The following is a 112,901-nucleotide window of genomic DNA, read 5'->3' as shown; positions in this document are numbered from 1 at the left end:
GTCGTCACCCCGCCCGGGCTGAGCCCGATGGCGCCCGGCGGTGCCGAGCCGGGGCCGCGGGGGATGCTCGACGGGCGCGCCGACGGGGCCGTCGCCGTGCCGCCGGGCCCGCCGTGCGAGCAGCCCGTCAGCGCCACGACGAGCGCCGCGACGACAAGGGCGCTCGACTGCCCGGGGCGATGACGGCAACGGCGCACCGTCTCAATCTATGCAACACTGGCGACCGTGATGGAGCGCTTCGGATTTTGCGAGTGTTGTCGGCCCTAACACGCCGCCGCTTGCCCATCCGTTGACCCTGGAGCTCCTCGAATGTCCGTTTCTTTCGCGACGCCTGCCGTCGTCTCCTCGCCCCTCAAGCCCGCGTCGGGGCCCACGCGGCTGCGGGTGCCCGACCTGCTGCACGCCACCGACCAGGCCGCCGATCACGTCCTCAGCGGGCGCTTCGACCACCTGTTACCCCGGGGCGGGGTGCCGGCATCCAAGCGCTGGTTCACCCGCATTCACGGCGACGGGGAACTGGACGTCTGGCTGATCAGCTGGGTGCCCGGTCACGCCACCGAGTTGCACGACCACGGCGGGTCGCTGGGCGCGCTGACCGTGGTGTCCGGCTCACTCAGCGAATTCCGCTGGGACGGAAAGGGATTGCGCCGGCGCCGGTTGGACGCCGGCGATCAGGCCGGGTTCCCGCTGGGCTGGGTGCACGACGTGGTGTGGGCGCCGCGGCCCGTTCCGCAACCGACGACGAAGGCGGCGCCCGCGGCCGTGCAGCCGACCCTGAGCGTGCACGCCTACTCGCCGCCGCTGACGGCGATGTCGTATTACGAGGTCACCGACCGCAACACGTTGCGCCGCGAGCGCACCGAACTGACCGATCAACCGGAGGGATCCTGATGAGCCGCATCGACGTAGTCCTGAGGTCGGCCCGGCGCCGCTTTCGCCGCCTGCGCGCCATCGAGGTGCCCGAGGCGCTGCGGCGCGGGGCCGTGCTCGTCGACATCCGGCCGCAGACCCAGCGGTTGCGCGAGGGCGAGCTGCCGGGCGCGCTGGTCATCGAGCGCAATGTCCTCGAGTGGCGCTGCGACCCGACCAGCGACGCCAAGCTGCCCGAGGCCGTCAACGACGACGTCGAGTGGGTGATCGTCTGCTCGGAGGGCTACACGTCCAGCCTGGCGGCGGCCGCGCTGCTCGACATCGGGCTGCACCGCGCCACCGACGTCATCGGCGGCTATCAGGCGCTGGCCGGATCGGGTGTCCTCGAGGAATTGATCAGCACGCCCGCCGGCCCGGGCACGCTGGCACGCACGGGCAGCACCGTTCGCCGCTGGCTCTAGCTACCCGGTGGAGGTGGCGTCGGAATGCAGCAGCGGCCGCAGTTTGGCGGTCTTGTCGTCGGTCCAACCGGGCGGTGACAGCACGGCGGCCCAGCCGTCGGCCACATCGGCGACGTAGTGGTGACCATGTCCGGCCGGCACGTCCACGGCCACCGCCATGTCCGCGGTGACCTGAAGGAACGTCACCACCGGGATCCAGTAGGTCTCGGGCAGCACGTCATAGCCGCGCTTTTCCCGCAGCCAGTCCGGCTTGGCGAACAACAGGTCGGGGGTCCACCAGGCGATCGGGTCCGAGGCGTGCTGTAGATAGACCACCCGCGGGTGGTCCCACGGCGCGTTGGGGCGCTGCAAATCGCTTGGGCGGGCGACGAATCGGACGTTCCTGCCGTCGTTGTAGATCGGCAACCACTCCGGCGAACCGCTGTCGCGGGTGGAGGTCAGATCGGTCCAGATGGTGTTCTGGAACGTCGGTCCGCTGAACAGCGCGCCGTCGGTCCGCGCCAGGACGTTGTTCAGGCTCATGAACGGCGCCTCGCCGCCGAACGAGCCCAGGCTCTCGCCGAACACGACGAGCTTCGGGCGTTGCCCCTCGGGCATCTGCCGGATCAGCCTGTCCACCGCCTCGAACAGCGCCTGGCCCGCGTGGCGGGCGTTCTCCTTGTCCACCAGGAACGACAGCCAGCTGGGCAGGAAGGAATACTGCATGCTCACGATCGCGGTGTTGCCGTTGTACATGTACTCGAGCGCGTCCGCTTCGGCCTCGTTGATCCAGCCGGTGCCGGTGGTGGTGCCGACCGCGACCACCGCGCGTTGCAGGCCGCCGGTGCGCTGCAACTCACGCGCCGCCAGGTCCGCGGTCGCGATGATGTCGTCGGCGGAATTCAGCCCGGCGTAGGCCCGGATCGGTTCGGCGGCCGGAGCCCCGTTGAAGGCGGTGAGTTGGGCGACGGTCGGGCCGGCCTGCACGAAGATGCGGCCCTGATGGCCCAGCGACTCCCACGACACCAGCGACTGCGGACCGCCGGACCGCAGCGGCGTTTTCGGGGCCGCGGTGTCGGGACTCATCTCGTTGTTGGCCGAGGCGAAGGTGTTGTTCATGGTGCGCATGGCGAACTTGAGCACGACGCCGTTGAGCAGCGTGATGGTCAGCACCATGAGCACCACGATGACGATGGTCACCGAAAGGCGAAACGGCGCAACGCGATCCAGCTGTTCGACCAGAAAACGGACCAGCCACCGGATGAACTGGCCGATTTCGACCAGCGTGAACAGCACGACCAGCGACAGGCCGGCGGCCACCGGGTAGTCGTACCACTTCAGGTGCTGCACGCCCATCAGGTCGCGCACCCGGTCCTGCCAGACGTGGAACCGGATCGCCATCACCACCATGCCGGCCGCGCCGACCGGGATCAGCACCATCCACGCCCAGCGCGGCGCGGGCGGGCTGTAGTTCTTGGTGCGCATGAAGCGGACCAGCCACACGCCGAAGACCCCGAACCCGTAGCCGATCGCGCCGGAAATGCCGCTGACCAGTCCCTGGAACAGCGCGCCGCGCGGCAGCAGCGACGGCGTCATCGAGAACCAGATGAAGATCAGGCCGACCGTGGTGCCCATGAACGTGTAATGGCGTATCCACCAAGGCCTCTTGGGCGAGCGGGGTTCGCGAGCCTCGCGGACTTCCGGCTCGGCTTCGCGGTCGGCTTCGTCTGGAGGGGCGGTCGTCGCCTGACTCGGCTCGCTCATCGAAGGGTCCTATCGGTGGGTGAAGTTTGCAGCCCGCTTCTCGATGAATGCCGCCATTCCCTCGGACTGGTCCTCGGTCGCGAACGTCGAATGGAACAGCCTGCGTTCGTAGAGAAGCCCTTCGGACAGCGTGGATTCGAAGGCGCGGTTGACGGCCTCTTTGGCCATCCGCGCCGCGGACCGCGACATCTGCGAGATCGTGGTGGCGACGGCCTTGGCCTCGGCCAGCAGGTCGTCGGCCGGCACCACCCGCGAAACCAGGCCGCTCCGTTCGGCTTCCGCGGCGTCGATGGTGCGACCGGTGAGGATGAGGTCCATGGCCTTGGCCTTGCCGATGGCGCGGGTGAGCCGCTGCGAGCCGCCCATGCCCGGCAGCACACCGAGTTTGATCTCCGGCTGGCCGAACTTCGCGGTGTCGGCCGCGATCAGCAGGTCGCACATCATCGCCAGTTCGCAGCCGCCGCCCAGCGCGTGACCGGCCACCGCGGCGATCGTGGGGGTGCGGACGGCGGCCAGTTTGCCCCAGGCGCCGAAGAAGTCGGCGTCGAACGCGTCGGCGAACGTCAAGGCCGCCATTTCCTTGATGTCGGCCCCGGCCGCGAACGCCTTCGCCGAACCGGTGATGACGATCGCCCCGATGCCGGGGTCGTTGTCCAGTTCGGTTGCCGCGCTGGTCACTTCGCGCATCACCTGGCTGTTGAGCGCGTTGAGCGCCTGCGGCCGGTTCAGCGTGATGATCGCGACCCGCTGGTCGCGCTCGACAAGGATGGTTTCGAAGTTGTCGGTCACCCGAACCGCCTTTCTAGAACGTCAGGTCGTCGTCGACGGGCGCGAAATACGCCTCGACGTCAGCCGCGGTGATGTCGGCCAGCGTCGCCGGCGACCATTTCGGATTGCGATCTTTGTCGATGATCTGCGCGCGGATGCCCTCCACCAGGTCGTGCGAGCGCGCCGACGCGCTCGACACCCGATAGTCCTGCACCAGAACGTCTTCCAGCGTGTCCATCTTGGCGGCCCTGCGCACCGCCTCCAGCGCCACCGACACGGCGATGGGGGAGCGGGTGGCGATCAGGTCGGCCGCCTCGTTGGCCGGTCCGGCGCCGTGCCCGCGCAGCGCGGCCACGATGTCCGCCACGGTGTCGCCGGTAAAACACTCGTCGATCCAATAGCGTTGCGCCACAAGCTCACTCGGTGGCGGCTCGATTGCGTGGGCGGCCAGCGCGGCGTCGATGCCGTCGGCCACGACCGCCGCGGCGAACGCGTCGAGGTCACCGTGCGGCACGTAGTAATCGGCGAATCCCATGGCGATGGCGTCGGATCCGGAGAACGGCGCCCCGGTCAGGGCGGCGTAGAGCCCCAGCTCGCCCGGGGCCCGGGAAAGCAGAAACGCCCCGCCGACGTCGGGGACGAACCCGATGCCCACCTCAGGCATTGCCACCTTTGAGGTTTCGGTCACCACGCGCACGCTGCCGTGCGCGCTGACGCCGACGCCGCCACCCATCACGATGCCGTCCATCAGCGACACATACGGCTTGGCGAACCTGCCGATCTGGCCGTTGAGCAGATACTCGTCGCGCCAGAACTTCCGTACCTCGACGCCGTCCTTGCGGGCGCTGTGGTAGACCGCGACGACGTCGCCGCCGGCGCACAGGCCGCGCTCGCCCGTCCCCGCCAGCACCACCGCGCCCACCGCGTCGTCGCTTTCCCAGCGGGTGAGCACGGCGCTTAACGCGTCCACCATGTTCTGATTCAGCGAGTTGATGGCCTTGGGGCGGTTGAGCGTGATCAGTCCGACTCCGCCGTCGACCCGGGTCAGGACCTCATCGGGCTCCGCAGCTTCCTCAGTCAACGCCCCAGCCTCCCATCGCCGCCCGGTCTCGACCAGCAATCTAGATCGTCACGACTGAAGCGATGCCCGCGGGTAAGGTTTATGTTTGACCGGACGACAACAACAAAAGTCCCGAAACCTAGAGAAACAGCAGGTCCGCTGGGAACCCGGGCGGCCCTCTGGTCGTTGAGCAGTTGTTCGCACAGCTCGAACCCACAGTCCCATAGAGAGGATCCGACGGTGCGGGAGACAAGTAACCCGGTATTTCGGTCGCTGCCCAAGCAGCAGGGCGGATACGCGCAATTCGGCACTGGAGCGGCCCCAGGCTACTACCAGGCCGACCCCTACATGGCTGCTCCCTACCAGGAGACCAAAGCTTCCCGTCCGCTGACCATCGACGACGTCGTCACCAAGACCGGCATGACGCTGGCCGTGCTGACCGCCGCCGCCGTCGTGTCCTACTTCCTGGTGGCGTCCAACCTCGCGCTGGCGATGCCGCTGACCCTCATCGGCGCGCTCGGCGGCCTGGGTCTGGTCCTCATCGCGACCTTCGGCCGCAAGCAGGACAGCCCCGCGATCGTGCTCAGCTACGCCGTTCTCGAGGGACTTTTCCTCGGCGCGATTTCCTTCATCTTCGCCAACTTCCAGGTCTCCAACGCCAACGCCGGTGCGCTCATCGGCGAGGCCGTGCTGGGCACCTTCGGCGTGTTCTTCGGGATGCTCGTGGTCTACAAGACCGGCGCCATCCGGGTCACGCCGAAATTCACCCGCATGGTGGTCGCCGCGTTGTTCGGGGTGCTGGCCCTGATGCTCGGCAACTTCGTGCTGGCGCTGTTCCACGTGAACGGCGGCACGGGCCTGGGCCTGCGCAGCGGCGGAACCGTCGCGATCATCTTCTCGCTGGTGTGCATCGCCATCGCCGCCTTCAGCTTCCTGATCGACTTCGACGCCGCCGACCAGATGGTCCGCGCGGGTGCGCCGGAGAAGGCGGCCTGGGGCATCGCGCTGGGCCTCACGGTGACGCTGGTCTGGCTGTACATCGAGATCTTGCGTCTGCTGAGTTACCTGCAGAACGACTAGCTCGCTGCAACGAAGAAGGCCGGCACCGCGGTGCCGGCCTTTTTCGTGCGCGCTCGCTTTCGCGTCGACTATGCGCTGACGGCGGGCCCCACTCGCACTTCTGCTGCGTGGACGCAGGATCAGCGGCGATGTCGGTGGAGGCCGCCACGATGCCGAGATGGAGCCTGTCCGCCAACCGTTCATCGGTACCGAGGCGCTTGCCGCCGGCGAAGTCAGCCGGCATGAGCTGCGCAAGTACTACCGCGCGATCATGCCGAATGTCTACGTGGAAAAGCGTCTTGAACCGTCACTGCGACAGCGCGCCAAGGCTGCCTGGCTCTGGTCGCGCCGGGAGGGAGTGGTAGCCGGCGCCGCGGCATCGGCGATGCACGGCGCCAAGTGGGTCGACGACGACACGCCGATCGAATTGATCTGGCGCAACGCGAGAGCGCCGCGAGGCGTCGTGACGCGCGACGAGCTTCTGTTGGGTGACGAATCCGCGCGGCTCGATGGTCTGTACGTGACGACGCCCCAGCGCACAGCGTTCGACCTCGGCCGGCGGGGGGCCATCGGCCTGGCTGTTGCTCGCCTCGATGCGCTCGCCGCAGCGACCGACTTCAAGGCCAGAGATGTTGAGGAACTGGCCGGCAACCACCGTCATGCGCGTGGCCTGCGTCAACTCCAGCGGGCGCTGGACCTGGTCGACGCGGGAGCTCAGTCGCCGAAGGAAACGTGGCTACGGCTCCAGCTGATCAACGCGGGCTTCCCGAAGCCGCGGACGCAGATCCCCGTCCCGGGGGCGGACGGCTTTCCCCGGTACTTCCTCGATATGGGTTGGGACGCCATGATGTTGGCCGTGGAGTACGACGGCGAACAGCATTGGACAGATCCGGCCCAGTACGCATGGGACGTCGACCGGCAGGAGTACGTCCATCGCGTCGGCTGGACCGTCATCAGGGTCGTGGCGCGTAACGGCCGGGCGATGTCATTCGCAGGGTGCGCCATGCCTGGGACGCTCGGACGAAGCGCTGACTCTGCGCTGATGGCGCGATCTACTCGGACTTTTGCGCCACGAACGCAGAGTCAACGCGGCAATCAGCTCAGCTGAGCCGCTCGATCACCATCGCCATGCCCTGGCCGCCGCCGACGCACATGCTCTCCAGGCCCAGCGTCTTGTCGTGCGTCTGCAGGTTGTTGAGCAGCGTGGTGGCGATGCGGGCGCCGGTCATGCCGAACGGGTGACCCAGCGCGATCGCCCCGCCGGACACGTTCAGCTTGTCCTCGTCCATGCCCAGCTCGCGCGCGGAGCCCAGCACCTGCACCGCGAACGCCTCGTTGATCTCGTACAGGTCGATGTCGCCGATCGACATGCCGGCCCGCGCCAGCGCCTTCTTGCACGCCTCGATGGGGCCCAGCCCCATGATCTCCGGCGACAGCCCGCTGACGGCGGTGGACACGATGCGCGCCAGCGGCGTCAGGCCCAGCTCCTTGGCCTTGGTGTCGCTGGTGATCACCAGGGCGGCCGCGCCGTCGTTGAGCGGGCAGGCGTTGCCCGCGGTGACGGTGCCGTTGGGCCGGAACACCGGCTTGAGCTCGGAGACCTTCTCGTAGGTGGTCCCGGCACGCGGGCCGTCGTCGGTGCTGACGGTGGTCCCGTCGGGCAGGGTCACCGGGGTGATCTCGCGCTCGAAGAAGCCGCTCTTGATCGCCTCCTCGGCCCGGTTCTGGCTGCGCACGCCCCAGCGGTCCTGGTCCTCGCGGCTGATGCCCGTCATGATGGCGACGTTCTCCGCGGTCTGACCCATCGCGATGTACACGTCGGGCAGGTTCCCGTCGGCGCGGGGGTCGTGCCATTCGTCGGCGCCGGCCGCGGCCGCGGCCGAACGCTCCTGGGCCTCGTCGAACAGCGGGTTCTTGGTGTCGGGCCACGAGTCGGAGTTGCCCTTGCCGAAGCGTGAGACGGTCTCCACGCCGGCCGAGATGAACGCGTCGCCCTCGCCGGCCTTGATCGCGTGGAACGCCATGCGCGTGGTCTGCAGCGACGACGAGCAGTACCGGTTGACGGTGGTGCCGGGCAAAAAGTCGTAGCCGAGCTCGACGGCCACGACGCGGGCCATGTTGAAGCCGGATTCGCCGCCCGGCAGGCCACAGCCCAGGATCAGGTCGTCGATCTGGTGCGGGTTGAGCGCGGGCACCTTGTCGAGCGCAGCGCGCACCATCTGAGCGGCAAGGTCGTCGGGCCGCATGCTGACCAGCGACCCCTTCATGGCGCGGCCGATCGGTGAGCGAGCGGCTGAGACGATGACGGCTTCGGGCATGGCTGTTCCTTCCAGCGGATGCGGGCTCGCTAAGTGGGCGGGTGTGCGTTCACACCGCGACGGGCCACACCAAATCTAGTCGGTGGCGGCGGGTGCCCACGCAGACGGGGCGGCGGATTCCGACGCCGGCCGCCGCCACAGCCGCGACATCACGCTCAGCCGCGTGTGGGCCGCACCCAGCACCGGCGCGCTGGTGGGGGCCAGGACGTCGGGTAGCAGGCTTTCGGTTTCGACGCCCAGCGCGTCGCACACCGCGGCCAGCAGCGCCTCGGCGGCCAGCGCGTACGCGGTGGGCGAGGGGTGGTAGCCGTCGGCGGAGAACATCAGCTCGCGCTTGGCCCGGAATTGGGGTGCCAGCAGCTGGGCCATCGGGACCGGCACACCGCCGGCCCCGCGCACGGCCGCGGTCTGCGCGCGGGCCAGCTGCGACGTGCGGGCGTGCGCCAGCGAGCGAAGCGGTTGCGGGATGGCGGTGATGACCCCCAGATCCGGGCAGGTGCCGACCACCACGACGGCCCCGCGGGAGCGCAGCTTGCGCACGGTCATGGCCAGCCGCTGCGCGGATTGGCTGATGCCGTTGAGGGCGGTGACGTCGTTGGCGCCCAGCATCATCACGGCCACGTCCGGCGGCGGCCCGGCCACGAACATCGCGTCGACCTGGCCGGCGACGCCCTTCGACGTGGCGCCGACGATGGCCTTGGTGCTCAGGCGAACGGGCTTGCCGCTCCGTTCGGCCAGCCCGCGCGCGATCAGCACACCGGGCACCTCCTCGGCGCTCATGCACCCGTACCCGGTGGCGGTGGAGTCGCCGAAGATCATCAGGTGCACGTCGACGGACATGCCGCGCTGCCACCGCTGCACGGGGCCCCCGCCGGGGCTGTACACGCCGTCGGCGCGGGGCGGGATGTCCCAGGCCTTCGGGATGACGGTGCGCGTGTGCGCCGCCTGGCCGACGAGCAGGTTGCGTGCGCCCAGATAGGCCGTGCCCGTCGAGGCGAGCGCACCCGCAGTGGCCAGGGCGATCGTCGAACGACGCGGCACCCGGATGGTCACAAAATCAGTTTAGATCCGCTCCGGGGTTTGCGCGGGCGGGTTATCAACAATGCGGTCACGTTGTGAATCAAATGTGGTATCAAATCAGATTCTTCAAACGTTCTACTCAGTAACGCCTGTCAAGCTAAGTTTTAGGGGTTGGCTGAACGCCCTGGGAAGTCGGGCTGAACCAGACGATTGGCTGCCTCGTCACATGCTGTATCGCACTACAACGGCGTAGGAAGTGTTGAGCATGACCGCACCCAGCAAGGTATCCGGGTCACCCCGGAATACCGTTCGGCCACACGAGGTCCTCAAGCGACGTAGAGTTGAGGCACGCAGATTTGCAATCAGCGACGGCGCACCGGTCGAGGTACTCGAGTCCGGGCCCAGCGTTGCTGCACGGGTAGCTAACCTCGCGTCAAGGCTGACGATCCGGCCGGTTCTGGCCGCAGGCAGCCACGCCCCCAACTTTCCCTGGCCGTGGGGCCTCATCGACGCCGCCGCCCGCGTCCTGCTCCCCGTCTCCGCGACGGTCCGCGAGACCGTGAACTTGCCCAATGCTTCCGCGCAGCTGGTGCGCGCGCCCGGGGTGCTCCCCGCCGACGGCACCCGGCGGATCGTGGTGTATCTGCACGGCGGCGCGTTCTTGACCTGTGGAGCAAACTCCCACGGCCGGCTCGTCGAGGCCCTGTCGGAGTTTGCTGACACCCCCGTGCTGGTGGTCAACTACCGGCTGTTGCCCAAGCATTCGGTCGGGATGGCGCTCGACGACTGCCACGACGCCTACCAATGGTTGCGCGAGCGCGGCTTCCAGCCGGACCAGATCGTGCTGGCCGGTGACTCCGCGGGCGGGTACCTCGCGCTGACGCTGGCGCAACGCCTCCAGGAGGAGGGCGAGGAGCCGGCGGCGCTGGTGGCGATCTCGCCACTGCTGCAGCTAGCAAAGGAATGCAAGCAGGCCCACCCCAACATCAAGAGCGACGCGATGTTCCCCGCCAACGCGTTCGACGCGCTCGTCGAGTTGGTTGCTAGCGCGGCCGAAAAGAATGTCGTCGACGGCAAACCCGAAGAGATTTACGAGCCCCTGGAGCACATCAAGCCCGGCCTGCCCCGCACGCTCATCCACGTGTCCGGATCCGAGGTGCTGCTGCACGACGCGCAGTTGGCGGCGTCCCGGCTGGCCGCGGTCGGCGTGCCGGCCGAGGTGCGGGTCTGGCCCGGGCAGGTGCACGACTTCCAGCTCGCCGCGCCGCTGGTGCCCGAGGCCATCCGCTCGCTGCGCCAGATCGGCGACTACATTCGCGAGGCCACCGGCTAGCGAGTGTGCGCCGCCCGAACCCGCCTGACACGATGAACGCATGCGGATCGCGCAGCACATCAGTGACCTCATCGGTGGGACGCCGCTGGTTCGGCTGAACTCGGTCGTCCCGGACGGCGCCGGCACGGTGGCGGCCAAGGTCGAATACCTCAACCCCGGCGGCAGCTCGAAGGACCGGATCGCGGTCAAGATGATCGACGCCGCCGAGGCCAGCGGGCAGCTCAAGCCCGGGGGCACCATCGTCGAGCCCACGTCGGGCAACACCGGCGTCGGCCTCGCGCTGGTCGCCCAGCACCGCGGATACAAGTGCGTGTTCGTCTGCCCCGACAAGGTCAGCGAGGACAAGCGCAACGTGCTGCTCGCCTACGGCGCCGAGGTGGTGGTGTGCCCGACGGCGGTGCCGCCCGACCACCCGGACAGCTACTACAGCGTCTCCGACCGGCTCGTCACGGAAATCGACGGCGCCTGGAAGCCCGACCAGTACGCCAACCCGGAAGGGCCGGCCAGCCACTACGCGACCACCGGCCCGGAGATCTGGGCCGATACCGACGGCAAGGTCACCCATTTCGTCGCCGGCATCGGCACCGGCGGCACGATCACCGGCGCGGGCCGCTACCTCAAGGAGGTGTCCGGCGGCCGGGTGCGCATCATCGGCGCGGACCCCGAGGGCTCGGTGTATTCGGGCGGCAGCGGCCGGCCCTACCTGGTCGAGGGCGTCGGCGAGGACTTCTGGCCGCAGGCCTACGACCGCACGGTGCCCGACCAGATCATCGCGGTGTCGGACTCCGACTCGTTCAACATGACGCGGCGCCTGGCCCGCGAGGAGGCGATGCTCGTCGGCGGGTCGTGCGGGATGGCGGTCGTCGCCGCGATCCGCGTCGCCGAGGAAGCCGGGCCCGACGCGCTGGTCGTGGTCCTGCTGCCCGACGGCGGGCGCGGCTACATGTCCAAGATCTTCAACGACGCCTGGATGTCGTCGTACGGGTTCCTGCGGGCCCGCCTCGACGGCTCGACGGAGGAGTTCAGCGTCGGCGACGTGCTGCGCCGCAAATCGGGCGCGCTGCCCGACCTGGTGCACACCCACCCGTCGGAGACCGTGCGCGACGCCATCGGCATCCTGCGCGAGTACGGGGTGTCGCAGATGCCCGTGGTGGGCGCCGAGCCGCCGGTGATGGCCGGCGAGGTGGCCGGCAGCGTGTCCGAGCGCGAGCTGTTGTCGGCCGTCTTCGAGGGCCGGGCGAAGCTGGCCGACGCCGTCGCCCAGCACATGAGCCCGCCGCTGCCGATGATCGGCGCCGGCGAGCTGGTCAGCGCGGCCGGCAAGGCGCTGCGCGACTGGGACGCGCTGATGGTGGTGGAGGAGGGCAAACCGGTCGGGGTCATCACCCGCTACGACCTGTTGGGCTTCCTCTCGGAGGGGCCCCGCACGACGACCGTGCGGCGTTAGCGGAGCCCCGACCGGCGGCGGCGCGAATCTCGCCTAAACCCGTTCGCGGGCGCGGCCCTCAGGTACTGTAATGCGGCCTGGTTCAGCTAACTCAGTGGAGGGTTGTCCATGACCGATCAACCGACGTCCGGCGAGTCTTACCAACCACCCCCTGGGCCCGGCGGCCCGGCAGCTCCGCCACCGCCGCCCGGCGGCGGCTCCTACCCGCCGCCGCCCCCGCCATCGGGCGGCTACGCACCCCCACCGCCCGGGCCGGCCATCCGCGCCCTGCCGACGGAGTCGTACACCCCGTGGCTCACCCGGGTGCTGGCGTTCCTCATCGACAACATCCCCGCGGCCGTCCTGGTCGGTATCGGCGTGCTCATCCAGGCGCTCACCACGCAGCAGTCGTGCGTCAGCGACATCAATCAGTACAGCGTCAACCAGTACTGCGTCAGCCAGCCCAGCGGCATCGGCATGCTGCTGTATTGGTTGACCGTCCTGCTGGCGCTGGCCTACCTGGTCTGGAACTACGGCTACCGCCAGGGCACCACCGGCTCGAGCATCGGCAAGTCGGTGATGAAGTTCAAGGTCGTCAGCGAGGTCACCGGCCAGCCGATCGGCTTCGGGATGTCGGTCGTGCGCCAGCTCGCGCACTTCGTCGACCAGATCATCTGCTACATCGGCTACCTGTTTCCGCTCTGGGACGCCAAGCGGCAGACGCTGGCGGACAAGATCATGACGACGGTGTGCCTGCCGATCGAAGGGGCCTGATCGAGGGCGTATCAGGCTGAGCCGATCCGCCGCTCCGCGCCGACCGCGCCGGTCAGCGAGCCGCGGCGGCGCTCGTCCATCAGGTCGCCCATCGCCTCGGCGATGGCGTTGAGCTTTTGCTGCACCGCGCGGTCGCTGCGCGACTGGGTGTTCTGCAGCAAGGCGACGAGCAGGAACGTGATGATGTTGGTCACGGTGTTGATGACCAGTTGCCAGGTGTCGACGGTGGGCAGCGCCCAGATCGTCGGTATCCACGCGACGACCACCAGCACGCAGATCGCGAAAAACGAAGGCTTGGAGGCCCATTCGGCGGTGTAGGTCGCGCAGCGATCGAAAAGGGACAGTTCCGTCGCGGTGGCGCTGTCGTCGGGCATGGCGGTCTTCCTCGCGTTCTTCTCAGCGGGGCGGGACGGGTGGACAACCTGGACTACCCCGGCCACCGATTTTCATGCCCGATCGAGGTGGTCACTAGGCTGATCGTCGATGAGCGAGGACCGCAGCCCACACCACCGGTTCCACGGGCTGGCCACCAAGGCCATTCACGCCGGCTATCGGCCCGATCCCGCGACCGGGGCGGTGAACGCCCCGATCTACGCCAGCAGCACGTTCGCCCAGGACGGCGTCGGCGGTCTGCGCGGCGGCTTCGAATACGCGCGCACGGGCAACCCGACGCGGGCCGCGCTGGAGGCGTCGCTGGCCGCCGTCGAGGAGGGCGCCTTCGGGCGCGCGTTCGGTTCCGGGATGGCCGCCACCGACTGCGCGCTGCGCGCGATGCTGCGGCCGGGTGACCACGTCGTCATCCCCAACGACGCCTACGGCGGCACGTTCCGGCTGATCGACAAAGTGTTCACCGGGTGGAACGTCACGTACACGCCGGTGGCGCTGTCCGACCTGGACGCCGTCCGCGCGGCGATCACGCCGCAGACCCGGCTGGTCTGGGTGGAAACGCCGACCAATCCGCTGCTGACCATCGTCGACATCGCGGCGATCTCCGAGATCGGCAGGCAGAGTTCGGCGAAGCTGCTGGTGGACAACACCTTCGCGTCGCCCGCGCTGCAGCAGCCGTTGACGCTGGGCGCCGATGTGGTGCTGCACTCGACCACCAAATACATCGGCGGCCACTCCGACGTGGTGGGCGGCGCGCTGATCACCAACGACCGCGACCTGGACGAGGCCTTCGCCTTCCTGCAGAACGGCGCCGGCGCGGTGCCCGGTCCGTTCGACGCCTACCTGACGATGCGCGGCCTGAAGACGCTGGTGCTGCGGATGCAGCGGCACAGCGAAAACGCCTCGGCCGTAGCGGAATTCCTCGCCGGGCACCCCTCGGTGAGCGCGGTGCTCTACCCGGGCCTGCCCGGCCATCCCGGGCACGAGATCGCCGCGAAGCAGATGCGCGGCTTCGGTGGCATGGTCTCGGTGCGCATGCGGGGCGGCCGGCGAGCCGCCGAACAGCTGTGCGCCCGCACCGAGGTGTTCATCCTGGCCGAATCCCTGGGCGGGGTGGAGTCGCTGATCGAGCTGCCCAGCGCCATGACGCACGCGTCGACGGCCGGTTCGCAGCTGGAAGTGCCCGACGACCTGGTGCGGCTTTCGGTGGGCATCGAGGACGTCGCCGACCTGCTGGCCGACCTGGAACAGGCGCTGAGCTGACGCGCGCTAGGAGTGGTAGGGCTCCGCGCTGACCAGCGTGACCTCGACGGTGTTGCCGTTGGGCACGGTATAGCTGCGGGTCTCGCCCACCTTGGCGTCGATCAGGGCGCCGCCCAGCGGTGAGTTCGGCGAGTACACCTCGAGCTTGCCCTCGTTGACGCCCTCCTGGCGGGTGGCGATCAAGAACGTCTCGCTGTCGGACTTGTCGCCGTTGTAGTAGACCTTGACGACCGAGCCGGGCAGCGCGACGCCGGACTGCTTGGGCGCCTCGCCGACCTTGGCGTTGTTGAGCAGGTCCTGCAGCTGGCGGATGCGGGCCTCCTGTTGGCCCTGCTCCTCGCGGGCGGCGTGGTAGCCGCCGTTCTCGCGGAGGTCACCCTCCTCGCGGCGGTCGTTGATTTCCGCGGCGATGACCGGACGATTCGCGATCAACTGGTCGAGCTCGGCCTTCAGTCGGTCATGTGACTCCTGAGTCAGCCAGGTCACCTGAGTATCCGTCATCTTGTCGTGCTCCTCGTATCTGTATGTTCCGCGTATCCGCGTAAGCCTGTGAACCCCGCTGCCTGGGGTTACCGCCGCTCCGTTCTGACGGCCATTAATGCAGCAATACACGGTCCCAGTAGGAACCGTGCATTCACCCATGTTACCACCGCGCAAACACTTGATGACCCGATATTCACCGTTCTCGTTTGGCGCGCGGTCAGGAGGCGCGCAGGTAGCCGGGCACGTCGGTGCCGCAACCGTAGATGTCGGCCATCACCGGCGGTTGGGAGGATTTCACCGTGGTGGTCACCTGCACGGTGGCCGCCGCGGAGGGCGGCACCAGCACCTCCCGCCGGCCCGTCTCGCTGCCGTCCTTGGCCTTGACCCGCACGATGCAGTCCACCGGGCGCGACGGGTCCGATCGCGTCACGCTGATCGTTACCGACGCGGTCTCGTTGTCGACCACCTGGTAGCCCGCCAGCGTGCCCGTCACGTCGCTGGTGCCGAGCCGCTGATAACCGACGACCGCCACGGCGAGGCCGGCCGCGACCACCAGCACGGCCAGCCCGATGACCACGCGACGCCGGGAGACGCGCGACAGCCGCGACCGGCCGTAGCGGGCCTCGGGGCGCGGAAGGGGAGTTTCGGTCATGCCTGGGTATGCCTGGTGAGTGGGCTGCCGGACACCGGCCGACAGGATGCAACGATCGGAACTGGAATTATAAGGTCGCTTCTAGCTCTTATAGCCCTGCAGGGGCAACCAGCGAACCGACTGAAACAAGGGGGCACGTGAGCGAACTGCGGTTGATGGCGGTGCACGCCCACCCCGACGACGAGTCCAGCAAGGGTGCGGCGACGCTCGCGCGCTACGCCGACGAGGGGCATCGCGTGCTGGTGGTGACGCTGACCGGCGGCGAGCGCGGCGAGATTCTCAACCCGGCGATGGACCTGCCCGACGTGCTGGAGCACATGGCCGAGATTCGCCGCGACGAGATGGCGAAGGCGGCCGAGATCCTGGGCGTGGAGCACAGGTGGCTGGGCTTCGTCGACTCCGGCCTGCCCCAGGGCGACCCGCCGCCGCCGCTGCCCGACGGCTGCTTCGCGCTGGTGCCGCTCGAGGAACCCGTCGAGGCGCTGGTGCGCGTGATCCGCGAATTCCGGCCGCACGTGATGACCACGTACGACGAGAACGGCGGCTACCCGCACCCCGACCACATTCGCTGCCACCAGGTTTCGGTCGGCGCGTTCGAGGCGGCGGGCGACTACGCCCGCTTCCCGGACGCCGGCGAGCCGTGGACGGTGTCCAAGCTGTACTACAACCACGGCTTCCTGCGCGCGCGGATGCAGCTGCTGCACGACGAGTTCGTCAAGCGCGGCCAAGAGGGACCGTTCCAAAAGTGGCTCAAGCATTGGGATCCCGAGCACGACCCGTTCGAGTCCCGGGTGACGACGCGCGTCGAGTGCTCGGCGTACTTCAGCCAGCGCGACGACGCGTTGCGCGCGCACGCCACCCAGATCGACCCCAACGCCGAATTCTTCGCCGCACCCATCGAATGGCAGCAAAGGCTATGGCCGACTGAGGAATTCGAGCTGGCCCGCTCGCGTGTCCCGGTCAAATTGCCCGAGGACGACCTGTTCGCCGGAATCGAGGACGGGTGAACCGCTACCTGGTCGCGGTGCTCGCGGACGGACCCCACAACCACGGCCCCGATTTCGGCAAGGCCAGCCCGGTGGGCCTGCTGGTCGTGGTGTTGCTGCTGATCGCGACCCTGTTCCTGCTGCGGTCGATGAACCGGCAACTGAAGAAGGTGCCCAAGACGTTCGACCCCGAACATCCCGAACCGGACCAGGCCGCCGACGAGGGCACCGACACGGTCGACGAGGACCGGCCGCGGCCGAACGGATCCGCGCGGGCGCCAGGACCCGGCGATGAGCCCGGCTGAGTCCGCCGGAACGAACACCCTTGGGCTGGCCACCAGCCCGTACCTGCGCCAGCACGCCGACAACCCCGTGCACTGGCGGCAGTGGACGCCGCAGGCGCTGGCCGACGCCGCCGCCCGCGACGTGCCGATCCTGCTCTCCATCGGCTACGCCGCCTGCCACTGGTGCCACGTCATGGCCCACGAATCGTTCGAGGACGACGAGGTGGCCGCGGTGATGAACGCGGGATTCGTCTGCATCAAGGTCGACCGTGAGGAGCGGCCGGACCTCGACGCGGTCTACATGAACGCCACCGTCGCGCTCACCGGGCAGGGCGGCTGGCCGATGACCTGTTTCCTGACGCCCGACGGCCGGCCCTTCTTCTGCGGCACGTACTACCCGAAAGAGGGCTTCCTGCAGCTTCTTTCGGCAGTCTCCGCCACCTGGCGGGACCGCCGAGGGGAGGTCGAGGAGGCGTCGGATCGCATCGCCGACGAGCTGCGCAAGATGGTTTCGGCGCTGCCCGGCGGCGGGCCGGACGTGGCGCCGGCCCTGTGCGACCACGCGGTCGCCTCCGTACTGGGCGACCAGGACACCATGCGCGGCGGGTTCGGCGGCACCCCCAAGTTCCCGCCGTCGGCGCTCCTCGAGGCCCTGCTGCGCAGCTACGAGCGCACCGGATCGGACGCGGCGCTGGAGGCGGTGGTGCGCACCGGCAACGCGATGGCCCGCGGCGGCATCTACGACCAACTCGCGGGCGGCTTCGCCCGCTACAGCGTCGACAACGCTTGGGTGGTACCGCATTTCGAGAAGATGCTGTACGACAACGCGCTGCTGCTGCGGGTGTACGCGCACTGGGCCCGGCGGACCGCGGACCCGCTGGCCCGCCGGGTGGCCGCCCAGACCGCGGCATTTCTGGTCGGCGAGCTGACCGACGGTGACATGTTCGTCTCGTCGCTGGACGCGGACACCGAGGGCCGCGAGGGCGCGACCTACGTGTGGACGCCGGAGCAGCTGACGGAGGTTCTCGGCGCCGACGACGGTCGTTGGGCCGCAGAGCTTTTCGCCGTCACCCGCACCGGCACGTTCGAACACGGCAGCTCGGTGCTGCAGCTGCCCGCCGATCCGGACGACCCGCAACGGGCCGAACGCGTCCGGGCCGCGCTGCTGGCGGCGCGGCGCACCCGGGCCCAGCCGGGACGCGACGACAAGGTCGTCACGTCGTGGAACGGGCTGGCGATCACCGCGCTGGCCGAGGCGAGTGTGGCGCTGGACGATCCGGAGCTGGCCCAGGCCGCGCGGCGTTGCGCGTCGGCGCTGCTGGACACGCACGTCGTCGACGGCCGGCTGCGGCGCGCCAGCCTGGGCGGGGTCGTCGGCGACAGCCCCGGCATCCTCGAGGATTACGCGACGCCGGCCACCGGCCTGCTCGCCCTGTACCAGCTGACCGCCGAGGAGCGGTGGCTGAGCGCGGCGACGGAGCTGCTGGACACCGCCCTGCGCCACTTCGCCGACCCGCAGCGGCCCGGGCGCTGGTTCGACACCGCCGACGACGCCGAGCAGCTAGTGCTGCGACCCGGCGACCCGCTGGACGGGGCGACGCCGTCGGGCGCGTCGTCGGTCACTGAGGCGCTGCTGACCGCGGCGCACCTGGTCGAGGGCGAGCGCGCCGAGCGGTACCTGCGGGCCGCGGCCGACTCGCTCGCCGAGCACTCCGTGCTGCTGGAGCGCGCGCCGCGCTCGGGCGGGCACTGGCTGGCCGTCGCCGAATCCGCGGTGCGCGGGCCGCTGCAGATCGCGGTCGCCTGCGACCCCGCGCGGTCGGCGCTGCTGGCCGACGCGCGCCGTCTGGCGCCCGGCGGGGCGATCGTCGTCGGCGGCGAACGGGACTCCTCGGCGCTGCTGGCCGGCCGCGACCGGGTGGGAGGGGCCGACGCCGCCTACGTGTGCCGCGGTCGGCTGTGCGATCTCCCGGTCACAAGCGCGGCCGAACTGGCGGGCGCCCTGGGTGTTTCGGAGCGGTAGTCCGGCGGCTACCCTGCGACCCATGCCGAACGCCACCGACAGGGTCCAAGCGATCACCGAGACCGTCAACCGCTACATCGAGCTGATCGCCACGGGCAGCGCCGACGACATCGTCGAGCTGTACGCCGACGACGCGACCGTCGAGGACCCGGTCGGAGGCGAGGTGCACATCGGGCGCCAGGCGATCCGCGGTTTCTACGCCGCGGTCGGCGACGTGCAGCGCGAGTGCGAGCTGGTGACGCTGCGCGTGGCCGGCCACGAGGCGGCCTTCCAGTTCCGGCTGACCGTGACCGCGGGCGAGCACAAGATGGTGATCGAGCCGATCGACGTGATGGTCTTCGATGCGCAGGGCAAGGTCGCCGCGATGAAGGCCTACTGGTCGGCGGACGACGTGCGGCAGCTCTAGCGTCAGGCGGGGTGGCCGACGTAGAAGACCGCGAGCCACATCGCGATGTAGTGCAGGATCGCCGCGATCGCGGTGAAGGCGTGGAAGAACTCGTGATAGCCGAACGTCTTGGGCCACGGGTCCGGCCAGCGCAGCCCGTAGAGCAGGCCGCCGACGCTGTAGAACGCGCCGCCGACGGCGAGCAGCACCATCGCGGCCACCCCGGCGACGTGGATGATCGTCGGGGCATACCACACGGCCACCCAGCCCAGCGCCAGATACAGCGGGACGCCCACCCAGCGCGGCGCCGTGGGCCAGCACAGCTTCAGCGCGACGCCGGCCAGCGCCCCGCCCCACACGATCCACAGCACCACCCGCCCGTCGGCGGGCGGCATGGCCAGCATCGCGAACGGGGTGTAGCTGCCGGCGATGAACAGGAAGATCATCGAATGGTCGAGCCGCTTCATCAGGGTGCGGCTCTTGTCGGATTTCCAGTTGACGCGGTGGTAGGTGGCGCTGACGGCGAACATCGCGACCGTGGCGATGGCGTAGGCGAACGTGGTCAGCCCGGCGCGGGTGGAGGCCACCGCCCAGGACACCGACACCAGGGTCGCGCCGCAGATGATCGCCAACCACGCGGAGTAGAAGTGGATCCAGCCGCGCATGCGGGGCTTGGTCAGGACCTGCGCGGCACCCTCGGCGAGCTGTTCGACGGGGTTACCGGGCGCGATGGCCTCCGCCTCATGGGGCGTGTCGGTCTGGCTGCTCATGACTCCCATTGCCTCGTGTCGCCGGTCGCTCCTTTGCACCAACACTAGCGGCGAATCGGCACGGGACGCTGTCGGACGTGGGGTGACATCGCGGAAATCGCACGCCGGAATTGGTGCCGGTCACAGTAGTGTGGAGCCTCGTGGAGATCATCCCGCCGCGGCTCAAGGAGCCGTTGTACCGCGTCTACGAGCTGCGGCTGAGGCAGGGTCTGGCGGCCTCCAAATCCGAGCTTCCCCGCCACATCGCGGTGCTCTGCGACGGGAACCGCCGGTGGGCGCGCAACGCGGGCTACGACGACGTCAGCTACGGCTACCGGATGGGTGCCGTCAAGATCGCCGAGATGCTGCGGTGGTGCCAGGAGGCGGGCATCGAGATGACCACCGTCTACCTGCTGTCCACCGAGAACCTGCAGCGCGATCCCGACGAGCTGGCCGGGCTCATCGAGATCATCACCGATGTGGTGGAGGAGATCTGCGCGCCGGCCAACCGCTGGAGCGTGCGCACCGTCGGAGACCTGGCGCTGATCGGAGAGGAGCCGGCCCGCCGGCTGCGTGACGCGGTGGAATCCACCCCGGCCGAGGCGCCCTTCCACGTCAACGTCGCCGTCGGCTACGGCGGCCGGCGGGAGATCGTCGACGCGGTGCGTGCGCTGCTGAGCAAGGAGCTCGCCAACGGCGGCACGGCCGAGGACCTCATCGACGCGGTGACCGTCGACGGCATCTCCGAAAACCTTTACACCTCAGGGCAACCCGACCCCGACCTGGTCATCCGGACGTCGGGGGAGCAGCGGCTGTCGGGATTTCTGCTGTGGCAGAGCGCGTATTCGGAGATGTGGTTCACCGAGGCGCACTGGCCCGCGTTCCGCCGCGTCGACTTCCTGCGCGCGCTGCGCGACTACAGCCAACGACACCGTAGGTACGGCAAGTAGCGCAGCCGGGCGCAAGCGCTTCCTTTTTGCGCCGAACGTGCTCTGAGGGCGGGATTTTCTCGTTTTTCTCGCCATCAGATCACGCTCGGCGCACCAAACGGCGCGTGCCAAACTGGATGCATGGCTGCGCTGTCGGCTGTGGTGTTCACGCTGAGCGGGTGGCTGGGGTTGTACCTCCTCGCCCGCGATCCGCGTAAGCCCGTGCTGGCGCTGGCCGCGGCGGGACTGTGCGGCTTCGCGTTGGTGGTGGCGCTGGACGCGGTGCGCTCCGTCGACGCCCCGCATCTGGCGCTGCTCGGGCGGCTCGAGATCTATTTGGTGGCCGTCCCCAGCGTGGCGTGGTTCGCGGTGCTCATCGAGCTGTCACGGCCCGGCGACCACTGGCGGGTGCGCACCGGCGAGTTGCTGCTGATCGGCGGCGTCGCCGCGCTCACCTTGTTCGGGGCGATGATGGCCGGCAGCGTCGAGGGCCCACTGCGGCCGGGGCACGTCCTGATGATGGCGGTGATCTCGGTATCCACCCTGGGGGCGATGGTCGTCGCCCTGCGCCGGCGCGCCCAGCCGACGCCGGTCGCCGGGGTGGTGGTACTGGCGACCCTGTTCTTCGCGCTGGCCAACGCCATCCTGATCATCCCGCTCGGCCTGGTGCCCAGCCGGCTCGCCCTGGCCTCCACGGGTTTCGACGTCCTGGCGCTCGGCGTGGCGGTGGCCCTTTGGGACGCCTTCGACGAGGGCCAGGCGCTGCGCGCCGACATGCTGCGCTCGTTCATCGGCTGTTCGGCCGTGGCCACGCTGTTCGGCGGGCAGGCGCTGATCGGGCTCGCCGTGACCCGCCACGAGCCCACCACCCAGACGGTGCTGACCGTGTTGATGTTCACCACCCTGGCGATCGCCATCGCGGTGCAGGTGCTGGCCGATCCGCTGGCCGGGGTGCTGGATCGGCTGGCGTTCTCCAGGTCACCCGCGCTGCGCGCCGACCGGGCCGCGCTGCGCCATACCGGGGCGGCGCTGCCGCTGCGCTCGGCCGATCCCCTGCGCGACGTCGACGACGACACCTTCGCCCGGCTCACCCGCCGGGCGCTGGGCCACTACGCCGACCTGACGAAGCTGGTCGCCAGCCCGCTGACCGCGCTGCCCGTGATCGACGAGCGGCTGGCCGCGCGGGGCGCGCCCGATCATCCGGTGGAGCGGGCCAACGAACTCAAGGCCGTCCTCGCCGACGGCATCGCCCGGCTCAAGCCCCGCAACGCGGGCGACTTCGGCACCACCGAGGAATGGCGTTACTACAACGCGCTGTATTTCCCCTACGTCGTCGGCGTGCGCGCGTACGCGCAGAACGCCACCGCCGCCGGGTTGGACCCCACCGCCCGGCAGGCCTGGCAGTGGCTGGTCACCGAGGTCCCGCAGCGGTCGTTGCACAACTGGCAAAACGCGGCCGCCCGGCTGATCGCGGCCGATCTGCGCGGGCGCGTCCCGGTCCCCACCGACTAAGGCCCACCGGGGCAACCGATCAGGCCGCCAACCCCACGATTTACGACACGTGTCGAATTAAAAGCGCCGGCGCGGGAATAGCCGGCGGAAATCCCTGGTCGTTGTCCTCGTGGCAGCAGTTGGCAGCGCCACGAGTCGAGATGGCAGTGCTCCGGCGGCACGCTCAAACCAGTTCGACTCATCCGCCATCGCGAGGAGTGATCACATGACCGCAGTTTCCGGTCTTCCCACCCGACCGCTGTACGACTCGACCGATTCGCTGCTGCGTTTCGCCATGCGTGCCGATGCCACGCTGACGGGGCTGTGCGGCTTGGCCGTGGCCTTCTTCGCCGACGAGATCTCGTCGCTGACGGGGCTGACGTCCGGCCAGGAGTACGCGCTGGGCGCGTTCTTCGTGCTCGCCGGATTCGCCGTGTTCACGCTCGCGGCGGCGCCGAACCTGCGGCGTATCGGCATCGGCATCGTCGCGGCCAACATCGTCTTCACGCTGGCCGCGATCGTGGGCGCCGAAGCCATCCCGATGACCGTCACCGGGGTGGCCGCGACGCTCGCCACCGGCCTCTACACCGCCGCGTTCGCCGGTCTGCAGTATTTGGGAGTGCGCCGCCTGGCGACGTAGCTACAGCTTGCGCAGCCGCAGCCGGTTGATGGAGTGGTCGGCGTCCTTGCGCAGCACCAGCGTGGCGCGGGGACGGGTCGGCAGGATGTTCTCCACCAGGTTGGGCCGGTTGATCGACCGCCAGATCTCACGCGCGGCGGCGACCGCCTTGGTGTCGTTGAGGGCCGAGTAGTGATGGAAGTGCGATTCCGGGTCGGCGAAGGCCGTGCCCCGCAACGACAGGAACCGGGACACGTACCACTGCTCGATGTCCTCGATCCGGGCGTCGACATACAGCGAGAAGTCGAACAGGTCCGACACCATCAGCGTCGGGCCGGTCTGCAGGACGTTGAGGCCCTCCAGGATCAGGATGTCGGGGTGGCGCACGATGTGCTTGGCGCCGGGGATGATGTCGTACTTCAGGTGCGAATACACCGGCGCGCACGCGTAGTCGGCGCCGGATTTGACCGACGTGACGAACCGCATCAGCGCCCGGCGGTTATAGCTTTCCGGAAAGCCCTTGCGGTGCATCAGGTTTCGCCGATCCAGCTCGGCGTTCGGATACAGGAAGCCGTCGGTGGTCACCAGGTCCACCCGGGGGTGGGGATCCCAGCGGGCCAGCAGCGCCTGCAGCACGCGGGCGGTCGTCGATTTGCCGACCGCGACGCTGCCGGCCACGCCGATGACGAACGGCACGGGCCGGTCGGGGTTTTGCTGCGGTTCGCCGAGGAACTCCGCGGTGGCGGCGAACAGCCGCTGGCGGGCGGCGACCTGCAGGTGGATGAGCCGGGCCAGCGGCAGGTAGACCTCTTCGACCTCCAGCAGGTCGATCTGCTCACCGAGACCACGCAGGCCGACCAGTTCCTCTTCGGTGAGGGCCAGCGGCGTCGACATACGGAGCGCACGCCATTGCTTCCGGTCGAACTCCACATACGGGCTCGGCTCGCTAAGCCGCGGCATGGTGCCAAGTGTTGCAGGGGCGTACGCGCGCCCGACGGCTGGGCTGGCTAAAACCATGCTGGATAGACTGGCGCCCGTGACTGCCGCACCTGATGCCCGCCCTGCTCGCCCCGGCACAGCCTCCCTTATGTCAGCGCCGCTCGCCGAGGTTGACCCCGACATCGCCGAGCTGCTCGACAAAGAATTGCACCGGCAACGCGACACCCTGGAAATGATCGCGTCGGAGAACTTCGTGCCGCGCTCGGTGCTGCAAGCCCAGGGCAGCGTCCTGACCAACAAGTACGCCGAGGGATTGCCGGGCCGGCGCTACTACGGCGGCTGCGAGCACGTCGACGTCGTGGAGAACATCGCCCGGGACCGGGCCAAGGCGTTGTTCGGCGCGGAGTTCGCCAACGTCCAGCCCCACTCGGGCGCCCAGGCCAACGCCGCGGTGCTGCACGCCCTGATGTCGCCCGGGGAGCACCTGCTCGGCATGGATCTCGCCAACGGCGGCCACCTCACCCACGGCATGAAGCTGAACTTCTCCGGGAAGCTCTACGACGCCGGCTTCTACAGCGTGGACCCCAAGACGCACCTGGTCGACATGGACGCGGTGCGGGCCAAGGCGCTCGAGTTTCGTCCCAAGGTGATCATCGCCGGCTGGTCGGCCTACCCGCGCACGCTTGACTTCGCCGCCTTCCGGTCGATCGCCGACGAGGTCGACGCCAAGCTGTGGGTCGACATGGCGCACTTCGCCGGGCTGGTCGCGGTCGGCCTGCACCCGTCGCCGGTCCCGCACGCCGACGTCGTGTCCACCACCGTGCACAAGACGCTCGGCGGCGCCCGCTCGGGCATGATTCTGGGCAAGCAGGAGTACGCCAAGGCCATCAACTCGGCGGTGTTCCCCGGCCAGCAGGGCGGCCCGCTGATGCACGTCATCGCGGGCAAGGCGGTCGCGCTCAAGATCGCCACCACCCCCGAGTTCGCCGACCGCCAGCAGCGCACGCTGTCAGGCGCCCGCATCATCGCCGACCGGCTGCTGGCGGCCGACGTCGCCAAGGCCGGCGTCTCCGTGGTCAGCGGCGGCACCGACGTGCATCTGGTGCTGGTCGACCTGCGCGACTCGCCCATGGACGGCAAGGCCGCCGAGGACCTGCTGCACGAGGTCGGCATCACCGTGAACCGCAACGCGGTTCCGAACGACCCACGGCCCCCGATGGTGACGTCGGGCCTGCGGGTGGGGACGCCGGCGCTGGCCACCCGCGGCTTCGGGGACGCCGAATTCACCGAGGTCGCCGACATCATCGCCACCGCGCTGGCAACGGCCAGCAGCTCTGGCAAGGATGTAGACGTGTCCGCGCTGCGGCAGCGGGTGACGCGGCTGGCCAGGGATTTCCCCCTGTATGAGGGGCTGGAGACCTGGACGCTGGTCGACCGCTGAGGGGCGCAGGGACCAAAGTCACCAATCGGCGTCGACACGCACCAACAATTTCACCGAACCTGTACCTACGAGTTACAGTAACCGCATGGCACAGAAACCTGTTCCTAACGCGCTGACCCTCGAACTCGAGCCGGTGGTCGAGCGGCTCATGGACAACCACCTCAACACCGAGGACCTCTGGTTCGCCCACGACTACGTTCCGTTCGATCAGGGCGAGAACTTCGCGTTCCTCGGCGGACGCGACTGGGACCCCTCCCAGACGACGCTGCCGCGGACCATCACGGACGCCTGCGAGATCCTGTTGTTGCTCAAGGACAACCTCGCCGGCCATCACCGCGAGCTCGTCGAGCACTTCATCCTCGAGGAGTGGTGGGGCCGCTGGCTGGGCCGGTGGACCGCCGAGGAGCACCTGCACGCCATCGCGCTGCGCGAGTACCTGGTGGTGACCCGCGAGGTCGACCCCACCGCCAACGAGGAGGCCCGCGTCCAGTACGTGATGAAGGGCTACCGCGCCGATTCCTACAGCCAGGTCGAGACCCTCGCCTACATGGCGTTCACCGAGCGCACCCACGCCGTCTTCTGCCGCAACCTGGCCGCCAAGATCGAGGAGCCGGTGCTGGCCGGCCTCATCGACCGGATCCGCAGGGACGAAGAGCGCCACGAGCACATGTTCTCCAGCCTCGTCGCGCACTGCCTCTCCTACACCCGCGACGAGACGATCGCGGCGATCGCCACGCGGGCGGCGGACCTTCAGATGGTGGGCGCCGACATCGATGCCTACGCGGACAAGGTGCAGAACGTGGCCGACGCGGGCATCTTCACCCCCGGGGACTTGCGGCAGGCGATCTCCGACCGCGTCACCGACTGGGGCGTGGGCGACGAGCCGGCGCTCAAGCAGTTCGTCATCGGTTAAGCCGATCTTCACCCGAGCCGGCCGCCGCCCGCGGCCGGTTTTTGGTGTCGCCGTGTCGGTCTCGGCGCGCCTGCCCGGCGGCCGAGCGGCCACGAGAGTAGCGTCATTCTCGATGGCCAGCGACATGCTTTGCTGCCAGGGCGGCACCTCCCGTCACGACAAGGGCAGGACCGGCCCCGGTCCTGGTGCTGCGGCTCCCGCCGACATGCCCGTGCGGGTCCGCGCGGGCTTACCCGCTCGAGGAGCGCTTCGTGACCGATCTCCGGACCTATGTGCTCGACACCTCCGTGCTGCTGTCCGACCCGTGGGCGTGCAGCCGGTTCGCCGAACACGAGGTGGTGGTGCCGCTGGTGGTGATCAGCGAGCTGGAGGCCAAACGCCACCACCATGAACTGGGCTGGTTCGCCCGTCAGGCGCTGCGCCTGTTCGATGACCTTCGGCTCGAGCACGGACGGCTGGATCAGCCGATTCCCGTTGGGACACAAGGCGGCTCGCTTCACGTTGAACTGAACCACACCGACCCGTCGGTGCTGCCCGCGGGCTTTCGCACCGACAGCAACGACTCCCGGATCCTGAGCTGCGCCGCCAACCTCGCCGCCGAGGGCAAGCGAGTTACGTTGGTGAGCAAGGATATTCCGCTGCGCGTGAAGGCCGCCGCGGTGGGGTTGAGTGCCGACGAATACCACGCCCAGGACGTCGTGGCCTCCGGTTGGTCGGGCATGCACGAGATCGAGACGGCCACCGAGGACATCGACACGCTGTTCGCCGACGGCGAGATCGACCTCGCCGAGGCCCGGGACCTGCCCTGCCACACCGGAATTCGACTGCTGGGCGGCAGTTCGCACGCGCTGGGCCGGGTCACGGCGGCCAAACGCGTGCAGCTGGTCCGCGGCGACCGCGAGGTGTTCGGGCTGCGCGGCCGGTCCGCCGAACAGCGCGTGGCGCTGGATCTGCTGCTGGACGAGTCGGTGGGCATCGTGTCGCTGGGCGGCAAGGCCGGCACGGGCAAGTCGGCGCTGGCGCTGTGCGCGGGTCTCGAGGCGGTGCTCGAACGGCGCACCCACCGCAAGGTGGTGGTGTTCCGTCCGCTGTACGCCGTCGGCGGCCAGGAGCTGGGTTACCTGCCCGGCAGCGAGAGCGAAAAGATGGGCCCCTGGGCGCAGGCGGTCTTCGACACCCTCGAGGGGCTGGCCAGCCCGGCGGTGCTCGAGGAAGTGCTGTCCCGCGGCATGCTCGAGGTGCTGCCGCTGACCCACATCCGGGGCCGCTCGCTGCACGACTCCTTCGTCATCGTCGACGAGGCGCAGTCGCTGGAGCGCAACGTGCTGCTGACCGTGCTGTCGCGGTTGGGCACCGGCTCCCGGGTGGTGTTGACCCACGACATCGCCCAGCGCGACAACCTGCGCGTCGGGCGGCACGACGGTGTCGCGGCGGTGATCGAGAAGCTCAAGGGGCACCCGCTGTTCGCGCACATCACCCTGCTGCGCAGCGAGCGGTCGCCGATCGCCGCGCTGGTCACCGAGATGCTCGAGGAGATCGCCGGGCCGCACTGAGTGTGCGACCAGGGCTTCGGGGGTGCGTCCACGGCGGGAAAATCGCTGAATCGCGCCCTCTCCGCACACTCAAAGCCCTCCACGCACAGTCGACGCCGGGGTCGCGCAACCCGCCCCAGGTAAACTTCCTGGGTGCCGAAACGACCCGACAGCCAGGCCTGGCGCTATTGGCGGACCGTTCTCGGCGTCGTCGCGGCCGCCGCGGTGCTGCTGATCGGCGGCCTGACCGGGCACGTGACGCGCGCCGACAGCCAGAGCTGCTCGGTGGTCAAGTGCATCGCATTGACGTTCGACGACGGGCCGGGTCCCTACACCGACCGGCTGCTGCAGGTCCTCAAGGACGCCGACGCCAAGGCCACGTTCTTTTTGATCGGCAACAAGGTGGCCGCCAACCCGGCGGGCGCCAAGCGCGTCGCCGACGCCGGGATGGAGTTCGGCAACCACACCTGGGAACACCCCAACATGACCACGATCCCGCCCGAGGACATCGCCGGTCAGTTCTCCCGGAGCAACGACGCGATCACCGCCGCCACCGGCCGGGCCCCGTCGCTGTGGCGGCCCGCCGGCGGGCTGTCCAACGACCTGGTGCGCCAGACCGCGGGGAAGTTCGGCCTGGCCGAAATCCTTTGGGACGTCATCCCTTTCGACTGGATCAACGACTCCAACACGGCCGCGACCCGCTACATGCTGATGACGTACATCAAGCCGGGCTCCGTGGTGCTGTTCCATGACACCTACTCGAGCACCGTCGACCTGGTCTACCAGTTCATCCCGGTGCTCAAGGCCAACGGCTACCGCCTGGTGACGGTGAGCGAACTGCTGGGGCCGCGGGCGCCCGGCAGCACCTACGGCGGCCGGGACAACGGCCCACCGGCCAACCAGCTCCACGACATCCCGGCCAGCGAGATCCCCCCATTGCCCAACACGCCCTCGCCCAGGCCGATGCCCAACTTTCCGATCACCGACATCCCGGGCCAGAACTCGGGCGGCCCCAACAACGGCGCCTAGGTGATCAAGCCGGGCTGGTTGCGGGCCCCAGCGGCGGGGCGGCGAAAGTCCGCGCGCAGGTTGACGATTGACTACGCGGCCGACCTGGCGCTCGCTTACATCCTGGCCTTCGTCGACGCGGCCGCGATCTTGATTCCGTTGCGGGGCCACACGTCCGTCGCGGTGGACACCGACTTCGTGGAGAAGAACACGGCGGTGATGCTGGTCCTGGTCGTGCTGGGCGTCGCGGGCGTCGCGGTGGCCGGGGCGATGAACCTGGCTCCCACGCTGCGCTGGTACGTCCCCGGGCATGAACCGACCGCCGAACAGCGCGAAGCCGCGATGCGGATGCCCGGCCGCCAGTCGGCGATCCTGGTGCTGGCCTGGGGGGCGTCCGGGCTTGTCTTCGCGCTGCTGAATCTGCGCGTCGGGGCGCAGCTCCTGCTGCCCATCGCGCTCGGCGTGCTGCTGGGTGCGCCGGCCGCCGCCGGGACGGGCATCCTGCTCGCCCAGCGCACCCTGCGCCCGATCATGGGCGCCGCCACGCTGGGGGCAGAGCCCCGGCTGGCGGTGCCGGGCGTGTTCGCGCGGCTGGTGCTGCTGTGGTTTCTCTGCAGCGCGCTCCCGATCGGGGTGATCGCGACCCTGGTCGTGCTGCGCTCCTACGGCTGGCTGATCGAGAAGACCGCCGCGCTGGACGTGCCGATCCTGGTGGTGTCGCTGGCGGCGCTGGTCCTCGGGCTGCCGACGATGATCCTGACGTCGCGATCCATCGCCGACCCCCTCGCCGAGGTCGTCGACGCGATGGCCGAGGTCGAACACGGCCGCATCGGAACCCATGTGGGCGCGTACGAACGCTCCCAAATCGGGCGCCTGCAAACGGGTTTCAACCGGATGGTCAGCGGGCTCGCCGAGCGGGACCGGTTGCGGGACCTGTTCGGGCGCCACGTCGGCGCCGACGTCGCGCAGCGCGCCATCCAGGAGGGCGCCTCGCTGTCGGGGGACGTGGTCGACGCGGCCGTCCTGTTCATCGACCTGGTGGGTTCGACGCAGCTTGCGGAAAGCCGTCCGCCGCAAGAGGTTGCGCAGGTGCTCAACGACTTCTTCCGGATCGTCGTCGACGCCGTCGACGAACATCAGGGGCTGATCAACAAATTCGCCGGCGACGCCGCGCTCGCGGTCTTCGGGGCGCCCCTGCGGTCGGACCGACCGGCGTCGGCGGCGCTGGCGACGGCGCGCGCGCTGGCCACCCAGCTGCGCCGGCTACCGGTGGTCGACTTCGGGATCGGCGTCTCGGCCGGCCGCGTCTTCGCCGGCAACGTCGGTGCCGAAAACCGTTACGAATACACGGTAATCGGTGACGCGGTCAACGAGGCCGCGCGGCTGGCCGACCTCGCCAAGACGTCCGACCGGCGGATCCTGTGTTCGGCGGCGGCCATTGATGGCGCCGACGACGCCGAGCGGGCGCACTGGGCCGAATGCTATTCGACCGTGTTGCGGGGGCGCTCCGAGGCCACGCACGTCTCCGCGCCGGCTACTTCTTTACCTTCAGAGCCGCGACAACCCCGTTGATGATCCCCGCCGAACCGGCGTCGCCGATGGGCGTCGCGCCCAAGAAGATGGTGACCGGCTTGGTGTCGACGGCGATGATGACCAGCGAGTCGCCCTTCACGTTGCGTGCCGGGTCGGCGATCGTCACGTCGGCGTCCACGCGGGCGGCCTTGACCCCGTCGACGGTCGTCGACGACGTCTTCGTCGGCCCGAGGGTGGGCGTCGCGTTGGCGTAGCCGGGCCCGTTGGCCACGCAGTTCATCAGCTTCGACGCCTGCGCGGCGACGTCCATGCTGGGCACGAAGTTGGTGATGGCGACCTCCGCCTGCATCATCCACTGGCTGGCGCCGGGCACCTCGGCCCCGACGCCCACGGCGCCGATCAGGTTGGGGGTCTGGTCATCCGAAAAGCCTTGCCAACCCGGCGTTGCGCTGATCGGGAACGACAGCTTGCCCGCGCTGACGGTGTCGCCGACGGGCTTGTCGCCGCCGGAGACGTTGGGCGTGCAGCCCGTCGCGGTCTGCTGGGAGTTGTTCGGCTGCGACGACGGGGCGCTGGTCGACGAGGGGCCCGTCGAGGGCGCGGCCTTGTTCGGCTTGTTGCCGCTGTTGAGCCCGAGCACGACGAGTATCACCAGCACGATGACGGCCAGCACCGCGAGCGCGGCGACGATCAACCACGGCGCCTTGGAGCGCGGCCCGCGGGGCGGCTGCCCCGGCGGATAGGGGCCGCCCGGCCAGCCGGGCGGCACCTGCTGAGCGGGTGGGGGATACGGCGGGGGCGCGTACTGGCCTCCGCCGGGCGGTGGGTACGGGTAGCCGCCTTGCGGAGGGGCGCCCGGCGGCGGACCGCCCGGCGGGTAGCCGCCTTGCGGCGGCCCGCTCGGGGGGTAGCCTCCGCCCTGCGGCGGCCCGCCCCAATAAGGGCCCTGCCCATAGGGATTGGACCCGTAGGGATCCTGGCCGTACGGCCCGCCGGGGGGAGCCGTCATCGCTGAACCACCATCATCTAGTCCTCCGGCTTCACTGGTCCTGTACTCGGGCCATCGCCAGCACATCGAGGCGGCGGTCCAGCTCCTCTTCCGACAGCTTGTCACCGATCAGGCCGCGGTCGATGACGGTCTGGCGAATCGTCTTGCGCTCCTTGAGCGCCTGCTTGGCCACGGCGGCGGCCTCCTCGTAGCCGATCGCCGAATTCAGCGGCGTCACGATGGACGGCGACGACTCGGCCAGCTCGCGCAGGTGCTCGACGTTGGCCCTCAGCCCGACGATGCAGCGCTCCGCGAACAGCTTCGAGACGTTGGTCAACAACTTGAAGGACTCGAGGATGTTGCGGGCCATCATCGGGATGTAGACGTTCAGCTCGAACGCCCCGCTGGCGCCGCCCCAGGCGATCGCGGCGTCGTTGCCGATCACCTGCGCCGCGACCTGCGTGACGGCCTCGGGCAGAACGGGATTGACCTTGCCCGGCATGATCGAGCTGCCCGGCTGCAGGTCCGGCAGCTGGATCTCGGCCAGGCCGGTCAGCGGCCCCGACCCCATCCAGCGGACGTCGTTGGCGATCTTGGTCAGTGACACCGCGATGGTGCGCAGCGCGCCCGAGGCCTCCACCAGCCCGTCGCGGGCGGCCTGCGCCTCGAAAGAGTTTGCCGCCGGGCGCAATTCGCCCAAGCCGGTGGAGGCGACCAGCGTCTCGACCACCTTGGCGCCGAAACCGTCGGGAGCGTTGAGCCCGGTGCCCACCGCGGTGCCGCCGATGGCCAGCTCGCCCAGCCGCGGCAGCGTCGCGCGGACCCGCTCGATGCCGGCCTCGATCTGGCGGGCGTATCCGCTGAACTCCTGGCCCAGGGTCACCGGGACGGCGTCCATCAGGTGGGTGCGCCCGGATTTGACGACCGTGTGCCACTCGCGGGCCTTGCTCGCCAGCGCCTCGTGCAGCACCTCGAGGGCCGGGATGAGGTGGCGCACCGCGGCCTCGGTGGCCGCGATGTGGGTGGCCGTCGGGAAGGTGTCGTTGGACGACTGCGACATGTTGACGTCGTCGTTGGGGTGCACCGTCACACCGTTGGCCGCCGCGATGGACGCGATCACCTCGTTGGTGTTCATGTTCGAGCTTGTGCCGGAACCGGTTTGGAACACGTCGATGGGGAACTGGTCGTCGTGTTGGCCGTCGGCGATCTCGCCGGCCGCGGCGATGATCGCGTCCGCCTTCTCCGGCGCCAGCAGGCCCAGGTCCTTGTTCACCTGGGCGCAGGCGCCCTTCAGCAGGCCGAGCGCGCGGATCTGGGCGCGCTCCAGGCCCCGGCCCGAGATCGGGAAGTTCTCGACCGCGCGCTGGGTTTGCGCGCGCCACAACGCTTTCGCGGGCACCCGGACCTCGCCCATGGTGTCGTGCTCGATGCGGTATTCGGTATCGGTGGCGCCATCGGCCATTGGTAGCAGTCCTCGGTGGTGTGGGTTCAGGGCAGGGGATAGGCGGCAGAGCTGTCGCCGGTGAAGTCGATCGCGGAGTACTCGTTGAGCTTGGACAGCCGGTGGTACGCCTCGATCATGCGGACCGTTCCGGACTTCGACCGCATCACGATCGACTGGGTGGTGCAGCCGCCCGGGTAATACTGCACCCCCTTGAGCAGGTCGCCGTTGGTCACCCCGGTGGCGCAGAAGAACACGTTCTCGCCGGACACCAGGTCCTCGGTGGTCAGCACCCGGTCGACGTCGTGGCCGGCGTCGATCGCCTTCTGGCGTTCCTCGTCGTCCTTGGGCGCCAGCTGCGCCTGGATGGCGCCGCCCATGCAGCGGATCGCGGCCGCGGCGATGATGCCCTCCGGGGTGCCGCCGATGCCGGCCAGCATGTCGGTGCCCGACAGGTACCGGCAGGCCGAGATGGCGCCGGCGACGTCGCCGTCGGTGATCAGCCGGATGCGGGCCCCGGTCGCGCGGACGTCCTCGATCAGCTGGGCGTGCCGCGGCCGGTCCAGGATGCAGACCGTCATGTCGCGCACCGACAGCGCCTTCACCTTCGCGACGGCCTTGATGTTCTCGGCGATCGGTGCGGTGATGTCGAGCACGTCGGCGGCCTCGGGCCCGACGGCGATCTTGTTCATGTAGAACACCGCCGACGGGTCGAACATCGCGCCCCGGTCGGCCACCGCCAACACCGAGATGGCGTTGGGCATGCCCTTGCTCATCAGCGTGGTGCCGTCGATGGGGTCGACGGCGAAGTCGCAGTCCGGACCGTCGCCGTTGCCGACCTCCTCGCCGTTGTAGAGCATCGGCGCGTGGTCCTTCTCGCCCTCGCCGATGACCACCACGCCGCGCATCGACACCGTGTTGACCAGTTCGCGCATCGCGTCGACGGCCGCCCCGTCGCCGCCCTCCTTGTCGCCGCGGCCCACCCAGCGGCCGGCGGCCATGGCGCCGGCCTCGGTGACACGTACCAGTTCCAGGGCCAGGTTGCGGTCTGGTGCTTCGCCGCGCGACCGTGGCTGCGATGCTGTCATGGTTGGAGATTGTCCCAGAAGCGGATCGGTCTGCGGGAACTGGGATACTCGGGGCATGACCGAGCAGCCGCAGCCGAACGCCGAGGTAGGCGAGCCGGCGCCGGCGCCCCGCGCGGCCAAGCCGCGGCTGCTGCAGGACGGGCGCGACATGTTCTGGTCGCTCATACCGCTGGTGATCGGGTGCATCGTGCTCGCCGGCCTGGTGGGAATGTGTTCGTTCCAGCCGGTGGGGACCGACAAAGGGGTGATTCCGGCCTACGACGCGGCGGGGGCGCTGCGGGCCGACGCCCAGACGCTGGGGTTCCCCATCCGGCTGCCCCGGTTACCGGCCGATTGGCACGCCAACTCCGGCGGCCGCGGCGGCATCGAGGGCGGTCGCAAGGATCCCGCCACGGGCCAGCGGCTCAACGCGGCCACCTCGACCGTGGGCTACATCACCCCCGCGGGCATGTATCTGCGCCTGACCCAGAGCAACGCCGACGAGGACAGGCTCGTCGGCTCGATCCGTGCGTCGGCGTATCCGACCGGGACGGCCGACGTCGACGGCACCACCTGGGTCGTCTACCGGGGCGCCGGCCAGAACGACACCGACGCCGAGCCGGTCTGGACCACCAGGCTCACCGGCCCGGGCGGGGCCACCCAGATCGCGATCACCGGCGCCGGTGGCGCCGATCAGTTCCGTACGCTGGCGGCGGCGACGCAATCCCAGCCACCGCTACCCGCGCACTGAAGGGAAGGCACGTGACCGCACCCGAAGCAGACCTGTCCGGATGGTCGGTGGCGCCGTTCAGCGGCGGCGGCTACACCCACGACGTCTACCGCAAGGGCGCCGGACCCGGGGTGGTGCTCATCCCCGAGATCCCCGGCATCCACCCCGGTGTGCTGGGCCTGGGTAATCACCTGGTGGACAACGGCTTCACCGTCGCCATCCCCTCCCTGTTCGGCGAGCCGGGTAAGGCGAAGACGGGCGGCTACATCCTCACCTCGATCGCGCGGGCCTGCGTCGCAAGGGAATTCGCGGCGTTCGCCACCAACAAGCAGCGGCCGGTGTCGATGTTTCTGCGCGCCCTGGCCCGCGACCTCAACGCGTCGACGCCGGGCAAGGGCGTCGGCGTCATCGGCCAATGCTTCACCGGGGGCTTCGCGCTGGCCGCCGCCGTCGACGACAGCGTGCTGGCCCCGGTGCTGTCCCAGCCGTCGGTGCCACTGCCGTTGGGCCGTGCGCGACGCGCCGATCCGGGGCTGAGCGAGTCCGAGCTGGCCAGCGTCGCCGATCGCTGCGCCAACGACGGCCTGTGCGCGATGGGCCTGCGCTTCAGCGAGGACAACGTCGTGCCGCGGGAACGGTTCGCGACGCTCAAGGCGCGGCTCGGCGACGCGTTCGAGGTCATCGAGATCGACTCGGGCCCCGGCAACGAGGGCGGCTTCGCCAAGGGCGCGCACTCGGTACTGACCGACGAGGTCCGCGAAGTCGACGGCCAACCCGCTTATGAAGCCCGCAAACGGGTAGTCCAATTCCTAACCGAGCGGCTTAGTTAGGAAGTTTCTCAGCGCATGGCGACCGACAACCGCGTGGTCGAAACGACTTATGGCCCGGTCCGCGGCGCCACCGACGGCGACGTGCAGACGTGGAAGGGCATTCGCTACGCCGCGCCGCCCGTCGCCGACCTGCGTTTCCGGCTCCCGGAGCCCCCGCCGCCATGGGGCAACGTCGTCGACGCCACCTCCTACGGGCCCGCCTGCCCGCAACCCGACTTTCCGAACATGCCACTGGAACTCGGAGCGCCGCGCGCCGAAGACTGTCTGAGACTGAACGTCTGGGCCCCGGCGGACGCCCGGCCCGGCGACGCCAAGCCGGTGATGGTGTGGCTGCATGGCGGCGCCTACGTGCTGGGGTCGAGCAGCCAGCCCCTGTACGACGCCCACCGCCTGGTCACCGGCGGCGACGTGATCGTCGTGACGGTCAACTATCGGCTTGGGGCCCTGGGCTTTCTGGACCTGTCGTCCTTCAGCACGCCGCGGCGCCGCTTCGACCCGAACATCGGGCTGCACGACGTGCTGGCCGCGTTGCGCTGGGTGCGCGACAACATCGCCGCGTTCGGCGGCGATCCCGAAAGGGTCACGCTGTTCGGCGAATCCGCCGGCGCGGGGATCGTCACGACGCTTTTGACCGTCCCCGCGGCCGCTGGCCTGTTCGCCGGCGCGATCGCCCAAAGCTCGCCCGCCACATCGGTGTACGACAGCGACCGGGCCCGCCGGGTCGCCGTGAGCTTCCTCGACAAGCTGGGAATCGACCCCTCCGACGCGGATACGCTGGCCGACGCTCCGATCGCGGCCATCCTGGCCGCGTCGCAGGAGGTGTTCGACGAAGTGCCCGCGCGCAACCCGGGCACGCTCGCGTTCGTCCCGATCGTCGACGGTGAACTGCTGCACGACTATCCGGTCAAGTTGGCGCAGGCGGGTCACTCGCACCCGGTGCCGTTGATCATCGGCACCAACAGGCATGAGGCGGCGCTGTTCCGGTTGATGCGCTCGCCGCTGATGCCGATCACCCCGCGCGCGATCACGTCGATGTTCACCCAGATAGCCGCGGAGCAGCCCGACCTCCAACTGCCCACCCAGGAGCAGATCGTGGCGGCCTACTCGCGATTGGGGCGCAGGGCAAGGTTTTTGAGCATCGCGACCGACGCCGGGTTCCGGATGCCGTCGGTGTGGCTGGCCGAGGGCCACGGCAAGGTGGCGCCGGTGTATCTGTACCGCTTCGACTACGCGACGCCGTTGCTCAAGCTGCTGCTGGTCAACGCCGCCCACGCCACCGAGTTGCCTTACGTCTGGGGCAATCTGGGCGCGCAGGGGGACCCGACGCTGCGCCTCGGCGGGACGCGGACCGCCAAGGCGATCTCGAAGAGGGTGCGCACCCGGTGGACCAACTTCGCCACCCACGGCAAGCCCGCGGGCCCCGACGGCGAGCCGGATTGGACGCCGTACCAGGACGTCGACCGCGCCTGCCTGCTCATCGACAAGCGCGACACCCTCGCCAGTTATGTCGATGCGCACATCCGCGCCGCGTGGGGCGACGAGATGGTGAGCTTCCGGTAGGGTCGGCGGCATTTCATCGAAATTGACGCCGGCGCGAAGAACTGCGAGTGGGTTGCGCGCTCACGTCGATCTGGACGTGGGTGCCGTTAGCCCGCCGACTTGGCCTGCTGCGCCTGGCCTTTCATCTGCTGGAACAACTCGACGTAATAGGGCAGGCACTCCGACATCGCCTTGTCGGTGGTGAACAGCGGCTCGTAGCCCAAGTCGCGGCGGGCCTTGTCGATCGAGAAGTAGTTGTCCAGATAGAGCCGCTCGACGGCCAGCGGCTCGAGCAGCGGGGCCGGTATGCCGAACCGGAAGTGCATGCGCTGCCAACCGCTCATGGCCGCGCGGACCAGCGGCCCGTTGACCCGCACCCGCGGCCAGTTCACCCCGCAGGCCTCGACGACCGGCCGGGCGAACTCGAACATGTTGATCGGGTCGGCGTCGTTGATGAAGTACGCCTGACCGGGCGCGGTCCCGCCGGGCACCAGGTGCTGGGCGGCCAGGATGAAGCCGTGAATCAGGTTGTGCACGTAAGAGTTATCGAGGCGGGCCGACTTGCGGCCGATCAGCACCTTGACGTGGCCGGCGATCACGCTTTCGAACAGCCTGCGAAACATCGTCTGGTCGCCACGGCCCCAGATGCCGCTGGGCCGGATCGCGCACGTCAGCATGTCGCCGACACCGTTCTGGCTCAAGACGAATCGCTCGGCGACCACCTTGGTCTCGGTGTAGAGGTCGTTGAACCTGTCGGTGTAGGGCAGCGTCTCGTCACCGCCTGCGATGTTCTGCCCGCCCATCACCACGCTGTTGGACGAGGTGTAGACGAACCGCTTCACCCCGGCCGCCCGCCCCGCGTGCACCAGGTTCTCGGTGCCGCCGACGTTGACGGCGAAGCTGCGCTGACGGTATTCGTCGCTGACCGACGCGCCGCCCATCAGCTCGATGAGCGCGGCGGTGTGGAACACCGTGTCGATGCCGTCCACCGCCGCCGCGCAAACGCCCGCGTCGGTGATGTCGCCCTGCAGCACCTCCAGGTTGGGGTGCTCGGCAAGCGGCGAGGGGGCGCGGTCGAACGACCGCACCCGGTGTCCGCGGTCGAGCAGCGTGGTCACGAGGTTGGCGCCGACAAACCCCGAGCCGCCGGTGACCAGGACCCGGCCCAGTTCGGTCGTCAGTGATGGATCACCCATAGTTCGCGAAGCATAGCCGAGAAAAACTGAAACGTGTTCCAAAGCTCCGCCGGCTGGTGCGGTGACACCGCCGTCCGTCAGCCCTCGTCCGGCTGGCCCGCCGCGAGCGCGTCCTCCACCCGCTTGCGGGCGCCAGCTAAGTGCTCTTCACAGCGTCTTGCGAGTTCCTCGCCTCGCTCCCACAGCTTCAGCGACGCGTCCAGGTCCAGGCCGCCCTGCTCGAGCAGCCGCACCACCTCGATCAACTCGTCGCGGCAGGCTTCGTAGCCGAGCTGACTAATGGGCGTAATCGGCTGCTCCTCGTCAGTGGCCATCGGTGCCTCCCTCGCTCACGGCCGCCACGGCGCCGTCGGCCACCCGCACCCGCAGCCGGGTGCCGGCGGGCGCGTCGTCGACCGAGCGCAGCACCGTCGCGGCTCCGGCGTCGGGAAGCGCCTGCACCACGGCGTAGCCGCGGGCCAAGGTGGCGGCCGGGCCCAGCGTGGCCAGCCGCGCGCTCAGGTGCCCGACGCGGTCGGTCTCCGCGGCGACCAGCCGCCGGATGTCGCGGCGCACAGCCGAGCGCGCGCGGTGGATTTCGTCGGCGCGCGCGGTCAAGGCCGTCAGCGGTTCGGCGAGCACCGGCCGGCTGCGCAGCTGGCTCAGGTGGCGCTGCTCGCGCGACACCCAGCTGCGCAGGGCCTGCGCGCTGCGCCGGCGCAGGTCGTCGATGAGCCGCTGCTCGGCGGCGGTGTCGGGGACCACCCGCTTGGCGGCGTCGGTGGGGGTGGCCGCGCGCAGGTCGGCGACCAGGTCGCACAGCGGGTTGTCGGGTTCGTGGCCCACCGCGCTGATGACGGGGGTGCGGCACGCCGCGATCGCGCGGCACAGCGTCTCGTCGGAGAACGGGAGCAAATCCTCGACGCTTCCGCCGCCGCGGGCCACCACGATCACGTCTACCTCGGGGTGGCGGTCGAGTTCGGCCAGCGCCTCGACGATCTGCGCGACCGCGTTGGGCCCCTGCACCGCGGTGTTGCGCACGGCGAAACGCACCGCCGGCCAGCGCGCGCCGGCCACGGTCGTCACGTCGTGTTCGGCGGCGCTGGCCCGCCCGGTGATCAGCCCGATCATGTTGGGCAGGAAGGGGATTGGCCGCTTGAGCCGCGGGTCGAACAGGCCCTCGGCGTCCAGCAGGCGGCGCAGCCGGTCGATGCGCGCCAGCAGCTCCCCGACGCCGACGGCGCGAATCTCGCTGAGCCGCAACGAAAAGGTGCCCCGCCCGGTGTAGAACGAGGGCTTGCCGCAGACCACCACCTGGGTGCCCTCGTCGAGCCGCACCGGCGCGTTGGCGACCAGGTCGCGCGAACACGTCACGGTCAGCGACATGTCGGCGGCCGGGTCCCGCAGCACCATGAACACCGTTTTGGCGTTGGGCCGCATCGAAATCTGGGCCAATTGGCCCTCGACCCAGACGGTGCCCAGCCGGTCGATCCAGCCCGCGACCCGGATCGCCACCGCGCGCACCGGAAAGGGGTTCTCCGCGGAGTTCGCGTCGGGGTTAGCTTGGCTCACTTCGCGTTCGCGCGGGTGATCCTGTTGGCGAGCAGCGTCTGGAACGGGGCGCGGGCCTTGGTCGCCTGCTCGTAGGCCAGCAGCGCCTCGAGTTCGTCGACGCTGAGCGATTGCAGCCGGGCCCGCAGCTGGGCCAGGGTCAGGCTCGCGTAGTCGAGTTCGGCCACCACCGCCGGTTCCGGCGCCGCTGTCTTGGTGGCGGCAGCCTTCGATTGCCTGGCCGGCTTGACGAGCGCGCTGGCGTCCTCGTGCGCGTCGGCGACCGAGTACAGCGCGAATCGCCCCTCGGCCCTGCGCTCGCCGTCGCCGCCTTCCGGCGCGGCGTTGCCGGCTTCGATCGCGTCCTCGGGCAGGTCCTCGTCGAAGGTCGCCCACTCCGGCTTCTCGTCCTTGGGCGGAAAGATCGACTCCAGGGTGCTGTCGCCCTTGATCACCAGCTCGGCCAGGTTTTGCTGGAACCGCATCACCAGGTGGGCCGCGGTGCTGACAACCGTCATGGGATACATCAGGATCGTCTTCGGCAGCTTCATCGTCTCCTCGACGGCGACTGTCGCCGCGCCGACTATCAGCCGAACTCCGTACGGTGCAGTAGCCATGAGTCCCAGACTGCCTTAACCCGCGGCCAACTCCAAGCCCGCCGCCTGCCGGTACCCTGAATGTCATGCCGCCGACTGTTGACATGGGAATTCCCGGTGCGGCCAGCTCGGTAGTCAACGACCCGGTCCGCAGGAGGGTGCTCCTGGCGGAGCCGCGTGGCTACTGCGCGGGGGTGGACCGGGCCGTCGAGACGGTGGAGCGCGCCCTGGAAAAGCACGGCGCGCCCGTCTACGTGCGCCACGAGATCGTGCACAACCGGCACGTGGTCGACACCCTGGAAAAGGCCGGCGCCGTTTTCGTCCAGGAGACCGACGAGGTGCCCGAGGGTGCCATCGTGGTGTTCTCCGCGCACGGCGTCGCGCCGACCGTGTACGCGGCGGCCGCCGAACGCAACCTGCACACCATCGACGCCACCTGCCCCCTGGTGACCAAGGTGCACAACGAGGCCAGGCGGTTCGCCAGGGACGACTACGACATCCTGCTCATCGGCCACGAGGGCCACGAGGAGGTCATCGGGACGGCCGGCGAGGCCCCCGAGCACGTCCAGCTGGTCGACGGGGTCGCCGCAGTGGCGAACGTCACCGTGCGCGACGAGAACAAGGTGGTGTGGCTGTCGCAGACCACGCTCTCGGTGGACGAGACCATGGAAATCGTCGAGCGGCTGCGGCAGCGTTTCCCGAATTTGCAGGACCCGCCCAGCGACGACATTTGCTACGCCACCCAGAACCGGCAGGTCGCGGTCAAGGCGATGGCGCCCGAGTGCGAGCTGGTGATCGTCGTCGGATCGCGCAACTCGTCGAATTCGGTGCGCCTGGTCGAGGTGGCGAAGGGCGGCGGAGCCGCCGCCGCCTACCTGGTCGACTGGGCCGACGACATCGACCCGGCGTGGTTGGAGGGCGTCACCACGGTGGGCGTCACCTCCGGCGCGTCGGTCCCCGAGGTGCTGGTCCGGGGCGTGCTGGAGCGGCTGGCCGACTGCGGCTTCGACGTGGTGCAGCCGGTGACGACGGCCCAGGAAACCCTGGTGTTCGCGCTGCCCCGCGAGATCAGGTCGGCTCGCTAGCCTTCGTACTCCCAGGACTCCGTCGGAAAGCCGCGCGGCGCGCGGCGGCGACGCTCGGGTCCGGGCTCGTCGGACGTGCCCGAATCGCGGTAGCGCACTTGTGAGATCGGGTGGTGTGTCGGGTTGGAGCCGTTCCCGGTGGGGGTGGCGCGGCGGCGCCGGGGCTCGTAGGGCTCGTAAGGCTCGTAGCCGTCGAAGCGGCTGCCGCGAGGCGCCGGGCGTTCGTAGGGCCGTTCGTAGGGATTGCGGCGGGTGCGCGGCTCGCGACGGGTTTCGCGCGGCTGCCGGATGTCGGGATCGTCGTGCGGCCTGGGGCGGCGGCGCGGCCGGGGCGGCGGGTCGGCGGGGTCGAAGTCGCGGGGCGGCGCCGGGCGGCGGCGCCGCGGCCGCTCGTCGCGGGCGTCTCTGGGATCGCGTTCGTCGTCCACCGGGGGTCGGGCACGCCGGGAGTGCGCCCGGGTGGCGCGCTCGGGCCGATCGCCGCGCGTCGTGCGGCCGGTCCGCGAAGCGGCTTTGGGCGAACGACCGGTCTGACGGGCGCGCTTGGAGTCGCTGGGCGCCTCGTCCTCCTCGGCGCCACCGAGGCCGAGCAGCGAATTCAGTTTCGCGCCAAGGGCCCCGACGAACGAGCTGCGCGTTCCCGCGGCCGCGGCGTCGTCGTCCTTGGCTTCCGCGGCCGCCGGCTGCGACTTCCCGAAATACCACCGCACCAGCCCGATGAGCAGCACGGCGCCCGCAGTGCCCAGCATCAGCGGGAAACGCTCGATGAGCGGATAGCCGCAGTTGATCAGGAGGTCTTTGAGGTTGCCGATCTTGCGTCCATGAAACATCCAGTAGGCGCCCGGCACCGCGCAGAAAAGAATCAGCGGGGGCTGAATGATCGCGGTGAACACGCCGTCCTGCCGCACGGCCAGCACCGCGGCCACGCAGCCGGCTATATAGAAGCCGGCGAAGACGTGCGTCAAATCCTTGTGGCCGGCGTCGATCGCATAACCGACGGCCGTCGCGGTGATAGCCAGGACCAGGGCCGCCCACCACGGCACACCTGGGATGTTGGGGTGAATCGAGCGGTGGCTAGCCTCGACCGCCGATCTTGCCCGCTGTTCTGACACATGTAGACCGTACCGGGAATGGGCCGAAACGCCCGTAAAGACCTTGTTAGGGACCGCTGGCGTGCCACGGCGTCGCACACGCATGAACGCCGCGCCCCGCTGCGCCCTACACTTGAATCCCCGTGAGCCTGAGCCTGGGAATCGTGGGCCTGCCGAATGTGGGCAAGTCGACGCTGTTCAACGCGCTGACCAGGAACAACGTGGTGGCGGCGAACTACCCGTTCGCGACGATCGAGCCCAACGAGGGCGTGGTTTCGCTGCCGGACCCGCGGCTGGACAAGCTGGCGGAGCTGTTCGGTTCCGAGCGCATCGTCCCGGCGCCGGTCACCTTCGTCGACATCGCCGGGCTGGTCCAGGGCGCGTCGGAGGGCGCCGGGCTGGGCAACAAGTTCCTGGCCCACATCCGCGAGTGCGACGCCATCTGCCAGGTGGTGCGGGTCTTCTCCGATGACGACGTGACGCATGTGGCGGGAGAGGTCGATCCGAAATCCGACATCGAGGTCGTCGAAACCGAACTCATCCTGGCCGACATGCAAACGCTCGAGCGCGCGCTGCCGAGGCTGGAGAAGGAGGCGCGCACCAACAAGGAGCGCCGGCCCGTTTATGACGCGGCCGTCGCCGCCCAGGCGGTGCTGGACGGCGGCAAGACGCTGTTCGCCGCGGGCGCCGACGTGTCGTTGCTGCGCGAGCTCAACCTGTTGACCACCAAGCCCTTCCTGTACGTCTTCAACGCCGACGAGGCGGTGCTCACCGACGCCGCGCGCGTGGCCGAGCTGCGCCGGCTCGTCGCGCCCGCCGACGCCGTATTCCTCGACGCCGCAATCGAATCCGAGCTCATCGAGCTCGACGACGAGTCGGCCGCCGAGCTACTGGAGTCGATCGGGCAGACCGAGCGCGGCCTGGACGCGCTGGCCCGGGCGGGCTTTCACACGCTCAAGCTGCAGACCTTCCTGACGGCGGGCCCAAAAGAGTCCCGCGCGTGGGTCATTCATCAAGGCGACACCGCGCCCAAGGCCGCCGGGGTCATCCACACCGACTTCGAAAAGGGCTTCATCAAAGCCGAAATCGTGTCCTACGACGACCTAATCGCCGCCGGGTCCATGGCCGCGGCCAAGGCGGCCGGCAAGGTCCGCATGGAGGGCAAGGACTACGTCATGGCCGACGGCGACGTGGTCGAGTTCCGGTTCAACGTTTAGGCAAACTTCACTCGCAGACCGGTAGTTACTCATTCGGTAGTAAGCGATCGTGAGGGCTGGCGTGGCGCCGAGAATCCCTACACCTGAACAACTTTGGTCCTTCTACCGCGCCATTCGTGGTTTCACCAGGAGGCCGGCGGACCTGGCGAACCCGGTGCCCGGCGTGGCGTGGCAGGCGAAAGACGACTGCCGGGCCCATGATCAGGGCTGTGGCGTGCAGTCCGGGAAGCTATTGCGAGTCATCCGCGGAGAAGACCTCGATCGGCCGTCCGGGCGTCAACATCACCAGCGGGATTTTGCGGCTGGTCGACTGCTGATAAGCGAGGTAGGGCGGGTACAGGTGAGCCATATACGCCCACACCTGATGGCGCTCCTCGCCTTCGGGTTCCCGCCACGTCGCCTCGAACGCTTGGGTCGCGATTTGCACACCGATTGTGTTGCTCGCCAAGAGGTTCAAGTACCACTCAGGATGCGTGTCGGCGCCGCCCTTTGACGCGACGATCACGATCTCGCCTCCGAAGTTGCCGTAGATCAACGGCCTGACATAGACCTTCGCCGACTTGCGACCCGTGCATCGGATCAAGCAGTGCGTCGTCATCGCGCGGCCGCCGACCGCACTCACGTCCATGATGTGGCCCCGCGTGCCACCGGAGGCCAAATAGGCCTCGAGGTGCTCGCTGACCCAGTTGGCTCGCGCCGCGCGGATCGCTGCGGCATCGGCATCGGCCATGGGGTTACTCCTGAACTCGGACGGGCAAAGTTGATCGCACCGGAGCTGCGTCACTTACTTCGATGGGCGCAATCGGCCGATGAGGCCGCTACGCGATGGCGGGTGCGAGACTGCCCGGCTGCGCCGACTGGCCGCTCAGCTTGGTCAAGGCGAAGCGGTGCGCGATGGGTACGCTGCTGTGGTCCGTATACCCGCAGGCCGCCTCGGTTCGGACGACAACCCTGCTGCCCACTCCCGTGGCGGGGTCCCAGGTCCATTCGTCGAAGCCCCTGTGCACAGAGCCGTCGGGGCAACGCCACGCCGCTGGATTCGGCGGGAAGCTCGCGTGCCACCGATCGGCGTAGAACTGGGCCTGGCCCGAGGTGTTGGAGAAATTGACCTGGACGCAGCCGATCCCGCACGAGGTGGCCTTGAACGTCTGATCTTCGAGGCTGCCATCCGGGAAGTGGAGGTTATACATCCCACTCACCAGCTGGTCGGGCGCCATCGGATCGGCGGACGCCGGTGCTGCGAGCGGGATAGCCACGGTGGCCAGCGCGACGGTCATTATCGCTGGGATCTTCCTCATCGGCGTTCCTAACTGGTAGCCCTCCGGCAGCACAATACGACCATGTCACCGGAAAATACAGGCCCACAAAGAGGTTTGCTGCGATCACCAGTGCTGTCGAAATCCGGCAGGGTGCTTCAACGTCGACGGCAGCGACAGAGCAGGCGGTCGCGCCCGGCGCTAAGGTTGAGCCGTGGTCGCTGCCGAAAGCCGTGCCCCCACGCCAGGCGGACTCGATCCCGACGCCGAGCTCGAGAGGCGCGCGGAGACCATCGCGCTGCGCGAGGGTGAGCTCTCGAGGCGCGAGCGGGTCGCCGACGAACGCGACCTCGTCGCCGATGAGCGGGACCGGATCGCAGACGTCCGCGAGCAGGCGGCCGACGACCGAGAGCGCCAGGCGGATGTCCGCGAGGGCGCGACCGAGCAACGCGAGCGCCAGCGACTGCAACGCGCCGGCCAACGCGAGGAGCGCGCGCACGCCGCCGCCCAACGGGAATCGGCCGAAATCAGGCGCGCGGTCGCGGAAACCCGGCGGCGCCTCCACAAAATCCCGCCGTCCCCGGACCAGGCGGCCGCGCCGTGATGGATTCGAGGGCGATGGCGACGTTGAGGCAGAAGAGTCCGTGGGTTCGGCGGTCCGCGACCCTGCTGCTTGGTTGCGGGTTGGCGTTGTCCGCGTTGGGCCTTGCCCCCTGGGCGCAGGCGGCTCCGGCACCGGTACCCAACAGCCATTGGTGCCCCGGCGATCCGTGGGACCCGGGCTGGGGCAGCGTCTACAACTGGGACTGGCATCAGTGCCACGACTGGCAAGGCCGGCCGGGCCAAAGCGGTCCGGCGGGGTCGGGACCGTGGGGACCCACGATGGGCTGGGCGCCGCCGCAGCCGCCCCCGCCACCGTGGGCGCCCGGCGCCCAGCTGATGTGGAACCCGACCGTCAACGCCTGGGGTTTCTGGAACAACGGAGTCTGGACTCCGGTCTGACCGTGGTTGTCGGAGCCGCCGCCTAGCCTTGCGTCGACGCGGGACACCGCGCACCGCTCGAGGACAGGGGGAGGCTCCATGAAGTTCGTTTCGACCCGCATCATCACCGCCGACGTGAAAAAGCTCGTCGACTTCTACGAGACGGTCACCGAGGTCTCCGCGGTATGGGGCAATGAGCTTTTCGCCGAGATCCCGACGCCCGTCGGGACGCTGGCCATCGGCAGCGACAAGACGGTGCCGCTGTTCGGGGCGGGATCCGCCGAGCCGGCGGCCAACCGCAGCGCGATCGTGGAATTCCTCGTCGAGGACGTGGACGCCGAATACCAGCGGCTGCGCGACCGCGTCGGCGAGGTCGTGACGGAGCCGACCACCATGCCGTGGGGAAACCGCGCGCTGTTGTTCCGCGACCCGGACGGCAACCTGGTCAACCTGTTCACTCCCGTCACCGACGAGGCCCGCGCCAAGTTCGGGGTGTGACTGTCGGTCGCCGATGGCGTGGATGAGGTCGTCCTGGCGGCGTTATGGGTAAGCGCTTCCCGCGACTACTTCGCCGCAAAGCCGTGGCATCACGCCCGACGACACACCGACCGGGTACCTGGCCTGCGCGGCGATTTCGTTCGTCGTCGCCGTCCGTGCGGTGCATGGCGTCAGCGCCAGGGTGCGGAGGCGTTCCAACTCGGCAGCATTCGCATAACGAATTTGCTGGAATGTGGCGAAGGCCATTGTCCAATTTATGCATGACGAACGCCACAAATTTTGGCTCGCAATGAACGTTATTGCTAGCGTGCCTGCCCATGGTTGTACTAGCAACATTGATGGGACTCATCAATCAGGTCTCCGGGACGCCATATATCTCGGGCGGCGATTCTCCCGCTGGGACCGATTGCTCTGGGCTCGCTTCGTGGATCGCCAACGCGGCGACGGACAGGCCGGTCTTCGGCAGCAGGTTCAACACCGGCAACGAAGAGGCCGCGTTGTTGGCGCGGGGATTTCAGTACGGGACCGCCCCCAACGCCTTGGTGATCGGCTGGAACGGCGGCCACACGGCCGTCACCCTGCCGGACGGCACGCCGGTGTCCAGCGGGGAACGCGGCGGCGTGCACATCGGTGGTGCGGGCGCCTACCAGGCCGGATTCACCCACCACATGTTCCTGCCGATGCCGGATGGTGATTTGGCGCTGGCTCCGCCGCCGGACGCGCCCCCGCCACCCGCCGACGCGCCGCCGCCTCCGGCGCCCGACGCGCCACCGCCTCCGGCGCCCGACGCGCCGCCCCCGCCGGTTCTGATCGACGCCGTGGCTCCCGCGCCGCCCGCACCGCCCGCGCCGCCGGCGCCCGACGCGCCGCCGCCCGGCGACCCCGCAATTCCGGCTCAATAACAATTTGGATTGGGCGCGGCTCCGTTTATCCGAATAGGCCGCACCCGCCGCGATTGTGAACCGATCCGGATATTCGCCCCATTGTGGCGTGCGTCACTTCGAGGCTAAATTCGGGGGCGCCCGAATCCGGTACCAAGATTTGCCTGGGCGTCGACGAAGCCGCCCAGGCAATTTTGCTGGGATGGTCGGGCCGACCATTCGTGCCGCGCAGCTGCGGGCGGCACGTATCCTGGCGCTGCTGATCGGAGAGCGGACGCGGGGAGCGGCAATGATCTTTATCGTCGTCAAGTTCGAGACCAAGCCGGAGTGGACCGATCGGTGGCCGGAGCTGGTCTCCGCGTTCACGGCCGCTACCCGCGCCGAGGAGGGCAACCTGTGGTTCGAGTGGTCGCGCAGCCTGGACAACCCGGCCGAGTACGTCCTCGTGGAGGCCTTCCGGGACGGTGATGCGGGAGGCGTCCACGTCAACAGCGATCACTTCAAGCGGGCGATGCGCGAGCTCCCGCAGGCGCTGAAGTCCACCCCCAAGATCATCAACCAGACCATCGACGCCACGGGCTGGTCCGAGATGGGGGAGATGTCGGTCGATTAACCGACGACAACGGCGATTTCATCACCGAGGCGGTACCCCGGGGCAAGCGGGAGCGTGTCACCGCTCCAGAACTTGCCGGGGTCAAACCAATTCGTGTCCTTGTCCGTGACGAGCAAGCCCATTTCCTCGTAGGTGATCGCCACGGTCTCCGCGCAGTACGCGGTCTCCAGGCTCATCTTGCGTGCTTGCCGGCGGCGCTGGGATTGCTCGCGAACCTTCCTGTCTACCAACGGGATCCCGCGCACCCAGTCGTTGATCGTCGGTAGCCGGCCGCGAAACCACCGGCCGGTCAGCCGGGCGGTGGTCGGAAACGCGGTGCCGTCCATCCGCGCGATGACCCGAAGCAGCTCGTTCTCCTGCTCGCGGGTGGCGTACGGCGTGAGCTGGCGCAACCAGCACCGCTGCTGATAGCGGCCGGTCCATTGCTGGACGGCTTCGCGAAGATCGTTGAGCTGCACCCCGCGGTGGTTGGTGCCGGTCCACACGTCGACGAGCTTGTCGCCCAGTTCGGCATGCCAGATCAACGGAGGCAGGTCGTCGATGGCCACGGTCATGCCGACGTGGTTCACCGGACTGTTCGTCAGGGTCTGGATGGCGCGGTCGGGTCGCGAGCGGCCGCGAAACAGCCAGAGGTCGCCGGTCCGCGTCTCTTCCACGGCCTGGTCCAGTGTCAGCATGGAAGTCCGCTCATCCCTTGGAGTTTCGCCTTTGTCGTCTTCAGCACGTCGAGACCATGAGTTCGGGTTCCAGCCATCCTTGCATGCCTTTCCATCGGTCTCGCGGGATCTGGTAGTCGGTGTGGGCGACCGATACCGCTACCGGCTCCGGTGACGACGGCGACCTTGTCGCGAAGGGTGTCCATTGCGGAATAGCCTGTCAACCATGCGCAGCGTTTGGAAGTGGATCGGCCTGGCCGGTGTTGCCGGCGTCGTCGCCGGGGGAGTGCTGGTAGCCCGCGACCAACGCAAGCGACGGGCCTACACCGCCGACGAGATCCGCGCGCGGCTGCATCAGCGGCTGGCCGAATCCGACGGGGAGAGGTTTCAGTCCAAGTCGGGCTCGGCCTCGGGTTCGACGGCGAACAAGCGGTAGCTGCCCGAGAACCCTTTCAGCTCCACCTCGCGGCCTTCGTCGAACCGGATGCCGTCGCAGTCGGCGACGGCGTCCCGCACCGGTTCGCTCACCAGGGTCTGGCCACCGACGGCTTCGGCGGCGACCCGCGCGGCCATCGCGACGTTGCGCCCGAACAGGTCGTCGCCGCGTCGCACCGAGCGGCCCATGTGGATGCCGATCCGAACCCGAATCTCCTCGCCCCGCTTGCGTTTTCCGTTGTTGTGCAGCGCGTGCTGGATGTCGAGGCCGCACCGCACCGCCTCCTCGGCGCGCGAGAAGGCGATCATGTAGCCGTCCCCCTGACTTTTCACCACGTGCCCCGACCGGCGCCGCACCAGCCCCGAAACCAGCTTGTCGTGCGAGCCGATCAGCTTGACCCAGGCCCGGTCGCCGATCCGCTCGTTGAGCGCGGTGGACTCCTCGATGTCGGAGAACAGGATCACCACGCGGCCGTCCGGGGTGACGCGGGCCAGGTCGGGCCGCTCCACCTCGGCCCAGTCGGCGAGGTCCTCGATCGAGCTGCGCACCGCGGCGCCGAAGCCCTCCTTGCGCATCACGTTGGCCGCGTTCCACACCCTTTTGACGGCCTCGCGGCCGCCCGACAGCAGCTGGGTGCGCGCGTCGGTCCGGTGCTGTAGCTCCTCGATCTCGCGGCGTCCGCGCACGAGCAGGACCGAGAGAACGGCGATCGCGACGGCTTCGATCGCGGCGATCCCGGCCAGGACGTAGACCGCGACATGCAGCAGGTCACCCACGCTTGGCATCCTGCCAAAGGCCCGGTCGGCTTCGGGTTGTCGGGCCCAAATGCAATGTCTAGGGTTGAGCACGGGCCGCCGCGGGTAGCGAATCTCAAGGGAGGTGCGCGTCTTGGCCGACGGTGATGGTTCTTCGAATCTGCTGGTGATCTTCGGGATTACCGGCGATCTGGCCCGCAAGATGACCTACCGCGCGTTGTACCGGCTCGAGTCGCGGGGCCTGCTCAAGTGCCCGATCATCGGGGTGGCCAGTGACGACATGTCGGTCGAGCAGTTGGCCGAGCGGGCGCGCGACGCCATCAAGGCATCCGGGGAGAACCTCGACGACGCGGTGTTCAAGCGCCTGGCGGGCCGGTTGTCGTACCTGCACGGCGACGTCACCGACCCCGAGCTGTACAAAGAGCTCGCCAAGCGGGTCGGCAGCGACTGCCGTCCGCTGTACTACCTGGAGATGCCGCCGTCGCTGTTCGCGCCGATCGTCGAAAACCTTGCGAAGGTCGACCTGCTGGAGTGCGCGCGCGTCGCGGTGGAGAAGCCGTTCGGGCACGACCTCGCCTCCGCACGCGACCTGAACGCCCGGTTGCGCGCGGTGCTGGACGAGGACCAAATCCTGCGCGTGGACCACTTTTTGGGCAAACAGCCCGTCGAGGAACTGCAATACCTGCGGTTCGCCAACAACGGCCTGGCCAAGGTGTGGGACCGCGACAGCATCTCCGAGATCCACATCACGATGGCCGAGGACTTCGGCATCGAGGACCGCGGCAAGTTCTACGACGCGGTCGGCGCGCTGCGCGACGTGGTGCAAAACCACCTGCTGCAGGTGCTCGCGCTGGTGGCGATGGAGCCCCCCGTCGGCCCGAGCGACGACGACCTGAACGACAAGAAGGCCGAGGTGTTCCGGGCCATGCCGGCGCTGGATCCGGAGCGCTGCGTGCGTGGGCAATACCGCGGCTATACCGACGTCGCCGGGGTGGCGAAGGATTCACAGACCGAGACCTACATCGCGCTGCGGACCGAGATCGACAACTGGCGCTGGGCCGGGGTGCCGATCTTCCTGCGCGCCGGCAAGGCGCTGCCCGAAAAGGTCACCGAGGTCCGGATGTTCCTCCATCACGTACCCGGGTTCTCCTTTCTGCCCAACCGCCGGCCGCCGGAGCCCAACCAGATCGTGCTGCGCATCGACCCCGACCCGGGGATGCGCCTGCAGCTGTCCGCCCAGGTCGGCAACTCCTGGCACGACGTCCACCTCGATTCGTCGTTCGCCGAAGACCTCGGCGAGGCCGTGCGGCCCTACGAACGGCTCCTGTACGCCGCGTTCACCGGCGACCGGCAGCTCTTCGCCCGAGAGGACGCCATCGAGGAAACCTGGCGGATCGTGCAGCCGGTGCTGGACAAGCCCGGCCGCATCCATCACTACGATCCCGGCTCCTGGGGACCGGAGGCAGCGCAGTCGCTGCTGCACGGTCATCACAGTTGGCAGGAGCCGTGGCTGCCCCACACCAAGCAGACGAAAGACTAAGGAGACGGGACACGATGCAGCTAGGGATGATCGGCCTGGGCCGCATGGGCGCCAACATCGTTCGGCGGGTGGCCAAGGGGGGCCACGAGTGCGTGGTGTACGACCACAGCCCCGACGCCGTCAAGGCGATGGCCGGCGAGGACAACACCATCGGGGTGTCCTCGCTGCAAGAGCTCGCCGAGAAACTCTCCACCCCGCGGGTGGTCTGGGTGATGGTGCCGGCCGGGACCATCACCACGGGCGTGATCGACGAACTGGCCAAGACCCTGGAGTCCGGTGACATCGTCATCGACGGCGGCAACTCCTACTACCGCGACGACATCACGCACGCAAAGAAGTTGGCGGAGAACGGCATTCGCCTGCTGGACTGCGGCACCAGCGGCGGGGTGTGGGGCCGCGAACGCGGCTACTGCCTGATGATCGGCGGCGACGACGACGCGTTCGAGCACGCCGAGCCGATCTTCGCCACGGTCGCGCCCGGGGTGGACGCGGCGCCGCGCACGCCCGGCCGCGACGGCGAAATCGCGCAAGCGGAAAAGGGTTATCTGCACTGCGGCCCGTCGGGGGCGGGGCACTTCGTGAAGATGGTGCACAACGGGATCGAGTACGGGATGATGGCGTCGCTCGCCGAGGGGCTGAACATCCTGCGCAACGCCGACATCGGCAAGCAGATCCAGCAAGGCGACGCCGAAACCGCGCCGCTGTCGAATCCCGAGTTCTACCAGTACGACTTCGACATCCCGGACGTCGCCGAGGTGTGGCGGCGAGGCAGCGTCATCGGCTCCTGGCTGCTGGACCTGACCGCGATCGCGCTGCACCAATCGCCCGAGCTGAAGGAGTTCTCCGGGCGGGTCTCCGACTCCGGGGAGGGCCGCTGGACCGCGATCGCGGCGATCGACGAGGGCGTCCCCTCGCCGGTGCTGACGACCGCGCTGCAGTCCCGCTTCGCCTCGCGTTCACTCGACGACTTCGCCAACAAGGCGCTGTCGGCGATGCGCAAGCAATTCGGTGGGCACGCGGAGAAGCCCGCTAACTAACCTCGTTCGATCTCGCGGCGCGTCGAGCGTGCATTTCACGACGGTTTCGCGGCGTGTCTCGTCGCAAATTGCACATTCGGAGAATTCGGGTATTGCTAACCGCGCTCCACGAAGGCGACGACGGCCTCGCTGAACGCGTCGTTGTCGTCGCCGGCCGCGGTGTGCCCCGCGTTGGACAGCTCGACGAACTCGGCGCGCGGCACCTGCGTCAGGAAATGCTGGACGCCCTCGGGGCTGACGACGTCGGACAGCTTCCCGCGGATCAGCAGGACCGGGATGCTCAGGTTGGTCGCGGCGTGCTCGAACTTTTCGGTGCGCAGCTCCGGGTCGTCGCCGGGCTTGGTCATGAACGCCGGGTCCCAGTGCCAATACCAGCGGCCGTCGCGCAGCCGCAGGTTCTTCTTCAGCCCCTCGGGGCTGCGCGGCTTTTTCCGGTAGGGCAGGTAGGCGGCGACGGCGTCGGCGGCCTGCTCCAGCGTTTCGAACCCGTCGAGGCCGCTGAACATGAAATCGCGGATGCGGGCGCTGCCGCCCTTCTCGAACCGGGGCACCACGTCGACGAGCACCAGTTTCGTCACCCGCTCTGGGCCGGCGCGGTCGGCGGCGAGGATGCCGGTCAGCCCGCCCATGCTGGCGCCGATGATGGCCACCGGCCGGCCAATGGCGTCCAGGACGTGCATGACGTCGGTGGTCAGCGTCTCGACGTCGTAGTCGGCATCGGGTGCGCGCTCGCTGTCCCCGTGACCCCTGGAGTCCAGCGCGACGACGTGAAACCCGTCGTCGGCCAGGATCTGGCCGGTGTTCTTCCAGGAGAACCTGTTCTGTCCGCCGCCGTGCAACATCAGGATGGTGGGCCGGTCGGCCGCCGCGGCCGAGCCGCGGTTCCACTCGTCGGCGACGAGGGTGATCCCGTTGTGGCCGGAAAACTCGACCGTCTCATTGGTGCTGCTCACGGCGCTCACGGGGGTCCTCTCGATAGATCGCCCCTCGACGTTACCTAGGCAATCTATTCACCGCCGACGTGGGCCCCCGGCGGCAGCGGCGCGTCGGGGAACAGCTCGGCGAAGCTGCCGAACAGGATGCGGTCTTTGGTCTTGGCGTCGACGCCGTCGAACAGCCGCCGCAGTGTCGCCTGCGTGTGGCCGAAGGTGCCCTCGATGTGCGGGTAGTCGCTGCCCCACAGCACGTTGGTGAAACCCATCGCCGTCACGGCCGCGACGGCCGACGAGTCGTGCTGGAACGACGCGTACACCTGCGAGTAGATGATCTCCCGCGGACCCCGCTTGAGCTTGGGCCGCACCACCATTGCGTGCTGGCGATAGCCCTCCTCCATCCGGTCGGCGATGAACGGCACCCAGGTGGCACCGCCCTCCGACACCAGCACCTTCAGGTCGGCGTGCCGATCCAGGGCGCCCGACGCGACCAGCTTGACCACCGCCCGCTGCCCGCCGAACGACGTTTCGGTGTAGTTCAGCACCGCGCCGCCCGGGCCGTGGTACGTCACACCGATCGAGTTGCCCGCGGCGAAATCGATTGGCTCGGTGCCGATGTGGAACGCGATCACCATGCCGGCGTCCTCGGCGGCCGCCCACAACGGCTCCCACTCCTCGCGGTGGTAGTCGCGCTGCGCCGGGTGCGGCGTGACCGGAAGGAACACCGCATTGAATCCCATTGCGGCGCAACGGCCCAGCTCGGCGACCGCGTCGTCGATGTCCATGGTCGACACCTGCGCCGTCGGGATGAGCCGCGGCGAGCGATCCATGAGGGTTTCCTTGGCCCAGTCGTTGGAGGCCCGCAGCGCCTCGCGGAGCAGCTCGGGCGTGCGAAACGACCCGCACCACATGCCCAGCGACGGGAACACCAGCTCCGCCCAGATGCCCTCGTCGTCGAGGTCGGCGAGTCGTTTGTCGACGTCGCGTGAGCCCGCTGCGGCGACCGTGGCGGCCATGAACTCCTGCTGGGCGGGGCTGGGCAGGCGCCGCCGGAACACCTGGCCGTCGACGTGGATGGTTTCCCACCGGCCGTCGGGGTCCTTCTCGGTCCGCGGCACTCGCTCGGCCAGCCGCCGCGGCAGCCGCGAGCTCCACAGGTCCTCGGGCTCGAGGAAGTGCGAGTCGCCCGAGTTGGCCCACAGCTTCGGGGCGGTCATAGTCGAATATTAGAATCTCGTTCTAATACTGTCAATGCTCCGCGATGGCGCGATGAGTTCTCGCCGCCGCCGCGGTCTATCACTGAAACCGACCACCAACGACTGAAGGAGCTGCCCATGCCCGCGATCACGCCCTCGCTGTGGTTCGACCACAACCTGGAGGAGGCGGCGGAGTTTTACACCTCGGTGTTCCCCAACTCGCGCATCGAGGGCTTCAACCGGACCACCGAGGCCGGCCCGGGGGAGCCGGGAACGGTGTTGTCCGGAAGTTTCGTGCTGGACGGCAACCGGTTCATCGGCATCAACGGCGGGCCGCACTTTTCGTTCAGCGAGGCGGTGTCCTTCACGATCCACTGCAAGGACCAGGACGAGGTCGACTACTACTGGGAGCGGCTGACCGACGGCGGCGAGGAATCGCAGTGCGGCTGGTGCAAGGACCGCTTCGGCCTGAGCTGGCAGATCGTCCCGGATCGGCTCTACGAGTTGATCGGCGACCCGGACCGCGCCCGTGCGGCGGCGGCCACGCGGGCGATGTACGGCATGCGCAAGATCGTCGTCGCCGACCTGGAGCGCGCCGTCGCGGGCGAGGTCACTCGGTAAGCCGGCCGATCCACTCGATCGTCGCGTCGGTGATGGCCGGCACCTCGTCGGGGTCCTCGCAGGCCGCGACCATCAGCGACGACTCGGCCATCGTCGCCACCAGGATGCGGCTCAGGAGTTGCCCGCGCACCGACGCGTCCAGCTGAAGCACCGCCATCCAGCGGCGGAAGGCGGCCTGCATGCGGTCGCGGCGGGCGACCTCGAACCCCGGCGGCGTGTCCCCCGACGTCAGCACCCGGGCCAGCCGCCGGTTCTCCCACATCGCCTCGAGGTACGCCCGCACGTGCAGTTCGAAGACGTGCCGCGGCTCGGCCGCATCACCGGCCTGCCGCATCGCCTCTTCGATGCGGCGGTCGACGGCGGTGGCCATCTGCTCGAAGATCGCCAGGAACAGCTCGTTCTTGCCGCCGAAGTGGTGGTAGATGCTGCCGACGCTGGCGCCCGAACCGGAAACCACATCGGCCATCGTCGCCGCGGTGAATCCCCTGGTCGCGAAGACCTCCGTGGCCGCGTCGAGGATCCGCTGCTGGGTGGCGCCGGTCTTGGCCCACCGACGGGCCTGCGTGGGGGTCGCCATACCCCAGACGCTATCAGTAGCGCGCAGCGGATCCGAAAGATATTGCGGCCGTGGGGATCTCGTTAGTCTCCGCCCGGGGTCGGTGCGTTCTGAGTGAACAGGCGTTAGGTTGGTCGGTGCGGACGCCCGCCTATGAGGGAGTGAACATGGCTGACGACACCGAGCGAGCCCCCGATGAGTGGTGAACCGGGCTGGCTCGACGTGCCCGGCCCGGCCGGGAATCTGAAGGCCCTGACCTGGGGACCGCCGGACGCCCCGATCGCGCTGTGCCTGCACGGCTTCCCCGACACCGCCTACGGATGGCGCAAGCTCGCGCCGCGACTCGTCGAGTCGGGGTGGCGGGTCGTCGCGCCGTTCATGCGGGGATACGCGCCATCGTCACTCCCGGCGGACGGCGATTTCCACGTCGGCGCGCTGATGGACGACGCCCTGCGGGTGCGCTCGGCCGCGGGCGGCACGGAGCGCGATGTCGTGATCGGCCACGACTGGGGCGCGATGGCCGCGACCGGCCTGGCCGCGATGCCCGACAGCCCGTTCGCCAAGGCCGTGATCATGTCGGTGCCGGTGTCCGCGGGATTTCGCCGGCGCGGCAGCGCGGCCGACCGGCTGCGGCTGCTCGGCCAGCTGCCGCCGCAGCTGGTGCGCAGCTGGTACATCCTGTACTTCCAATTGCCTTGGCTGCCAGAACGTTCCGCGTCGTGGGTGCTGCCGCTGCTGTGGCGGCGGTGGTCGCCGGGCTACCGCGCCGACGAGGACCTGCGCCACGTCGACGCGGCCATCGGCACGCCGGAGAGCTGGCGGGCGGCGCTCGGAACGTACCGGGCGACGATCCGCCACCCGCGGCCGCCGGCGGAGTATGCCGACCTGAACCGGCTGTGGACCCAAGAGCCGCTGCTGCCGTGCCTCTATCTGCATGGGCGCGACGACGGTTGCATGACATCGGCTTTCACCCGCTGGACGGAAAAGGCGCTGCCCGCGGGCAGTGAGGTCGCCATCGTCGAGCACGCCGGGCATTTCCTGCAGCTCGAACAGCCGGACAAGGTCGCCAACCTGGTGCTGACGTTCATCGGCTCACCCGGCTGACACCATGGCGGCGCGACGGATGGCCGCGGTCGACGCGCAGTTCTACTGGATGTCGGCCAAAATCCCCAGCGACGAGTTCCTGCTCTACGCGTTCGACGGCGAACCCGCGGATTGCGTGGGCGCCGCCGAGCGGGTGTGCGCCCGGGCGCGCGCCTGCCCGGACCTGACGATGCGGGTCCGCGAGCGCGGCCGGCTGGCCTACCCGCAGTGGGTGCCCGCCGCCGTCGGCCCCCAGTGGGTGGTCCGCCACGACCTGTCCGACCCGGGCTGGCGGGAGTGCCTGGCGGCCGTCGTCGCCCTCGCCGACGACCAGCTGGACGTTCGGGTGATGCCGTGGCGGCTGCACGTGTTCACCCCGGTGTTCGGCATCCCGGGCGTTTCGGGGCCGGGCTGCGTCGCGGTCATGCAGGTCGCCCACCCGCTGGCCGACGGCGCCCGCGCCTCGGCGATGGCGGCGTGGCTGTTCGGGCGCGCGGCCCCGGTGCCGACGGTGGCGGCGCCGTCGGCGGGGTTCCTGCCCTGGCGGGCCGCCGTGGCGGCGCGCGCCCATCGCGGGCTCGTCCGCGACACGGAGGCCGGATTGCTGGCGCCGGGGGCCGGGTCGCGGCCGCCGCAACCCACCAACGCCGCGGGTGGCACCCGCTCGGTGCGCACGCTGGTGCGGCGCCGTTCGCAATTGCGCGGGCCCACCGTCACCGTCGGGGTGCTGGCGGCGGTGTCCACGGCGCTGTCCGGATTGCTCGGTGCCGGGTCCGACACGCTGGGCGCCGAAGTGCCGATGGCCAAACCCGGTGCGCCGCAGGCGAATAATCACTTCGGCAACGTGGTCGTCGGGCTGTACCCGAAGCTCGACCCGGCCGCGCGGCTGGAGCGGATCGCGACCGACCTGGCGAACGGCCGGCGCCGCTTCGCCCACCCGGCGACCCGGTCCGCCGACCGGGCCTTCGCCGCGGTGCCCGCGGCGCTGCTGTGTTGGGGCGTCGCGCAGTTCGATCCCTTTGCCCGGCCCACGCAGGTGGCGGGAAACACCGTGGTGTCCAGCGTCAACCGCGGGCCCGCCGACCTGAGGTTCGGCGGCGCCCGGGTGGTGCTGACGGCCGGATACCCGGCCCTGTCGCCGGCGATGGGGTTGACCCATGGGGTGCACGGCATCGGCGACACCATAGCGATCAGCGTGCACGCCGCCGAGTCGGCCGTCCCCGACATCGACGCATACCTCGAGCTGCTCGACGCGGCGCTATGAAAGCTATTGCGCGTCTTCGGATCTGGCCGCCTCGGCGCGGGTCAGGCCGACGGCGCCGATCAGTTCCTCGTGCAACTCGAACCACACGGTGTGGTAGGAGTCGATGAGCGGCCTGCTCAGCCAGGCGGTGTCGCCGGCCTTGACCTTGTCCAGGGCGGCAAGCAATTTCGCCGCGTAGGCGCCGAGCCGAGGCAACTGGGCCGCGGCCGCCTCGATGATCGGCACCACCCGCGCGTGCACCCGGTCGAGGCGGGCCAGCACCGCGGCGTCATACTCGGCGTCGTCGTGGGCGTTGGGCGCGCCGCCCTTGACCTGCCAATCGGTGACCAGCTCCTTGAAATCGGTGTTCACCGACCGAAACTCGCGGTAGGCGGCGGCCATCGCGCCCGGGTCGAGGCCCCGGCGCTCCTCGGCCAGCAACGCCTCGAGCCGGGTGCGGCCGCTGGGGCTGATCCGCAGGGTCGCGTCGTCGACCAGCAGCCCCGCCGCGGTGAGCCGCTCGACGACGCCGGCGATGTCACCGGGATCCCGGCCCAGCGTCGCGGCCAGCTCGGCGGCGCGCACCCGACCCTTCAGCCGGATCGCCTGCAGCACAGCCAGTTCGGTCATCCGGCGACCTCGGCCGTCAGCCGGATCGCGGTCAGCATGACGGTCAGCGGGTTCGCGGAGACCACGTCGGTGTGGCCGGCCTCGAGCGCGGCACGCACCGCCGCGTCGGAGGTGTCGTCCAGCCGCGGGTGTTCGCCGCCGGCGTGGGCGCGCAGCGGGCTGATGCGCCGTGCGATGTCGGCCAGCTCGCGCAGCTCCGGCGTGTCGCTCTCCGACCAGGCCGACGCGCTCAGATCGCCTTCCCGCACTTCGCCTTCGTAGCCGTCGACGGTGATCTGCTTGCCGGCCAGCGCCGCGGCGGCGCCGCGCCCGCAGCCCACCACCGCCACCCGGCCGAGCTCGCGGCTGACCACCGCCGCGTGGCTGGCCGCGCCGCCGACCTCGGTGACGATGCCCTGCGCGGACAGCATGCCCAGGACGTCCTCCGGCCTGGTGTGGTCACGCACCAGGATGACGCGCTCGCCGCGGTCGGCGGCGGCCAGCGCCTCGTCGACGTCGACATACGCCGTGCCCGATGCCACGCCCGGGCAGGCGGCCAGCCCGCTGGCCAGAAGCGGTGCAGCCAAACGTGTTTCGGGCTGCAAGGCGGGCAGCAACAGAGCCGCGACGTGCGCGGGTGTCACCCGGCGCAGCGCCTCGGCGTCGTCGATGAGCCCCTCGCGGCGCAGCTGCAGGGCCAGGCGCACCGCGGCCTGCGCCGAGAGCTCGGCCACCCGCGTCTGCAGCAGCCACAGCTCGCCGGCGTCGACGGTGAATTCGATCTCCTGGATCTCACAGGCGAGCCGCTCGAGGCCGCGCGCGGCGTCGGTCAGCCGGTCGTAGACGGCCGGTTGCTCGTCCCGCAGGGCCGAAATCGGCGCGACGTCAACCAATCCCGACACCACGTCGTCGCCCTGGCCGCCGGGCAGCCATTCACCGAAGGGCTCGTCGGCGCCGGTGATGGGGTTGCGCGAGCAGAACACTCCGGCGCCGGAACCGGGGCCGCGGTTGCCGAACACCATCGCCTGCACGACGACGGCGGTGCCGCGGCCGTCGTCGAGGCCGTAGTGGGCGCGGTAGGCGACCGCGCGGGGCGAATCCCACGAGGCGAACACCGCCTCGATGCCGGCCCGCAGCTGCGCGGAGGGGTCGGCGGGCGCGGGTTGCCCGACGACCCGCTCGTACATGGTGGTGAACCGCCGCCGGGTGTCGCGGGCGAACCGCGGGCCGCCCTCGGCGGCGAGCGCCGCCTCGACCGCGTCGTCGATGCCCACGTCCAGGATGGTGTCCATCATGCCGGGCATCGAATGGGTGGCGCCCGAGCGCACGCTGACCAGCAGCGGCCGGGGGCCGCGGCCGAACGTGCGGGCGGTCTCCGCCTCCAGCCAGCGCATCCGGTCGAGCACGTCGTCCCAAATCGCGTCCATCGTCGTGGCGGGCCCGGCCAGGTAGTCGCGGCCCACCTCGGTGGTGATGCAGAACGCCGGGGGCACCGGCAGCTGCTGCCGGCGCATCGCGTCGATGCCGTGGCCCTTGTTGCCCAGCAGTTCGCGCGGGTGACGCGCGGCGCCGTCCAGCTTGACCACGGGATTGATGCGGGTCGTGGTGTACCCCCTCGTCGTGCGGCCCGGCCGTCGGGACCTTCCCGGCAGGCCCCGACGAGTATGTCAGGACCGCCCGCGCAGCAGCCCGAAACCGAAGTGCGTGCCCAGCCCGCGGCGCAGGGCCAGCTGAATCCACAGCAGGCCGTAGGGCTCGAGGAGCCGCGCCATCGTCAGGTCGCCGACGTCGACGGTCTCGAAACCGAGCTCGCCGACCAGGTCCGCGGTCACCGACTTGGCCGCGTCGTCGTCGCCACAGATGAACATGACGGGTGTGCCCGGCAACTGCGGCCCGTCCATCATCGGGGCGCCGATCTGGTTCATCGCCTTGCAGACCAGGGCGCCGGGCGCCCACTTCGCCACTTCTTCCGCCCCGGAGGTGACCAACCCGACCTCGAGCGCGGCCAGGTCGGGGGTCAGCGGATTGGTGCAGTCGATGAGGACCTTGCCCGCGAGGTCGCCGCAGCCGCGCACCGCCGCCCGGGTGCCCTGCCACGGCGTGCACAGCACCACGACATCGGCTGCGCCGGTGGCGAATTCGTTGGTCTCGACGGCGTCGAGCGACGCGTACTTGGGGTCGTCGGGATCGCGGACGCCGAACATGACGCGGTGGCCCCGGTGGCGCCACGCGGTGCCCAGCGCGTTGCCGACATTGCCGGCTCCGATGATCGCGATCTTGATGCCGCGCTCCTTTCCGGTTCGCGCGGGCCACCCGCTAGATTTGCACCTATGAATGTGTATGACGTCGGGTTACTGATCCTGCGGCTGGTGCTGGGACTGACGCTCGCCGCGCACGGCTTCAACAAGTTCTTCGGCGGCGGCCGCATACCGGGCACCGCGCGCTGGTTCGAGAGCATCGGCATGAAACCCGGCAAGTTCCACGCGACCGTGGCCGCGACCACGGAGATGGCCGCCGGGCTGGGCCTGGCGGTCGGGTTGCTGACGCCGATACCCGCGGCGGGCTTCGTCTCGCTGATGCTGGTCGCGGCCTGGACGGTGCACCGCGCCAACGGCTTCTTCATCGTCAAAGAGGGCTGGGAGTACAACCTGGTGCTGGCGGTCAGCGCCGTCGTGGTGGCCACGCTGGGCGCCGGCCGGCTGAGCCTGGACTGGGCGATCTTCGGCCACAACTGGTTCGACGGCTGGCCCGGGCTCGCCATCTCGGCGGGGCTGGGTCTCGCCGGCGCCGCCGGGCAGCTGCTGATCTTTTACCGGCCGCCGGTCAAACAGGCGGGCTGAGCGCCGCGCGTTCGGGGCGGCGGCCGGGCCTAGGGCTTCCCGTTGTTCCCGTTCTGGCCGATCAGCACACCCGCGGTGCCGCCGGTGCCCGGCGTGCCGGTCGGGGTGCCCGGGTTGCCGCCGTTGCCGCCGTTGCCGCCGTCGCCGATCGCGACGGCGTTGCCGCCAGTTCCGCCGGCGCCGCCCGCGCCGCCGTGACCCGACCCGCCGGCGCCCCCGTCGCCGCCGTTGCCGATCAGGCCGCCCTTGCCGCCGGCGCCGCCCGCGCCGCCGGGGGTCAGCGGGCTGGCGCCCGCGACTCCGCCGGCGCCGCCGGTGCCGCCGGAGCCGGTGAGGATGCCGGCGTTGCCGCCGGCGCCGCCGGCCCCACCCCTCGAATCACCGGCGCCGCCCATGCCGCCGGCGCCGCCGTCGCCGAAGAGCATGCCGCCGTTGCCGCCGTCGCCGCCCGCCCCGGCGGTGCCGTCGCTGCTCCCGCCGTCGCCGCCGGCCCCGCCCGTGGCGCCCATGCTCAGCAGGCCGGCGTTGCCGCCGCGCCCGCCGGCCCCGGCGGCGGTTTGGCCGGCGCCGCCTGAGCCGCCGGCACCGCCGCCGCCGAACAGCCCGCCGTTGCCGCCGGCGCCGCCGTTGCCGCTGCTGCCGTTGAGGCTGCTGAATCCGCCGGAGCCGCCGGCCCCGCCGTCTCCGGACAACATGCCGCCGGCGCCGCCCGCTCCGCCGGCCCCGCTGGTGAGGCCGAAGCCGCCGTCGCCGCCGACCCCGCCGCGGGCGAACAGCCCGCCGGTGCCGCCGGTGCCGCCGGCCCCGCCCTTGCCGGTGACGGGTGAGCCGGGCGTGAAGGACACCGCGCCCGCGCCGCCGTCCCCGGCCGCGCCGGCGAACAAGCCGGCGTTGCCGCCGGCCCCGCCCGCGCCGCCGTTGGCGCCGCCCGGTGCCCGTCCGCCGGCTCCGCCGCCGCCGCCGGAGCCGAACAGCGCGCCGTCGCCGCCGGCCCCGCCCGCACCGCCGTTGCCCGTGGCCGACGCGCCGCCGGTGCCGCCCGCGCCCCCGGAGCCGAACAGGCCGCCGCCGGCCCCGCCGTGGCCGCCGGCCGCGCCGGCCGCGCCGGAGCCGCCGGTCCCGCCGTTGCCGAACAGCAGCCCGCCGGCCCCGCCGGCGGCGCCTGTGCCAGGAGCCCCGTTGGCGCCGTTGCCGATCAGCGGGTGGCCCGTGGCCGCCTGGACGGGCGCGTTGATCGCGGTGAGCGCCTGCTGCTGCAGGGTGTGCAGCGGGTTGGCGCTGGCGGGGGCGTTGGAGCCGTCCAGGCTCAGCAGCTGACCGCCGATGCCGCCGGCGCCGGTGGTGCCCCGCACCTGGCCGAGGCCGCCGGTGCCGCCGTTGCCGCCGTCGCCGATCAGCATGCCGTTGCCGCCGGCCCCGCCCGCGCCGCCGGTGCTGCTGGCGGCGGCCTGGCTGCTGCCGCCGTTGCCGCCGTTGCCGCCGTCGCCGATGAGGCCCGACCTGCCGCCGGCGCCCCCGGCCCCGCCCTGAGCGGTAAGGCCGTCTCCGCCGGTGCCGCCGGCGCCCCCGGAGCCGGTGAGCAGGCCGGCCGCGCCGCCCGCGCCGCCGCGCCCGCCGGTCTGGGGGCCGAATCCGCCGTTGCCGCCCGCGCCGCCGTCGCCGAAGAGCAGGCCGCCGTTGCCGCCGGCCCCGCCGGCCCCGCCGATGCCGACCACCGGGGTGATGCTTTCGCCGCCTGCGCCGCCGGCGCCGCCCGCCGCGAGGCTGAGCATGCCGGCGTTGCCGCCGGCGCCGCCCGCCCCGCCGAAGGTCGAGCCGTGCCCGCCGGTTCCGCCGTCTCCGCCGGCCCCGAACAGCCCGCCGGCCCCGCCGGCTCCGCCCAATCCGCCGGTGCCGCCGTTGGTGGCTCCGCCGCCGCCGCCGCTGCCGCCGGCTGCGAACATCCCGCCGGTTCCGCCGGCCCCGCCGGTGCCGCCGGTCCCGCTCACGCTCGCGCCGCCGAGCCCGCCGGCGCCCCCGCTGGAGAACAGGCCGCCGTTGCCGCCGGTGCCCCCGTCCCCGCCGGGACTGGTGATGCTGTCGGTGCGCCCGCCGGCGCCGCCCGTCCCGGCCGCGCCGGAGAGCATGCCCGCGTTGCCGCCGGCCCCGCCGTTGCCGCCGGTTCCCGAGTCCGAGTTACCACCGGCCCCGCCGACGCCACCGGAGCCGAACAGTCCCGCCGACCCGCCGTGGCCGCCGTTGCCCCCGGCGCCGCCCAGGGCCAAGGGGGTTCCGCCGGCGCCGCCGGCCCCGCCGTTGCCGATCAGCCCGCCGTTCCCGCCGTTGCCCCCGTTCCCCCCGTTGGTGCCGCCGCCGGTGCCGGACCCGCCGGCGCCGCCGTTGCCGATCAGCCAGCCGCCGTCCGTACCGTTCTGCCCGGTGCCCGGGGCGCCGTTGACGCCGTTGCCGATCAGTGGGCGCCCGGTCGCCGCCTGCACCGGCGCGTTGACCGCGTCGAGCAGACTCTGCAGCGGGGACACGTTGGCCGCCTCGGTCGCGGCGAACATCGCCCCGCCGGCGCTCATGGTCTGAACGAACTGCTGGTGGAAGGCCGCCGCCTCGGCGCTGAGCACCTGGTAGGCCTGCGCGTGCCCGGAAAACAGCGACGCCAGCGCCGCGGACACCTCATCGGTGCCGGCGGCCAGGATCCCAGTGGTCGGGGCCACCGCGGCGGCATGCGCGGCGATGAGCGCCGAGCCGATGCTCTCCACATCGGCCGCGGCTGCCGCCACCGCCTCGGGGGCCACTATTACAAACGACATCGCTGTCCTCCCGGTCGTCATCGAGCGTGGTGGCGGATATGCGGCGCTGCGCATCCGGACGCTCGTCTGGAATCGAATTCAGGATGCGGGGGATGCGGCGGCGAAACCTCGGTCATAGCTCGTAATCGCGCCCGGCGGGGGGTCGTAGATTCGCGCGCCGGCAGCGCTTAGCGGTGGCCGGCGACTTCCTGGGCGAGCTGCACCCGGGAGCTGATGCCCAGCTTCGCGTAGACGTGCGTCAGGTGGGTCTGCACCGTGCGCCGGGAGATGAACAGCCGGGCGGCGATCTCGTTGTTGGCCAGCCCGTCGGCCACCAGCCACGCGACGTCGCGCTCGGTCGGGGTGAGCGCGGCCCAGCCGCTCGTAGGGCGCTTGCGCTCCCCGCGACCGCGGCGCGCGTAGGCGACGGCCTCGTCAAGCGACAGCCCGGCCCCTTCCGCCCATGCGGCGTCGAAGTCCTGCTCGCCCATGGTGTCGCGCAGCGCGGCGAGCGTCCGCTCGTGGTCCGCGTCGTGGATGCGGAACCGCACCACGCCGATTCGATGGCGAATCCGGTCGGCCGCGCCGAAGAGCCGCGCCGAGTCGCGATGGCTCAGGCCGTCCGCGGCCAGCCGCCCGAGGCACTCGAGGATGTCGGGAACGGCAAGGTGCGCCTGGCACTCGGCGGCGCAGCCGAGCGCCTTGTGCGCGTCGCGCTCGGCTTGGTCGGGCTCGCCCTTGGCGATCGAGATGCGCGCCCGCGTGGTCAGCGCCCGGGCCAGGTGCCAGCCCGCCGACGCCGCGACCTGTTGGTCCGCCCAGCGCCGCGCCTCGACCAGATCGCCGCGCGCGAGCGCCACGTCGGCCATTGGGTTGACGATCGCCGCGCCGAGTTCGCCCTGCGGGCTGAGGCGTTGCTGGGCGGCCTCGATGGCCTCGGTCGCCGCCGCCAGATCGCCGGCCGCCGCCGCCGCGGTGACCAGGACCGCGTAACTGAATCCCTCGTTGTAGGGCCAGAGGTCGCCGGCCGCGTCCAGGGACGCCCGGGCGGTGGCCATGGCCGCGCCGGTATGACCCTGGAAAGAGAGCGCGAGGCTGAGGCTCAGCCGGGCGCCCCACCTGAACAGGACGTCGTGCGCCGCGTCCGCATCGGCGGTCACCGCCTCGAATTGCTCGACGGACTGGGCCAGATCGCCCTTCATCATCTGCGCCAGGCCGAGGGTCCAGCGGCACGAGCGCGCGTGGAACCGGTCGCCGATCGCGTCGGCGATCTCCCACCCCTCTTGGGAGGTCTCTTCCGCGGCGATCGGGTCACCCGCGTAGAACGCGCCGTTGGCCTGCCAGGTCAGGATCTGGGTCAGCCGCCACTGGTCGTCCAGCGAGCGGGCGATGCCAATCGCCTCGGCCAGGTACGGGCGGGCCGCGGCGGCGCTGTAGGAAGCGATGGCGCCGCAGGCGGTGAGCGCGCGCGCCAGCAGCGCGGGGTCGTCGATCTCGCGGGCGATCGCGACGGCCTGCTGCGCCTGCTCGAGGTTGTCGCCGATGCTGCGCGACGCGTCGAGGACCGCCTTGTCGGCGAGCGCGCGCCCGCGCACCACGGCCGAGATGTCGGAGCGTCGCGCGTCGTGCTCGGCGAGGGTGGCGTCGAACCAGGCCAGCCCCTCCTGGATGCGGCCCCGCGTCTGCCACAGCGGTTGCAGCGACGAGGTCAGCTCCAGCGCCTTTTCGATGTCGCCGGTCTGCCGGCTCCACGCGAACGCCGCGCGCAGGTTGTCGATCTCGATCTCGACCTGTTCGATGCGGCGCTGGTGGTCGGCGTCGGCGGCGCTGTCCAGCAGGGCGGCGAGCGCCGTGTAGTAATCGCGGTGCCGCGCGTGCACCTCGTCGGCTTCCCCGGATTCCGCGAGCTTGGCCGCGGCGTAGTGGCGCACGGTCTCGAGCAGCCGGAAACGCGTGCGGTCGCCGGCGTATTCGGCCACCACCAGCGACTTGTCCACCAACTGGGCGAGCCGGTCGAGCACCTGCTGCTGCTGCACGGGATCGCCGTCGCCGACGGCCCGCGCGGCATCGAGGTCGAAGCCGGCCCGGAACACCGCGAGCCGCCGGAACAGGATGCGCTCCGGCTCGGTCAGCAGCGCGTGGGACCAGTCGACCGACTCGCCGAGGGTCTTCTTGCGGCGCGTCCCGACGCGGGCGCCGGTCACCAGCCGGAACCGGTTGCGCAGGCCGTCGAGGATCTCCGTCAGCGACATCATCCGCACGCGCGCCGCGGCGAGCTCGATGCCCAGCGGCAGGCCGTCCACGCGAACGCAGATCTCGCGCACCGCGGCGCTGTCGTCGACGGCGATGCTGAAATCGGGCCGGGCCAGGCGCGCGCGGTCGACGAAGAGCTCGATCGCCTCGTCGGCCAGCGACAGCGACGGCACCCGCCAGGTCACCTCGCCGGCCACCCCGATCGGCTCGCGGCTGGTCGTCAGGATTGTCAGCTGCGGGCAGGCGCCCAGGAGCGCGACGGTCAGTTCCGCGCACTCGTCGATCAGGTGCTCGCAGTTGTCCAGAACCAGCAGCACCGGGCGGTCGCCAAGGAACCGCACCAGCGTTTCCGTCGCCGAGCGGCCCGGCTGGTCGGGGAGGCCGAGCGCCCGCATCGCCGCGACCGGCACCACCTCGGGATCGGTGACCGGCGTCAGGTCGACAAACCACACGTTGCCGTCGAACTCGGCCGCCGCCTGGGCGGCGACCTGCACCGCCAACCGGGTCTTACCGACGCCGCCGGCGCCGGCCAGGGTCACCAGCCGGTTCTCGTACAGGGCCTTGACGACGTCGTTGGTCAGGGTGACGCGACCCACGAACCGGGTCAGCTGCACCGGCAGCCCGTGCGGGACGACGCTTCCGGTGGTGCGCAGCGGCGGGAATTCGACGTCCAGGTCGGAGTGGCAGAGCTGCGCCAGCCGCTCGGGGCGGGGCAGGTCGCCGAGCTGGTGGGTGCCGAGATCGGTCAGCCAGGCGTCGGCCGGCAATTGGTCGATGACCAGGTCGCGCGTGATGCCCGAGAGCAGAATCTGGCCGCCGTGCGCCAGGTCGCGCAGGGCGGCCGCCCGCTCGGGGGTCGAGCCGACATACTCACCGGCATCGCCCAGCTCAACCTCGCCGGTGTGCACGCCGACGCGCAGCCGGATCGGCGCCAGCGGCGCCCGCTGCAACGCCACAGCACACGCCACCGCGTCGGTCGCGTGGGCGAAAGCGGCCAGGAAGCCGTCGCCGCCGCCCGTCCCGGCCGCCAGCACGCCGTCGTGGGCGGGCACGATCTCGGAGGCGGCGCGGCCGAGCCGCGCGAGCGCCGCCGTCGTTTGCTCCGGCTGGCTTTCCCACAGTCGCTCGGAGCCCTCGGAATCGGCGAGCAGCAGGGTGACCGTTCCTGTGGGCATACGCTCCCTCATGCGATGGCCATGCCTCTTACATGACCGTAAATCCCCGCGCACACCAGTTTCGCTCATGCCAGCCACCACGGGTCGAATACCAACCGAAAACTGTTGAGGTCATCGGGGCGGCGGAGCCCACCGGCGGCCACCCCGGGCACCGGGGCTGACGATTTGCCGGTGGCGGCCCTACGACCCCGCACCGCGCTGCATTTACGACCCCTCATGCTGAGTATCTACGCGATTCGGCCGACGTTAGTTCGACGCCGGGCCCCCCATATTTGACTCACTTGGAACAGAAGTCGGGGCCGGGATCGCAATTCGCTGCGCTTTCAACCGATCGGCCGCACGGCTTGGGAGCGGGAGGACGGCGATGTCGTACCTGATAGCGGCCCCGGAGGCCTCGGCGGCGGCGTCGGCGGCGTCGGCGGAAGTGGCGGACGTCCGCTCGCAGCCGAGCCGCGGCAAACGCGGCGGCCACGACGACGGCGAAGGACGGTTGGGATGAGTTTCTTGGTGTTGCCGCCCGAGATCAATTCGGCGCGGATGTATCTGGGTGCGGGGCCGGGTCCGATGTTGGAGGCGGCGGCGGCCTGGGAGGGACTGGCCGGAGAGCTGGGTTCGGCTGCCGGCTCGTTCGGGTCGGTGACGTCGGGGTTGGCGGACGCGGCCTGGCAGGGCGCGGCCGCGGCGGCGATGGCGGGCGCGGCGGCGCCGTACGTGGGGTGGTTGTCGGCGGCGGCGGCGCAGGCGCAAAGCGCGGCCGGGCAGGCGCGCGCGGCGGCGTCGGCGTTTGAGGCGGCGGCCTCGGCGACGGTGCATCCCGGCGCGGTGGCGGCCAACCGCGGCCAGTTCGTGTCGTTGGTGCGGTCGAATCTACTGGGGCTCAACGCGCCGGCGATCGCGGCGACCGAGGCGCAGTACGAACAGATGTGGGCCGCCGACGTGTCGGCGATGGTGGGGTATCACGGCGGCGCCTCGGCGGTGGCCGCGCAGCTCACGCCCATGGCCCAGGCGTTGCAAACCCTGCCCGGGCCACTGGGTCAGGTGCAGGCGGCCCTCGCGAACTTCAACGTCGGCGCCGGCAACGCGGGCGCTGGCAATGTCGGCGGCGGCAACAACGGCAACCAAAACCTGGGCAGCGGCAACAGCGGCAGCCAGAACGTCGGCAGCGGCAACATCGGCAGCACCAACGTCGGCAACGGCAACAACGGCGTCGGCAACATCGGCAGCGGCAACCGCGGCAACCAAAATCTGGGCGCCGGCAACGCGGGCAACAACAACACCGGCTTCGGCAACAACGGCCTGGGGAACGTCGGCGCCGGAAACCTCGGCAACACCAACGTCGGCAACGGAAATCTCGGCAGCGGCAACGTCGGCAGCGGCAACCGCGGCGACTCGAACATGGGCTTCGGGAACCGGGGCAGCAACAACGTCGGCATCGCTAACACCGGCACCCACAACTTCGGCTTCGGCAACACGGGCAACAACGACATCGGCTTCGGGCTCACCGGTGACAACCAGATCGGTTTCGGCGGGCTGAACTCGGGGACGGGAAATATCGGCTTCGGCAACTCGGGCACCGGCAACATCGGCTTCTTCAACTCCGGCACCGGCAACGTCGGCCTCTTCAACTCCGGCAATCACAGCTTCGGTTTCGAGAACTCGGGCAGCTTCAACACGGGCTTCACCAACGCGGGGCAGGGCAACACCGGCTTTTTGAACAGCGGCTTCAGCAACTTCGGTGTCGGCAACGGCGGTGCGAACAACATGGGGATGCTCAACGGCGGTTCGCAAAACTTCGGGATGGGGAATTCCGGCTTCCAGAACACCGGCAGCGGCAACGCCGGTTCGCTGAACACCGGGGACTTCAACGCGGGTTCCATCAATACCGGTTGGGGCAACGCGGGTTCCAGTAACACGGGCGGCTTCGACTCCGGCAACTTGAACACCGGCTTCGGCAGCACGGTCACTCCCGTCGGCGTCAAGAACTCCGGTTTCGGCACCACCGGCCTCGACTCGTCGGGCTTCTTCAACTCCGGCGGCGACAGCTCCGGCTTCCAGAACACCGGCCTCGCCTTCGAGTCCGGCTTCGGTAACTCGGGCAACGGCAACAACGTCGGGATCAACAACTCGGGCAGTTTCCTGGCCGGCATCGGAAACACGGGCTTCGACAACATCGGCATCGGCAACTCGAACGTCTTCAACTCGGGAATCGGCAACTCCGGCAACGACGACTCGGGCTTCTTCAACAAGCGCGACGCGCAATCGGGCTTCTTCCAATAGAGGACGGGTGTGGTGAGTTTTTTGGTGTTGCCGCCGGAGATCAATTCGGCGCGGATGTATCTGGGTGCGGGGCCGGGTCCGATGTTGGAGGCTGCGGCGGCCTGGGAGGGGCTGGCCGCCGAGTTGGGTTCGGCGGCTGCGTCTTTCGGGTCGGTGACGTCGGGTCTGGCGGGCACGGCCTGGCAGGGACCGTCGGCCGCGGCCATGGCTGGCGCGGCGGCGCCGTACGTGGGGTGGTTGTCGGCGGCGGCGACGCAGGCCGAGACGGCGGCGGCGCAGGCGCGGGCGGCTGCGACGACGTTCGAGGCGGCGCAGACACTGACCGTGCACCCGGCCGCCGTGGCGGCGAACCGCATGCAGCTGATGACGTTGGTGGCGACCAACTTTCTGGGCCAGAACACGCCGGCGATCGCGGCCACGGAGTTCCACTACGTGGAGATGTGGGCGCAGGACGTCGCCGCGATGGTCGGCTACCACGCCGGGGCGATGTCGGTGGCAACGGCGTTGACGCCGTTCGCGGCGCCGCCGATCAGCCTGGCGGGCTTGGCCGCTCCCGCAATGCAAGGTGGCTCGGACGCGGCCACGAGCCTGCTGACCGCCTTGCAGTCGCTGGTTTCCGGGGCGCCCCTGCAGTCGCTGTCATCGGTGGCGCAAGTCGCGACGCTCCCGATCAGCATGCTGATGTCCCCGATCATGTCGCTGGCGCAGGGCGCCAACGCCGGCACTGCGGGACTGGCCAATGCGGCAGCGGTCGGGGCCGACGTTCCGAAGTTTGTCAGCAGCACCGCCCCGGACCTGAAGCCGTTCGGCGGCGGAGCGGGACTGGGGCCGGCCATGCCGGCGGGCCTGGGCAAGGCCCGGCTGGTGGGCTCGATGTCGGTGCCCCCGACGTGGGAGGGATCGACGCCGGCGCGCATGGTCAGCGCGGCCATGTCGGGGCTGGGCGGCGAAATGCCGGGCGCCGCAGCGGGAGTCGGGGCCGGTATGGGGGGCATGCCGATGATGCCGATGCCGATGGGCGGCATGGGCGCCGGAGTGTCCGGCGCGATGTTGGGCCGCGGCGGGGCGAGCCCGCAGGTGCTGCAGTCGCGGCCCACCGTGGTGCCGCGCGTCGGGGTCGGCTAGGGCGGGGGTGGCGTCACTGGAGGCCAAGCGCCGCAGGGGAGTTGGCGATCCGTTCCTCGACGGGTCGCCGACTCTTGCGCGCGGGTATGGCGCCGCCTGTTACGCGTTGTCCCGCTTGGCGTTGCTCTACGGCATCGGCTTCACCGGAAACGTCGCGGTTCCGCGAAGTGTCGACCATGCGGTGGGCGCACCCCTGGGCGACGCGATCGTGATCGATCTGATGCTGCTCGGGCTGTTCGCGTTTGGGTATCACCGCATGCGGCGGGCGAGCGAACGCGGCACCGACGCGCTGGTCGGCGGCCTGGCCCTGTTCCTGCTGTATTGGCAGTGGCGGGCGCTGCCGGCGGTGGTGTGGGACGTGCCATCACCGGCCGGCCGGCTTGGGGCGCACGTGTTGTTCTGGCTGGGCTGGGCGAGCGTCCTCTGCGCGGCCACCGGCATCCGCCGCCTCGACCGGTTCGAGCTACGGATCAGGTACTTCATGTGGCGTGAAAGGCCTTGCGGGGGGCGCAGATTCGGCTCTAGGCTGGTGCGCTGGCCGGCTCGGCACCCGATCGTGGCGTGCTTCGTTGTCGCGTTCTGGGCCACGCCGGTGATGACGGCCGGGCACCTGCTCTTGGCGGTCGCCGCCACCGGACTCACCGTGGCGGTCGTGCGGGGAGAAGAACACGGCGCGCGGCGGCGGTCGGCGCTCGCCGTCACGGTCATCGCCGAGCTGTCCGGCACCGTGTTTCCGGCACTGCGGCAGGCGACGGTCTTCGCGGGGTCGGTGGTCAGACCCGAGTCGTCGCCGCCGCGGCGGTGTCGGCCGTCGTCACTTCGGCCGCCGCCCGCTCGCCGGAGCGGATCGCGCCGTCTATCCAGCCGCACATGACGGCCGAGCTCTCGGTGCCGGCCCAGTGGACCCGGCCGCAGGGCTCGCGCAGGGTGTATCCGAATTCCGTCAGGACACCGGTTGGGGCGTGGCTGATCATGCCGCCGCCCGAGTAGCGCTCGGTAGTCCAGTTCTGCTCGTGGAACTCCAGCGGCGCGTTGGCCTTGGCGCCGAACCGGTCGACCAACTCGCCGATGACCGCCGCCTTCCGATCCGCCTCGTCCATTCGTGTCAGCCGCCGTGCGGCCGGGCCTTCCGTGATGACGCACATGATCCCGGGGTCGGCGGTGTTCGTGCAGGCGTCGATGGTCAGGGTGGCCGGGGACCCCGGCGCGGCGGATTGACCGCACAATCCGTCCGCCCGCCAAAACGGCTCGTCGTAAATGATCGAGATCTTGATGACGGCGCCACCCGGCATGCGCTGGTGCAAAAACGCCCGGTCCACCGGCAACATCGGTTCGTACACAATCGAACTGGCGATGGCGAGCGGGATCGCGACGATGGCCCGCCGCGCCCGCACCGTCAACCCGTCCGCGGCGACCGTCACGCCGTCGCCGTCCTGGGTGATCTGCCGGACGGGCCGCGAAAGGTGCAGCGCGTCACCGAGTTCGGCGGCGATCGAGCGATAGACGGCGCCCATCCCGCCCACGGGCCGGGCGTCCTGGGCGCCGCCCTTGCCCGAGATGACGAACGTGGGGCCGCCGCCCGAGCCCATCTGCGTCAGCGCCCACAGCAGCGACGTCTCCGACCCGGCCGAGGTGTACACGCCGGCTATGGCCATGTCCAGCATCTCGCGGGCGGCCTTGGACATGGTGTTGTTCTCGATCCATTCCCCGAGGCTGATGCGGTCCCACTCGGCGGCGCGCTTGGCCTCCCACGGGGCCTCGCCCGGAATCGTTTTGCACATCTTCTCGATCGACATCAAGCCGATGCCGAGGTTGGTGACCGCCCACGCGCTCATCGACCACGGGATGGTGCCGCCGTAGCGGTGCTTCTTGCCGTCGACGATCATCATCGCGTCGCCGTCGTTGTGCTGCTTATATTCCGGCACGCCGAACTCGTCCATCATCGCGTAGATGCGGTCCTGGCCCGGCCCGATCCAGGCGCCGCCGCGGTCTATCCAACTGCCGTCGTCGCGAGTGACGGTGAACGTGCGACCACCGATCCGGTCGCGGGCCTCCAGCAAGGCCACCGAGCGACCGGCTTGCTTCAACCTCAGGGCGGCCGTCAGGCCCGCGAACCCGGCCCCGACCACGCAGTAATCGACATCCGACACGACCGGCTCCTTCACCTAGTCCGCCCCAGCAGCAAACTACACCGATCGCAGGACCGGCAGCAGCGTGTTCACCCGGATTCGGGCGATTCAAATCCGTTGGCGCGAAGTGTCAAAGGTGGTGCGCCTGGTTGCCGCCGCGGCGTTTGGCGGTGTACATCGCGCTGTCCGCGACGTCGATGAGTTTTTCGATGAGCCCGGGGACGTCCGACATGCCCATCGGCGGCAGTTCGGCTGTGGCCGTACCGATGCTCGCCGTCAGTCCCTGCGGAAGTGCGGCGATGGCAGCGCCCAATTGCTCCGCGATCGGCTCGGCGTCCGGCGACGAGCCGTTGGCTGCGATGAGGAACTCTTCGCCGCCGGCGCGGCACAGCACCGCTGTCGGTGGCACCTCTTGCCGCAACGCGTCGGCAACGGCGATCAGCGCGCGGTCGCCGGCCGCATGGCCGAAGTTGTCGTTGATGCGTTTGAACGCGTCGAGGTCGATCATGACCATGGTCAGATGGGTGTCGCCGGCGCGCGGATCGCCCAGTCTCCGGGTGAGCGCGGCGATGAACCCGCGGCGGTTGAACAATCCCGTCAGCGAGTCTTCGTCGGCGCGCTCCGCGTAGGTCCCCATGGCCCGCGACATTCCCCGCATCGCCAGGGGGAACGACAGGTTGAGCATGGCGACCACCCAGAACGCGGCGAGCCCGGTTCCAATGTCGGACTCACGAGCCAGGTGCACCCCGGTCGCGACCGAGACGACAGCCGCCAAGGCGGCGCTGAAGACCAGGAACTTGTTGCTGTGGAAGAGGGCGACATAGCCGCTGTTGGTCGCCATTGCGCAGCAGCCGACGGCCGCCAGCGCGGCGGTCGGCTGGGTCAGGGTCCACGCCGCAATGCACGTCGCGGCGACGACTCCGAAGATTTCGGATTGGACCCGGGTCGGCCACCGCGTCAGCCAGAAGACGCTGACGGCGACGACGAAGACCGCGGCGGCCGCGTCGACGAGCAGCACCCGGTCGGTCGCCCGATGGGTGCTGAGCATGGTGGTCACCGGCACGAGCGCCGATATCGAGGAGATGGCAGCCAGGCTCCACTGCGTCGCGCGCAGCAGTCCGCGCTCTTGCAAGACGGCGGTGATCCAATCGAACTGGTCGGGCCGACCCACCCACGACGTGAATCGGGACACGCTGCGCACCTCCTCCCAGGAGACAGCTCAGCATCAAACACCCGTCGTCCGAGGCAAAAGCGCAGAATCGGCGAACCTCTCAGAATCGACTAGACGTAAGTATTCACTAACCGGCGAGAAGCCATCAGAAGAAGAAACGCGAGGATGAACGCGACGATCAAGCCGAAGATGAGGGCGACGACCACGCTGGCCACCAGATTCTCGACGCGGTTGATCCAGTGGAGTACCTGGCCGTAGACGGAATTGAAGAAGTCAACCGCTTGGTTCCCTAGGTCGCCGATCGAGGCGGCCACGGCGTCGAGAGGCTGCACGTGCCGCGGTGGCTAAGGCGCGAGCACAGGCGGATACGGCAGATCCGTGCTGGTGTGCGGGTCCACGTGCACAGGGTGGCCGAGGTAGGGAAACGCGCGTTGGGGGCAGGCGGGACGGTCGCAGATCTTGCACCCGGCGCCGATAGGCACCACGACTTCGCCGTTGGTCAGGTCGACGCCGACCGAGTAAATGAGCTTCTCGGCGTGGGCCACGTCGCATCCCAACCCGATGGTGAAGCTCTTGTCGGGGCCGAGATAGCTACGGCGCTCGGCCGTGGTGGTCCGCGCGATCCAGAAATAGGTGCGGTCGTCGGGCATCTGAGCAACTTGCGTCAAGAACTCGCCGGGACGGGAAGAAGCATGATGCACCACCCACAGCGGGCAGTTTCCGCCAACGCGGGAGAAGTGAAAGGCCGTGGCGGACTGCCGTTTAGAGATGTTTCCGGCGCTGTCGGTGCGGACGAAGATGAAGGGCACTCCGCGCGCGCCGGAGCGTTGCAGGGTAGACAGCCGGTGGCAAATGGTCTCGAAGCCCACCTCGAACCGCCGTGCCAATTGGTCGACGTCGTAGCGCACGCTCTCGGCGGCGTCGAGAAACCTCAGGTAGGGGAGCAGCAGGGCGCCGGCGAAGTAGTTGGCCAGGCCGATCCGCGCCACGCCACGGGCATCGTCGCTGAGCTGATCGTCGCCTGCGATGAGGCCGGTGATCAGTTCGGCCTGAGTAAGCAGCGCGATCTGGGTCGCGAGCTGAAACGCGCGTTGGCCGGGATGCAGCCAGCGGGCCAGGTACAACGTCTTTGACTCGGGGTGAAAGAGGCGCTTGGAGTTGGGATTAAGTGCCCGGCCATCGTCGATCACCACTGCGACACCGAGTTGGTCGTCGAGCAGCCGCGCCAATTGGGCGTCGAGGCCGCCGATCCGGAGGCGGTGGCAGTCGAACAATTCCTCGGCCGCGAGGTCCAGTTCGCCGATGTAATTTTTGCGATCGTAGAAGAAGTCTCGGACCTCTTCGAAGGGCATGGGCTGCTGAGGCGCCGCCGTTGTCTCGGTGTTGGCCCGACTGTGCAGCGCCTCGAGGTCCGCGGTGGCGTCGTGCAATCGGCGGTGCAAATTGACCAACGTCTGACCGACCACCGGCATGCGGGCGACGAGTTCCTCAATTTGTGCGGCCGTCACAGGACCCTCGGCGAGCACCTCTCGCAAGTCCGACACCAAGCGCGCATCGGAATCCGGCGCGAAGTACTGAGCCGGAAGATCGAACCGCTCGGAAAGGGTCAGCAGTACCGGCACCGTGATCGGGCGCTGATCGTTCTCGAGCTGGTTGACATAGCTGGTCGACAGCCCCAAAACGCGCGCAAGCGCCACCTGGGTCAACCCGTGGTCTTCCCGCAGCCGCCGCAGCCGCGCACCGGCGAACGTCTTCACCACGCGCTTTACGATACGCCGGCCCGCTTTCGCAACATTCGCAAAAAGCTGGGGATAAGGACACAAAATTACGCTTCTTTAGGGCATTTACCCGGCATCCCCGGCTGCGTACTGTGCGGCCTATGCGCATACATGACGTCCGTACTCGGCGTAGCGCCGAGCACTTTCCGCGTAGCGAGCACCTGGCGTGGAAGATCGCCGAGGTGGCGGCCGACCCCGTTGCGGTGCCGGCGGAAACCCAGGCGATGGTGATCAACCGCATCATCGACAACGCTGCGGTGTCGGCCGCGTCCGTGACCCGCCGTCCGGTAGCCGTCGCGCGCGCGCAGGCGCAGGCCCACCCCAACTCATTCAAAGGCGCAAAGGTTTTTGGTGTCGCCGGCGACTATTCGCCGGAATGGGCGGCCTGGGCTAATGGGGTCGCGGTACGCGAACTGGATTTCCACGACACCTTCCTGGCCGCGGAGTACTCGCACCCGGGTGACAACATCCCCGCCCTGATCGCCGTCGCCCAACACCTCGGTACCAGCGGTGCGGACCTGATCCGCGGCATCGCCACCGGTTACGAGATTCAGGTCGACCTGGTCAAGGGAATCTGCCTGCACGAACACAAGATCGACCATGTTGCGCACCTCGGCCCGTCGGTAGCCGCGGGCCTGGGCACGATGCTTCGCCTGGACGAGGAGACCATCTACCAGGCCATTGGTCAGGCGCTGCACCTGACAACGGCCACCCGGCAGTCGCGCAAGGGCCTGATCTCGAGCTGGAAGGCGTACGCGCCGGCATGGGCCGGGAAGGTGGCCATCGAGGCCGTCGACCGCGCGATGCGCGGCGAAGGAGCACCCGCGCCGATCTGGGAGGGCGAGGACGGTGTGATCGCCTGGCTGCTATCGGGACCCGAGCACACGTATCGGGTGCCGCTGCCCGAGCCGGGCGAGCCCAAGCGCGCCATCCTGGACACCTACACCAAGGAGCACTCGGCCGAGTACCAGAGCCAGGCGCTGATCGACCTCGCGCGCCGGATGCGTGAGCGAATCGGCGACTTGGACCAAGTCGCGACGATCGTGCTGCACACCAGCCATCACACCCACTACGTGATCGGCACCGGGTCAGGCGATCCGCAGAAGATGGATCCGGACGCCTCGCGGGAGACGCTGGACCATTCCGTGATGTACATCTTCGCGGTCGCTCTGCAGGACGGCACATGGCATCACGAACGGTCCTACGCACCCGAACGGACGCACCGGCCCGACACCGTCGAGCTGTGGCGCAAAATCTCGACCGTCGAAGACCCCGAGTGGACGCGGCGCTACCACTCCACCGATCCGGCGGAGAAGGCCTTCGGCGCGCGCGCGGAGATCACGCTGAAAAGCGGCGAAGTCATCGTCGACGAGATCGCCGTCGCCGACGCTCATCCGCTGGGGGCGCGGCCGTTTGAGCGCAAGCAGTACATCGCGAAGTTCACCGAGTTGGCCGACGGTGTCGTCAGCGAATCCGAGCAACGGCGGTTCCTGTCGGCGGCGGAAGCCCTTCCGGACCTGCAGGCGGGAGCGTTAGGCACGCTCAACATCGCGGTCGGTCCGCTGGTGCTCGACAAGGCGCCGACGATCCCACCGGGAATCTTCTGATGAGCGGGCTGATCGGCGGTGTGGCACCCGCGGCGCAGAAGCGGGCGGATTTCCGCGCCGCGCTGAAAAGCGGTCGGCTGCAACGCTTTCCGGGTGCGTTTTCGCCGTTGGTGGCCAGGCTCATCGCCGAGATCGGGTTCGACGGCGTGTACGTGTCCGGGGCGGTGTTGTCGGCCGACCTGGGCCTACCCGACATCGGGCTGACGACCCTGACCGAGGTCTCCGCGCGCGGGGCGCAGATCGCCTCTGTCACCGACCTGCCCACCTTCATCGATGCCGACACCGGCTTCGGCGAACCGATGAGCGCCGCCCGCACAGTGACCGTACTGGAGGACGCCGGTCTGGCCGGCTGCCACCTGGAGGACCAGGAAAACCCGAAGCGGTGCGGTCACTTGGACGGCAAGGCCGTGGTGCCGGCGGGCGAGATGATCAAACGCCTGCGGGCCGCCGTATCCGCCCGCCGTGACCCGAATTTCGTCATTTGCGCCCGCACCGACGCGGCGGGCATCGAAGGGATTGCCGCGGCGATCGAACGGGCCAAGGCCTACGCCGACGCGGGCGCCGACCTGATCTTCACCGAAGCCCTGCACACGCCCGCCGAATTCGAACAGTTCCGGGCCGCCGTGGATACACCCTTGCTGGCCAACATGACCGAGTTCGGCAAGTCGCAGTTGCTTACCGCCGAGCAGCTGTCCGACATCGGCTACAACGTGGTGATCTACCCGGTGACGACCCTGCGGCTGGCCATGTACGCCGTCGAAGCCGGCCTTCGTGAAATCGCGGATGCGGGAACGCAATCCGGGCTTGTCGAACGGATGCAGCACCGCAGCAGACTGTACGAGCTGCTGCGCTACGCCGAGTACAACCGATTCGATTCCGACATCTACAACTTCGCCACCGAAGCTTCTGAAGGAGTCACCTCATGAGCACCATCGAAGACAACAAGCCCCGCATCTTCAAGGGCTTGGCCGGTGTCGTCGTCGACACCACCGCGATCTCGAAGGTCGTGCCCGAGACCAACTCATTGACCTACCGCGGGTACGCAGTTCAGGACCTCGCGGCGAACTGCAGCTTCGAGCAGGTCGCGTATCTGCTGTGGCACGGCGAGCTACCCGATGACCAGCAGCTCGCGCTGTTCACCCAGCGGGAACGCGCGTCGCGCCGGCTCAACCGGTCCCAGCTGTCGTTGTTGGCCAAGTTGCCCGACACCTGCCACCCGATGGACGTGGTGCGCACCTTCATCAGCTCCATGGGCGCCGAGGACCCCGACGAGGACGACGCCAGCCCGCAGGCCAACTACGCCAAGGCGCTGCGGATGTTCGCGGTGCTGCCCACCATCGTCGCCGCGGACATGCGTCGGCGGCGCGGTCTCGATCCCATCGCACCGCACAGCCACATGGGCTACGCACAGAACTTCCTGCACATGTGCTTCGGCGACGTTCCCGAGCCGGCGGTCGTCGACGCCTTCGAGCAGTCGATGGTGCTGTACGCCGAGCACAGCTTCAACGCCTCCACGTTCGCCGCGCGGGTGGTCACCTCCACCCAGTCCGACATCTACAGCGCGGTCACGGCGGCTATCGGCGCGCTCAAGGGCTCGCTTCATGGCGGCGCCAACGAAGCGGTAATGCACGACATGCTCGAAATCGGCACCGCCGACAAGGCATCGGAGTGGTTGCAGGGCAAGCTGGTTCGCAAAGAAAAGATCATGGGCTTCGGTCACCGGGTATACAAGAACGGCGACTCCAGGGTGCCGACCATGAAGGAAGCACTCAAGCGTGTCGCCGCCGCCCGCGACGGACAGAGGTGGCTCGACATCTACGAGGTCCTGGAAAACGGGATGGCCGAGGCCAACGGGATCAAGCCGAACCTGGATTTCCCCACTGGTCCCGCCTACTACCTGATGGGCTTCGACATCGGATTCTTCACGCCGATTTTCGTGATGAGCCGCATCACCGGGTGGACGGCCCACATCATCGAGCAGACCGCGTCCAATGCGCTGATCCGCCCGCTCAGCGAGTATGTCGGACCGCCGCAACGCGCCCTATCGTAAATACCGTGTTCGCGAAGGTTCTGGTCGCCAATCGGGGAGAGATCGCGATCCGCGCATTCCGCGCGGCCTACGAGCTGGAAATGGCCACCGTCGCGGTCTATCCGTACGAGGACCGCAACTCCGTGCACCGGCTGAAGGCCGACGAGTCGTATCAGATCGGCGAGCCGGGCCACCCGGTCCGCGCCTACCTGTCGGTCGACGACATCGTCGCGACGGCGCGGGAGTGCGGGGCGGATGCGATCTACCCCGGCTACGGCTTCCTATCGGAGAATCCGGACCTCGCGGCGGCGTGCGCGGCCGCCGGCATCACCTTCGTCGGCCCGTGCGCCGAGGTGCTCGAGCTCACCGGTAACAAGTCCCGGGCGATCGCGGCGGCGCGGGAGGCCGGTCTCCCGGTGCTGACTTCCTCGCTGCCCTCGACCTCGGTGCACGAACTGCTCACGGCCGCCGAGTCGATGACTTTTCCTTTGTTTGTCAAGGCGGTTGCCGGCGGCGGGGGCCGAGGCATGCGCCGGGTCACCGACCGCGCGGCGCTGGCGGAGGCGATCGAGGCGGCCAGCCGCGAGGCCGAATCCGCGTTCGGGGACGCCTCGGTGTTCCTCGAGCAGGCGGTGCTCAACCCTCGCCACATCGAAGTCCAGGTACTGGCCGACAACGACGGCAACGTGATCCATCTCTACGAGCGGGACTGCAGCGTCCAGCGGCGGCACCAGAAGGTCATCGAGATCGCACCGGCGCCCAACCTGGATCCCGAACTGCGCGAGCGGATCTGCGCGGACGCAGTGGCGTTTGCGCAAAGCATCGGGTACACATGCGCGGGCACGGTGGAATTCCTTCTCGATGAACGCGGCAATCACGTGTTCATCGAAATGAACCCTCGCATCCAGGTGGAGCACACGGTCACCGAGGAGATAACCGACGTCGACCTGGTGTCGGCGCAACTGCGGATCGCGGCCGGGCAGACCCTGGAAGAGATTGGCTTAAGCCAGGACTCGATCGCTCCGCACGGTGCGGCGTTGCAGTGCCGGATTACCACCGAGGACCCGGCCAACGGTTTCCGCCCCGACACGGGCCGTATCACGGCATACCGCACCCCAGGCGGAGCGGGAATCCGGCTGGACGGCGGCACCACGCTGGGCGCGGAGATCAGCGCCCACTTCGACTCGATGCTGATCAAGCTGACGTGCCGGGGGCGCGACTTCCCCACGGCGGTGCGCCGGGCACGGCGCGCGGTCGCCGAATTCCGCATCCGGGGTGTTTCGACGAACATTCCGTTCCTGCAGGCCGTTCTGGACGACACGGACTTTCAAGCCGGTCGCATCACGACGTCGTTCATCGAGCAGCGGCCGCAGCTGCTCACCGCGCGCAGTTCGGCCGACCGCGGCACCAAAATCCTCAGCTACCTCGCCGACGTCACCGTCAACAAGCCGCACGGCGAGCGCCCGTCGACGGTGTACCCGCACGACAAGCTCCCTGACATCGACCTGTCGGCGGCCCCGCCCGCCGGTTCCAGGCAGCTCCTGGCCGAACTCGGGCCGGAGCGATTCGCGGCCTGGCTTCGCGATTCGCGCGGCCTCCGCCTCACGGATACCACCTTCCGCGATGCGCACCAGTCCTTGCTCGCCACGCGCCTGCGCACCAGCGGGCTGCTCAGGGTGGCGCCCTACATCGCGCGGATGATGCCGCAACTGTTGTCGGTGGAATGCTGGGGCGGGGCCACCTACGACGTGGCGCTGCGCTTCCTGAAAGAAGACCCGTGGGAGCGGCTCGCGGCGTTGCGCGAGGCGATGCCCAACATCTGTTTGCAGATGCTGCTGCGCGGCCGAAACACGGTGGGCTACACGCCTTATCCCGAAACCGTGACCACTGCGTTCGTCGAGGAGGCCGCCGCTACCGGAATCGACATCTTCCGGATCTTCGACGCCCTCAACAACGTCGATTCGATGCGGCCGGCAATCGACGCCGTGCGGCAAACCGGGACGGCGGTGGCCGAGGTCGCGATGTGTTACACCGGCGATCTCAGCGATCCGTCCGAGAACCTGTACACGCTCGATTACTACCTCAAGCTCGCCGAGCAGATCGTCATGGCAGGGGCGCACGTCCTCGCGATCAAGGACATGGCGGGGCTGCTGCGCGCGCCGGCCGCCGCGACGCTGGTGTCCGCGCTCAAGTCCCGCTTCGAGCTGCCGGTGCACGTGCACACCCACGACACGCCGGGCGGCCAATTGGCCACGTACGTGGCCGCCTGGCGCGCGGGCGCCGACGCCGTCGACGGCGCCGCGGCTCCGCTTGCGGGCACTACGAGCCAGCCGGCGCTGTCCTCGATCGTAGCCGCCGCGGCCCACACCTCCTACGACACCGGGCTGTCGCTTGCCGCCGTGTGCGATCTGGAGCCGTACTGGGAAGCGCTCCGGAAGGTATACGCGCCCTTCGAATCCGGGCTGCCGGGCCCGACCGGGCGGGTGTATCACCATGAAATTCCTGGTGGCCAGTTGTCGAACCTGCGACAGCAGGCGATCGCGCTCGGCCTCGGAGACCGGTTCGAGGACGTCGAAGATGCGTACGCCGGCGCCGACGCCACCCTCGGGCGCCTCGTCAAGGTCACCCCGTCGAGCAAGGTGGTCGGGGACTTGGCGCTGGCACTGGTGGGGGCGGGCATCACCGCGCAGGATTTCGCCGACGACCCGGCGCGTTACGACATCCCGGACTCGGTCATCGGCTTCCTGCGCGGGGAGTTGGGTGATCCGCCGGGCGGCTGGCCGGAACCGTTGCGCACCAAGGCATTACATGGCCGCGGTCCGGCGAAGGCGGAGCAGCAGCTGTCCGCCGACGATGAAGCGGCGCTGGCCAGCCCCGGCGCCGGCCGCCAGGCAACCCTGAATCGGCTACTGTTCCCCGGGCCTACCAGGGAACTCGAGGAGCACCGTGAGCAATACGGTGACACGTCGCGGCTGAGCGCCAATCAGTTCTTCTACGGATTGCGCCAGGGGGACGAACACCGCGTCGAGTTGGAACGCGGTGTGGAGCTGCTGATCGGCCTGGAGGCCATCTCCGATCCCGACGAACGTGGCCTGCGCACCGTGATGTGCATCCTCAACGGCCAGTTGCGGCCGGTGGTGGTGCGCGACCGCAGCATCGCCGCGGACGTGCCCGCCGCGGAAAAGGCGGACCGCGCCAACCCCGACCACATCGCCGCCCCCTTCGCGGGTGTCGTCACTGTCACCGCCAGCGTCGGCGAGCAGGTGGAGCCCGGCCAGACGATCGCCACGATCGAAGCGATGAAGATGGAAGCCGCCGTAACCACTCCCAAGGCCGGGAAGGTCGCGCGCGTGGCGGTGTCTCAGACCGCGCAGGTCGAAGGCGGCGATTTGTTGGTGGTGGTCAGCTAGCGGCCGCCGCCGATCGCCGCGGCGCGCGCCAAGAGCTCCTGCGCCATCCTGACATGCGCGGCGTCGACCAAGACGCCGTTGACCCCCACCGCCCCGCGCCCCTTGGACTCGGCCTCGCGATAGGCGGCGATATTGCCCTCCGCACGGGCGATTTCGTCGGCGGTCGGCGAGTACACCTGGTTCGCGACGGGAACCTGATCGGGATGAATCGCCCATTTGCCCGTGTAGCCGAGCAGGGAGGCCCGCCGGGCATCGCGCTCGTATCCCGGCAGGTCCCTGTAATCCGGGTACGGCGCGTCGATCGCGTCGATGCCGGCAATGCGGGCCGCGACGATCACCTTGTTTCGCGCGTAATGCCAGAAGTCGCCGGGGTAGTCGCCGAGCGGGACGAAGTTGGTGTCCACCCGCGCGCCCTGCGACAGCGAAAAGTCCCCGACGCCGAAGATCAACGCGTCCAGCCGGGGGCTGGCCGCCGCGATCGCTTCGGCGTTGGCGAGGCCTTCCACTTCCTCGATGAGCACCTCGAGCCGAATGTGCTTGCGCAGAGCCAATTTTTCTTCCAGCTGGGTGACCAGCACGTCCACCCACCAAACGTCGCGGGCCTGACGGGCCTTCGGGATGATGATCGTGTCGAGGTTGTCACCGGCCTTGGTCATCACCTCGATGAGGTCGTCATGGCACCACTGGGTGTCCAGGCCGTTGATGCGGATCGCGCGTGCGGTGCGACCCCAGTCGATGTCGTTGAGGGCCGTGATCGCCTTCGCACGCGACTCCTCCTTGAACGCTGCGGGCACCGCGTCCTCGAGGTCGAGGAACACCAAATCGGCACCGCACGCCGCGGCCTTGTCGAACATGTTGTCGTTGCTCGCGGGCACCGCGAGTTCGGAGCGGCGGAGAAGATGGTTCATCAGCGTATTTCCTCCCGCTACAACACGCCTCGCGCGTGCAGATCGTCGATTTCGGTGGAGGTCAGGCCGAGCAAGCCGCCGTAGACCTCGGCGTTGTGCTCGCCGAGCCGCGGTCCCAGGTGTGCCACAGAACCGGTAGCCGACGAGAAGCGGGGGACGGGCGCCTGGACCGTCACCGGCCCGAGTTGTGGATCTTCGACCGAGATGAACACCTCGCGATGCGCGAGTTGCTCATCAGCGACCAGGTCGCGGATGTCATAGACGGGAGCCGCGGCCACCTCGTGCGCTTCGAAGGCGGCCATCGCCTCCGAAAGCGTCTTGGTGGCAACCCAATCGGTGACCATCTCGTCGACTTCCCGGGCGCGTGCCAGACGCCGTTGCGGGTCGGAGAAGTCGGCGTCTTGCAGCAGGTCGCTGCGACCGATCGCCCGAAACACTCGCAGTGCCAATGCCGGTGAGCTGCCGGACATGGCGAGCCACCGGCCGTCGGCCGTTCGGTAGGTGTTGCGGGGCGCCGAGATGTCCCACCGGTTGCCGGACCGCTCGGGCACCAAACCCAATTGGTCGTAGCCCAGCAGCGTTTGCTCCAGCAGGCGGGCCAACGGGTCGATCAGGTTCACATCGATGAGCTGCCCCGGTGCGCCGTGCACGTCGCGGTGGTAGAGCGCGATCAGCACGGCGTACGCGGCATTCAGCGACGCGACGCCGTCTGCCAACATGAACGGCGGCAGCGTGGGCGGGCCGCCGGCCTGACCGGTGATGTGGGCAAATCCGCTCATCGCCTCACCGAGCGTGCCGAAGCCCGGGCGCTCGCTCTTCGGCCCCGTCAACCCGTAACCCGTGATGTGCAGCATCACGATCCGGTCGTTGACCGCGCGCAGGCTCTCGTAGTCGAGGCCCCATTTACGCAACGTCTGAGGGCGGTTGTTGAAGATGGCCACGTCGGCGCGCTCCACCAGCCGGCGCACCAGCGCCTGACCCTCGGCGCAGCGCAAATCCAGCGTGATCGACCGCTTGTTGCGCGACAACGACTTCCACATCAGGCCCACTCCGTCGCGCTGGTTGCCCCAGCCGCGGATCGGGTCGCCGTGCCGTGGTTCTTCGACCTTGATCACGTCGGCGCCGAATTCGCCCAGGTAGGTCGCCACGAGCGGCGCGGCTGCCAGCGTGGCGAGGTCGAGCACCAGAAGCCCGTCAAGCACTGGCGCCCACCAGAGAGTTCGAAGGCCGTTGTAGCCCAAGGTGTCCCCGCAACGTCGACGACTCGTAGGCGGTGCGGAACACTCCGCGGCGTTGCAGCTCCGGTACCACCATGCGCACCACGTCCTCGAAGGCGCCGGGCAGGTGCGTTGCGGCCAGAACGAAGCCGTCGCAGGCGCCGCTTTCAAACCATTCCGCCATCTGCTCTGCCACCTGCGCGCCGGTGCCGACGAAGCGGGGCCCCTGCAGGAGGGTGGCGCGGTGGTTGGCGAGGTCGCGCAGCGTGACGGTGTCGCCACCGATGTGGGTCCGCAGATTCTGCACCAGTCCCCGAATCCCGGAGACGGAGGCAAGGAGATCGTCGGTCACCGGGTCGTCGAGATCGTGCTGCGCGAAGTCGTAATTCATCAACTCCGACAACAGTGTCAACGACGCCATGGGGTGGACCAGGTCGTTGAGGAACATCGCTTCGCGGTCCTTGGCATGTGCTTCGGACTCGCCCACTACCGCGTAGGCCATCGGACAGATGCGCACTGCGGCGGGATCGCGGCCGGCCTCGCCGATTCGCTGCTTCTGGTCGGCGTAGTGGCTGCGCGCGACCTCGATGCCGGGGTCTCCGGTGAAGATCAATTCGGCCCAACGAGAGGCGAATTCGCGACCGCGTCCGGAGGAGCCGGCCTGGATGACAACCGGTCGGCCTTGCGGGGTTCGTGGCACGGTGAGTGGTCCACGCGCGGAGAAGTACGGGCCGACGTGGTTGAGCTCGTGCACCTTGGTGGCGTCGGCGTAGCGGCCCGACGCCCGTTCGTGCACTACGGCGCCGTCCTCCCAGGTGTCCCACAGGCCGGTGACCACGTCCATGAATTCGTCGGCGCGGTCGTAGCGTTCGTCGTGGCCCAGGTGGGCGTCGATACCGAAGTTCTGCGCCTCGCTGTCGTTGACCGAGGTGACGACGTTCCAGGCGGCACGGCCGCCCGAGAGGTGGTCCAGCGTGGCGAAGGTGCGGGCGACGTGGAACGGGGAGTAGTAAGTGGTCGAGTAGGTGGCGCCCAGCCCGATTCTCGTCGTGGTCTGCGCCAGGACCCCGAGGATCACGCCGAGGTCGAGCTTGACCGGGCGGGCGCCGTAGTGCACCGCTTCGGCCACCGATCCGCCATAGACCCCCGGCATCGCCAGGCGGTCGTCGAAGAACATCAGGTCGAAGCAGCCCTCCTCGAGCTGGCGGCCGATCTTCGCGTAGTAGGACGCATCGAGATACCGGTGCTCCGTGGCCGGGTGCCGCCACGAACCCGCGTACACCGAGGTGCTGCCCGCCTGCATGAACGCGACCAGGGCCATCTTGTCTGTTCGCCGTGAGACCATGATTGAAATCTAACATCTAATATATCAGATATCAACCGCGGGGTGCGATGTAGAGTCTGACCATGCGCGGAGCCAACGACATCGCGGTCACTGTCCGCGAACGCGCCGCCCGTGAATTGCGCGACCGCATCCTCACCGGCGCATTGCCCGCGGGTTCCAGGCTGGACCTCGACGCGATCACCGAGGAGTTCGCCACCAGCCGGACTCCCGTGCGGGAAGCTTTGCTGGAGTTGTCCTTCGAGGGACTGGTCCGGGTCGCCCCGCGCAGCGGCATCACCGTGATCGGCGTCAGTTCCCGCGACGTGCTGGACAGCTTCACCATCCTCGGCGTGCTGACCGGCCAGGCCGCGGCCTGGGCAGCCGAGCGCGTGACGGGTGAAGAACTCGGCAGGCTGCGCGAGTTGGCGGCAGACGTCGCCTCCCGTTCTGGAGACGACAGCATCGGCGAGGCGAACTGGCTGTTTCACCAAGACATTCACCGCGCCGCGCACTCGCCGCGCCTGCTGGCCCAGATCAGGCAAGCCGCGCGCGTGGTGCCGACGAACTTCCTCACCCTGTTTCCCGACCACGAGAAGCAGTCGCTTAACGAGCACGAGGAACTGCTGGATGCGCTTGCCGACGGAAGCGCGAAGCGGGCCCGGTCAATCGCGGAACGACACGTGCTCGATGCCGGTCGCTCGCTTGTCGACTGGCTCGAACAGCGCGGAGACGGCGTGGCCGCTCCGACGGCCGAAATCTAGGACGGCCCGCCGTACTGCCACACCAGGCTGTGGTTGCCGGTCATGGTCGGGTTGCACCACATCGTCCGGCCGTTGGCGTCCTGGGTGGTGGCGTGCAGCACCGTGCAGGAGTCGCCTGGCCCCGGTGCGTCGGCCCGGGCGATACCGCCGCCGGCGAGCGGCACCGCGGCCGCCATCAGCGCCGCGACGAGGAATCGGAGTCTGTTCATGGTGGGAGTTCTCCTAGCGACTTCACGGTATCCGGGCATTAACTCCCAGGCAAAGGATTCTTTGCCCCTACCCCAGCCACGCGCCTAGAACGCGTTCTAATCTGTCAAACCATGGGGTTTCTCAAGCCGGAGCTGCCGCAGCTCGACATGGAGGAATGGAACAAGGGCACCCGCAGCGAGAAGATCCGCCCGATGGCCCGGCACTGGGCCGAGGTGGGCTTCGGCACGCCGGTCGCCCTGCACCTGTTCTACGTCCTGAAGATCCTGCTCTACATCCTGGGCGGATGGCTGTTCGCCTCTGCCACCAAGGGACTCGGCGGTTTCACCAACGTCGCGCACTGGTGGTCCGAGCCGATCGTCTTCGAGAAGGTCGTGCTCTACACGATGCTGTTCGAGGTGGTCGGGCTGGGCTGCGGCTTCGGGCCGTTGAACAACCGGTTCTTCCCGCCGCTGGGCTCGATCCTGTACTGGATGCGGTTCGGCACCATCCGGCTGCCACCGTGGCCGGACCGCGTCCCGTTCACCAAGGGCACCGCCCGCCGGCCGGTGGACGTCTTGCTGTACGCGGCGCTGCTGCTGATGACGTTGTGGGCGTTGTTCTCCGACGGCACCGGACCGGTGCCGGAGGTGGGCACCACGGTGGGGCTGCTGCCGGCCTGGGAGATCGGGTGGATCCTGCTGATCCTCGGCGTGCTGGGGCTGCGCGACAAGGTGATCTTCCTGGCCGCGCGCGGCGAGGTCTACGCGACGATGGCGGTGACCTTCCTGTTCGGCGGGCCCGACATGATCGTCGGATCCAAGGTGGTGTTCCTGGTCATCTGGATGGGGGCGGCGACCTCGAAGCTCAACAAGCACTTCCCGTTCGTGATCTCCACGATGATGTCCAACAACCCGCTGGTGCGGCCGCGGTGGCTCAAACGGCGCTTCTTCGAGAAGTTTCCCGATGACCTGCGGCCCGGCCGGCTGTCCCGGTTCGTGGCCCACGTGAGCACCGCCATCGAGATGCTGGTGCCGCTGCCGCTGTTCTTCTGCCACGGCGGCTGGCCGACGACGGTGGCCGCCGTCGTGATGGTGTGCTTCCACCTCGGGATCCTCGTGTCGATCCCGATGGGCGTGCCGCTGGAGTGGAACGTCTTCATGATCTTCGGCGTGCTGTCGCTGTTCGTCGCACACGCCCGCCTGGGCTTGGGCGACCTCAAACACCCGGTGCTGGTCGCCATCCTGTTCGTCGTGATCGCGGGGATCGTGGTGCTGGGCAACATGTTTCCGCGCAAGATCTCCTTCCTGCCGGGGATGCGCTACTACGCCGGTAACTGGGACACCACGCTGTGGTGCATCAAGCCCTCGGCCAACGAGAAGATCGGCCGGGGCATCATCGCGATCGCGAGCATGCCGCAGGCCCAGCTGGAGCGGTTTTACGGCAGCCCCGAGGCGGCCCAGATTCCGATCTTCATGGGGTACGCGTTCCGCGGGTTCAACACCCACGGCCGGGCGCTGTTCACGCTGGCCCACCGCGCGATGGCGGGCCAGAACGAGGACGACTACGTCATCACCGACGGCGAACGCATCTGCAGCACCGCGATCGGCTGGAACTTCGGCGACGGCCACATGCACAACGAGCAGCTCATCACCGCCATGCAGCAGCGCTGCCATTTCGAGCCGGGTGAGGTGCGCGTGGTGCTGCTCGACGCGCAGCCCATCCACAAGCAGACCCAGGCCTATCGGCTGGTGGACGCGGCGACGGGGGAGTTCGAGCGCGGCATCGTGCGGGTCGCCGACATGGTGACCCGGCAGCCCTGGGCCGACGACGTGCCGGTCCAGGTGCTGTCGGATTCCGCCGAAAAGCCCCAGGCGCGTTAGGCCCCGGCGCGCACCTCGCGGGCCGCGGCGACCATGTTGCGCAGCGACGCGGTCACCTCGTCGACGTTGCGGGTCTTGAGCCCGCAGTCGGGGTTGACCCAAAGCCGTTGCGGCGGCACCGCTCTCAGCGCGGCGCGCAGCGACTCGGCCATCTCCTCGGCGCTGGGCACCCGCGGCGAGTGGATGTCGTAGACGCCCGGGCCCACGCTGTTGGCGAAGCCGACGGAGTTCAGGTCGTCGAGCACCTCCATGTGCGAGCGGGCCGCCTCGAGGGAGGTGACGTCGGCGTCCAGGTCGGCGATGGCGCCGATCACCTCGCCGAATTCCGAGTAGCACAGGTGGGTGTGGATCTGCGTCGAGTCGGCGACGCCGGAGGTGGCCAGGCGGAAAGCGCCCACGGCCCAACGCAAATAGTCCTCCTGCTGGGCGCGGCGCAGCGGCAGCAGCTCCCGCAGCGCGGGCTCGTCGACCTGGATGACGGCGATCCCGGCGGCCTGCAGGTCCACGGTCTCGTCGCGAATGGCCAGCGCCACCTGGTTGGCGGTGTCGGCCAGGGGCTGGTCGTCGCGGACGAACGACCACGCCAGGATCGTGACCGGCCCCGTCAGCATGCCCTTCACCGGCTTGTCGGTCAGGGACTGGGCGTAGCTGATCCACTCGACGGTCATCGGATGCGGTCGCGACACGTCGCCGTAGAGGATCGGCGGACGCACGCAGCGGCTGCCGTAGGACTGCACCCAGCCGTTCTGCGTGGCGAAGAACCCCTGCAGCTGCTCGGCGAAGTACTGCACCATGTCGTTGCGCTCCGGCTCGCCGTGCACCAGCACGTCGAGGCCGAGCTGCTCCTGCAGCTCGATGGCGTCGGCGATCTCCTTGCGCATCTTCGCGACGTACTCGGCCTCGTCGATCTCGCCGGCCCGAAACGCCGCCCGCGCCTTGCGGATTGCGGAGGTCTGCGGGTACGAGCCGATGGTCGTCGTCGGCAGCGGCGGCAGGTGCAGCCGCGCCTCCTGGCTGGCGCGGCGCTGTTGCGCGTCGCCACGGTGGGCACCCGCCCGGAGGATCGAGTCGATGCGCGCCCGAATTTGATCGTTGTGCAGCCGGGGATCGGCCTTGCGCGACGCCACGGCGGCGTTGGACGCCGCGATCTGTTCGGCGACCACGTCGCGTCCGTCGTGCAGGGCGCGCGCGAGGGTGACCACCTCGCCCACCTTTTCGGCCCCGAACGCCAACCAGCTGCGCAGGTTGTCGTCGAGATCGGTTTCGGGCTCGAGCGAGTACGGCACGTGCATCGTCGAGCACGACGTCGAAACCGCGACGTTTGCCACCGAGCCCCGCAGGGTCTCCAGCTTGCCCAGCGCCGCCTCCAGATCCGTGCGCCACACGTTGCGCCCGTCGACCACGCCGGCCACGAGCAGCTTGGTGGACAATTCCGGGATGCCCGCGAGCGCGGTGTCCGCGCCCGCGACCAGGTCGACGCCGATCGCCTCGACGGGCGTGCGGGCCAGCCCCGCCAAAGCCGCGCCGGGGTCGCCGAAGTAGGTGGCGACGTGGATGGCGGGCCGGTTGCTCACCGCGCCCAGCGCGTTGTAAACGGCCTCGGCCAGCGCGGGCGCGTCGGGCGAAATGTCGGTGACCAGCGCGGGCTCGTCGAACTGCACCCATCGCGCCCCGCCGTCGGCGAGCAATGAGAGTAGCTCCGAGTAGATCGGCACCAGCTCCTCGAGCCGCTCGATCGGTGCACCGCCGCCGTTGACGGCTTTGCTCAGCAGCAGGAAGGTGATGGGCCCGATTATCACCGGCCGCGCGGGAATCCCTTGCTGCAGCGCCTCCTTCAGCTCGGAGAGCACCTTGTCGGGGTGCAGGGAGAACTTGGTCGCGGGCTCGATCTCGGGAACCAGATAGTGGTAGTTCGTGTCGAACCACTTGGTCATCTCCAGCGGTGTGACGTCGGAGTTGCCGCGGGCCGCGGCGAAGTAGCGGTCCAGATCGTCGGAAACCCGCGCGGCACGGGCCGGCAGCGCGCCGAGCATGACCGCCGTGTCGAGCATCTGGTCGTAATACGAAAAGGTGTTCACCGGGACCGAGTCCAGGCCCGCGCCGGCGAGCGCAGACCACATGTCGCGACGCAAGTCGGCGGCGACCGATTCCAGCTCGGCCCGGCTGGTGCGCCCGGCCCAGTAACCCTCGGTGGCGCGTTTGAGTTCGCGCTTCGGGCCGATGCGTGGGGAGCCGATAACGGTAGCGGTGAATGGTTGAGAGGTCACGTTTCGTCCTAACACTCGACGGGTGGTCATCACCGCCGACGGACGCACAGCCGATTCCGTCGCCGGTGCGCACCTGATTTTTCAAGCCACACAACCGCCAACGGCCACGACCAAACGCCCATTCCACGAGGCGATGAGCCGGCCGGACGCGGCGCGCCCGGCACAGCCGGCAGGTCTTCGGACTCGCAGGCGCGCACCGGGTGGTGCTCCTACTGGCCGTCGCTTCCCGGTCTTGCGACCAGTGCTTGTGACGGCGGTCGTTCCTGCATACCGCTGCGGGACAGTCCCGGACTCTCACCGGGTTCCCTCTCGCGAAGCACGTCTAACCTGCCTCGCTCGATGCCGGCGCCACGGGTGCGGCGACGGCAGACCAGCTGCGCAGCGGAGTCTACCGCGATCAACGCCCGCTCGAGATGAGCCGTGGCTGATCCTCTGTTAGCGTGCCCGTTAATGAGGGTCGGTGGCAGACTGCCGCGATCGCGGGGCCTCCAGGCGAAGGGAATCCCACCATGAAGGCGAAAGTATCGATGGCCACGTTCGGCGCCGCAGCCGCGACCTTGGCCGCCGCTGTTGTGTGGACCGCGCCTTCGGCCTCGGCCGGCACCGACTATTGCAATGCGCTCCCGCCCAAGGACGCTCGCGACTGCAACTGCGGCTTCGACTTCGCCCCCGGCAGCCCGGAGCTTCAGCAGTGCCTGTCGGGAAAGGCGCCCGCGCCCGGTCCCGCGCAACCCTAGGCAACCGGTGCTAAGCCCCCGTCACCAGCGGTAGCGCCGGCAGCCACAGCGAGCTCTCGGTCCGCGGAAACCCGGCCACCGGCCAGAAGCCGGGAGCCAGCCCGAGCTGCCCGGCCCGGTCGACCCACTCCTCAACCAGCACGCGCAACACCTGTCGGACGATGTGGCCGCCGCGGCAGCGCATGGACCCCGCGCCCAGACTCCAATGCCGGTGTGCCCGAACGCCAATCACAAGGTCGTCGGTGGACATGGCGTCGCTGCCGTCCCGCTGGACCGCGGCGATGCACAACATCACCACCATGCCGGCCGGCAGCTCGACGCCGCCGATGGTCGTTGGCTGGGTGGTGAAACGCTGGCAACCCTGCACCATCGGCTCCAACCGCAGGACCTCTTCGACGAACCCGCGGATCAGCTCGGGCTGACGGCGAAGCAGGTCGCACAATTCGGGGCTGCGTGCCAACTCGAACAGGTGCCAGCCGGCGTGTTTGAACAGGTTGCGGCAGGCCTCGGAGAACACGTGGCCGGACTGCCCGGCCAGATGCTCGGCGGGCAGTAACCGCAGGCGCGACACGATGTCGAAAAGGGCGCCGGCCATCGGCGCGGTCACCTCGGCCACCGCGTCACCGCCGCCGGCGGCGGCGAAACGATCGATCAGCGCCGCGGCGGTCGGACGGAACGCCGCCGCAATGTCTTGGGCTGATTTCGGCGCGAAGAGCTGCTCGTGGACCGCGAGATCGCGGTCGGGCACAGCCCTGGCGCGATCCAGTCTCGGATCGTCCACATGCGCCAACACTTCTTCCCGCCCCACGACAAACACCCAGTTGGCCACCGGATCTCGCAGCACCGGGCCGGCCTGTCGCGCCAGGCGCCAGCCCAGGCCGCGGTCCGTGCTCAGCACGGTTCCCGCCTCGGCCGGAAAGACCGGGCAGTCGGCAAGCTTCATCTGCCCAGCGCCTCGGCGATGGGGATGTCACCGTTGTTGAAGTCGATGGTTCGGCCGACGGTCGAGTCGTCGCGCAGCGCCGCGGCCACCACGAGCGCGACGTCCGCCCGGGAGACCTCGCCTTTGCCCTCGCCGACGACGATCCGGCCGGTCGGCGGGTCCAGGGTGAGCCGGCCCGGCCCCAGCACGGTCCACTGCAGGCCGCTGGCGCGCAGATGCGCGTCCGCCGCCGCCTTGGCCTCCGCGTACGGGAAGAACGAATTGTCGCTTGGCACACCGTGATCCGGGCCCGCCCCGAAGTAGGAGACCATCACGAACCGCGCGACGCCCGCCCGCTCGGCGGCGTCGATCACCCGGATGGCGGCGTCGCGGTCGACGGCGTACGTCCGCGCCGGGTTGCCGCCGCCCGCTCCCGCGGAGAAGACGACGGCGTCGTGACCCGCCAGCAGCCCTGCGAGCGCGTCGGTGTCCAGGTGTTCGATGTCGGCGACCACCGGCTGCGCGCCGGTCGCGGCGACATCGTCGGAGTGGTCAGGGTTGCGGAAGACCGACTTCACCTCGTCGCCGCGGTCGGTCAGGATGCGGGCCAGCTGCAGCGCGACCTTGCCGTGGCCGCCGATGACGATGATCCGTGCCATGCCCCCGACGGTACCGGCCCGCCAATACCGATCGTGGCGACCCGCGTCGCCCGGCTACGCCGCGCTCGCGATCGCCACTAGAGCTTCACGCGCCCCATGATCAGGTCGATGATCGGCTTGCCCGGCGGGTAGGCCCCGGTCAGCGACGCCATCGTGTGCCCGTAGTCCACAAGCAGCGTGATGCCGTTGATGCCGAAGGCGGCGGCGCTGTTCAAAAACGCCATCACGTCGCCCATCTGCTCCGGGGTGTGCACCTTGGAGCCGGTCTCGTCGCGGTAGTCCTGGGCGAAGGTGAGCCAGAGGTCGGCGTTGGCCTGGGCCAGCGGGGTGTCGGTGGGACCCGGGCAGATCGCGTTGATCCGGATGCCCTTCTTCAGCAGTGGGTAGCCCTGCGTCGCCACGTAGGCGTTGACGACCTTCTTGCTGAACCCGTAGTGGATGATGCCTTCCGATTCGTGCGCCTTGACCCACTCCTGCGCCGAAGCGAAGTCCGGCGTGGCGAGGAACTCCGTCAGCAGCTCCAGGTCGTTCTCCCAGCCCATGCCGGCCACCGAGGAGATGAAGCAGATCGACGAGCCCGAGGGAAGCTGGTTCTTCTCGAGCAGGCGGTCGATGAGGTGGCGGTGGCCGACGAAGTTGATCGCCATCAGGTCTGTCGTGCCGTCGGCGATGCCGGCGGCCGAGAACAGGGCATGGATGGGGCCGTCCAGCTGCTCGATCGCGGCGTCGATCGAGGCGGGGTCGCGCAGGTCCACCTGGATGGACTTGGCGACGTCGTAGCTCACCGGCGCGTAGTCCATCACGATGACTTCGGCTCCGAGCTCGGCCGCCGACTTGGCCGCCGCGGCGCCCATCCCGGTGGCGCCGCCAACGACGAGAGCGCGTTTGCCGTCGTAGCGCAACCGATCGACGATAGTCATGGAAATCCCCTTCTCGTTCTCTGCCAATCCGGTTCTAACCGACCAACTGTATGGGTAACAGTTATTAGGTTCAATACCTAGGTGCGGCGAACCGCGGCTCCGCGCAGGACGGTGTCGCGGACATGCACCAGCGCCGCGCGCTTGCCGACGGCGCGCAGGATGTTCTCCGGTATCCACTGCAGGCCGATGACGCACCGCGCCAGCATCGTGGTGGACGGGGCGTCGATCCTGATATCGCCCGCCCGGATGCCTTCGGACAGCAGAGATTTCATCTGCCGGAGCCGGGTAGCGTACAGCCAACCGGGGTTGGGCGTGTTCGGCGGCGACTGCCGCATCCAGGCGAGCTGAATCCTGAACTCGTCGGAGAACCGGTCGAGCGCGTTGACGTTGACCCAGCTGAGCGCGTCGAGTTTCTCGATGGCCGTGGAGTCCGAGCGCAGGACGCCGACCCACCCCGCCTCGACCTTGCGCCCGAAGGATTCCATGATCGAGGCGAGGAGTTCGTCCTTGGAGCCGATCACCCGGTACACCGTTCCGGTGCCGAGTCCGGCCGCCGCCGCGATGTCCCTGATGGTCGTGACCTCATACCCTTTGCGGCCGAACTCCGTTCGTGCCACGGCGAGGACGCGGGCCGCCTTGTCGTCGGGATCGGCTTCGCTGTCGTCGGCCCACGTGTCGATCACGTCGCAGGCGGCCGCGAAGGCGCTGGACCGATCCAACGCCGCGTCCGTCGGCGGCTTGGCGGCCAGGCCGTCCAGCATGATCCGGCACAGCAGCCGGGCCACCTGGTCGGCCGGGGCGGTGTGCCGCATGACCGCGAGCCCGACCTGCAGCATCGTCTGGCAGATCCGGTCGGCCAGCGTGGGCAGGTCGATGTCGGGCTTGATGTAGCCGCTCCACCTGCCGGCGCGCAGCGTTTGCAGCATCGCCTCCTGCACCGCGTTGGGCGCCTCCTGGGTCAGCTTCATCAGCTCGGGATCGTCGTTCGGCCCCTCGTAGAACGACATCTGCAGCGCGGCCCCGTGCTGCACGGCGCAATGGGCGATCGCCGACCCCAGCTCGACGATCTTCTCCGACGCCGGTCGTTCGTCCGGTTCATCCAGTCGCGCCTGCGCCGTTTGTCCGATCCGGTTCAGGTCGTCCTGGTAGCGGCGGATCAGCTCGACGAGGATCGCCTCTTTGGACTCGAAATGGTGATAGAGGCTGCCGGGGAGAATGCCTGCCGCGTCGGCGATCTCCTGCAACGACGTGCGCAGTCCGGAGGACGCGATCAACGACGCCGCGGTCTGCAGGATTTCGGTGCGGCGCGTTCCGGTGTCGTCGGCGGCGCCCACGCGCAATGGCCCCGCTTTGGCCATGATCAGCGGTGCGCAGATCCGGACGATTGCGGATTCGCGAACATACGCATTCGTCCTCTCGCCGAACCAAATGTTTGTTGAAGGCTATCAGACCGCCGAAACCGAAACCGCTGCAAGACGAGGTGGCAGAGCCATTCTAGAGCGGGGGGCCGTCCCAGCCGTCGCGTGCGACGACCTCGTCGACGGGCCGCCGGCGGGCCGGCGAAAAGGTGCGTCCGGCGCGCAGGCGCCCCACCGGCAGCAGGCAGCCCTGGGTGTAGGCCTGCGGGATGCCGAGCAGGCTGCGGACCTCCTCTTCGCGGTGCAGGTGCAGGGTCGTGATGCAGGTGCCGTATCCGCGGGTGTGCAGGGCGAGCTGAAAGTTCCACACCGCCGGGAAGATCGAGCCGTACAGGGTCGCCCGGTGAAAAGACTCGTCGCCGTCGATGCGCGGGAGGTAGGCCTCATAGCAAGGGATTACCAGCAGCGGCACGTTCGCCATGTTCTCGACCAGCCACTCCGTCGACGACATGATGCGGCTTTCCGGCGTGCCGGCCGGCAGCAGGTCGGCGAGCAGCTGCCCTCCCACGCGCAGCAGGTAGGCCTCCCGGTACAGCGCGGCGATCTGGGCCCGCAGCGAGGCGCCGGTGATCACCAGCCACCGCCAGGACTGTTGGTTGGAGCCGTTGGCCGCCTGCAAACCGATGCGCAGGCAGTCCCGGATTTCCCCGAGGTCGACGGGCGCCGCCAAGTCGAGCGACTTGCGCGCCGACGGCGTCGCGGTGAGCAGGTAGTCGATGTCCATCACTGCCGACCTCTCTTGGCAAGGCGCGCACCGACTTCCGTGAGGTAACGGTCGGGCCCACCGAGAAACCCGCTCCAGCTCAGCAGGCGCTTGAGGTAGAGATGGGCATCGTGCTCCCAGGTGTAACCGATGCCGCCGAAGACCTGGATCGCGGTGTCGCCCACCGAGGCCAGCCGCCCGGCGAACGCCTTGGCCCGCAGTGCGGACAGGTGGCGCTCCTCGGCGCCGGCGTTGTCGGCCGCCCAGAGCGCGTGGATGACCCCGCTGCGGGCGAGTTCGACGGTCTCATACATGTCGACGCACAGGTGCTGAACCGCCTGGAACGAACCGATGACCTGACCGAATTGCTTTCTGACTTTCGCGTATTCGACGGCGAGCTGCATGACGGCCCGCGCTGCGCCGAGCGCGTCGGCGGCGGTCGCGATGAGCACGTCGTCGACGATGGCCGCGACCGCATCCGGTGGCGCTGTGGCCAGCCGGTGCGCGGGCGCGCCGTCGAAGGCGACCCGGAACCGCTTGCGGGTCTGGTCGATTGCGGGCTCGGGAGTCACCGAAATGCCGGGGGAGTCGGTCCTCACCGCGAAAAGTCCTGTGCCTGCTCGGTCTGCGGCGAGCACCAGCAAGGTATCGGCCGCCGCGGCGTCGGTCACGCCGGCGATCTCGCCGCGCAGAACGGCGTCGTCGCCCCGCGGTGAATCCAGAAAGCCGACGGTGGCGATCGTGGTCCCGTCGGCGATCCCGGCGAGAATCGTTGCGGCACTGTCGCCGCCGTGCAGCCGCGTCAGCGTGCGCGCCGCGGCGACCGCGGTCGACAACCACGGCCCCGGATGCAGCGCGGCGCCCAACTCTTCGGCGACCACGCCGGCCTCGACCATCGTCATCCCGGCGCCGCCGTGTTGCTCCGGCACCAGCAACCCGGTCACCCCGAGGTCGGCCAGGCCGCGCCAGACGGATTGGTCGACGCCGGTCGGATCGTCGAGCAGCTCGCGCACGTGCCCCGAAATCGGCGCCTTCTCAGCCAGAAAGCGCCGCGTGGTGTCGCGCAGCGCGGCCTGCTCGTCGGTGAGTTCGAGGTTCATTTGCGCGGCAATCCCAGTACCCGCTGCGCGGTGATGTTCTTGTTGATCTGGGTCGTTCCGCCCGCGATGGTCAGCGACCGTGAGGTGAGCCGGTAGTTGGCCCACGCGGCGTTGGCGCCGCCGGTGCCGAGCACGTCGAAGGCGAGGGCGGCCATGTCCTGTCCGATCTCCCCCCAGACGGTCTTGGCGAGGCTGGCCGACGCGAACGGGTCGCCGCCGTGCAGCGTCGCCGAGATCGACCGCTGGCAGAGCACCTCGAGATACTTGATCCGGACGGCGATTTCGCCGAGGCGCCGCAGGACCACCGGGTCGTCCAGGGCGCCGCTTTGGGCGGCGATGTCGTCCACCATTTCCTCCAGCCGCACCTGCATCTCCGCGTAAAGGCGCGCCGCCCCGGCGCGCTCGTGGCTGAGCGTGGTGGTCGCGACCTGCCAGCCGGCGTTGAGCGGACCCAGCAGTGCGTCGGCAGGCACCCGCACGTCGTGGAAAAACACCTCGGCGAAATCGGTGTCGCCGTTGAGCGTGACGAGCGGGCGGACCTCGATGCCGGGCAGCGTCATGTCCACGATCAGGCAGGAGATCCCCTGGTGCTTCGGGGCGTCGGGGTCGGTGCGCACGTACAGCTGGCACCAATGCGCCCGGTGCCCCAGCGAGGTCCAGATCTTCTGGCCGTTGACCACGAAGTCGTCGCCTTGCGGACCGGCACAGCGCACCGCGCGGGTGCGCAAGGCGGCCAGATCGGATCCCGCTTCGGGCTCCGACATTCCCTGGCACCAGATGTCGTCGGCGCGCATCATGCGGGGGAGCAGCGTCGTCTTCTGGTCCTCGGTGCCGTACTGCATGATCGCGGGGGCGATGTTGTTCATCCCAATGACGTTGAGCGGCATCGGTGCTCGCGCGCGGGTGGTCTCCTCGGTGTAGACCAGCTGTTCGAGGACGGTCGCGCCGCGGCCGCCGTACTCGCGCGGCCAGGAGACCGCGGCCCACCCCGCGTCGGCCATCGTCCGGCTCCAGGCCCGCAGCAGCTCGATCGCCGCGTCGTCGCGGCCGGGCGGCCTGCGCGCGGCCACCAGCTCGGCGGTCAGGTTCGCCGACAGCCAGTCGCGCAGCTCGGCGCGGAACTCTTCCACTTCCGAGGGATAGGAGAAATCCATTTTTCCGGACACTACGTTGGCGCAGATAGCGGGTCAATAACGCTCAGTCGCCCCGTGGTTCCGGGAATGCGACTTCGGCGTTGCCCGGCATGGCGCTGACGCCGCGCCGCGCGCACACTTCCAGTACCTCGTCGACGATGGATGCGGGCACGATGAACTTCTCCGTGGACGAGATCTCCTCGAGGTGCGCCTGGATGTCTTCGGCCGTCGGCGGGTCGTCGGCGTCGGCCAGCCAGCCTTCGGTGAGCCCCACGAACACCCGCGCGTAGCGTCCGGCCGCGGCCGAATAGTTCCGGTGGGTGAACGTGCAGGCCGTGCTGGCCAGGAACGTCACCAGCGGCACGACGAGTTCCGGACGGATGGCCCGCATGAAGCCGGATTCGGCGAGAAACTTCTCGTCGCCGACGGTCTCGGCGACCATGCGCGAAAACCCGGTGGGCATAACCGAATTGGCGAGGATTCCGTCCGCCTCGCCTTCGATCGCGATCACGTTGGTCAGCCCGACCAGACCGGCCTTGGCCGCGGCGTAGTGGGCCTCCATCGGCTGGCCGAAGATTCCGGCCGAGGACGAGATGAACACGAACCTCCCGCCGCCGTTGCGCTTCATGACGCGATATGCGGGCTGGGCCAGGTAAAAGCCGCCGTCCAGGTGCACGCGCAACATCCGCGCCCACTCGTCGGCCGAGAGGTCCTCGAATGGCACGGTGCCGAAGATCCCCGCGTTGCTGACCACGGCGTCGAGGCGGCCGAACGCGTCGACCGCCGCGTCCACGACCGCCTGGCCGCCCGCGGGGCGGTCCACCGAGTCATACGAGGCGATGGCCGCGCCGCCCGCTGCCGCGATCTCGGCGACCACTTCGTCGGCGACGCCGGAGTCGGCGCCGTCACCGTGCATCGAGCCGCCGACGTCGTTGACCACCACCGCGGCGCCCCGGCGCGCCAGGTCCAGCGCGTAAAGGCGGCCCAGCCCGCGGCCGGCGCCGCTGACCACCGCCACCCGTCCGGTGAAGTCAATCATGATGCGCTCCTGACTAATCGAGGGCCGGGTCGATTGACTGCCGTGAGGCCGGACTCTACGGTGGAACAGATATTTGGTCAAAGTGTCGGTGGGTTCGGAGGTTGAGCGTGGGGGACGACGCTCGTTCCGAGCGGATGCAGGCCCTGGGCATGTTCGCCTCCGCGCTGGCGGGCCGCGCGACGGCGGTTGCCGGGCTGCGACCGGGCGAGCCTTCCTGGACGGACGGCCAGACCATTTACGTCGATGCCGCCGCGCCGGGCCGCGCGCAACTCGAGTCGGTTGCCGTGCAGGCCTCGATGATCGCGGCCGGCAGCCTGGACCCCGGGGTGGTGCGCCGGTTGCTCCGGCATCCCCGGGTGGCCCGGCGCTACCTCGCGGTCGAGGGCCACCGCGCGCTGCTCGCCACCGGCGACCTGCTCCCGGGGTTGCTGGCGTCGTTGGGCGACCGCGAGATCGCCGGCCGCAGTGACTCGCCCGCGGCGTCGTTGCGAATAGCCAAGGCGCACGCGAGGATCGAGGGCCCGTCGGCCGAATTCGGCGTGATCCGCGCGGCGAAGGTCCTGGCGGCCTGCCGCGCGCCCGAGCCACAAAACCACGAGGAACCCGGGCACGTTCCCCGCGGCGGGGGCACCCACGAACTGGCGGAGCTCGATGACGGTGAGACCGACGATTCCGACGACCCGGACCTGTTCACCAGCCCGGTCGGCGGGGGCGGCTTCATCGGTAAGTGGTTGAAGAAGCTGCTGTCGTCCGCGCGCAAGACCGGCAGCGGCGGTGGGCCGCCGGGCGCGGACACCCCGACGCATCGCACGAACTCGGCAATCCGCGGCCCGCACGCCGTCTCGTCGCTGGCGTCGGCCCCGAGCGAGGACATCGACGACGAGGAGGCCAGAGCGGCCGCGGACGGGGTGCGGTATCCGGAGTGGGACGCCGCGCGCAAGAGCTACCGGCCCGCGTGGTGCACCGTGCGCGAGGTGGAGCCGACGATCAAGGCGCAGGCGACCCAGGAGATCGACGCCGCCATCGGCGTGCGGCGGCCGCTGTCGCGGCTCGGAATGGGGCTGCACCGCCGCCACCGTCAGCCGCAGGGCGATGACATCGACATCGACGCCGCGGTGGAGGCCCGCGTCGAGGTGCGCGCCGGTTCGGTCCCCGACGAGGCCGTCTACCTCGACAGCCTGCGCCGCCGCCGGGACCTGTCGGTGCTGCTCCTGCTCGACGTGTCGGGCTCGGCGGCCGAGCCGGGAACTGCCGCGCGCACGGTGCACCAGCAACAGCGCGCGGCGGTCGCCAACCTCGCCGTCGCGCTGCACGACCTGGGCGACCGCGTGGCGCTCTACGCCTACTACTCGCAGGGCCGGCAGGCGGTCAGCATGATTCCGGTCAAACGGTTCGACGACCACCTCGACGCCCGCGTGATGCGGCGGCTGAACAGCCTGGAACCCGGCGCGTACTCCCGACTCGGTGCGGCCATCCGGCACGGCGCGGCGGTCTTGGAGGCGCGCGGGGGAACGGCGCGGCGACTGTTGGTGGTCCTGTCCGACGGGCTGGCCTACGACCACGGATACGAACGGGCCTACGGCGCCGCCGACGCGCGCCGCGCCCTGACCGAGGCCCGCCGCCGGGGGACCGGCTGTGTCTGCCTGACGATCGGCGCGGGAACCGACGTGCGGTCGCTGCGCAGGGTCTTCGGTAGCACGGCGCACGCCACCATCGCGCGACCGGATCAACTCGCCGGCGTCGTCGGCCCGCTGTTCCGGTCCGCGCTGCGCTCGGCGGAGGTGCGCCGCCGGCCGCGCACCCCGGTGCACGCCGGCGGTCGTTGAAAACAAACATCTGTTCCGGATAGGCTCGATCAACATCGGAAGGGAAGCTATGGCCAACGAGTCCGGGATTGTTCACCGGAACGGCGTGACCCCCGAGGCGGACAGCGTGCGGCCCTATTACCAGGCGATCGGCAACGAGGAAGCCATCTTCAAGGCCGCCCACCGCCAGGGCCTGTCACTGGTTTTGAAGGGCCCGACGGGGTGCGGGAAGACCCGTTTCGTCGAGGCGATGGCCTACGACCTCGGCCGGCCGCTGATCACCGTCGCATGCCATGACGACCTCACCACCGCCGATCTCGTCGGCCGGTATCTGCTGCGGGGCGACGAGACCGTGTGGGTGGACGGCCCGCTGACCCGGGCGGTGCGCGAGGGCGCGATCTGCTACCTGGACGAAGTGGTGGAGGCCCGCCAGGACACCACCGTGGTGCTGCACCCGCTCGCCGACCATCGGCGGCAGCTGCCCATCGAGCGTCTCGGCGTCACGCTGGACGCGGCGCCCGGGTTCGGCCTGGTGGTGTCCTACAACCCCGGCTACCAGAGCGTGCTCAAGGACCTCAAGGATTCGACACGCCAGCGGATGGTCGCCATCGAATTCGGTTTTCCCGCAGCAGATGTCGAAGAGGGGATCGTTGCGCACGAGGCGGGCGTGGACGCGGCGATCGCGGCCGAGCTGGTGCGTCTCGGGCAGGCCATCCGCCGTCTGGAAACCGGCGGGCTGCGTGAGGTCGCCTCGACCCGGGTGCTGATCGCGGCGGGCAGGCTGGTGGCGGAGGGCCTGACCCTGCAAGAGGCGGCTCGGGCCGCGATCGCGGGGCCGCTCACCGACGACGCGGCGGTGGGCAAAGGGCTGGGCGAGATGATCGACATCTACCTGGGCGCGGCGGCCGAATGATTGACGCTGCATACCGCCGCGGCTAGAGTCTGAACAAATATTAGGTTTTTGACCGGGAGGTCGGAATGTCCTACGAAAGCAGCGCGGAACCGATCAAGGTCGGCTACCTGATGGACTTCGCGCTGCCGCCCGGATTCCCCGAGGAATTGCTGGCGAGTTTCACGCGGTGCTTCGACCTCGTCTTCGACGAAGCCCGCGAACAGGGCGTGATCGATCGCCCGGTGCAGATGATCTACCGCGAGGTGGAGGGGCTGCCCAAGGGATCGGTCAAAGCGGTGATCGATGCCTTCGGCGAGCTCGTCGACGAGGGCTGCCTGGTGTTGTTCGGCCCGCACATCACCGACAACTGCGTGCCCACCCGCGAGGCGATCGAGGAGCGGTTCAAGGTCCCGGCGATCAGCGTCACCGGCACCGACGACTGGCTGGGCGAATGGACCTTCGCGTTCCCGCAGGGATCGATGACCGACGAGCCGATCTTCATCGCCGACCTGGTCGCCAAGCGCGGGCTCACCGAGATCGGGGTGCTGGTCGAGCAGAACCTGATCGGCGAGAGCTACCTGAAAAACCTGCGAAGTGCCTGCCGGCGCAACGGGATTCGCATCGTCGCGGAGGCGGCGATCGCGCAGACCGCGCAGGACATCAATGAAGCCGTGCGTACCCTGCACGACGCGAAGGCCGAGGCGATCGTGCACCTGGGGTTCGGCTTCGGGATCGTGTTCATCAACCCGGCGCTGGAGGCCGTCGACTGGGACCCGCCGCGGTTCACCACCACGGCCTTCCAGAACGCCTGGGTGAACCCCATCATGTGGGACGCGTTCATGGGCTGGGTCGGGGTCGACCAGTACGACGAGGCGAACCGGCTCGGGCAGGACTTCCTCGATCGCTACGCCGCCAAGTACCAGGGCAGCCGTCCCGAATACTGCGTGCCGGTGGTCAACCACGACGTCGCCGCCACCCTGGTGCGCGCATTCGCCGACGCGCACCCGCTCAGCCCGCGCGGCGTCAAGGAAGCGCTGGAACGGGTGAAGATGATGCCCGCCGCCTCGGGCGCGCCCGGCACCCGGGTGTCCTTCGGCAAGTGGACGCGCCGGGCGTGGATGGGCGCCGGCTACCTGGTGGCCCGCCGCCTCGACGCCGACGGGGTCAACTCGCATCTGGTCGATCGCTTCGGCGAGGAAGGCTGAATCGTGTCCACCGAACAGTCCACACCGCCTGTCGCAGAGGAGAAGCCGGCGGCCCCGCAGCGTCGCGAGAGGCGCGGCTGGGGCGGCTGGGTCGCCGGCGCAGCCCTGGCGGCGTTCGCGCTCTTCTTCATCGCGAACTGCCGCGTCGCGCTCGACCCGCGCGTCGCCAACCCGAACGTGCAGGGGCGGCCGCGCCCGGTCAGGTTCATCTTCGGCCTGGACTACATCGCGTTCCTGCAGATCTCCACCGTGATCATGCTGGTGGTGCTGGTGGTCGTGTTCATCAGGGGGTGGCGCCGCAACCCGGGCAGCCCGGTGATGCTGATGTTCCTGTGCACCACGCTGATCGTGTGGCAGGACCCGATCATGAACTGGTCGCCGTTCGCCGTCTACAACCCCGACCTGATCCACTGGCCGGAGTCGTGGCCGCTGGTGTCGCTGTCGCCGACCGTCGAACCGTTCGTCGTATTCGGTTACGTCACCTTCTATTTCGGGCCGTACTTCCCGGCGATCTGGATCCTGCGCAAACTGCAGGCGCGCAGAGGCCCCGAGGCCATCGTGTCGCGGCACCCCTTGGTCAGCCTGGGCCTGCTGACCTGTGCCATCGGCTTCGTCTTCGACGCGTGGCTGGAGATCCAGCTGGTCCACATGGGCATGTACATCTATTCCCAGGTGATTCCGTGGGGTTCGGTGTTCACCGGCACCACCTTCCAGTTCCCGCTGATCTGGGAGTCGTTCTCGGTGACCTTCGTGATGGTGCCCGCGGCGATCCTCTGTTATCGCGACGACACCGGAAAGTCGGTGGCGGAGAAGCTCGCCGCGAAAGCCAGGATCTTCCCGAGCCGCCCGGTGCTCGGCACGTTCCTGGTGATGTTCGCCATCATCAACGTGTCCTACTTCGCCTACGGGGCGTGGTTCGCGGTCATCAAGGCCACCAAAGCGGCGACCTCGGTGGCCTGCCCGTGGCCCTATCCGGAAGCCAAAGTCTATGACCCGCAGGGTTTTTACGAGAAGGCCGGCGGCCCGGGCCCGTACTCGGTCGGCATCTGGTCGACCTGGATGAGCGGCCAGCCGAACGGGCGGCCGCACGTCGACCCGCCGCCGCCGGGGGTGGGTCCCTGCGCCACCGCGAGCACGAATGGCTGAACCGCGCACGGTCGTCGTCACCGGTGCCTCCCGCGGACTGGGGTTCGCGTCGACCGTGCGTCTGTACCGTGCGGGCTGGCGGGTGGTCGCGGCGATGCGCACGCCCGACCGGGGCATGGCGCTGCTGCGCGAGGAGACGGGAGCCGGTGCGGACGACGACCGGCTGATCGGCGTGCAGCTCGACCTGACGGACGGCGCGTCGATCGCCGCGGCGGCCAAGGCAATTGAGGAGGCCGTGGGCGCGCCCTACGCGCTCGTGCACAACGCGGGCATCTCCGCCGCCGGTGTGGTGGAGGAGACCGACATGGCGCTTTGGCAGCGCATGCTCGCCACCAGCGTGCTGGGCCCCGTCGCGCTCACCCAGGCCCTGCTGCCGTCCATGCGGGCGGCGGGCGAGGGCCGAATCGTGTTGGTGTCCAGCGCGGCCGGCGTGCGCGGGCAGCCGGCCACCGCGCCGTACTCGGCGGCCAAGGGGGCGCTGGAGCGGTGGGGCGAATCGATGGCGTGCGAGATCGCGCCCTTCGGCCTCGGTGTCACCGTCTTGGTGGCCGGCATGTACGACACCGAGATCATCACCGACGCGGGCACCACCGACAATCGCGATTTCGGCGGCCCCTACGCCCGGATCCACACCACCATGAACACCCGCGGGCGGTTCGCGATGAAGCTGGCCCGGCCGCCCGAGCGGTTCACCGACGGCCTGCTCAAGGCGCTGGACGACCGGGGCCCGTTCCGTCGCCGCCCGGTCGGCCCGGACGCGTCGATGTTGTTGGCCGCCAACCGGATTGTTCCGGCGTCGGGGATGCACCAGGTGTCGCGGATCGTGCTCGGCATTCCGCGACAGGGCTCGATGCGGGGCGGGGCGTGGCCGTTGACGACCGCCCAGAAAGCGATGGTGCTCGCCGCGCGCATTCTTCCGCAGGCGGTGCTGCAGCGCCTGGCCGCACGACGTCAAGGATCTTAAGGAGCACCGATGGAACAGCTTTTCGACGACCTCGAGGATTTCGGCGCCTTCGATGACGCGATCAGCGGTGACGTGCGTGACCCGTACACCGAGCTGGCGCGGCTGCGCCGCGAGGAGCCGGTGCAGCGACTCGAGACGTCCGGAGCGCTGCCGCACGAGGAATCGCTGCCGATGTTCATCGTGTATCGCCACGAGGATGTCCAGCAGATGTTGCGCGACAACGAGACGTTCTCCTCGTCGGCCGTCATCGCGGCCTTCGGCCCGGTGCTGGGCGAAGGCGTGATGCTCGGCATGGACGAACCGATCCACGGCCGGCTGCGCTCGTTGGTGTCAAAGGCCTTCTCGCAGAAGTCATTGGCGCGCTGGCAGGACGAGCTGGTCGGCCGCGTGGCGAATGGCCTGATCGACAACTTCGCCCCGAATGGCAAGGCGGATCTGGTGAAGGAGTTCACCTTCGACTATCCGAGCCAGGTCATCGCGGGCCTGTTGGGCCTGCCGGAGAAGGACTACCCACAGTTTCAGCGGTGGTCGATCTCGCTGCTGAGTTGGCTGATGAACCCGGAGCGCGGGCTTGCGGCCTCGGCCGCCCTGTGCGACTACTTCGCCCCGATACTCGAGGCCCGTCGGGCCGAACCGAAGGACGATCTGATCAGCGCGCTGGGTGCGGCCGAGATCGACGGGCAAAAACTCGCGGACGAGGAGATCTTCTCGTTCCTGCGCCTGCTGCTGCCCGCCGGCGTCGAGACGACCTACCGCGCGCTGGGCAGCCTGCTGTTGGCGCTGTTGTCGGATCCGGCGCAGCTGGACGCCGTCCGCGCCGACCGCTCGCTGCTGCCGCAGGCCATCGAGGAGGGGGTGCGGTGGGAACCGCCGCTGCTGACCATCACCCGGGTGGCGACGCGCGACACCGAGCTCGGCGGGGTGGCGATCCCGGCCGGCGCGACGGTGATGCCGATGCTGGGTGCGGCGAACCGGCAGGAGGACCGCTACCCCGACCCGGACACCTTCAACATCCACCGGCAGCAGCGGCCGAACCTCGCGTGGGGCCACGGCGTGCACGTCTGCCTCGGCATGCATTTGGCGCGGCTGGAGATGCGCACCGCGGTCAACCTGCTGCTCGACCGGCTGCCGAACCTGCGGCTCGACCCCGATGGGGACGACCCGCACATCCGCGGGCAGGTCTTCCGCTCGCCGACCTCGGTGCCGGTGCTGTTCGACCCCCAATAACCAGCCTCGCAGCGTTTGCACCTTGCCAATCGGCTAGTTTCCGGTAAGGCTCTCCGTAGCCCCTCAACGACTCAGAAGAGAGTGACAAACATGACCGAGGCTGTAAAGGTCCGCTTCGAGCCCAAGATGATGATCGACGGCAAGCTCGTCGAGGGTCAGGCCGGCACCTTCACCAACATCAACCCCGCGACCGAGGAGCCGCTCGGCGAGGTTGCGGACGCCTCGAAGGAGGACATGCACCGGGCCATCGACGCCGCCCGCCGCGCCTTCGACGAGTCCGACTGGTCGACCAACCGCGAGCTGCGCAAGCGCTGCCTGTTGCAGCTGCACGAGGCCATCGAATCCGAGAAAGAGGAGCTGCGCGAGGAGCTCATCCTCGAGGTCGGCTCGCCCCGGGCGATCACCTTCGGCCCGCAGCTGGACGCCCCCCTGGAAGACGGCCTGAAGTACCCCGCCCGGCTGATCGACGAGTACCCCTGGGAAACCGACCTCGGTGACAAGGTGATCAGCCTGACCGGGACGCTGACCAGCCGCAAGGTCTGGCGGGAACCGGTGGGCGTCGTCGGGGCGATCGTGCCGTGGAACTTCCCGTTCGAGGTCACCCTCAACAAGCTGGGCCAGGCGCTGGGCACCGGCAACACCGTGGTCCTCAAGCCGGCGCCCAACACGCCGTTCAACGCGACGCGCCTCGGCCGACTGATCGCCGAAAAGACCGACATCCCCGCGGGCGTCGTCAACGTCGTCACCGCGTCGGATCACTTTGTCGGCGAGGAACTTACGCTGTCGCCGAAGGTCGACCTCATCTCGTTCACCGGCTCCACCACGGTCGGCCAGCGGATCATGGAAAAGGGCGCGGCGACCATGAAGCGGCTGTTCCTCGAACTCGGCGGCAAGTCGGCGACCATCGTGCTCGAGGACGCCGATTTCGGGATGGCCTGCGCGATCGGCATCGCGCCGTGCATGCACGCCGGGCAGGGCTGCGCCAACCCGACCCGGATGCTGCTGCCGCGGTCCCGCTACGACGAGGGCGTGGCGATCCTCAAGAGCATCTACGAGAACGTCACGTGCGGAGACCCGCAGGATCCCGGAACCCTGTGCGGCCCGGTCATCTCGGAGGTGCAGCGCAACCGCGTGATGGGCTACATCCGCAAGGGCGTCGAAGAGGGCGCCACCGCGCTGGTCGGCGGTCCCGACGCCCCCACCGGCTTCGACAAGGGATTCTTTGTCAGGCCAACGCTTTTCACCGACGTGGACAACTCCATGACGATCGCCCAGGAGGAGATCTTCGGCCCGGTGCTGGTCGTCATCCCGTTCGACGACGAGGAGGACGCCATCCGGATCGCCAACGACAGCAAGTACGGGCTGGCCGGCAACGTGATGTCGGGCTCGCTGGAGCACTCGCTGGCGGTGGCCCGCCGGATCCGGGCCGGCTTCATGGGCGTCAACGGCGGCGCGCCGTACGGCGCCGACACCCCGTTCGGCGGTTACAAGTACAGCGGGGTCGGTCGGCAGAACGGCGTCGCCGGCTTCGACCAGTACACCGAGATCAAGTCGGTGGGCTACCCGGCCGGCTAGCTTCGCCTCGGGCCCGTGAGTGAGTCGCGGTCCGCGCGGTGGCCTCCCGTCGTGACGGTGGCACCCCGGCCTTCGCCCGTCCAACCCCTTGGTTGACAATCGACGCAAGACCCACACGTCAAAGGAGACACCACCATGGCTGAAGCCGTCATCGTCGAGGCCGTCCGCTCACCGCTCGGGAAGCGCAACGGCGGGCTGGCCGGGGTGCACCCGGCCGACCTGTCCGCGCAGGTCCTCAACGGGCTGGTCGACAAGGCCGGTATCGACCCGGGAATCGTCGACGACGTCATCTGGGGCTGTGTCATGCAGGCCGGTGAGCAGGCCCTCGACATCGGCCGCACCGCGCTGCTGGCCGCCGGCTGGCCCGAGACCGTGCCCGGCGTGACCGTCGACCGCCAGTGCGGGTCGAGCCAGCAGTCCATTCACTTCGCCGCCGCGGGTGTGGTCGCCGGCCACTACGACGTCGTCGTCGCCGGCGGTGTCGAGTCGATGTCGCGCACCCCCATGGGCTCGTCGCTGGCCAACGGCGGAAACCCGTACCCGCAGGCCTTCAAGGACCGCTACCACAAGACGCCCAACCAGGGCCTCGGCGCGGAGATGATCGCCGAGCAGTGGGGCCTCGACCGCTCCGCGCTCGACGAGTTCTCGCTGGGATCCCACGAAAAGGCCGCGGCGGCACAGGATTCGGGCGCATTCGACGACCAGATCGTCGGCGTGAAGGATCAGGACGGCAACGTCGTGCTCAAGGACGAGGGCATCCGCCGGGGCACCACGATGGAGAAGATGGCGTCACTGAAGCCGGCGTTCAAGGAGGACGGCGTCATCCACGCCGGCAACTCCTCGCAGATCACCGACGGCTCGGCCGCACTGCTGTTCATGTCGGCCGAGAAGGCCAAGGAACTGGGCCTCACGCCGATCGCCAAGGTGCACACCGCGGTACTGGCCGGCGCCGACCCGGTGATCATGCTGACCGCGCCCATCCCGGCGACGCAGAAGGCGCTCAAAAAGTCCGGCCTCTCGATCGGCGACATCGGGGCCTACGAGGTCAACGAGGCGTTCGCGCCGGTTCCCCTGGCGTGGCTGAAAGACATTGGGGCCGACGAGAAGAGGCTCAACCCCAACGGCGGCGCCATCGCGCTGGGCCACCCGCTGGGCGGCTCGGGCGCGCGGTTGATGACCACGCTGCTGTACCACATGCGCGACAAGGGCATCCGCTACGGCCTGCAGACGATGTGCGAGGGCGGCGGCCAGGCCAACGCCACCATCGTCGAACTCCTGTGAGCCACGGGGACGACGGCCAGCCCGGAGCCCTCGTCGAGCTTCGCGGCAACGTGATGGTGATTACCATCAACCGGCCGGAGGCCCGCAACGCGGTCAACGCCGCCGTCAGCATCGCCGTCGGGGACGCGCTGGAGCAGGCGCAGCACGACCCGGCGGTGCGGGCGGTGGTCATCACCGGCGCGGGCGACAAGTCGTTTTGCGCCGGCGCCGACCTCAAGGCGATCTCGCGCCGGGAGAACCTGTATCACCCGGATCACGGCGAGTGGGGCTTCGCCGGCTACGTGCATCACTTCATCGACAAGCCGACGATCGCGGCGGTCAACGGCACCGCGCTGGGCGGTGGCACCGAGCTCGCGCTGGCCAGCGATTTGGTGGTGGCCGACGAGCGGGCCAAGTTCGGCCTGCCGGAGGTCAAACGCGGGCTGATCGCCGCCGCGGGCGGTGTCTTCCGGATCATGGACCACCTGCCCCGCAAGGTCGCGATGGAGCTGCTGGTGACCGGCGAGCCGATCACCGCGTCCGATGCCCTCAAATGGGGCCTGATCAACCAGGTCGTCAGCGAGGGTGAGGTGCTCGACGCCGCGCTGGCCCTGGCCGCCCGGGTCACGGTCAACGCGCCGCTGTCGGTGCAGGCCAGCAAGCGGATCGCGTACGGGGTCGACGACGGCGTCATCGTGGGCGACGAGCCCGGCTGGGAGCGCACCGTGCACGAAATGCGTTCCCTGATCCGCTCCGAGGACGCCAAGGAAGGGCCGCTGGCGTTCGCCGAGAAGCGGGAACCGGTCTGGCGGGCGCGCTAGCGGCGCGCGGTCGGCGCGCTAGTGCGCCAGGATGTTCACCGCCCGGCCGAACACGGCGGGCAGCGTCGCGGCCGCCGGCACGATCGCGCGGCGCGCCAGCGCCGGCGCGCTGGCCAGCACCACCGCCCGGGTGAGCAGCCGGTAATTGCGGGTGACCCGGTGCCACGCGGCCTCGTATGACGACGGCGCGTCGCTGGCGATGGCGTCGACCGCCGCGGCCGCCTGCTTGACCGCGAGGCTGATGCCCTCGCCGGTCAGCGCGTCCTCGTAGCCGGCGGCGTCGCCGACCAGCAGCACGCGGCCCGCCACGCGGCGGGACACGACCTGACGCAGTGGGCCGCAGCCGCGGGCGTGCCCGCGCTCGGCGCCTTCCAGGTGTTCGGCCAGCCACGGGAACCAGGCCAGGTCGGGTCGCCCGCCGGACAGGATCGCCACGCCGACCAGGTCGGGCTCCACGGGCGTCACGTACGCCTCGCCCCAGCGCGACCAGTGCACCTCGACGAACTCCGACCAGACCGGCACCTTGAAGTGCCACCGCACGCCGTGGCGGCGCGGCGTGCCGGCCGTCGACTTGACGCCGACCGCGCGCCGCACCGCCGAGTGCAGCCCGTCGGCGCCCACCAACCATTTCGCGCGCACGCCGGCGGCCGTCACGCCGTGCGCGTCCTGCTCGACGCTGGTCACCCGCGCCCGAATCCATTCGGTGTCTTGCTCTTTGGCGCGCGCCTCCAGCGCCGCGTGCAACGTGGTGCGCCGCACGCCGCGGCCCGGCCCGCCGCGAAACAGCGCCTCGGCCCGGCGCTGCTCGCTCACGTACGCGATGCCCCGAAAGGGCATGCCGGCGGGGTCCACCCCGAGCGACGTCAGCTCGGCCAGGCCGCCGGGCATCAGCCCCTCACCGCACGCCTTGTCGATGGGGCCCTCACGCGGTTCGGCGACGATCACCGAAAGCCCAAGCCGCCGAGCGTGTAACGCCGTCGCCAGGCCCCCGGGGCCACCGCCGACGATCAGCAGGTCGGTGTCGTAAGTCATGACGTGTAGCCCAGGGCCGAGTTCTCCACTCGCAGGCGCACGCCGAGCAGCATCGCGTTGGCCAGCGTGAAGATGGCCGCGGTCAGCCACGCCGTGTGCACCAGCGGCAGCGCGAAGCCCTCGGCCACCACCGCGACATAGTTGGGGTGGTGCAGCCACCGGTAGGGGCCCTGGCGCACCAACGGCGCGCTCGGCAGCACGATCACCCGGGTGTTCCACCGGTGCCCCAGTGTCGTGATGCACCACCAGCGCAGCACCTGGCTCAGCGCCGCGATGGCCAGCATCGGCCAGCCCAGCCACGGGATGAACGGCCGGTGCAGCGCCCACGGCTCGATGAGGCAGCCGAGCAGCAGCGCGGTGTGCAGGAAGACCATCACCGGATAATGCGACTGGCCAAATTCCTTGGCGCCCTGCGCGAAAGACCATTGCGCGTTGCGCTTGGACACCACCAGCTCGGCCACGCGTTCGATGGCGACCGCGAGGATCAACAGGTAATACATAGCTCTATCCGGCCCTACCAGCTCAGCAGGACGAATTCGGCGGAGAAGCCCGGTCCCATCGCGATCATCAG

The 112,901-nt window shown here is 69.4% G+C and carries 107 protein-coding genes, 1 pseudogene and 1 riboswitch (2 of these 109 cut by a window edge); of the genes and pseudogenes, 57 read left to right on the top strand and 51 right to left on the bottom strand.

What is annotated here, in order from left to right; genetic code table 11:
• A protein-coding gene (locus AWB89_RS06035) for a lipoprotein LpqV (protein WP_085099404.1) crosses the window boundary here: on the bottom strand, positions 1–197 show its 5' end (the start). It extends 247 nt beyond the left edge of the window; the window shows 197 of its 444 coding nt (coding positions 1–197); its start codon is at positions 195–197; the stop codon falls past the left edge of the window.
• Between the two features lie 112 nt (positions 198–309).
• Here AWB89_RS06035 and AWB89_RS06030 point away from each other — a divergent pair, with 112 nt between their 5' ends.
• Together AWB89_RS06030 and AWB89_RS06025 are read left to right on the top strand one after the other, a co-directional pair.
• Positions 310–891, top strand: a complete 582-nt coding sequence (locus tag AWB89_RS06030; protein WP_085099408.1) for a cysteine dioxygenase — start codon at positions 310–312, stop codon at positions 889–891.
• On the top strand, positions 891–1,331 hold the full coding sequence (locus AWB89_RS06025; RefSeq protein WP_085172203.1) for a rhodanese-like domain-containing protein: 441 nt from the start codon (positions 891–893) through the stop codon (positions 1,329–1,331). Before AWB89_RS06030 ends, AWB89_RS06025 begins: the two co-directional genes overlap by 1 nt.
• On the opposite strand, the gene AWB89_RS06020 is transcribed toward AWB89_RS06025, so the two are convergent.
• The 3 genes from AWB89_RS06020 to AWB89_RS06010 are packed head-to-tail and all read right to left on the bottom strand — an operon-like array spanning position 1,332 to position 4,923.
• Entirely contained in the window at positions 1,332–3,074 is a 1,743-nt protein-coding gene (locus AWB89_RS06020; protein WP_085099413.1) for an alpha/beta hydrolase, read from the bottom strand. It lies immediately after the preceding gene.
• Positions 3,075–3,083: 9 nt separating this feature from the next.
• The gene (locus AWB89_RS06015) at positions 3,084–3,863 is read right to left on the bottom strand and encodes an enoyl-CoA hydratase (RefSeq protein WP_085099416.1); all 780 of its coding nucleotides are present in this window, start codon (positions 3,861–3,863) and stop codon (positions 3,084–3,086) included.
• Positions 3,864–3,876: 13 nt separating this feature from the next.
• Complete coding sequence (locus AWB89_RS06010) at positions 3,877–4,923, bottom strand: enoyl-CoA hydratase/isomerase family protein (RefSeq protein WP_085099873.1); 1,047 nt, start codon at positions 4,921–4,923, stop codon at positions 3,877–3,879.
• 219 nt (positions 4,924–5,142) lie between these two features.
• Here AWB89_RS06010 and AWB89_RS06005 point away from each other — a divergent pair, with 219 nt between their 5' ends.
• Positions 5,143–5,982 (top strand): Bax inhibitor-1/YccA family protein, encoded by an 840-nt coding sequence (locus AWB89_RS06005; RefSeq protein ID WP_085099419.1) that lies wholly within the window; start codon positions 5,143–5,145, stop codon positions 5,980–5,982.
• 157 nt (positions 5,983–6,139) lie between these two features.
• Positions 6,140–6,993 (top strand): annotated as a pseudogene (locus AWB89_RS06000) (endonuclease domain-containing protein).
• Between the two features lie 68 nt (positions 6,994–7,061).
• On the opposite strand, the gene AWB89_RS05995 reads toward AWB89_RS06000, so the two are convergent.
• Together AWB89_RS05995 and AWB89_RS05990 are read right to left on the bottom strand one after the other, a co-directional pair.
• Positions 7,062–8,279, bottom strand: coding sequence for an acetyl-CoA C-acetyltransferase (locus AWB89_RS05995; protein ID WP_085099424.1), 1,218 nt, complete (start codon positions 8,277–8,279; stop codon positions 7,062–7,064).
• A 75-nt stretch (positions 8,280–8,354) separates the two neighbouring features.
• A complete protein-coding gene (locus AWB89_RS05990; RefSeq protein WP_085099427.1) occupies positions 8,355–9,332 on the bottom strand; it encodes an SGNH/GDSL hydrolase family protein in 978 nt (325 codons plus the stop codon).
• A gap of 232 nt (positions 9,333–9,564) precedes the next feature.
• Here AWB89_RS05990 and AWB89_RS05985 point away from each other — a divergent pair, with 232 nt between their 5' ends.
• From AWB89_RS05985 to AWB89_RS05975, 3 genes are all read left to right on the top strand, one after another.
• Positions 9,565–10,632: an alpha/beta hydrolase gene (locus AWB89_RS05985; protein WP_085172201.1), complete on the top strand. Its 1,068-nt coding sequence runs from the start codon at positions 9,565–9,567 to the stop codon at positions 10,630–10,632.
• A 40-nt stretch (positions 10,633–10,672) separates the two neighbouring features.
• Positions 10,673–12,079, top strand: a complete 1,407-nt coding sequence (locus AWB89_RS05980; RefSeq protein WP_085099433.1) for a cystathionine beta-synthase — start codon at positions 10,673–10,675, stop codon at positions 12,077–12,079.
• A gap of 108 nt (positions 12,080–12,187) precedes the next feature.
• The gene (locus AWB89_RS05975) at positions 12,188–12,832 is read left to right on the top strand and encodes an RDD family protein (protein WP_085099435.1); all 645 of its coding nucleotides are present in this window, start codon (positions 12,188–12,190) and stop codon (positions 12,830–12,832) included.
• A gap of 11 nt (positions 12,833–12,843) precedes the next feature.
• Here AWB89_RS05975 and AWB89_RS05970 read toward each other — a convergent pair whose 3' ends face one another.
• Complete coding sequence (locus AWB89_RS05970) at positions 12,844–13,206, bottom strand: low affinity iron permease family protein (protein WP_085172200.1); 363 nt, start codon at positions 13,204–13,206, stop codon at positions 12,844–12,846.
• A gap of 109 nt (positions 13,207–13,315) precedes the next feature.
• Between AWB89_RS05970 and AWB89_RS05965 the strand changes: the two genes are divergently transcribed.
• Positions 13,316–14,482, top strand: coding sequence for a cystathionine gamma-synthase (locus AWB89_RS05965; RefSeq protein ID WP_085172198.1), 1,167 nt, complete (start codon positions 13,316–13,318; stop codon positions 14,480–14,482).
• Positions 14,483–14,488: 6 nt separating this feature from the next.
• Here AWB89_RS05965 and greA read toward each other — a convergent pair whose 3' ends face one another.
• A complete protein-coding gene (gene greA, locus AWB89_RS05960; RefSeq protein ID WP_066915156.1) occupies positions 14,489–14,983 on the bottom strand; it encodes a transcription elongation factor GreA in 495 nt (164 codons plus the stop codon).
• A gap of 199 nt (positions 14,984–15,182) precedes the next feature.
• Positions 15,183–15,617, bottom strand: coding sequence for a DUF4307 domain-containing protein (locus AWB89_RS05955; RefSeq protein ID WP_085099444.1), 435 nt, complete (start codon positions 15,615–15,617; stop codon positions 15,183–15,185).
• A gap of 137 nt (positions 15,618–15,754) precedes the next feature.
• On the opposite strand from AWB89_RS05955, the gene mca reads away from it, so the two are divergent.
• The 4 genes from mca to AWB89_RS05935 are packed head-to-tail and all read left to right on the top strand — an operon-like array spanning position 15,755 to position 19,316.
• Entirely contained in the window at positions 15,755–16,624 is an 870-nt protein-coding gene (gene mca / locus AWB89_RS05950; protein ID WP_085099446.1) for a mycothiol conjugate amidase Mca, read from the top strand.
• Complete coding sequence (locus AWB89_RS05945) at positions 16,621–16,908, top strand: hypothetical protein (protein ID WP_085172196.1); 288 nt, start codon at positions 16,621–16,623, stop codon at positions 16,906–16,908. Before mca ends, AWB89_RS05945 begins: the two co-directional genes overlap by 4 nt.
• A complete protein-coding gene (locus tag AWB89_RS05940; protein ID WP_085172194.1) occupies positions 16,895–18,910 on the top strand; it encodes a thioredoxin domain-containing protein in 2,016 nt (671 codons plus the stop codon). Before AWB89_RS05945 ends, AWB89_RS05940 begins: the two co-directional genes overlap by 14 nt.
• A gap of 22 nt (positions 18,911–18,932) precedes the next feature.
• Entirely contained in the window at positions 18,933–19,316 is a 384-nt protein-coding gene (locus AWB89_RS05935) for a nuclear transport factor 2 family protein (protein WP_085172192.1), read from the top strand.
• Between the two features lie 2 nt (positions 19,317–19,318).
• On the opposite strand, the gene trhA is transcribed toward AWB89_RS05935, so the two are convergent.
• Positions 19,319–20,065, bottom strand: coding sequence for a PAQR family membrane homeostasis protein TrhA (gene trhA, locus AWB89_RS05930; protein ID WP_085172189.1), 747 nt, complete (start codon positions 20,063–20,065; stop codon positions 19,319–19,321).
• Positions 20,066–20,205: 140 nt separating this feature from the next.
• On the opposite strand from trhA, the gene AWB89_RS05925 reads away from it, so the two are divergent.
• The 3 genes from AWB89_RS05925 to AWB89_RS05915 all read left to right on the top strand — a co-directional run bounded on the left by AWB89_RS05925 (position 20,206) and on the right by AWB89_RS05915 (position 23,104).
• Complete coding sequence (locus AWB89_RS05925; RefSeq protein WP_085172187.1) at positions 20,206–20,994, top strand: (2Z,6E)-farnesyl diphosphate synthase; 789 nt, start codon at positions 20,206–20,208, stop codon at positions 20,992–20,994.
• A gap of 120 nt (positions 20,995–21,114) precedes the next feature.
• A complete protein-coding gene (locus AWB89_RS05920; protein ID WP_085172185.1) occupies positions 21,115–22,485 on the top strand; it encodes a hypothetical protein in 1,371 nt (456 codons plus the stop codon).
• A 205-nt stretch (positions 22,486–22,690) separates the two neighbouring features.
• Complete coding sequence (locus tag AWB89_RS05915; RefSeq protein ID WP_085099465.1) at positions 22,691–23,104, top strand: hypothetical protein; 414 nt, start codon at positions 22,691–22,693, stop codon at positions 23,102–23,104.
• Here AWB89_RS05915 and coaA read toward each other — a convergent pair whose 3' ends face one another.
• Positions 23,105–24,043 carry a type I pantothenate kinase gene (coaA, locus tag AWB89_RS05910; protein ID WP_085099468.1) on the bottom strand — a complete coding sequence of 313 codons (939 nt, stop codon included), beginning with the start codon at positions 24,041–24,043 and terminating at the stop codon, positions 23,105–23,107.
• A 127-nt stretch (positions 24,044–24,170) separates the two neighbouring features.
• On the opposite strand from coaA, the gene glyA reads away from it, so the two are divergent.
• The 5 genes from glyA (at position 24,171) to AWB89_RS05885 (ending at position 30,488) form a co-directional block, all read left to right on the top strand.
• Positions 24,171–25,463 (top strand): serine hydroxymethyltransferase, encoded by a 1,293-nt coding sequence (gene glyA / locus AWB89_RS05905; protein WP_085172174.1) that lies wholly within the window; start codon positions 24,171–24,173, stop codon positions 25,461–25,463.
• 85 nt (positions 25,464–25,548) lie between these two features.
• Positions 25,549–26,376 carry an acyl-ACP desaturase gene (locus tag AWB89_RS05900; protein ID WP_085172173.1) on the top strand — a complete coding sequence of 276 codons (828 nt, stop codon included), beginning with the start codon at positions 25,549–25,551 and terminating at the stop codon, positions 26,374–26,376.
• A 251-nt stretch (positions 26,377–26,627) separates the two neighbouring features.
• Positions 26,628–27,929, top strand: coding sequence for a PhoH family protein (locus AWB89_RS05895; protein WP_085099477.1), 1,302 nt, complete (start codon positions 26,628–26,630; stop codon positions 27,927–27,929).
• A 132-nt stretch (positions 27,930–28,061) separates the two neighbouring features.
• A complete protein-coding gene (locus tag AWB89_RS05890) occupies positions 28,062–28,937 on the top strand; it encodes a polysaccharide deacetylase family protein (protein WP_085172172.1) in 876 nt (291 codons plus the stop codon).
• A gap of 84 nt (positions 28,938–29,021) precedes the next feature.
• Positions 29,022–30,488: an adenylate/guanylate cyclase domain-containing protein gene (locus AWB89_RS05885; protein ID WP_085172401.1), complete on the top strand. Its 1,467-nt coding sequence runs from the start codon at positions 29,022–29,024 to the stop codon at positions 30,486–30,488.
• Here the strand turns inward: AWB89_RS05885 and AWB89_RS05880 are convergent.
• From AWB89_RS05880 to glpX, 3 genes are read right to left on the bottom strand one after another with little or no spacing between them, the layout of a single operon-like run.
• Entirely contained in the window at positions 30,451–31,458 is a 1,008-nt protein-coding gene (locus tag AWB89_RS05880; protein WP_085172171.1) for a hypothetical protein, read from the bottom strand. The two genes, AWB89_RS05885 and AWB89_RS05880, sit on opposite strands and share 38 nt — an antisense overlap.
• A gap of 31 nt (positions 31,459–31,489) precedes the next feature.
• Positions 31,490–32,899 carry a class II fumarate hydratase gene (locus tag AWB89_RS05875; RefSeq protein ID WP_085172170.1) on the bottom strand — a complete coding sequence of 470 codons (1,410 nt, stop codon included), beginning with the start codon at positions 32,897–32,899 and terminating at the stop codon, positions 31,490–31,492.
• Positions 32,900–32,925: 26 nt separating this feature from the next.
• Complete coding sequence (gene glpX, locus AWB89_RS05870; protein ID WP_372515273.1) at positions 32,926–33,966, bottom strand: class II fructose-bisphosphatase; 1,041 nt, start codon at positions 33,964–33,966, stop codon at positions 32,926–32,928.
• A gap of 55 nt (positions 33,967–34,021) precedes the next feature.
• Between glpX and AWB89_RS05865 the strand changes: the two genes are divergently transcribed.
• From AWB89_RS05865 to AWB89_RS05855, 3 genes are read left to right on the top strand one after another with little or no spacing between them, the layout of a single operon-like run.
• Positions 34,022–34,696: a DUF4245 domain-containing protein gene (locus AWB89_RS05865; RefSeq protein WP_085172169.1), complete on the top strand. Its 675-nt coding sequence runs from the start codon at positions 34,022–34,024 to the stop codon at positions 34,694–34,696.
• Positions 34,697–34,707: 11 nt separating this feature from the next.
• Positions 34,708–35,505 carry a dienelactone hydrolase family protein gene (locus AWB89_RS05860; protein ID WP_085172168.1) on the top strand — a complete coding sequence of 266 codons (798 nt, stop codon included), beginning with the start codon at positions 34,708–34,710 and terminating at the stop codon, positions 35,503–35,505.
• A 15-nt stretch (positions 35,506–35,520) separates the two neighbouring features.
• Positions 35,521–37,065, top strand: coding sequence for a carboxylesterase/lipase family protein (locus AWB89_RS05855; RefSeq protein WP_085172167.1), 1,545 nt, complete (start codon positions 35,521–35,523; stop codon positions 37,063–37,065).
• Positions 37,066–37,151: 86 nt separating this feature from the next.
• Here the strand turns inward: AWB89_RS05855 and AWB89_RS05850 are convergent, their stop codons facing one another.
• The 4 genes from AWB89_RS05850 to AWB89_RS05835 form a co-directional block, all read right to left on the bottom strand.
• Positions 37,152–38,240 (bottom strand): 3-beta-hydroxysteroid dehydrogenase, encoded by a 1,089-nt coding sequence (locus AWB89_RS05850; RefSeq protein WP_085172166.1) that lies wholly within the window; start codon positions 38,238–38,240, stop codon positions 37,152–37,154.
• 77 nt (positions 38,241–38,317) lie between these two features.
• Complete coding sequence (locus tag AWB89_RS05845) at positions 38,318–38,554, bottom strand: exodeoxyribonuclease VII small subunit (protein WP_085099501.1); 237 nt, start codon at positions 38,552–38,554, stop codon at positions 38,318–38,320.
• Entirely contained in the window at positions 38,544–39,791 is a 1,248-nt protein-coding gene (xseA, locus tag AWB89_RS05840) for an exodeoxyribonuclease VII large subunit (RefSeq protein ID WP_085099503.1), read from the bottom strand. The genes AWB89_RS05845 and xseA overlap by 11 nt, the downstream gene beginning before the upstream one ends.
• Positions 39,788–40,387, bottom strand: coding sequence for a lipid droplet-associated protein (locus AWB89_RS05835; RefSeq protein ID WP_085099506.1), 600 nt, complete (start codon positions 40,385–40,387; stop codon positions 39,788–39,790). Before AWB89_RS05835 ends, xseA begins: the two co-directional genes overlap by 4 nt.
• A gap of 65 nt (positions 40,388–40,452) precedes the next feature.
• Between AWB89_RS05835 and AWB89_RS05830 the strand changes: the two genes are divergently transcribed.
• Positions 40,453–41,451 carry a 4-hydroxy-3-methylbut-2-enyl diphosphate reductase gene (locus AWB89_RS05830; RefSeq protein ID WP_085099509.1) on the top strand — a complete coding sequence of 333 codons (999 nt, stop codon included), beginning with the start codon at positions 40,453–40,455 and terminating at the stop codon, positions 41,449–41,451.
• Here the strand turns inward: AWB89_RS05830 and AWB89_RS05825 are convergent.
• Positions 41,448–42,563, bottom strand: coding sequence for a DUF6542 domain-containing protein (locus tag AWB89_RS05825; protein ID WP_174627812.1), 1,116 nt, complete (start codon positions 42,561–42,563; stop codon positions 41,448–41,450). The two genes, AWB89_RS05830 and AWB89_RS05825, sit on opposite strands and share 4 nt — an antisense overlap.
• A 122-nt stretch (positions 42,564–42,685) precedes the next feature.
• On the opposite strand from AWB89_RS05825, the gene ychF reads away from it, so the two are divergent.
• On the top strand, positions 42,686–43,759 hold the full coding sequence (gene ychF / locus AWB89_RS05820) for a redox-regulated ATPase YchF (RefSeq protein WP_085172165.1): 1,074 nt from the start codon (positions 42,686–42,688) through the stop codon (positions 43,757–43,759).
• A 229-nt stretch (positions 43,760–43,988) separates the two neighbouring features.
• Here the strand turns inward: ychF and AWB89_RS05815 are convergent, their stop codons facing one another.
• A complete protein-coding gene (locus AWB89_RS05815) occupies positions 43,989–44,489 on the bottom strand; it encodes a nitroreductase/quinone reductase family protein (RefSeq protein WP_085172164.1) in 501 nt (166 codons plus the stop codon).
• Positions 44,490–44,577: 88 nt separating this feature from the next.
• A complete protein-coding gene (locus AWB89_RS05810; RefSeq protein WP_085172163.1) occupies positions 44,578–45,057 on the bottom strand; it encodes a hypothetical protein in 480 nt (159 codons plus the stop codon).
• A 172-nt stretch (positions 45,058–45,229) separates the two neighbouring features.
• Here AWB89_RS05810 and AWB89_RS05805 point away from each other — a divergent pair, with 172 nt between their 5' ends.
• From AWB89_RS05805 to AWB89_RS05785, 5 genes are all read left to right on the top strand, one after another.
• Complete coding sequence (locus AWB89_RS05805) at positions 45,230–45,619, top strand: hypothetical protein (RefSeq protein WP_085172162.1); 390 nt, start codon at positions 45,230–45,232, stop codon at positions 45,617–45,619.
• Positions 45,620–45,633: 14 nt separating this feature from the next.
• Positions 45,634–46,017 carry an Mtp family mycobacterial-type pilin gene (locus AWB89_RS05800; RefSeq protein ID WP_174627811.1) on the top strand — a complete coding sequence of 128 codons (384 nt, stop codon included), beginning with the start codon at positions 45,634–45,636 and terminating at the stop codon, positions 46,015–46,017.
• Positions 46,018–46,095: 78 nt separating this feature from the next.
• Positions 46,096–46,494 carry a VOC family protein gene (locus tag AWB89_RS05795; RefSeq protein ID WP_085172161.1) on the top strand — a complete coding sequence of 133 codons (399 nt, stop codon included), beginning with the start codon at positions 46,096–46,098 and terminating at the stop codon, positions 46,492–46,494.
• Positions 46,495–46,811: 317 nt separating this feature from the next.
• A complete protein-coding gene (locus AWB89_RS05790) occupies positions 46,812–47,396 on the top strand; it encodes a glycoside hydrolase (protein WP_085099527.1) in 585 nt (194 codons plus the stop codon).
• A 268-nt stretch (positions 47,397–47,664) separates the two neighbouring features.
• Positions 47,665–47,988, top strand: coding sequence for a putative quinol monooxygenase (locus tag AWB89_RS05785; RefSeq protein ID WP_085172395.1), 324 nt, complete (start codon positions 47,665–47,667; stop codon positions 47,986–47,988).
• Here the strand turns inward: AWB89_RS05785 and AWB89_RS05780 are convergent.
• Positions 47,985–48,665 carry a guanylate cyclase gene (locus AWB89_RS05780; protein WP_085172160.1) on the bottom strand — a complete coding sequence of 227 codons (681 nt, stop codon included), beginning with the start codon at positions 48,663–48,665 and terminating at the stop codon, positions 47,985–47,987. The genes AWB89_RS05785 and AWB89_RS05780 overlap by 4 nt on opposite strands.
• Positions 48,666–48,870: 205 nt before the next feature.
• Here AWB89_RS05780 and AWB89_RS05775 point away from each other — a divergent pair, with 205 nt between their 5' ends.
• Positions 48,871–49,080, top strand: a complete 210-nt coding sequence (locus AWB89_RS05775; protein ID WP_066966097.1) for a hypothetical protein — start codon at positions 48,871–48,873, stop codon at positions 49,078–49,080.
• Here AWB89_RS05775 and AWB89_RS05770 read toward each other — a convergent pair.
• Positions 49,032–49,865, bottom strand: a complete 834-nt coding sequence (locus AWB89_RS05770; protein ID WP_085172159.1) for an adenylate/guanylate cyclase domain-containing protein — start codon at positions 49,863–49,865, stop codon at positions 49,032–49,034. The genes AWB89_RS05775 and AWB89_RS05770 overlap by 49 nt on opposite strands.
• Before the next feature lie 103 nt (positions 49,866–49,968).
• Between AWB89_RS05770 and AWB89_RS05765 the strand changes: the two genes are divergently transcribed.
• Both AWB89_RS05765 and gnd read left to right on the top strand, forming a co-directional pair.
• Positions 49,969–51,375, top strand: a complete 1,407-nt coding sequence (locus AWB89_RS05765; protein ID WP_085172393.1) for a glucose-6-phosphate dehydrogenase — start codon at positions 49,969–49,971, stop codon at positions 51,373–51,375.
• 14 nt (positions 51,376–51,389) lie between these two features.
• Entirely contained in the window at positions 51,390–52,412 is a 1,023-nt protein-coding gene (gnd, locus tag AWB89_RS05760; RefSeq protein ID WP_085099536.1) for a phosphogluconate dehydrogenase (NAD(+)-dependent, decarboxylating), read from the top strand.
• 95 nt (positions 52,413–52,507) lie between these two features.
• Here gnd and AWB89_RS05755 read toward each other — a convergent pair whose 3' ends face one another.
• Both AWB89_RS05755 and AWB89_RS05750 read right to left on the bottom strand, forming a co-directional pair.
• Complete coding sequence (locus AWB89_RS05755) at positions 52,508–53,374, bottom strand: alpha/beta fold hydrolase (protein ID WP_085172158.1); 867 nt, start codon at positions 53,372–53,374, stop codon at positions 52,508–52,510.
• Positions 53,375–53,418: 44 nt separating this feature from the next.
• A complete protein-coding gene (locus tag AWB89_RS05750) occupies positions 53,419–54,561 on the bottom strand; it encodes an amidohydrolase family protein (RefSeq protein WP_085172157.1) in 1,143 nt (380 codons plus the stop codon).
• A 117-nt stretch (positions 54,562–54,678) separates the two neighbouring features.
• Here AWB89_RS05750 and AWB89_RS05745 point away from each other — a divergent pair, with 117 nt between their 5' ends.
• Positions 54,679–55,161, top strand: a complete 483-nt coding sequence (locus AWB89_RS05745) for a VOC family protein (RefSeq protein WP_085099541.1) — start codon at positions 54,679–54,681, stop codon at positions 55,159–55,161.
• Here the strand turns inward: AWB89_RS05745 and AWB89_RS05740 are convergent.
• Positions 55,151–55,738, bottom strand: a complete 588-nt coding sequence (locus AWB89_RS05740) for a TetR/AcrR family transcriptional regulator (RefSeq protein ID WP_085099544.1) — start codon at positions 55,736–55,738, stop codon at positions 55,151–55,153. The genes AWB89_RS05745 and AWB89_RS05740 overlap by 11 nt on opposite strands.
• A 174-nt stretch (positions 55,739–55,912) precedes the next feature.
• Between AWB89_RS05740 and AWB89_RS05735 the strand changes: the two genes are divergently transcribed.
• Together AWB89_RS05735 and AWB89_RS05730 are read left to right on the top strand one after the other, a co-directional pair.
• The gene (locus AWB89_RS05735; RefSeq protein ID WP_085099547.1) at positions 55,913–56,821 is read left to right on the top strand and encodes an alpha/beta fold hydrolase; all 909 of its coding nucleotides are present in this window, start codon (positions 55,913–55,915) and stop codon (positions 56,819–56,821) included.
• Between the two features lie 4 nt (positions 56,822–56,825).
• The gene (locus tag AWB89_RS05730; RefSeq protein ID WP_085172156.1) at positions 56,826–58,064 is read left to right on the top strand and encodes a WS/DGAT domain-containing protein; all 1,239 of its coding nucleotides are present in this window, start codon (positions 56,826–56,828) and stop codon (positions 58,062–58,064) included.
• A gap of 3 nt (positions 58,065–58,067) precedes the next feature.
• Here the strand turns inward: AWB89_RS05730 and AWB89_RS05725 are convergent, their stop codons facing one another.
• The 3 genes from AWB89_RS05725 to AWB89_RS05715 form a co-directional block, all read right to left on the bottom strand.
• Positions 58,068–58,673, bottom strand: a complete 606-nt coding sequence (locus tag AWB89_RS05725; RefSeq protein ID WP_085172155.1) for a phenylalanine--tRNA ligase subunit alpha — start codon at positions 58,671–58,673, stop codon at positions 58,068–58,070.
• Positions 58,670–60,247 carry a pyruvate, phosphate dikinase gene (locus tag AWB89_RS05720; RefSeq protein ID WP_241520439.1) on the bottom strand — a complete coding sequence of 526 codons (1,578 nt, stop codon included), beginning with the start codon at positions 60,245–60,247 and terminating at the stop codon, positions 58,670–58,672. The genes AWB89_RS05725 and AWB89_RS05720 overlap by 4 nt, the downstream gene beginning before the upstream one ends.
• Before the next feature lie 72 nt (positions 60,248–60,319).
• Positions 60,320–60,919, bottom strand: coding sequence for an NADPH-dependent F420 reductase (locus tag AWB89_RS05715; protein WP_263993293.1), 600 nt, complete (start codon positions 60,917–60,919; stop codon positions 60,320–60,322).
• Positions 60,920–60,982: 63 nt separating this feature from the next.
• On the opposite strand from AWB89_RS05715, the gene AWB89_RS05710 reads away from it, so the two are divergent.
• Positions 60,983–61,492, top strand: a complete 510-nt coding sequence (locus AWB89_RS05710; RefSeq protein WP_085099562.1) for a DoxX family protein — start codon at positions 60,983–60,985, stop codon at positions 61,490–61,492.
• A 29-nt stretch (positions 61,493–61,521) separates the two neighbouring features.
• Here AWB89_RS05710 and AWB89_RS05705 read toward each other — a convergent pair whose 3' ends face one another.
• Together AWB89_RS05705 and AWB89_RS05700 are read right to left on the bottom strand one after the other, a co-directional pair.
• Positions 61,522–64,293, bottom strand: coding sequence for a PE family protein (locus AWB89_RS05705; protein WP_085172152.1), 2,772 nt, complete (start codon positions 64,291–64,293; stop codon positions 61,522–61,524).
• 167 nt (positions 64,294–64,460) lie between these two features.
• Entirely contained in the window at positions 64,461–67,712 is a 3,252-nt protein-coding gene (locus AWB89_RS05700; protein ID WP_085172151.1) for a LuxR family transcriptional regulator, read from the bottom strand.
• A 352-nt stretch (positions 67,713–68,064) separates the two neighbouring features.
• Between AWB89_RS05700 and AWB89_RS28255 the strand changes: the two genes are divergently transcribed.
• The 4 genes from AWB89_RS28255 to AWB89_RS05690 are packed head-to-tail and all read left to right on the top strand — an operon-like array spanning position 68,065 to position 71,976.
• Positions 68,065–68,199 carry a hypothetical protein gene (locus AWB89_RS28255; protein ID WP_263993264.1) on the top strand — a complete coding sequence of 45 codons (135 nt, stop codon included), beginning with the start codon at positions 68,065–68,067 and terminating at the stop codon, positions 68,197–68,199.
• Positions 68,196–69,977 (top strand): PPE family protein, encoded by a 1,782-nt coding sequence (locus AWB89_RS26910; RefSeq protein WP_142282460.1) that lies wholly within the window; start codon positions 68,196–68,198, stop codon positions 69,975–69,977. The genes AWB89_RS28255 and AWB89_RS26910 overlap by 4 nt, the downstream gene beginning before the upstream one ends.
• A 54-nt stretch (positions 69,978–70,031) precedes the next feature.
• Positions 70,032–71,102, top strand: coding sequence for a PPE family protein (locus tag AWB89_RS26905; RefSeq protein WP_142282472.1), 1,071 nt, complete (start codon positions 70,032–70,034; stop codon positions 71,100–71,102).
• Positions 71,103–71,109: 7 nt separating this feature from the next.
• Positions 71,110–71,976, top strand: coding sequence for an isoprenylcysteine carboxylmethyltransferase family protein (locus tag AWB89_RS05690; protein ID WP_174627810.1), 867 nt, complete (start codon positions 71,110–71,112; stop codon positions 71,974–71,976).
• Here AWB89_RS05690 and AWB89_RS05685 read toward each other — a convergent pair.
• From AWB89_RS05685 to AWB89_RS05670, 4 genes are all read right to left on the bottom strand, one after another.
• A complete protein-coding gene (locus tag AWB89_RS05685; protein ID WP_085172391.1) occupies positions 71,876–73,252 on the bottom strand; it encodes a flavin monoamine oxidase family protein in 1,377 nt (458 codons plus the stop codon). The genes AWB89_RS05690 and AWB89_RS05685 overlap by 101 nt on opposite strands.
• A 109-nt stretch (positions 73,253–73,361) precedes the next feature.
• The gene (locus AWB89_RS05680; RefSeq protein ID WP_142282459.1) at positions 73,362–74,423 is read right to left on the bottom strand and encodes a GGDEF domain-containing protein; all 1,062 of its coding nucleotides are present in this window, start codon (positions 74,421–74,423) and stop codon (positions 73,362–73,364) included.
• 89 nt (positions 74,424–74,512) lie between these two features.
• Entirely contained in the window at positions 74,513–74,716 is a 204-nt protein-coding gene (locus AWB89_RS05675; protein ID WP_142282458.1) for a hypothetical protein, read from the bottom strand.
• A gap of 30 nt (positions 74,717–74,746) precedes the next feature.
• Positions 74,747–76,162, bottom strand: a complete 1,416-nt coding sequence (locus AWB89_RS05670; RefSeq protein ID WP_085099578.1) for a short-chain fatty acyl-CoA regulator family protein — start codon at positions 76,160–76,162, stop codon at positions 74,747–74,749.
• A 119-nt stretch (positions 76,163–76,281) separates the two neighbouring features.
• Between AWB89_RS05670 and prpD the strand changes: the two genes are divergently transcribed.
• The 4 genes from prpD to AWB89_RS05650 are packed head-to-tail and all read left to right on the top strand — an operon-like array spanning position 76,282 to position 83,226.
• Positions 76,282–77,787, top strand: a complete 1,506-nt coding sequence (gene prpD, locus AWB89_RS05665) for a 2-methylcitrate dehydratase PrpD (protein WP_085172148.1) — start codon at positions 76,282–76,284, stop codon at positions 77,785–77,787.
• Entirely contained in the window at positions 77,787–78,713 is a 927-nt protein-coding gene (gene prpB / locus AWB89_RS05660; protein ID WP_085172147.1) for a methylisocitrate lyase, read from the top strand. The genes prpD and prpB overlap by 1 nt, the downstream gene beginning before the upstream one ends.
• Entirely contained in the window at positions 78,710–79,837 is a 1,128-nt protein-coding gene (locus AWB89_RS05655) for a bifunctional 2-methylcitrate synthase/citrate synthase (RefSeq protein WP_085099587.1), read from the top strand. The genes prpB and AWB89_RS05655 overlap by 4 nt, the downstream gene beginning before the upstream one ends.
• A gap of 5 nt (positions 79,838–79,842) precedes the next feature.
• Complete coding sequence (locus AWB89_RS05650; RefSeq protein ID WP_085099590.1) at positions 79,843–83,226, top strand: pyruvate carboxylase; 3,384 nt, start codon at positions 79,843–79,845, stop codon at positions 83,224–83,226.
• Here AWB89_RS05650 and AWB89_RS05645 read toward each other — a convergent pair.
• From AWB89_RS05645 to AWB89_RS05635, 3 genes are read right to left on the bottom strand one after another with little or no spacing between them, the layout of a single operon-like run.
• Positions 83,223–84,134 carry an HpcH/HpaI aldolase/citrate lyase family protein gene (locus AWB89_RS05645; protein WP_085099593.1) on the bottom strand — a complete coding sequence of 304 codons (912 nt, stop codon included), beginning with the start codon at positions 84,132–84,134 and terminating at the stop codon, positions 83,223–83,225. The two genes, AWB89_RS05650 and AWB89_RS05645, sit on opposite strands and share 4 nt — an antisense overlap.
• A 17-nt stretch (positions 84,135–84,151) precedes the next feature.
• On the bottom strand, positions 84,152–85,336 hold the full coding sequence (locus AWB89_RS05640) for a CaiB/BaiF CoA transferase family protein (protein ID WP_085099596.1): 1,185 nt from the start codon (positions 85,334–85,336) through the stop codon (positions 84,152–84,154).
• Positions 85,329–86,696, bottom strand: coding sequence for an LLM class flavin-dependent oxidoreductase (locus AWB89_RS05635; RefSeq protein WP_085099599.1), 1,368 nt, complete (start codon positions 86,694–86,696; stop codon positions 85,329–85,331). Before AWB89_RS05635 ends, AWB89_RS05640 begins: the two co-directional genes overlap by 8 nt.
• Positions 86,697–86,758: 62 nt before the next feature.
• On the opposite strand from AWB89_RS05635, the gene AWB89_RS05630 reads away from it, so the two are divergent.
• Complete coding sequence (locus AWB89_RS05630; protein WP_085099602.1) at positions 86,759–87,436, top strand: GntR family transcriptional regulator; 678 nt, start codon at positions 86,759–86,761, stop codon at positions 87,434–87,436.
• Here the strand turns inward: AWB89_RS05630 and AWB89_RS05625 are convergent.
• The gene (locus AWB89_RS05625) at positions 87,433–87,645 is read right to left on the bottom strand and encodes a hypothetical protein (protein WP_139830723.1); all 213 of its coding nucleotides are present in this window, start codon (positions 87,643–87,645) and stop codon (positions 87,433–87,435) included. The genes AWB89_RS05630 and AWB89_RS05625 overlap by 4 nt on opposite strands.
• A 111-nt stretch (positions 87,646–87,756) precedes the next feature.
• Between AWB89_RS05625 and AWB89_RS05620 the strand changes: the two genes are divergently transcribed.
• On the top strand, positions 87,757–89,505 hold the full coding sequence (locus tag AWB89_RS05620) for a DUF3556 domain-containing protein (RefSeq protein ID WP_085099605.1): 1,749 nt from the start codon (positions 87,757–87,759) through the stop codon (positions 89,503–89,505).
• Here the strand turns inward: AWB89_RS05620 and metE are convergent.
• Positions 89,502–91,802: a 5-methyltetrahydropteroyltriglutamate--homocysteine S-methyltransferase gene (gene metE / locus AWB89_RS05615; RefSeq protein WP_142282456.1), complete on the bottom strand. Its 2,301-nt coding sequence runs from the start codon at positions 91,800–91,802 to the stop codon at positions 89,502–89,504. The genes AWB89_RS05620 and metE overlap by 4 nt on opposite strands.
• Before the next feature lie 121 nt (positions 91,803–91,923).
• A riboswitch (cobalamin riboswitch) is annotated at positions 91,924–92,118 on the bottom strand.
• A 163-nt stretch (positions 92,119–92,281) separates the two neighbouring features.
• Here metE and AWB89_RS05610 point away from each other — a divergent pair.
• The gene (locus AWB89_RS05610; RefSeq protein ID WP_085172145.1) at positions 92,282–92,509 is read left to right on the top strand and encodes a hypothetical protein; all 228 of its coding nucleotides are present in this window, start codon (positions 92,282–92,284) and stop codon (positions 92,507–92,509) included.
• Between the two features lie 10 nt (positions 92,510–92,519).
• On the opposite strand, the gene AWB89_RS05605 is transcribed toward AWB89_RS05610, so the two are convergent.
• The 8 genes from AWB89_RS05605 to AWB89_RS05570 form a co-directional block, all read right to left on the bottom strand.
• Positions 92,520–93,452: a cytochrome P450 gene (locus tag AWB89_RS05605; protein ID WP_085172144.1), complete on the bottom strand. Its 933-nt coding sequence runs from the start codon at positions 93,450–93,452 to the stop codon at positions 92,520–92,522.
• Positions 93,449–94,090: an SDR family oxidoreductase gene (locus AWB89_RS05600; RefSeq protein ID WP_085172143.1), complete on the bottom strand. Its 642-nt coding sequence runs from the start codon at positions 94,088–94,090 to the stop codon at positions 93,449–93,451. The genes AWB89_RS05605 and AWB89_RS05600 overlap by 4 nt, the downstream gene beginning before the upstream one ends.
• Before the next feature lie 77 nt (positions 94,091–94,167).
• The gene (locus tag AWB89_RS05595; protein WP_085099621.1) at positions 94,168–95,010 is read right to left on the bottom strand and encodes an SDR family oxidoreductase; all 843 of its coding nucleotides are present in this window, start codon (positions 95,008–95,010) and stop codon (positions 94,168–94,170) included.
• 77 nt (positions 95,011–95,087) lie between these two features.
• Positions 95,088–96,368: a TetR/AcrR family transcriptional regulator gene (locus AWB89_RS05590; protein ID WP_085099624.1), complete on the bottom strand. Its 1,281-nt coding sequence runs from the start codon at positions 96,366–96,368 to the stop codon at positions 95,088–95,090.
• 136 nt (positions 96,369–96,504) lie between these two features.
• Positions 96,505–97,152, bottom strand: coding sequence for a nitroreductase family protein (locus AWB89_RS05585; protein WP_085172142.1), 648 nt, complete (start codon positions 97,150–97,152; stop codon positions 96,505–96,507).
• Complete coding sequence (locus tag AWB89_RS05580) at positions 97,152–98,231, bottom strand: acyl-CoA dehydrogenase family protein (RefSeq protein WP_085172141.1); 1,080 nt, start codon at positions 98,229–98,231, stop codon at positions 97,152–97,154. Before AWB89_RS05580 ends, AWB89_RS05585 begins: the two co-directional genes overlap by 1 nt.
• The gene (locus tag AWB89_RS05575) at positions 98,228–99,385 is read right to left on the bottom strand and encodes an acyl-CoA dehydrogenase family protein (protein ID WP_085172140.1); all 1,158 of its coding nucleotides are present in this window, start codon (positions 99,383–99,385) and stop codon (positions 98,228–98,230) included. The genes AWB89_RS05580 and AWB89_RS05575 overlap by 4 nt, the downstream gene beginning before the upstream one ends.
• 43 nt (positions 99,386–99,428) lie before the next feature.
• A complete protein-coding gene (locus AWB89_RS05570; protein WP_085172139.1) occupies positions 99,429–100,403 on the bottom strand; it encodes an SDR family NAD(P)-dependent oxidoreductase in 975 nt (324 codons plus the stop codon).
• A gap of 107 nt (positions 100,404–100,510) precedes the next feature.
• Between AWB89_RS05570 and AWB89_RS05565 the strand changes: the two genes are divergently transcribed.
• The 9 genes from AWB89_RS05565 (at position 100,511) to AWB89_RS05525 (ending at position 111,298) form a co-directional block, all read left to right on the top strand.
• A complete protein-coding gene (locus AWB89_RS05565; RefSeq protein WP_085172138.1) occupies positions 100,511–102,229 on the top strand; it encodes a nitric oxide reductase activation protein NorD in 1,719 nt (572 codons plus the stop codon).
• A gap of 49 nt (positions 102,230–102,278) precedes the next feature.
• A complete protein-coding gene (locus AWB89_RS05560; protein WP_085172137.1) occupies positions 102,279–103,121 on the top strand; it encodes a CbbQ/NirQ/NorQ/GpvN family protein in 843 nt (280 codons plus the stop codon).
• 65 nt (positions 103,122–103,186) lie between these two features.
• A complete protein-coding gene (locus tag AWB89_RS05555; RefSeq protein WP_085172136.1) occupies positions 103,187–104,305 on the top strand; it encodes an ABC transporter substrate-binding protein in 1,119 nt (372 codons plus the stop codon).
• Positions 104,306–104,308: 3 nt separating this feature from the next.
• A complete protein-coding gene (locus tag AWB89_RS05550; RefSeq protein ID WP_085172135.1) occupies positions 104,309–105,451 on the top strand; it encodes a spirocyclase AveC family protein in 1,143 nt (380 codons plus the stop codon).
• Complete coding sequence (locus tag AWB89_RS05545; RefSeq protein WP_085172134.1) at positions 105,444–106,415, top strand: SDR family NAD(P)-dependent oxidoreductase; 972 nt, start codon at positions 105,444–105,446, stop codon at positions 106,413–106,415. Before AWB89_RS05550 ends, AWB89_RS05545 begins: the two co-directional genes overlap by 8 nt.
• A gap of 9 nt (positions 106,416–106,424) precedes the next feature.
• Complete coding sequence (locus tag AWB89_RS05540) at positions 106,425–107,642, top strand: cytochrome P450 (protein WP_085099652.1); 1,218 nt, start codon at positions 106,425–106,427, stop codon at positions 107,640–107,642.
• Positions 107,643–107,732: 90 nt separating this feature from the next.
• Positions 107,733–109,217, top strand: coding sequence for an aldehyde dehydrogenase family protein (locus AWB89_RS05535; protein WP_085099654.1), 1,485 nt, complete (start codon positions 107,733–107,735; stop codon positions 109,215–109,217).
• A 135-nt stretch (positions 109,218–109,352) separates the two neighbouring features.
• A complete protein-coding gene (locus tag AWB89_RS05530; RefSeq protein WP_085099657.1) occupies positions 109,353–110,498 on the top strand; it encodes a thiolase family protein in 1,146 nt (381 codons plus the stop codon).
• 53 nt (positions 110,499–110,551) lie between these two features.
• On the top strand, positions 110,552–111,298 hold the full coding sequence (locus AWB89_RS05525) for an enoyl-CoA hydratase-related protein (protein WP_085172389.1): 747 nt from the start codon (positions 110,552–110,554) through the stop codon (positions 111,296–111,298).
• 18 nt (positions 111,299–111,316) lie between these two features.
• Here the strand turns inward: AWB89_RS05525 and AWB89_RS05520 are convergent, their stop codons facing one another.
• The 3 genes in view from AWB89_RS05520 to AWB89_RS05510 are tightly spaced (at most 14 nt apart) and all read right to left on the bottom strand, a layout consistent with a single transcriptional unit that may run on beyond the window.
• A complete protein-coding gene (locus tag AWB89_RS05520; protein WP_085172133.1) occupies positions 111,317–112,330 on the bottom strand; it encodes an NAD(P)/FAD-dependent oxidoreductase in 1,014 nt (337 codons plus the stop codon).
• On the bottom strand, positions 112,327–112,830 hold the full coding sequence (locus AWB89_RS05515) for an isoprenylcysteine carboxyl methyltransferase family protein (RefSeq protein WP_085172132.1): 504 nt from the start codon (positions 112,828–112,830) through the stop codon (positions 112,327–112,329). The genes AWB89_RS05520 and AWB89_RS05515 overlap by 4 nt, the downstream gene beginning before the upstream one ends.
• Positions 112,831–112,844: 14 nt before the next feature.
• On the bottom strand, positions 112,845–112,901 hold the 3' portion of the coding sequence (locus tag AWB89_RS05510) for a type III polyketide synthase (protein WP_085172131.1). Its footprint extends 1,032 nt past the window's final position; 57 of the gene's 1,089 nt are visible here — the last part of the coding sequence; its start codon lies beyond the right edge, outside the window; it ends in the stop codon at positions 112,845–112,847.

Source organism: Mycobacterium paraense (assembly GCF_002101815.1).
GTDB lineage: Bacteria > Actinomycetota > Actinomycetes > Mycobacteriales > Mycobacteriaceae > Mycobacterium > Mycobacterium paraense.
The sequence above is the reverse complement of the archived record's forward strand: the minus strand, read 5'-3'. Positions and strand labels throughout refer to the sequence as shown.

Bases quoted from the DNA above. Each gene is read 5' to 3' on its own strand.
- AWB89_RS05600 (WP_085172143.1), bottom strand. From the start codon at position 94,090: ATGGCACGGATCATCGTCATCGGCGGCCACGGCAAGGTCGCGCTGCAG.
- AWB89_RS05535 (WP_085099654.1), top strand. From the start codon at position 107,733: ATGACCGAGGCTGTAAAGGTCCGCTTCGAGCCCAAGATGATGATCGAC.
- AWB89_RS05835 (WP_085099506.1), bottom strand. From the start codon at position 40,387: ATGGCTACTGCACCGTACGGAGTTCGGCTGATAGTCGGCGCGGCGACA.
- AWB89_RS05800 (WP_174627811.1), top strand. From the start codon at position 45,634: ATGGCGACGTTGAGGCAGAAGAGTCCGTGGGTTCGGCGGTCCGCGACC.
- AWB89_RS06030 (WP_085099408.1), top strand. From the start codon at position 310: ATGTCCGTTTCTTTCGCGACGCCTGCCGTCGTCTCCTCGCCCCTCAAG.
- AWB89_RS05770 (WP_085172159.1), bottom strand. From the start codon at position 49,865: ATGCCAAGCGTGGGTGACCTGCTGCATGTCGCGGTCTACGTCCTGGCC.
- AWB89_RS05915 (WP_085099465.1), top strand. From the start codon at position 22,691: ATGACCGCAGTTTCCGGTCTTCCCACCCGACCGCTGTACGACTCGACC.
- AWB89_RS05635 (WP_085099599.1), bottom strand. From the start codon at position 86,696: ATGGTCTCACGGCGAACAGACAAGATGGCCCTGGTCGCGTTCATGCAG.
- AWB89_RS05880 (WP_085172171.1), bottom strand. From the start codon at position 31,458: ATGACGGCTCCCCCCGGCGGGCCGTACGGCCAGGATCCCTACGGGTCC.
- glpX (WP_372515273.1), bottom strand. From the start codon at position 33,966: ATGACAGCATCGCAGCCACGGTCGCGCGGCGAAGCACCAGACCGCAAC.
- AWB89_RS05900 (WP_085172173.1), top strand. From the start codon at position 25,549: ATGGCACAGAAACCTGTTCCTAACGCGCTGACCCTCGAACTCGAGCCG.
- AWB89_RS05605 (WP_085172144.1), bottom strand. From the start codon at position 93,452: ATGAAGCTTGCCGACTGCCCGGTCTTTCCGGCCGAGGCGGGAACCGTG.
- AWB89_RS05750 (WP_085172157.1), bottom strand. From the start codon at position 54,561: ATGACCGCCCCGAAGCTGTGGGCCAACTCGGGCGACTCGCACTTCCTC.
- AWB89_RS05865 (WP_085172169.1), top strand. From the start codon at position 34,022: ATGACCGAGCAGCCGCAGCCGAACGCCGAGGTAGGCGAGCCGGCGCCG.
- AWB89_RS05810 (WP_085172163.1), bottom strand. From the start codon at position 45,057: ATGAGGAAGATCCCAGCGATAATGACCGTCGCGCTGGCCACCGTGGCT.
- glyA (WP_085172174.1), top strand. From the start codon at position 24,171: ATGTCAGCGCCGCTCGCCGAGGTTGACCCCGACATCGCCGAGCTGCTC.
- AWB89_RS05610 (WP_085172145.1), top strand. From the start codon at position 92,282: ATGAAGGCGAAAGTATCGATGGCCACGTTCGGCGCCGCAGCCGCGACC.
- AWB89_RS05970 (WP_085172200.1), bottom strand. From the start codon at position 13,206: ATGCCCGACGACAGCGCCACCGCGACGGAACTGTCCCTTTTCGATCGC.
- AWB89_RS05520 (WP_085172133.1), bottom strand. From the start codon at position 112,330: ATGACTTACGACACCGACCTGCTGATCGTCGGCGGTGGCCCCGGGGGC.
- AWB89_RS06020 (WP_085099413.1), bottom strand. From the start codon at position 3,074: ATGAGCGAGCCGAGTCAGGCGACGACCGCCCCTCCAGACGAAGCCGAC.
- AWB89_RS05595 (WP_085099621.1), bottom strand. From the start codon at position 95,010: ATGACTATCGTCGATCGGTTGCGCTACGACGGCAAACGCGCTCTCGTC.
- AWB89_RS05740 (WP_085099544.1), bottom strand. From the start codon at position 55,738: ATGGCGACCCCCACGCAGGCCCGTCGGTGGGCCAAGACCGGCGCCACC.
- AWB89_RS05540 (WP_085099652.1), top strand. From the start codon at position 106,425: ATGGAACAGCTTTTCGACGACCTCGAGGATTTCGGCGCCTTCGATGAC.
- AWB89_RS05875 (WP_085172170.1), bottom strand. From the start codon at position 32,899: ATGGCCGATGGCGCCACCGATACCGAATACCGCATCGAGCACGACACC.
- AWB89_RS28255 (WP_263993264.1), top strand. From the start codon at position 68,065: ATGTCGTACCTGATAGCGGCCCCGGAGGCCTCGGCGGCGGCGTCGGCG.
- AWB89_RS05790 (WP_085099527.1), top strand. From the start codon at position 46,812: ATGGTTGTACTAGCAACATTGATGGGACTCATCAATCAGGTCTCCGGG.
- AWB89_RS05795 (WP_085172161.1), top strand. From the start codon at position 46,096: ATGAAGTTCGTTTCGACCCGCATCATCACCGCCGACGTGAAAAAGCTC.
- AWB89_RS05940 (WP_085172194.1), top strand. From the start codon at position 16,895: ATGAGCCCGGCTGAGTCCGCCGGAACGAACACCCTTGGGCTGGCCACC.
- AWB89_RS05730 (WP_085172156.1), top strand. From the start codon at position 56,826: ATGGCGGCGCGACGGATGGCCGCGGTCGACGCGCAGTTCTACTGGATG.
- gnd (WP_085099536.1), top strand. From the start codon at position 51,390: ATGCAGCTAGGGATGATCGGCCTGGGCCGCATGGGCGCCAACATCGTT.
- AWB89_RS05920 (WP_085172185.1), top strand. From the start codon at position 21,115: ATGGCTGCGCTGTCGGCTGTGGTGTTCACGCTGAGCGGGTGGCTGGGG.
- AWB89_RS05780 (WP_085172160.1), bottom strand. From the start codon at position 48,665: ATGCTGACACTGGACCAGGCCGTGGAAGAGACGCGGACCGGCGACCTC.
- AWB89_RS05515 (WP_085172132.1), bottom strand. From the start codon at position 112,830: ATGTATTACCTGTTGATCCTCGCGGTCGCCATCGAACGCGTGGCCGAG.
- AWB89_RS05850 (WP_085172166.1), bottom strand. From the start codon at position 38,240: ATGGGTGATCCATCACTGACGACCGAACTGGGCCGGGTCCTGGTCACC.
- AWB89_RS05525 (WP_085172389.1), top strand. From the start codon at position 110,552: ATGGTGATTACCATCAACCGGCCGGAGGCCCGCAACGCGGTCAACGCC.
- AWB89_RS05725 (WP_085172155.1), bottom strand. From the start codon at position 58,673: ATGACCGAACTGGCTGTGCTGCAGGCGATCCGGCTGAAGGGTCGGGTG.
- AWB89_RS05935 (WP_085172192.1), top strand. From the start codon at position 18,933: ATGCCGAACGCCACCGACAGGGTCCAAGCGATCACCGAGACCGTCAAC.
- AWB89_RS05785 (WP_085172395.1), top strand. From the start codon at position 47,665: ATGATCTTTATCGTCGTCAAGTTCGAGACCAAGCCGGAGTGGACCGAT.
- AWB89_RS05625 (WP_139830723.1), bottom strand. From the start codon at position 87,645: ATGAACAGACTCCGATTCCTCGTCGCGGCGCTGATGGCGGCCGCGGTG.
- AWB89_RS05830 (WP_085099509.1), top strand. From the start codon at position 40,453: ATGCCGCCGACTGTTGACATGGGAATTCCCGGTGCGGCCAGCTCGGTA.
- AWB89_RS06025 (WP_085172203.1), top strand. From the start codon at position 891: ATGAGCCGCATCGACGTAGTCCTGAGGTCGGCCCGGCGCCGCTTTCGC.
- AWB89_RS05580 (WP_085172141.1), bottom strand. From the start codon at position 98,231: ATGAACCTCGAACTCACCGACGAGCAGGCCGCGCTGCGCGACACCACG.
- AWB89_RS05775 (WP_066966097.1), top strand. From the start codon at position 48,871: ATGCGCAGCGTTTGGAAGTGGATCGGCCTGGCCGGTGTTGCCGGCGTC.
- AWB89_RS05980 (WP_085099433.1), top strand. From the start codon at position 10,673: ATGCGGATCGCGCAGCACATCAGTGACCTCATCGGTGGGACGCCGCTG.
- AWB89_RS05655 (WP_085099587.1), top strand. From the start codon at position 78,710: ATGAGCACCATCGAAGACAACAAGCCCCGCATCTTCAAGGGCTTGGCC.
- AWB89_RS05710 (WP_085099562.1), top strand. From the start codon at position 60,983: ATGAATGTGTATGACGTCGGGTTACTGATCCTGCGGCTGGTGCTGGGA.
- AWB89_RS05845 (WP_085099501.1), bottom strand. From the start codon at position 38,554: ATGGCCACTGACGAGGAGCAGCCGATTACGCCCATTAGTCAGCTCGGC.
- AWB89_RS26910 (WP_142282460.1), top strand. From the start codon at position 68,196: ATGAGTTTCTTGGTGTTGCCGCCCGAGATCAATTCGGCGCGGATGTAT.
- AWB89_RS05855 (WP_085172167.1), top strand. From the start codon at position 35,521: ATGGCGACCGACAACCGCGTGGTCGAAACGACTTATGGCCCGGTCCGC.
- AWB89_RS05815 (WP_085172164.1), bottom strand. From the start codon at position 44,489: ATGGCCGATGCCGATGCCGCAGCGATCCGCGCGGCGCGAGCCAACTGG.
- coaA (WP_085099468.1), bottom strand. From the start codon at position 24,043: ATGCCGCGGCTTAGCGAGCCGAGCCCGTATGTGGAGTTCGACCGGAAG.
- AWB89_RS05555 (WP_085172136.1), top strand. From the start codon at position 103,187: ATGTCCTACGAAAGCAGCGCGGAACCGATCAAGGTCGGCTACCTGATG.
- AWB89_RS05590 (WP_085099624.1), bottom strand. From the start codon at position 96,368: ATGGCCAAAGCGGGGCCATTGCGCGTGGGCGCCGCCGACGACACCGGA.
- AWB89_RS05975 (WP_085099435.1), top strand. From the start codon at position 12,188: ATGACCGATCAACCGACGTCCGGCGAGTCTTACCAACCACCCCCTGGG.
- AWB89_RS05530 (WP_085099657.1), top strand. From the start codon at position 109,353: ATGGCTGAAGCCGTCATCGTCGAGGCCGTCCGCTCACCGCTCGGGAAG.
- AWB89_RS26905 (WP_142282472.1), top strand. From the start codon at position 70,032: ATGTATCTGGGTGCGGGGCCGGGTCCGATGTTGGAGGCTGCGGCGGCC.
- AWB89_RS05995 (WP_085099424.1), bottom strand. From the start codon at position 8,279: ATGCCCGAAGCCGTCATCGTCTCAGCCGCTCGCTCACCGATCGGCCGC.
- trhA (WP_085172189.1), bottom strand. From the start codon at position 20,065: ATGAGCAGCCAGACCGACACGCCCCATGAGGCGGAGGCCATCGCGCCC.
- AWB89_RS05570 (WP_085172139.1), bottom strand. From the start codon at position 100,403: ATGATTGACTTCACCGGACGGGTGGCGGTGGTCAGCGGCGCCGGCCGC.
- greA (WP_066915156.1), bottom strand. From the start codon at position 14,983: ATGACGGATACTCAGGTGACCTGGCTGACTCAGGAGTCACATGACCGA.
- AWB89_RS05645 (WP_085099593.1), bottom strand. From the start codon at position 84,134: ATGAACCATCTTCTCCGCCGCTCCGAACTCGCGGTGCCCGCGAGCAAC.
- AWB89_RS05955 (WP_085099444.1), bottom strand. From the start codon at position 15,617: ATGACCGAAACTCCCCTTCCGCGCCCCGAGGCCCGCTACGGCCGGTCG.
- metE (WP_142282456.1), bottom strand. From the start codon at position 91,802: ATGACCACCCGTCGAGTGTTAGGACGAAACGTGACCTCTCAACCATTC.
- AWB89_RS05705 (WP_085172152.1), bottom strand. From the start codon at position 64,293: ATGTCGTTTGTAATAGTGGCCCCCGAGGCGGTGGCGGCAGCCGCGGCC.
- prpB (WP_085172147.1), top strand. From the start codon at position 77,787: ATGAGCGGGCTGATCGGCGGTGTGGCACCCGCGGCGCAGAAGCGGGCG.
- AWB89_RS05735 (WP_085099547.1), top strand. From the start codon at position 55,913: ATGAGTGGTGAACCGGGCTGGCTCGACGTGCCCGGCCCGGCCGGGAAT.
- AWB89_RS05560 (WP_085172137.1), top strand. From the start codon at position 102,279: ATGGCCAACGAGTCCGGGATTGTTCACCGGAACGGCGTGACCCCCGAG.
- AWB89_RS05585 (WP_085172142.1), bottom strand. From the start codon at position 97,152: ATGGACATCGACTACCTGCTCACCGCGACGCCGTCGGCGCGCAAGTCG.
- AWB89_RS05575 (WP_085172140.1), bottom strand. From the start codon at position 99,385: ATGGATTTCTCCTATCCCTCGGAAGTGGAAGAGTTCCGCGCCGAGCTG.
- AWB89_RS05985 (WP_085172201.1), top strand. From the start codon at position 9,565: ATGACCGCACCCAGCAAGGTATCCGGGTCACCCCGGAATACCGTTCGG.
- AWB89_RS05545 (WP_085172134.1), top strand. From the start codon at position 105,444: ATGGCTGAACCGCGCACGGTCGTCGTCACCGGTGCCTCCCGCGGACTG.
- AWB89_RS05620 (WP_085099605.1), top strand. From the start codon at position 87,757: ATGGGGTTTCTCAAGCCGGAGCTGCCGCAGCTCGACATGGAGGAATGG.
- prpD (WP_085172148.1), top strand. From the start codon at position 76,282: ATGCGCATACATGACGTCCGTACTCGGCGTAGCGCCGAGCACTTTCCG.
- AWB89_RS05745 (WP_085099541.1), top strand. From the start codon at position 54,679: ATGCCCGCGATCACGCCCTCGCTGTGGTTCGACCACAACCTGGAGGAG.
- AWB89_RS05630 (WP_085099602.1), top strand. From the start codon at position 86,759: ATGCGCGGAGCCAACGACATCGCGGTCACTGTCCGCGAACGCGCCGCC.
- AWB89_RS05965 (WP_085172198.1), top strand. From the start codon at position 13,316: ATGAGCGAGGACCGCAGCCCACACCACCGGTTCCACGGGCTGGCCACC.
- AWB89_RS05700 (WP_085172151.1), bottom strand. From the start codon at position 67,712: ATGAGGGAGCGTATGCCCACAGGAACGGTCACCCTGCTGCTCGCCGAT.